This window comes from Kitasatospora sp. NPDC096077, assembly GCF_040303245.1.
Taxonomy (GTDB): Bacteria; Actinomycetota; Actinomycetes; order Streptomycetales; family Streptomycetaceae; genus Kitasatospora.
Genome location: NZ_JBEOSV010000011.1, coordinates 1 through 112,432 on the forward strand (window position 1 = coordinate 1; position 112,432 = coordinate 112,432).

At 74.7% G+C, this 112,432-nt stretch carries 96 protein-coding genes and 1 pseudogene (1 of these 97 cut by a window edge); 50 read left to right on the forward strand and 47 right to left on the reverse strand.

Features of this window, described 5'->3' with window-relative positions:
* Positions 1-229 precede the first annotated feature (229 nt).
* Entirely contained in the window at positions 230-1,852 is a 1,623-nt protein-coding gene (locus ABTZ03_RS13230; protein ID WP_350513019.1) for a CocE/NonD family hydrolase, read from the forward strand.
* Between the two features lie 132 nt (positions 1,853-1,984).
* Here the strand turns inward: ABTZ03_RS13230 and ABTZ03_RS13235 are convergent, their stop codons facing one another.
* Entirely contained in the window at positions 1,985-3,361 is a 1,377-nt protein-coding gene (locus ABTZ03_RS13235; RefSeq protein ID WP_350513020.1) for a TolB family protein, read from the reverse strand.
* Between the two features lie 283 nt (positions 3,362-3,644).
* Here ABTZ03_RS13235 and ABTZ03_RS13240 point away from each other — a divergent pair, with 283 nt between their 5' ends.
* From ABTZ03_RS13240 to ABTZ03_RS13250, 3 genes are read left to right on the forward strand one after another with little or no spacing between them, the layout of a single operon-like run.
* Positions 3,645-4,556: a LysR family transcriptional regulator gene (locus ABTZ03_RS13240; protein WP_350513021.1), complete on the forward strand. Its 912-nt coding sequence runs from the start codon at positions 3,645-3,647 to the stop codon at positions 4,554-4,556.
* Positions 4,557-4,611: 55 nt separating this feature from the next.
* On the forward strand, positions 4,612-5,889 hold the full coding sequence (locus tag ABTZ03_RS13245) for a sensor histidine kinase (RefSeq protein WP_350513022.1): 1,278 nt from the start codon (positions 4,612-4,614) through the stop codon (positions 5,887-5,889).
* A complete protein-coding gene (locus ABTZ03_RS13250; protein WP_350513023.1) occupies positions 5,877-6,566 on the forward strand; it encodes a LuxR C-terminal-related transcriptional regulator in 690 nt (229 codons plus the stop codon). The genes ABTZ03_RS13245 and ABTZ03_RS13250 overlap by 13 nt, the downstream gene beginning before the upstream one ends.
* On the opposite strand, the gene ABTZ03_RS13255 is transcribed toward ABTZ03_RS13250, so the two are convergent.
* Both ABTZ03_RS13255 and ABTZ03_RS13260 read right to left on the reverse strand, forming a co-directional pair.
* Complete coding sequence (locus ABTZ03_RS13255; protein ID WP_350513189.1) at positions 6,544-7,704, reverse strand: glycosyltransferase family 4 protein; 1,161 nt, start codon at positions 7,702-7,704, stop codon at positions 6,544-6,546. The two genes, ABTZ03_RS13250 and ABTZ03_RS13255, sit on opposite strands and share 23 nt — an antisense overlap.
* A 195-nt stretch (positions 7,705-7,899) precedes the next feature.
* Positions 7,900-8,619, reverse strand: a pseudogene (locus ABTZ03_RS13260) (glycosyltransferase 87 family protein); the annotation flags it as partial.
* Between the two features lie 604 nt (positions 8,620-9,223).
* On the opposite strand from ABTZ03_RS13260, the gene ABTZ03_RS13265 reads away from it, so the two are divergent.
* From ABTZ03_RS13265 to ABTZ03_RS13275, 3 genes are all read left to right on the forward strand, one after another.
* Entirely contained in the window at positions 9,224-10,120 is an 897-nt protein-coding gene (locus ABTZ03_RS13265; protein ID WP_350513190.1) for a Gfo/Idh/MocA family protein, read from the forward strand.
* Between the two features lie 293 nt (positions 10,121-10,413).
* The gene (locus tag ABTZ03_RS13270) at positions 10,414-12,291 is read left to right on the forward strand and encodes a DUF8508 domain-containing protein (RefSeq protein ID WP_350513024.1); all 1,878 of its coding nucleotides are present in this window, start codon (positions 10,414-10,416) and stop codon (positions 12,289-12,291) included.
* 76 nt (positions 12,292-12,367) lie between these two features.
* Positions 12,368-12,877: a GNAT family N-acetyltransferase gene (locus tag ABTZ03_RS13275; protein WP_350513025.1), complete on the forward strand. Its 510-nt coding sequence runs from the start codon at positions 12,368-12,370 to the stop codon at positions 12,875-12,877.
* A gap of 6 nt (positions 12,878-12,883) precedes the next feature.
* Here ABTZ03_RS13275 and ABTZ03_RS13280 read toward each other — a convergent pair whose 3' ends face one another.
* The 5 genes from ABTZ03_RS13280 to ABTZ03_RS13300 all read right to left on the reverse strand — a co-directional run bounded on the left by ABTZ03_RS13280 (position 12,884) and on the right by ABTZ03_RS13300 (position 18,085).
* Positions 12,884-15,247, reverse strand: coding sequence for an ATP-binding cassette domain-containing protein (locus tag ABTZ03_RS13280; protein ID WP_350513026.1), 2,364 nt, complete (start codon positions 15,245-15,247; stop codon positions 12,884-12,886).
* A gap of 118 nt (positions 15,248-15,365) precedes the next feature.
* Entirely contained in the window at positions 15,366-15,779 is a 414-nt protein-coding gene (locus ABTZ03_RS13285; protein ID WP_350513027.1) for a VOC family protein, read from the reverse strand.
* A gap of 192 nt (positions 15,780-15,971) precedes the next feature.
* Positions 15,972-16,715 carry a class I SAM-dependent methyltransferase gene (locus ABTZ03_RS13290; RefSeq protein WP_350513028.1) on the reverse strand — a complete coding sequence of 248 codons (744 nt, stop codon included), beginning with the start codon at positions 16,713-16,715 and terminating at the stop codon, positions 15,972-15,974.
* A 79-nt stretch (positions 16,716-16,794) separates the two neighbouring features.
* On the reverse strand, positions 16,795-17,589 hold the full coding sequence (locus ABTZ03_RS13295; protein ID WP_350513029.1) for a class I SAM-dependent methyltransferase: 795 nt from the start codon (positions 17,587-17,589) through the stop codon (positions 16,795-16,797).
* A complete protein-coding gene (locus ABTZ03_RS13300) occupies positions 17,582-18,085 on the reverse strand; it encodes an N-acetyltransferase (RefSeq protein ID WP_350513030.1) in 504 nt (167 codons plus the stop codon). The genes ABTZ03_RS13295 and ABTZ03_RS13300 overlap by 8 nt, the downstream gene beginning before the upstream one ends.
* 195 nt (positions 18,086-18,280) lie before the next feature.
* On the opposite strand from ABTZ03_RS13300, the gene ABTZ03_RS13305 reads away from it, so the two are divergent.
* From ABTZ03_RS13305 to ABTZ03_RS13320, 4 genes are all read left to right on the forward strand, one after another.
* The gene (locus ABTZ03_RS13305; protein WP_350513031.1) at positions 18,281-19,987 is read left to right on the forward strand and encodes an acyclic terpene utilization AtuA family protein; all 1,707 of its coding nucleotides are present in this window, start codon (positions 18,281-18,283) and stop codon (positions 19,985-19,987) included.
* Positions 19,984-21,582, forward strand: a complete 1,599-nt coding sequence (locus ABTZ03_RS13310) for an acyl-CoA carboxylase subunit beta (RefSeq protein WP_350513032.1) — start codon at positions 19,984-19,986, stop codon at positions 21,580-21,582. The genes ABTZ03_RS13305 and ABTZ03_RS13310 overlap by 4 nt, the downstream gene beginning before the upstream one ends.
* A 15-nt stretch (positions 21,583-21,597) precedes the next feature.
* Positions 21,598-23,544, forward strand: coding sequence for an acetyl/propionyl/methylcrotonyl-CoA carboxylase subunit alpha (locus ABTZ03_RS13315; RefSeq protein WP_350513191.1), 1,947 nt, complete (start codon positions 21,598-21,600; stop codon positions 23,542-23,544).
* A 97-nt stretch (positions 23,545-23,641) separates the two neighbouring features.
* A complete protein-coding gene (locus ABTZ03_RS13320; RefSeq protein ID WP_350513033.1) occupies positions 23,642-24,814 on the forward strand; it encodes an acyl-CoA dehydrogenase family protein in 1,173 nt (390 codons plus the stop codon).
* Between the two features lie 33 nt (positions 24,815-24,847).
* Here the strand turns inward: ABTZ03_RS13320 and ABTZ03_RS13325 are convergent, their stop codons facing one another.
* Together ABTZ03_RS13325 and ABTZ03_RS13330 are read right to left on the reverse strand one after the other, a co-directional pair.
* Positions 24,848-25,528 (reverse strand): class F sortase, encoded by a 681-nt coding sequence (locus tag ABTZ03_RS13325; protein WP_350513034.1) that lies wholly within the window; start codon positions 25,526-25,528, stop codon positions 24,848-24,850.
* Positions 25,515-26,249 (reverse strand): hypothetical protein, encoded by a 735-nt coding sequence (locus tag ABTZ03_RS13330; protein WP_350513035.1) that lies wholly within the window; start codon positions 26,247-26,249, stop codon positions 25,515-25,517. Before ABTZ03_RS13330 ends, ABTZ03_RS13325 begins: the two co-directional genes overlap by 14 nt.
* Positions 26,250-26,472: 223 nt before the next feature.
* On the opposite strand from ABTZ03_RS13330, the gene ABTZ03_RS13335 reads away from it, so the two are divergent.
* From ABTZ03_RS13335 to ABTZ03_RS13345, 3 genes are all read left to right on the forward strand, one after another.
* Entirely contained in the window at positions 26,473-28,074 is a 1,602-nt protein-coding gene (locus ABTZ03_RS13335) for an AMP-binding protein (RefSeq protein ID WP_350513036.1), read from the forward strand.
* A gap of 107 nt (positions 28,075-28,181) precedes the next feature.
* On the forward strand, positions 28,182-28,802 hold the full coding sequence (locus ABTZ03_RS13340; RefSeq protein WP_350513037.1) for a TetR/AcrR family transcriptional regulator: 621 nt from the start codon (positions 28,182-28,184) through the stop codon (positions 28,800-28,802).
* Positions 28,803-28,947: 145 nt separating this feature from the next.
* Complete coding sequence (locus ABTZ03_RS13345) at positions 28,948-31,410, forward strand: SpoIIE family protein phosphatase (RefSeq protein ID WP_350513038.1); 2,463 nt, start codon at positions 28,948-28,950, stop codon at positions 31,408-31,410.
* A 72-nt stretch (positions 31,411-31,482) separates the two neighbouring features.
* Here ABTZ03_RS13345 and ABTZ03_RS13350 read toward each other — a convergent pair whose 3' ends face one another.
* The 5 genes from ABTZ03_RS13350 to ABTZ03_RS13370 form a co-directional block, all read right to left on the reverse strand.
* Positions 31,483-33,042, reverse strand: a complete 1,560-nt coding sequence (locus ABTZ03_RS13350) for an MFS transporter (RefSeq protein ID WP_350513039.1) — start codon at positions 33,040-33,042, stop codon at positions 31,483-31,485.
* Positions 33,039-33,668 (reverse strand): TetR/AcrR family transcriptional regulator, encoded by a 630-nt coding sequence (locus tag ABTZ03_RS13355; RefSeq protein ID WP_350513040.1) that lies wholly within the window; start codon positions 33,666-33,668, stop codon positions 33,039-33,041. The genes ABTZ03_RS13350 and ABTZ03_RS13355 overlap by 4 nt, the downstream gene beginning before the upstream one ends.
* 136 nt (positions 33,669-33,804) lie before the next feature.
* A complete protein-coding gene (locus ABTZ03_RS13360) occupies positions 33,805-34,197 on the reverse strand; it encodes a cell division protein SepF (RefSeq protein WP_350513041.1) in 393 nt (130 codons plus the stop codon).
* 272 nt (positions 34,198-34,469) lie between these two features.
* Positions 34,470-34,985 carry a DinB family protein gene (locus ABTZ03_RS13365; RefSeq protein WP_350513042.1) on the reverse strand — a complete coding sequence of 172 codons (516 nt, stop codon included), beginning with the start codon at positions 34,983-34,985 and terminating at the stop codon, positions 34,470-34,472.
* A 104-nt stretch (positions 34,986-35,089) separates the two neighbouring features.
* On the reverse strand, positions 35,090-35,875 hold the full coding sequence (locus ABTZ03_RS13370; RefSeq protein ID WP_350513043.1) for a TVP38/TMEM64 family protein: 786 nt from the start codon (positions 35,873-35,875) through the stop codon (positions 35,090-35,092).
* Positions 35,876-36,127: 252 nt separating this feature from the next.
* On the opposite strand from ABTZ03_RS13370, the gene ABTZ03_RS13375 reads away from it, so the two are divergent.
* From ABTZ03_RS13375 to ABTZ03_RS13385, 3 genes are all read left to right on the forward strand, one after another.
* Positions 36,128-37,387 carry a sensor histidine kinase gene (locus ABTZ03_RS13375; RefSeq protein ID WP_350513044.1) on the forward strand — a complete coding sequence of 420 codons (1,260 nt, stop codon included), beginning with the start codon at positions 36,128-36,130 and terminating at the stop codon, positions 37,385-37,387.
* Positions 37,372-38,019, forward strand: a complete 648-nt coding sequence (locus tag ABTZ03_RS13380) for a response regulator transcription factor (protein WP_350513045.1) — start codon at positions 37,372-37,374, stop codon at positions 38,017-38,019. Before ABTZ03_RS13375 ends, ABTZ03_RS13380 begins: the two co-directional genes overlap by 16 nt.
* Positions 38,020-38,097: 78 nt before the next feature.
* Positions 38,098-38,928: a TIGR04222 domain-containing membrane protein gene (locus ABTZ03_RS13385; RefSeq protein ID WP_350513046.1), complete on the forward strand. Its 831-nt coding sequence runs from the start codon at positions 38,098-38,100 to the stop codon at positions 38,926-38,928.
* Between the two features lie 4 nt (positions 38,929-38,932).
* Here the strand turns inward: ABTZ03_RS13385 and ABTZ03_RS13390 are convergent, their stop codons facing one another.
* Together ABTZ03_RS13390 and ABTZ03_RS13395 are read right to left on the reverse strand one after the other, a co-directional pair.
* A complete protein-coding gene (locus ABTZ03_RS13390) occupies positions 38,933-39,472 on the reverse strand; it encodes a HEAT repeat domain-containing protein (protein ID WP_350513047.1) in 540 nt (179 codons plus the stop codon).
* Between the two features lie 62 nt (positions 39,473-39,534).
* Entirely contained in the window at positions 39,535-40,773 is a 1,239-nt protein-coding gene (locus ABTZ03_RS13395) for an MFS transporter (RefSeq protein WP_350513048.1), read from the reverse strand.
* Positions 40,774-40,861: 88 nt separating this feature from the next.
* Between ABTZ03_RS13395 and ABTZ03_RS13400 the strand changes: the two genes are divergently transcribed.
* The 8 genes from ABTZ03_RS13400 (at position 40,862) to ABTZ03_RS13435 (ending at position 47,370) form a co-directional block, all read left to right on the forward strand.
* A complete protein-coding gene (locus tag ABTZ03_RS13400; protein WP_350513049.1) occupies positions 40,862-42,046 on the forward strand; it encodes an ROK family transcriptional regulator in 1,185 nt (394 codons plus the stop codon).
* A gap of 83 nt (positions 42,047-42,129) precedes the next feature.
* On the forward strand, positions 42,130-42,546 hold the full coding sequence (locus tag ABTZ03_RS13405) for a TOBE domain-containing protein (RefSeq protein ID WP_350513050.1): 417 nt from the start codon (positions 42,130-42,132) through the stop codon (positions 42,544-42,546).
* A 42-nt stretch (positions 42,547-42,588) separates the two neighbouring features.
* Entirely contained in the window at positions 42,589-43,029 is a 441-nt protein-coding gene (locus ABTZ03_RS13410) for a hypothetical protein (protein ID WP_350513051.1), read from the forward strand.
* Positions 43,026-43,796 (forward strand): glycerophosphodiester phosphodiesterase, encoded by a 771-nt coding sequence (locus ABTZ03_RS13415; protein ID WP_350513052.1) that lies wholly within the window; start codon positions 43,026-43,028, stop codon positions 43,794-43,796. Before ABTZ03_RS13410 ends, ABTZ03_RS13415 begins: the two co-directional genes overlap by 4 nt.
* Complete coding sequence (locus ABTZ03_RS13420; protein ID WP_350513053.1) at positions 43,793-44,911, forward strand: winged helix DNA-binding domain-containing protein; 1,119 nt, start codon at positions 43,793-43,795, stop codon at positions 44,909-44,911. The genes ABTZ03_RS13415 and ABTZ03_RS13420 overlap by 4 nt, the downstream gene beginning before the upstream one ends.
* Positions 44,912-45,005: 94 nt before the next feature.
* The gene (locus ABTZ03_RS13425) at positions 45,006-46,088 is read left to right on the forward strand and encodes an AI-2E family transporter (protein WP_350513054.1); all 1,083 of its coding nucleotides are present in this window, start codon (positions 45,006-45,008) and stop codon (positions 46,086-46,088) included.
* A 76-nt stretch (positions 46,089-46,164) separates the two neighbouring features.
* Positions 46,165-47,037, forward strand: a complete 873-nt coding sequence (locus tag ABTZ03_RS13430) for a Vgb family protein (protein WP_350513055.1) — start codon at positions 46,165-46,167, stop codon at positions 47,035-47,037.
* Between the two features lie 6 nt (positions 47,038-47,043).
* Complete coding sequence (locus ABTZ03_RS13435) at positions 47,044-47,370, forward strand: hypothetical protein (RefSeq protein WP_350513056.1); 327 nt, start codon at positions 47,044-47,046, stop codon at positions 47,368-47,370.
* On the opposite strand, the gene ABTZ03_RS13440 is transcribed toward ABTZ03_RS13435, so the two are convergent.
* Genes ABTZ03_RS13440 through ABTZ03_RS13450 form a run of 3 tightly spaced genes read right to left on the reverse strand, consistent with a single transcriptional unit; the run spans position 47,361 to position 52,031 of the window.
* Positions 47,361-47,918: a GAF domain-containing protein gene (locus ABTZ03_RS13440; protein WP_350513057.1), complete on the reverse strand. Its 558-nt coding sequence runs from the start codon at positions 47,916-47,918 to the stop codon at positions 47,361-47,363. The two genes, ABTZ03_RS13435 and ABTZ03_RS13440, sit on opposite strands and share 10 nt — an antisense overlap.
* The gene (locus ABTZ03_RS13445) at positions 47,902-48,798 is read right to left on the reverse strand and encodes a S8 family peptidase (RefSeq protein ID WP_350513058.1); all 897 of its coding nucleotides are present in this window, start codon (positions 48,796-48,798) and stop codon (positions 47,902-47,904) included. The genes ABTZ03_RS13440 and ABTZ03_RS13445 overlap by 17 nt, the downstream gene beginning before the upstream one ends.
* Positions 48,795-52,031, reverse strand: coding sequence for an adenylate/guanylate cyclase domain-containing protein (locus ABTZ03_RS13450; RefSeq protein WP_350513059.1), 3,237 nt, complete (start codon positions 52,029-52,031; stop codon positions 48,795-48,797). Before ABTZ03_RS13450 ends, ABTZ03_RS13445 begins: the two co-directional genes overlap by 4 nt.
* A 403-nt stretch (positions 52,032-52,434) precedes the next feature.
* Between ABTZ03_RS13450 and ABTZ03_RS13455 the strand changes: the two genes are divergently transcribed.
* The 3 genes from ABTZ03_RS13455 to lanKC all read left to right on the forward strand — a co-directional run bounded on the left by ABTZ03_RS13455 (position 52,435) and on the right by lanKC (position 56,776).
* Positions 52,435-52,623 (forward strand): hypothetical protein, encoded by a 189-nt coding sequence (locus ABTZ03_RS13455; protein ID WP_350513060.1) that lies wholly within the window; start codon positions 52,435-52,437, stop codon positions 52,621-52,623.
* Positions 52,624-52,771: 148 nt separating this feature from the next.
* Positions 52,772-54,010, forward strand: coding sequence for an MFS transporter (locus tag ABTZ03_RS13460; RefSeq protein ID WP_350513061.1), 1,239 nt, complete (start codon positions 52,772-52,774; stop codon positions 54,008-54,010).
* 93 nt (positions 54,011-54,103) lie between these two features.
* On the forward strand, positions 54,104-56,776 hold the full coding sequence (gene lanKC, locus ABTZ03_RS13465; protein ID WP_350513062.1) for a class III lanthionine synthetase LanKC: 2,673 nt from the start codon (positions 54,104-54,106) through the stop codon (positions 56,774-56,776).
* A gap of 282 nt (positions 56,777-57,058) precedes the next feature.
* Here lanKC and ABTZ03_RS13470 read toward each other — a convergent pair whose 3' ends face one another.
* Positions 57,059-58,903 carry an AfsR/SARP family transcriptional regulator gene (locus tag ABTZ03_RS13470; protein WP_350513063.1) on the reverse strand — a complete coding sequence of 615 codons (1,845 nt, stop codon included), beginning with the start codon at positions 58,901-58,903 and terminating at the stop codon, positions 57,059-57,061.
* A gap of 546 nt (positions 58,904-59,449) precedes the next feature.
* Between ABTZ03_RS13470 and ctaD the strand changes: the two genes are divergently transcribed.
* The 4 genes from ctaD to ABTZ03_RS13490 all read left to right on the forward strand — a co-directional run bounded on the left by ctaD (position 59,450) and on the right by ABTZ03_RS13490 (position 63,584).
* Positions 59,450-61,279 carry an aa3-type cytochrome oxidase subunit I gene (gene ctaD / locus ABTZ03_RS13475; protein WP_502894456.1) on the forward strand — a complete coding sequence of 610 codons (1,830 nt, stop codon included), beginning with the start codon at positions 59,450-59,452 and terminating at the stop codon, positions 61,277-61,279.
* Positions 61,280-61,407: 128 nt separating this feature from the next.
* A complete protein-coding gene (locus ABTZ03_RS13480) occupies positions 61,408-61,941 on the forward strand; it encodes a hypothetical protein (RefSeq protein WP_350513064.1) in 534 nt (177 codons plus the stop codon).
* 398 nt (positions 61,942-62,339) lie between these two features.
* Positions 62,340-63,062, forward strand: a complete 723-nt coding sequence (locus tag ABTZ03_RS13485; RefSeq protein WP_350513065.1) for a response regulator — start codon at positions 62,340-62,342, stop codon at positions 63,060-63,062.
* Between the two features lie 117 nt (positions 63,063-63,179).
* Positions 63,180-63,584: a pyridoxamine 5'-phosphate oxidase family protein gene (locus ABTZ03_RS13490; RefSeq protein WP_350513066.1), complete on the forward strand. Its 405-nt coding sequence runs from the start codon at positions 63,180-63,182 to the stop codon at positions 63,582-63,584.
* A 69-nt stretch (positions 63,585-63,653) separates the two neighbouring features.
* On the opposite strand, the gene ABTZ03_RS13495 is transcribed toward ABTZ03_RS13490, so the two are convergent.
* Entirely contained in the window at positions 63,654-65,006 is a 1,353-nt protein-coding gene (locus ABTZ03_RS13495) for an FAD-dependent monooxygenase (protein WP_350513067.1), read from the reverse strand.
* A gap of 202 nt (positions 65,007-65,208) precedes the next feature.
* On the opposite strand from ABTZ03_RS13495, the gene paaI reads away from it, so the two are divergent.
* Positions 65,209-65,625: a hydroxyphenylacetyl-CoA thioesterase PaaI gene (gene paaI / locus ABTZ03_RS13500; protein ID WP_350513068.1), complete on the forward strand. Its 417-nt coding sequence runs from the start codon at positions 65,209-65,211 to the stop codon at positions 65,623-65,625.
* Positions 65,626-65,699: 74 nt separating this feature from the next.
* Here paaI and ABTZ03_RS13505 read toward each other — a convergent pair whose 3' ends face one another.
* From ABTZ03_RS13505 to ABTZ03_RS13550, 10 genes are all read right to left on the reverse strand, one after another.
* Positions 65,700-66,956, reverse strand: a complete 1,257-nt coding sequence (locus ABTZ03_RS13505; protein WP_350513069.1) for a phenylacetate--CoA ligase family protein — start codon at positions 66,954-66,956, stop codon at positions 65,700-65,702.
* 14 nt (positions 66,957-66,970) lie between these two features.
* Positions 66,971-67,843: an SDR family NAD(P)-dependent oxidoreductase gene (locus ABTZ03_RS13510; protein WP_350513070.1), complete on the reverse strand. Its 873-nt coding sequence runs from the start codon at positions 67,841-67,843 to the stop codon at positions 66,971-66,973.
* Entirely contained in the window at positions 67,840-69,201 is a 1,362-nt protein-coding gene (locus tag ABTZ03_RS13515) for an MFS transporter (protein WP_350513071.1), read from the reverse strand. The genes ABTZ03_RS13510 and ABTZ03_RS13515 overlap by 4 nt, the downstream gene beginning before the upstream one ends.
* A gap of 20 nt (positions 69,202-69,221) precedes the next feature.
* Complete coding sequence (locus ABTZ03_RS13520; protein WP_350513072.1) at positions 69,222-70,445, reverse strand: AMP-binding protein; 1,224 nt, start codon at positions 70,443-70,445, stop codon at positions 69,222-69,224.
* Positions 70,442-71,512 carry an ATP-grasp domain-containing protein gene (locus ABTZ03_RS13525; protein ID WP_350513073.1) on the reverse strand — a complete coding sequence of 357 codons (1,071 nt, stop codon included), beginning with the start codon at positions 71,510-71,512 and terminating at the stop codon, positions 70,442-70,444. Before ABTZ03_RS13525 ends, ABTZ03_RS13520 begins: the two co-directional genes overlap by 4 nt.
* On the reverse strand, positions 71,509-72,990 hold the full coding sequence (locus ABTZ03_RS13530; RefSeq protein ID WP_350513074.1) for a KamA family radical SAM protein: 1,482 nt from the start codon (positions 72,988-72,990) through the stop codon (positions 71,509-71,511). The genes ABTZ03_RS13525 and ABTZ03_RS13530 overlap by 4 nt, the downstream gene beginning before the upstream one ends.
* A gap of 6 nt (positions 72,991-72,996) precedes the next feature.
* A complete protein-coding gene (locus ABTZ03_RS13535; protein WP_350513075.1) occupies positions 72,997-74,733 on the reverse strand; it encodes a class I adenylate-forming enzyme family protein in 1,737 nt (578 codons plus the stop codon).
* A 112-nt stretch (positions 74,734-74,845) separates the two neighbouring features.
* Positions 74,846-76,279 carry a flavin monoamine oxidase family protein gene (locus tag ABTZ03_RS13540; protein ID WP_350513076.1) on the reverse strand — a complete coding sequence of 478 codons (1,434 nt, stop codon included), beginning with the start codon at positions 76,277-76,279 and terminating at the stop codon, positions 74,846-74,848.
* Complete coding sequence (locus tag ABTZ03_RS13545) at positions 76,276-76,536, reverse strand: acyl carrier protein (RefSeq protein ID WP_350513077.1); 261 nt, start codon at positions 76,534-76,536, stop codon at positions 76,276-76,278. The genes ABTZ03_RS13540 and ABTZ03_RS13545 overlap by 4 nt, the downstream gene beginning before the upstream one ends.
* The gene (locus ABTZ03_RS13550; protein WP_350513078.1) at positions 76,526-78,100 is read right to left on the reverse strand and encodes an amino acid adenylation domain-containing protein; all 1,575 of its coding nucleotides are present in this window, start codon (positions 78,098-78,100) and stop codon (positions 76,526-76,528) included. The genes ABTZ03_RS13545 and ABTZ03_RS13550 overlap by 11 nt, the downstream gene beginning before the upstream one ends.
* A gap of 294 nt (positions 78,101-78,394) precedes the next feature.
* Between ABTZ03_RS13550 and ABTZ03_RS13555 the strand changes: the two genes are divergently transcribed.
* Positions 78,395-79,126 carry a class I SAM-dependent methyltransferase gene (locus tag ABTZ03_RS13555; protein ID WP_350513079.1) on the forward strand — a complete coding sequence of 244 codons (732 nt, stop codon included), beginning with the start codon at positions 78,395-78,397 and terminating at the stop codon, positions 79,124-79,126.
* 133 nt (positions 79,127-79,259) lie between these two features.
* On the opposite strand, the gene ABTZ03_RS13560 is transcribed toward ABTZ03_RS13555, so the two are convergent.
* On the reverse strand, positions 79,260-80,534 hold the full coding sequence (locus ABTZ03_RS13560) for a calcium:cation antiporter family protein (protein ID WP_350513080.1): 1,275 nt from the start codon (positions 80,532-80,534) through the stop codon (positions 79,260-79,262).
* Between the two features lie 245 nt (positions 80,535-80,779).
* Entirely contained in the window at positions 80,780-82,528 is a 1,749-nt protein-coding gene (locus tag ABTZ03_RS13565; protein WP_350513193.1) for a sensor histidine kinase, read from the reverse strand.
* A 329-nt stretch (positions 82,529-82,857) separates the two neighbouring features.
* Between ABTZ03_RS13565 and ABTZ03_RS13570 the strand changes: the two genes are divergently transcribed.
* Positions 82,858-83,727 carry a universal stress protein gene (locus tag ABTZ03_RS13570; protein ID WP_350513081.1) on the forward strand — a complete coding sequence of 290 codons (870 nt, stop codon included), beginning with the start codon at positions 82,858-82,860 and terminating at the stop codon, positions 83,725-83,727.
* A gap of 89 nt (positions 83,728-83,816) precedes the next feature.
* On the opposite strand, the gene ABTZ03_RS13575 is transcribed toward ABTZ03_RS13570, so the two are convergent.
* The 3 genes from ABTZ03_RS13575 to ABTZ03_RS13585 are packed head-to-tail and all read right to left on the reverse strand — an operon-like array spanning position 83,817 to position 86,763.
* Entirely contained in the window at positions 83,817-84,359 is a 543-nt protein-coding gene (locus ABTZ03_RS13575; RefSeq protein ID WP_350513082.1) for a copper chaperone PCu(A)C, read from the reverse strand.
* Positions 84,356-86,542 (reverse strand): heavy metal translocating P-type ATPase, encoded by a 2,187-nt coding sequence (locus ABTZ03_RS13580; RefSeq protein WP_502894461.1) that lies wholly within the window; start codon positions 86,540-86,542, stop codon positions 84,356-84,358. The genes ABTZ03_RS13575 and ABTZ03_RS13580 overlap by 4 nt, the downstream gene beginning before the upstream one ends.
* Before the next feature lie 59 nt (positions 86,543-86,601).
* On the reverse strand, positions 86,602-86,763 hold the full coding sequence (locus ABTZ03_RS13585; protein WP_350513084.1) for a hypothetical protein: 162 nt from the start codon (positions 86,761-86,763) through the stop codon (positions 86,602-86,604).
* A 188-nt stretch (positions 86,764-86,951) separates the two neighbouring features.
* Between ABTZ03_RS13585 and ABTZ03_RS13590 the strand changes: the two genes are divergently transcribed.
* Complete coding sequence (locus ABTZ03_RS13590) at positions 86,952-87,419, forward strand: hypothetical protein (protein WP_350513085.1); 468 nt, start codon at positions 86,952-86,954, stop codon at positions 87,417-87,419.
* A gap of 6 nt (positions 87,420-87,425) precedes the next feature.
* Here the strand turns inward: ABTZ03_RS13590 and ABTZ03_RS13595 are convergent, their stop codons facing one another.
* Together ABTZ03_RS13595 and ABTZ03_RS13600 are read right to left on the reverse strand one after the other, a co-directional pair.
* On the reverse strand, positions 87,426-87,827 hold the full coding sequence (locus tag ABTZ03_RS13595; RefSeq protein WP_350513086.1) for an NTP pyrophosphohydrolase: 402 nt from the start codon (positions 87,825-87,827) through the stop codon (positions 87,426-87,428).
* A 33-nt stretch (positions 87,828-87,860) separates the two neighbouring features.
* Positions 87,861-88,511 carry an HD domain-containing protein gene (locus ABTZ03_RS13600; RefSeq protein WP_350513087.1) on the reverse strand — a complete coding sequence of 217 codons (651 nt, stop codon included), beginning with the start codon at positions 88,509-88,511 and terminating at the stop codon, positions 87,861-87,863.
* 103 nt (positions 88,512-88,614) lie between these two features.
* On the opposite strand from ABTZ03_RS13600, the gene ABTZ03_RS13605 reads away from it, so the two are divergent.
* Together ABTZ03_RS13605 and ABTZ03_RS13610 are read left to right on the forward strand one after the other, a co-directional pair.
* The gene (locus ABTZ03_RS13605; protein ID WP_350513088.1) at positions 88,615-89,601 is read left to right on the forward strand and encodes a GlxA family transcriptional regulator; all 987 of its coding nucleotides are present in this window, start codon (positions 88,615-88,617) and stop codon (positions 89,599-89,601) included.
* A 118-nt stretch (positions 89,602-89,719) separates the two neighbouring features.
* On the forward strand, positions 89,720-90,499 hold the full coding sequence (locus ABTZ03_RS13610; protein WP_350513089.1) for an oxygen-binding di-iron domain-containing protein: 780 nt from the start codon (positions 89,720-89,722) through the stop codon (positions 90,497-90,499).
* 16 nt (positions 90,500-90,515) lie between these two features.
* Here the strand turns inward: ABTZ03_RS13610 and ABTZ03_RS13615 are convergent, their stop codons facing one another.
* Both ABTZ03_RS13615 and ABTZ03_RS13620 read right to left on the reverse strand, forming a co-directional pair.
* Positions 90,516-90,926, reverse strand: a complete 411-nt coding sequence (locus ABTZ03_RS13615) for a PPOX class F420-dependent oxidoreductase (protein ID WP_350513090.1) — start codon at positions 90,924-90,926, stop codon at positions 90,516-90,518.
* Positions 90,927-90,966: 40 nt separating this feature from the next.
* Positions 90,967-92,391, reverse strand: a complete 1,425-nt coding sequence (locus ABTZ03_RS13620; RefSeq protein ID WP_502894457.1) for a D-alanyl-D-alanine carboxypeptidase family protein — start codon at positions 92,389-92,391, stop codon at positions 90,967-90,969.
* A 204-nt stretch (positions 92,392-92,595) separates the two neighbouring features.
* On the opposite strand from ABTZ03_RS13620, the gene ABTZ03_RS13625 reads away from it, so the two are divergent.
* Complete coding sequence (locus tag ABTZ03_RS13625; protein ID WP_350513091.1) at positions 92,596-92,793, forward strand: hypothetical protein; 198 nt, start codon at positions 92,596-92,598, stop codon at positions 92,791-92,793.
* A 70-nt stretch (positions 92,794-92,863) separates the two neighbouring features.
* On the opposite strand, the gene ABTZ03_RS13630 is transcribed toward ABTZ03_RS13625, so the two are convergent.
* On the reverse strand, positions 92,864-93,649 hold the full coding sequence (locus ABTZ03_RS13630; RefSeq protein ID WP_350513092.1) for a TetR/AcrR family transcriptional regulator C-terminal domain-containing protein: 786 nt from the start codon (positions 93,647-93,649) through the stop codon (positions 92,864-92,866).
* A gap of 90 nt (positions 93,650-93,739) precedes the next feature.
* Between ABTZ03_RS13630 and ABTZ03_RS13635 the strand changes: the two genes are divergently transcribed.
* The 3 genes from ABTZ03_RS13635 to ABTZ03_RS13645 all read left to right on the forward strand — a co-directional run bounded on the left by ABTZ03_RS13635 (position 93,740) and on the right by ABTZ03_RS13645 (position 99,725).
* Complete coding sequence (locus ABTZ03_RS13635; RefSeq protein WP_350513093.1) at positions 93,740-94,594, forward strand: siderophore-interacting protein; 855 nt, start codon at positions 93,740-93,742, stop codon at positions 94,592-94,594.
* 479 nt (positions 94,595-95,073) lie between these two features.
* On the forward strand, positions 95,074-98,559 hold the full coding sequence (locus ABTZ03_RS13640) for a S8 family serine peptidase (protein WP_350513094.1): 3,486 nt from the start codon (positions 95,074-95,076) through the stop codon (positions 98,557-98,559).
* A gap of 197 nt (positions 98,560-98,756) precedes the next feature.
* Positions 98,757-99,725 carry an alpha/beta fold hydrolase gene (locus ABTZ03_RS13645; protein WP_350513095.1) on the forward strand — a complete coding sequence of 323 codons (969 nt, stop codon included), beginning with the start codon at positions 98,757-98,759 and terminating at the stop codon, positions 99,723-99,725.
* A gap of 65 nt (positions 99,726-99,790) precedes the next feature.
* Here ABTZ03_RS13645 and ABTZ03_RS13650 read toward each other — a convergent pair whose 3' ends face one another.
* Together ABTZ03_RS13650 and ABTZ03_RS13655 are read right to left on the reverse strand one after the other, a co-directional pair.
* Complete coding sequence (locus ABTZ03_RS13650) at positions 99,791-101,245, reverse strand: VWA domain-containing protein (RefSeq protein WP_502894458.1); 1,455 nt, start codon at positions 101,243-101,245, stop codon at positions 99,791-99,793.
* Positions 101,242-102,153, reverse strand: a complete 912-nt coding sequence (locus ABTZ03_RS13655; protein ID WP_350513096.1) for an AAA family ATPase — start codon at positions 102,151-102,153, stop codon at positions 101,242-101,244. Before ABTZ03_RS13655 ends, ABTZ03_RS13650 begins: the two co-directional genes overlap by 4 nt.
* A gap of 175 nt (positions 102,154-102,328) precedes the next feature.
* Here ABTZ03_RS13655 and ABTZ03_RS13660 point away from each other — a divergent pair, with 175 nt between their 5' ends.
* Positions 102,329-102,715 (forward strand): hypothetical protein, encoded by a 387-nt coding sequence (locus tag ABTZ03_RS13660; protein ID WP_350513198.1) that lies wholly within the window; start codon positions 102,329-102,331, stop codon positions 102,713-102,715.
* Between the two features lie 182 nt (positions 102,716-102,897).
* Here ABTZ03_RS13660 and ABTZ03_RS13665 read toward each other — a convergent pair whose 3' ends face one another.
* Entirely contained in the window at positions 102,898-103,566 is a 669-nt protein-coding gene (locus ABTZ03_RS13665) for a Tat pathway signal sequence domain protein (protein WP_350513097.1), read from the reverse strand.
* Positions 103,567-103,862: 296 nt separating this feature from the next.
* On the opposite strand from ABTZ03_RS13665, the gene ABTZ03_RS13670 reads away from it, so the two are divergent.
* The 3 genes from ABTZ03_RS13670 (at position 103,863) to ABTZ03_RS44235 (ending at position 106,030) form a co-directional block, all read left to right on the forward strand.
* The gene (locus tag ABTZ03_RS13670) at positions 103,863-104,615 is read left to right on the forward strand and encodes a TetR/AcrR family transcriptional regulator (RefSeq protein ID WP_350513098.1); all 753 of its coding nucleotides are present in this window, start codon (positions 103,863-103,865) and stop codon (positions 104,613-104,615) included.
* A gap of 138 nt (positions 104,616-104,753) precedes the next feature.
* Positions 104,754-105,413, forward strand: a complete 660-nt coding sequence (locus tag ABTZ03_RS13675; protein WP_350513099.1) for a DUF6230 family protein — start codon at positions 104,754-104,756, stop codon at positions 105,411-105,413.
* A 2-nt stretch (positions 105,414-105,415) separates the two neighbouring features.
* Positions 105,416-106,030, forward strand: coding sequence for a DUF6114 domain-containing protein (locus ABTZ03_RS44235; protein WP_400918272.1), 615 nt, complete (start codon positions 105,416-105,418; stop codon positions 106,028-106,030).
* A 177-nt stretch (positions 106,031-106,207) separates the two neighbouring features.
* On the opposite strand, the gene ABTZ03_RS13685 is transcribed toward ABTZ03_RS44235, so the two are convergent.
* Positions 106,208-107,290, reverse strand: coding sequence for an NAD(P)-dependent alcohol dehydrogenase (locus ABTZ03_RS13685; protein WP_350513100.1), 1,083 nt, complete (start codon positions 107,288-107,290; stop codon positions 106,208-106,210).
* Between the two features lie 189 nt (positions 107,291-107,479).
* Between ABTZ03_RS13685 and ABTZ03_RS13690 the strand changes: the two genes are divergently transcribed.
* Entirely contained in the window at positions 107,480-108,385 is a 906-nt protein-coding gene (locus ABTZ03_RS13690; RefSeq protein ID WP_350513101.1) for a helix-turn-helix domain-containing protein, read from the forward strand.
* A gap of 82 nt (positions 108,386-108,467) precedes the next feature.
* Positions 108,468-109,724, forward strand: a complete 1,257-nt coding sequence (locus ABTZ03_RS13695; RefSeq protein WP_350513102.1) for a globin domain-containing protein — start codon at positions 108,468-108,470, stop codon at positions 109,722-109,724.
* Between the two features lie 4 nt (positions 109,725-109,728).
* On the opposite strand, the gene ABTZ03_RS13700 is transcribed toward ABTZ03_RS13695, so the two are convergent.
* Entirely contained in the window at positions 109,729-111,117 is a 1,389-nt protein-coding gene (locus ABTZ03_RS13700; RefSeq protein WP_350513103.1) for a selenium-binding protein SBP56-related protein, read from the reverse strand.
* A gap of 266 nt (positions 111,118-111,383) precedes the next feature.
* Here ABTZ03_RS13700 and ABTZ03_RS13705 point away from each other — a divergent pair, with 266 nt between their 5' ends.
* Both ABTZ03_RS13705 and ABTZ03_RS13710 read left to right on the forward strand, forming a co-directional pair.
* Positions 111,384-112,355: an alpha/beta hydrolase gene (locus ABTZ03_RS13705; protein WP_350513104.1), complete on the forward strand. Its 972-nt coding sequence runs from the start codon at positions 111,384-111,386 to the stop codon at positions 112,353-112,355.
* Positions 112,356-112,408: 53 nt separating this feature from the next.
* On the forward strand, positions 112,409-112,432 hold the start of the coding sequence (locus tag ABTZ03_RS13710; RefSeq protein ID WP_350513196.1) for a spermidine synthase. Its footprint extends 771 nt past the window's final position; the window shows 24 of its 795 coding nt (coding positions 1-24); it begins with the start codon at positions 112,409-112,411; its stop codon lies off the right edge, out of view.

Below are 112,432 nucleotides of genomic sequence, written 5' to 3' on the forward strand. Positions count from 1 at the left end.
CCCACCCCAATAAAAGCTAACCCCCCCAACACCCACTCACCCCCGAGTCCAGGCCTGCGACCGCCGGCTCGCACCGGCGTCCCACCCCCGTTCGCGGTTTCCGGCCCACGAGCTGCGGCGACCTCACGTTACCGGCCAGTAATTTGGCTGATCATCGTCTCCTCTGATGGGTTGTCAGCTCATAGGCTCGCTCATGATCACATCGGGTGAACTGAGGGAGCAGAGCGTGATGGCACGACCCCGTCGGACTGGCGGCCACCGGACGGCGAGCGCGGTGCTCGCCCTGGCGCTCGGGCTCGGCGTCGGGCTCGGGACCGGCGCGATGGCCCAGCCCGCCTTCGCGGCACCTGAGTTCGCCGCTTCGTCCGCCTCCTCCGCCGAGTCGCCCGCCGCCGCTTCGGTGCTCGGCGGCTTCCGGCTGGCCGACATCACCGCCGCGGACGGCGTGGTCCTCAAGGCCGACGTGTTCACCCCGCCCGCCGGGACCCCGGGCGCGGACGCCCGGGGCCGCTACCCGGTGGTGGTGCAGCCCGCCAGCTGGGGGCAGAACGACCTGGAGTACGTCGCCCAGGGCCACAAGTTCGCCGCCGCCGGGTACGTCGTGGTGACGTACACCGTCCGCGGGTTCTGGGGCTCGGGCGGGGAGGTGGACGTCGCCGGGCCCAAGGACGTCGCCGACATCTCGACGGTGATCGACTGGGCGCTCGCCCACACCGCGGCGGACCCGGACCGGGTCGGCATGATCGGGCTGTCGCTCGGCGGCGGCCTCACCCTGCTCGGCGCCGCCTTCGACCCGCGGATCAAGGCCGTCGCCTCGCTCAGCGGCTGGGCCGACCTGACCGACGCGCTGTACAGCGGGCAGACCCGGCACACCTCCGCCGCCACCCGGCTGGCCACCATCGAGGGCCTGACCGGCCGCAAGAGCCCGGAGTTCGCGACCGCCCTGGACGACCTGTTCGGCGACCATGACCTGCCCGAGGTGGTGAAGTGGGCGGACGTCCGCTCGCCGGCCACCTACCTGGACCGGATCAACGCCAACGGCGCCGCGGTCTACCTCGCCAACGGCTGGAGCGACAGCTTCTTCAACCCCGGCCAGATGACCGACTTCTACCAGCGGCTGACCGTCCCCAAGCGCCTCGAACTGCGCCCGGGCGACCACGCCAGCCAGGAGTTCACCGGCCTGCTCGGCTTCTCCAACGCGACCTGGGACAACGCCCGCGGCTGGCTCGACCGCTACCTCAAGGGTGCGCCCGGCGCGAACGACCTGCCGCAGGGCGTCGACCTGGAGGTCCGCCCGGGCAGCGGCCACGAGGCGTACCCGGACTGGCGCTCGGTCGGCTCCCGCACCGAGCGGGTGACGTTCGGCGACACCGCGACCGTCCGCGGCGACGAGCCCTCCGGCGCCAGCGGCGGCACCGTGCTGCTCTCCGGCCTGGTCGACCAGTGGCTGCACCAGCCGCCGACCGTCCTGGTGCCGCTGCTCGACCGCTCCGCCGCCGCCGTCCGGCAGTCGGAGCCGTACCGGCAGGGCCTCGCGGTGCGCGGGGCCGCCCGGGTGCACACCACCGTCACCGCCTCCGCGTCGCAGGGCACGGCGATCGCCTACCTCTACGACGTGGACGCCCTCGGCGTGGGCCGGCTGATCGCGCACGCCCCGCAGAGCTGGAGCGGCCGGTCGGCCGGGCAGCCCTTCCCGCTGGACGTCACGCTGTTCCCGACCGCCTACGACCTCCCGGCCGGGCACCGGCTGGCGCTGGTGCTCGGCACCCACGACGGGCTGTACGGCGGCGAGACCCCGAAGGGCGCCACGGTGACCTTCGGCCCGGCGGAACTGTCCCTGCCGGTCCGCTGACGGACCCGGCCCCACCCGGTGGCAGGAGAGCCGGGTGGGGCCAAGCCGCCCGGGTGGGACCAAGTCGGCCGGGTCAACAGCTGAGGTGGAGCCGGTCGGAATATACGTCAGCTGTCGTAAGCGGCGGTCGGATCAGAGCCGGCGCAGGAACACGTCCAGCTGGGTGTTGGTGTCGCCCGGCACCAGGTTGGCGTCCTCGGCGGTGAAGACGACGGTGTCGCCGGTGGCGTCGACGTACGGGCTGTCGGAGCCGCCGGTGCTCTGCGAGCCGTCCAGGGCGGCGGTGACCCGCTCGATCCGGCCGGTCCGCAGCTCGCGGCGGAAGACGTCGCTCTGCCCGTTGGTGTCGCCGGGCACCAGGTCGGCGGCGCCGGAGTCGAAGTAGACCCAGCGGCCGTCGTCGGTCATGGCCGGGTCGTAGGCGCCCTCGGTGGTCGTGGTGCCGGGCAGCGGGGTGTTGACCAGGGTGGTCCGGCCGGTCGCCAGCTCGCGGACGTAGAGGTCCATCCGGATGCCGTGGGTGCCGGGCCGCCCGACGCCGTAGACCGGCAGGGCGTAGAGGGCGAAGCGGCCGTCGGGGCTGATCCGGGCGTCGTTGCCGCTGCCGGTCAGTGCGCCGGTGGCGTCCAGGCTGGCGCCGGTGGTCTTCCCGGTGGCGGCCTTCCAGACGTAGTACGGGTAGAACCGCGGGCCGGCCAGCGCGGCGGCGGCCTCCGGAGCCGCAGCGGGGGCGGGCGCGGCCGGGAGGAGGTTGCCCGCCCGGGAGATGAAGCCGACCGTGCCGCCGTCCGCGCTGATGGTCGGGCGGAAGGAGTTGTTGTCGGCGCCCTGGCCGTCCGCGCCGACGGTGACCAGCCGGGTGGTGCCGGTCCAGCGGTCGGTGACGAACACGTTCTGCTTGCCGCGGTGCACCCCGGCGGCCAGGTCGGTGCGGTCGGAGGCGAAGGCGACGTAGCGGCCGTCCCGGCTGAGGGTGGGGGAGTCGGCGCCGCGGATGGTCTCGTCGTCGGTGGTGGCGAGGCGGCCGGCGGAGATCAGCTCGGTGCGGCCGGTCCAGCGGTCCCGGACGTAGACGTCACTCCGGTGCCGGGCCTGGCCGGGCAGCACATCGGTGGCGGCGGTGCTGAACGCGACGTAGCGGCCGTCGCCGCTGATCGAGGCGTCCGAGGTGGCGGCGTTCAGCCGGGAGCCGTCGTCGGCCACACTGGCCCGCTCGACGTGCCCGTTGCGCAGGTCCCGGACGTAGACGTCACCGCCGTTCGCGGCGCCGTCGGGCAGCAGGTTCGTCGCGGTCGAGGAGAACAGCGCGGAGCGGCCGTCGGCGCTCAGCCCGAGCGCGTACGAGGGGCCGTCGAGCTGCTCGCCCTTCGGCCCCTCGCTGACCCGGGCGGTGTCGCCCTTGGGCGGCCGGGCCTCGGCCGAGGCCGGCAGCACGGCACCGACCGCGAGGGCGGCCACCAGGACGCAGCCGGTACGGGCCAGTCGGCGGCGGGAACGAGCGGTGATCATGGACAGCCTCCCCTGATGACGGTGCCGGGCCCGGGGATCCCCGCCGGCCCGGCTCGGCCACGAGCCAAGCGCCGACCGAGCGGGACGGTCAACGGGCCGAAGCGATCTCGTCCCGAAATACGCCACGGGTGGTACTGCGCCCCTCCGGCCCCGGAACCGCCCCCGGAACCGCCCCCGGAGCCGGGCCCGGAGCCGACCCGGGAACCGGCCCGGAACCGCCCCCGGAACCAGCCCCGGAACCGGCCCCGGACGGCCCGCTCCGCCACGCTGGCAGAATTGGGCTGTGATCGACGCACGACGGCTGCGGACCCTCCGGGCCGTGGCGGACCACCGCACCGTGACCGCCGCGGCGGCCGCGCTCTACCTGACCCCCTCCGCGGTCTCCCAGCAGCTCGCCGCCCTGGAGCAGGAGACCGGCCACCACCTGCTGGCCCGGGAGGGGCGGGGAGTGCGGCTGACCGCCGCCGGGGAGATCCTGCTCGGCCACGCCGACGCGGTGCTCGCCCAGCTGGAGCGCGCCGAGGCCGACCTCGCCGCCTACAGCGCGGGCGTCGCGGGCGAGGTCACCGTCGCCTCCTTCGCCACCGGCATCTCGCACGTGCTCGCCCCGGCGATCGGGCTGCTCGCCGAGCGGGCGACCGGGGTACGGCTCAAGGTGCTGGACGCCGAGGGCGACGCCAGCCTGCCGATGCTGCTGGACGGCCGGGCCGACCTCGCGGTGGCCGTCGAGTACCGGGGCGCCCCGCGCGGCGACGACGCCCGGCTCACCCGGGTCCCGCTGTACGCCGAGCCGTTCGAGGCGGTGCTGCCGCTGACCCACCCGCTGGCCGCCGAGGCCGGACCGCTCGCGGTGGCCGCGCTGGCGGACCAGCCGTGGATCGGCCCGTACCCGGGCAACCCGTGCCACGACGTGGTCCTGCTGGCCTGCGAGCACGCCGGCTTCCAGCCGCGGCTGCTGCACTCCTCGGACGACTTCCGCGCCGTCGTCGCGCTGGCCTCGGCCGGCGCCGGGGTCGCCTTGGTCCCGCGCTCCGCGCTGCGCGGGGTGGACCTGGCCCGGGTCGCGGTCCGCCCGGTGGACAGCGACCTCGCCACCCGCCGGGTCTTCGCCGCCGTCCGGGCCGGCGCCGACGGCCACCCGCTGATCCGCCCCGTCCTGGACGCCCTCGCCGAGGCCGCCGCCGCCGGGGCCTGAGCGGGGGATAGGGTCGGCCGGGAGTTCGTACGCGTGCGGGGGAGGGGGCGACGCCATGGCGGTTGCCGTGTGGGCGGCCGTGCGACGGCGGCCGGTGGCCTTCCTGTGGTCGCGGTGGCCGCTGCGGGCCTGGGCGTTCCTGCTGACCGGCACCCTCCAGGGCGCCGTCTCGCTGCTGGTGCTGGCCGTGCTGGTGGTCCTCGGGGTCGTGCTGTCCGTGGTCGGCGTCGGGCTGCTGGTGCTGGCCGGGGTGGCCGTGCTCGGGGTGCCGCTGGGCGCGCTGGAGCGGCGCCGGCTGCTGCTGGTCGAGCCCGTCCCGCTGCCCGACCCGCACGGCTCGCTGCCCGGCGCGGGCGCCGCGGCCTGGCTGCGGACCCGGCTGAGGGAGCGGGCGACCTGGCGCGAGCTGGCCCATCTGCTGCTGCACAGCGTGCTGTTCACGGCGAGCGGTCTCGGCTTCGTCGCGCTGCTCGGGCTGTCGCTGATGCTGCTGGTGACGCCGCTGATCGTGTGGGCGATCAGCCCGGACACCGTGATGCTGATCCCCGGCCACCCGATCTCGGAGCCGCTGGCGGCCCTGCCGGGCAGCGCGGCGGGGGCGGTCGGGCTGGTGCTCTCCGCCTACGCCGGGTGCCTGCTGGCCGGAGCCGAGGTGTGGACGGCGCGGTGGCTGCTGGCGATCCGGGACGAGGACCTCGGCGGCCGGGTGGTCGAACTCACCCGCTCCCGGGCCCGGTTGGTGGACGCCTTCGAGGCCGAACGGCGCCGGATCGAACGCGATCTGCACGACGGCGCCCAGCAGCAGCTGGTCGCCCTGAGCATGACCCTGGGGCTCGCCGAACTGGAGCTGCGCGGGCAGCACCCGGCGGCGGCCGAGCTGGTCACCCGGGCCCGCGGCGAGGCCAAGCAGGCCCTGGCGCAGCTGCGCACCCTGGTGCGCGGGATCCATCCCCAGGTGCTGACCGACCACGGGCTGCCCGCAGCGGTCGCCGAGGTGGCGCTGCGCCATCCCGTCCCGGTGACCGTCGACATCGACCTGCCGCACCGGCTGCCCGGCCCGGTGGAGACGGCCGCCTACTTCACCGTCACCGAGGCGCTCACCAACGCCGCCAAGCACAGCGGCGCGGACCGGATCGAGGTGGTGGCCCACCTCGACCGCGGCACACTCGTGCTGCTCGTCACCGACAACGGCCGCGGCGGGGCCGATCCCGCCGCCGGCGCCGGCCTCCAGGGGCTGGCCGACCGGGTGGCCATCCTGAAAGGACGACTGATCGTGACCAGCCCGGTCGGAGGACCGACCCGACTGCGCGTGGAGGTCCCGTGCTCCGGATAGTGCTCGCCGAGGACGCCGTCCTGCTCCGGGCCGGCCTGGTGGAGCTGCTCGGGCGGGTCGGCCACCAGGTGGTCGCCGCGGTCGGCGAGGCCGGGGAACTGGCCCGCGCCGTCGACGCCGAGCGGCCCGACATCGTCATCACCGACGTCCGGATGCCGCCGGACTTCCGCGACGAGGGGCTCCGGGCCGCCGTCGAACTGCGGTCCAGGCACCGGGGGTTGCCGGTCCTGGTGCTCTCCCAGTACGTGGCGACGGCGTACGCGACCCAGCTGTTCAGCGACGAGGCGTCCACCGACGGCGGCCTCGGGTACCTGCTCAAGGACCGGGTCGGCGAGGTCGCCGACTTCCTGGACGCGCTGGAGCGGGTGGCGTCCGGGCAGACCGTGCTGGACCCGGAGGTGGTGCGGGTGCTGCTCCGGCAGCGCACCGCCGACGAGCCGTTGAAGCGCCTGACGCCGCGCGAACGGGAGGTGCTGGGGCTGATGGCCGAGGGGCTCAACAACCAGTCGATCGCCCAGCGGCTGACCGTCACCGAGGCCTCGGTGGTCAAGCACTCCAGCAACATCTTCATGAAGCTGGACCTCGACCCGGTCGAGGGCAACCGGCGGGTGCTGGCGGTGCTGGCCCACCTGCGCGGCCGGGGGAGCGGCGAGGTCAGTCCACCGACGGGACGGTGACGGCCCGCAGGTCCGCCCCGGGGCAGAGCAGCCGGTTGAGCCGCTGCGCCGAGGCGTCCCAGGACCACTGCTCGGACACCCACTCCCGGCCGCGCCGCCCGAACTCCCGGGCCCGGTCGGCGTCCAGCAGGGCCGCCGACACGGCCGCGGCGACGGCCGGTACGGACCGGCCGTCCACCACGCTGCCGGTCCGGCCGTCCAGCACGGTGTCCGGGGCGCCGCCGGAGTCGCCCGCCACCACGGGCAGTTCGCCGGCCGCGGCCTCCAGGAAGACGATGCCCAGGCCCTCCGCCTCCAGGCCGGCCCTCCTGGTCCGGCACGGCATGGCGAAGACGTCCGCCGCCGCGTAGAACCAGGGCGTCGAGGCGTGGTCCTGGCCGCCCGCGAACACCACGCCGCCCGGGGCGAGTTGGCCGGCCAGTCGGCGCAGCCGGGGCTCGTCGGGGCCGTGCCCGACGATCAGCAGGACGGCGTCCGGGACCTCTCGGCGGATCAGCGGCAGTGCCCGGATCAGGGTGTCCTGGCCCTTGCGCGGGACCAGCCGGGACACGCAGAGCACCACCTTGGCGTCGCCCAGCCTGTACCGCTCGCGGATCACCCGGCGGTGCGCCGACGAGGGCCGGAACGCCTCGGCGTCCACGCCCGGGACGAGCCGTGCCAGCCGGGCCCGGGGGCCCAGCGCCGGGGCGATCCGGCGCCGGGTGTACTCGCCGAGGTAGGTGACCACGTCGACGTGGTCGCCGATCCGGCGCAGCAGTCGTCGGGCGATCGGGGCGCGGGCCCACCAGATCTCGTGGCCGTGGGTGGTGGCGACCATCCGCTCGATGCCGCCCCGGCGCAGCGCGGGCGCCATCGCGGCCAGCGGGGCGGCGGCGCCGAACCAGACCCGGTCGCAGCCGTGGGCGCGGGCGATCTCCAGCGTCCGACGGGTGACCCGGGGGGTGGGCAGCAGGGTGCGGCTGCGGTCCCGGACCACCGGGAAGGGCAGGGTGGCGGCCCAACCGGTGTCCGCGGGCTCGGCGGAGGTGTAGACCACCACGTCGTCGTCCGGGACGCGCACCGCCATGGCGTGCACGAAGGTCTCGATGCCGCCCTGCCGGGGCGGGAAGTCGTTGGTGACGATCAGGGTGGTGCCCATGGGAGTCGATGCCTCGGTTCCGGGGTGGAGTGGGGTCGGGTGGAGTGGGGCGGGTCGGACGGTGACACGCGTGGCGGGTGCGGCCGCCTGCGCGGGCAGCGGCAGCCCGCGGACGGGCTCCGGCACGAGGCGGGCCCAGACCGCCAGCACCGCGGGCAGGGCGAGGTAGCCGAACCGCCCGGCCGGGGCCAGCAGGAAGGCGGTGGCCAGCCCGAGGGCCAGCCGGTCGGCGGCGGCGACCAGGTCGCGGGGCGGCCGGCGCAGCAGCGAGCCGGCGACGGCCAGGCCGCCGAGCAGCAGCAGCGCGACCGCCGCGGACCAGCCGGCCGGCCCGAGGTCGGCGAGCAGCCGGCCCGGCAGCGGGCTGGCGGCCTCGGTGCGCAGCTCGCCGTGGCCGAGCGGGAAGGCCAGCACCTGGTCGACCATCGGCCCGGGGGCGAGCAGCGCGGCGGGCAGCACCAGTGCGGCGGTGCCGAGGAACGCCACAGTGAGGCAGCGGGCCGCGGCCCGTCGCCCGGCGGTGGCGGCGAGCAGCGCGGCGGCGACGGCGACCGCGGGCCAGCAGGTCCACTTCATGGCGCAGGCGGCGGCCAGCACCAGCCCGGCCGCCGCCGGGCGCCGTACCGCGGCGAGCGCGAGGGCCAGGCAGAGCAGGCCGGTCAGCGGGAGGTCGACGCCGCTGACCGCGAGCGGCAGCGCCACCACCGGCGAGGCGAGCAGGGCGGCCAGTACCGTCCCCGGCGTCACCGTGCGCCACCGCGGTGCGGCGCCGGGTGCGGCGGCGCGCAGCAGCCGGTGGGCGGTCCACAGGGCGGCGAGGAACACGGCCGCGCACCAGAGCCGGGCGTCGCCCGCCGGTTGCGCCAGCGGCCCCTGGGTGCCGAGCAGCGCCCGGGGCAGCCCGAGCAGGGCCATCCCCGGCAGATAGGGCGTCACCTCGTCCACCGTGCGGGGGTCGTCGAGGTACGGGGAGACCTGGTGCAGCAGCAGCGAGCCGGAGCGCTCGATCACCCCGACCTCGCTCTGCGCCGCCCCGCTGTGCACCAGCAGGAGCAGCGGCAGCACCACCGCGCCGGCGAGCGCGACGGCGACCGAGCGGGCCCGGGCGTCCCGCCGCGACGGGAGCAGGACGGTGAGCGCCGCGCCGAGGTAGCCGAGTGCGGCGACGGTGCCCCAGGTCCGGTGCGGTCCGAGGGAGGAGTCGAGGGGGAAGACGGCGGCCCAGGCGGCGCAGGCGAGCCATCCGGCGCACCAGTACCACCTGCGCCCGACCGCTCCGGGAGCCGGGTGGGCCCGGTCGTTCGGAGGAGTGAGCACCCGTTCATTCCAGCCGCGCGCGGAGGTGACGTCATGACGGCCAGGTCGAGACCCGATGGTCGGGTTTCCCCTACCATCCGCGCACGTGGGGGCCCGTGATCGGGCCCGAGGCGGTGCGGGGGGACCGCGTAGGGTGGCGGGAAACGACGGCCGCACCCCTCAGGAGACCTCCATGCCCTCGACCGCTGTTCCCGCCGGTCCGCTGCCGGTCGGTGTGATCGGCCTCGGCGACATCGCACAGAAGGCGTACCTGCCGGTGGTGTCCGCCCTGCCGGGCCTTGACCTGCGGCTGATGACCCGGGACCGGGCCAAGCTGGACCGGCTGGGGGAGACCTACCGGGTCGACGCCGGGAGCCGGTTCACCGACCTGGACGAGCTGATCGACAGCGGCATCCGGGCCGCCTTCGTGCACGCCGCCACCGACCAGCACGTGCCGATCACCGAGCGGCTGCTCCGCGCCGGGGTCGACGTGTACGTGGACAAGCCGCTGGACTACACCGTGGACGGCGCCCGGAAGCTGGTCGACCTCGCCGACCGGACCGGCCGCTCGCTGATGGTCGGCTTCAACCGCCGCCACGCGCCCGGCTACGCCCAGGCGTTGGAGCGTCCGCGCGACCTGATCGTGCTGCAGAAGAACCGCGAGGGCCTCCCCGAGGCGGCCCGCACCCTGGTCTTCGACGACTTCGTGCACGTGGTGGACACCCTGCGGTTCCTGGTGCCCGGCGAGATCGACCACGTGGACGTCCGGGCCCGCAAGGACCGGGAGGGCCTGGTCGAGCACGTGGTGCTGACGCTCGGCGGGGAGGGGTTCACCGCGCTGGGCATCATGAACCGGCTCTCCGGCTCGACCGAGGAGGTGCTGGAGGTCTCCGGCGGCGACTCCAAGCGCGAGGTGCGCAACCTGGCCGAGGTGATCGACCACCGCGGCCAGCCCACCGTGCGCCGGCGCGGTGACTGGGTGTCGGTGGCCCGCCAGCGCGGCATCGAGCAGTGCGTGCTGGGCTTCCTGGACGCCGTGCGGGCCGGGAAGACCCTGGACGCCCACGACGCGCTGCGCACCCACGAGTTGTGCGAGCTGATCGTGGAGCGGATCGGCTGAGGCCGTCCGCGTACGCGGACGCGCATGCCTACGCGTACGGAACGGAACGGGTAAAGCCGGGCAAAGGCGGGGTCAAGCTGGGTGGGAGCTGCAAGGAGCCTGGGAGAAAACTGAATTGACGCCTTTGCGCGTCATCCGGCCGGAACCGACAGTTCATTGACGAGGTCTTGTCGGGGCATTTTCTACGCGCGTATCTTGAGGGCGCCGCGGGGGACGGAGGCCGTCCCCCGCCTTCTCCGCACCCTTCTTCTACGCGAGTAGCGTCCGCTGCCCGAGCCAGGAGCCATGCCCCGGTGACCACCGCCCCCGCACCCCGCCCCCGCAGAACCGCCCTGCTGCGCGCCGCGATCGCCCCGGCCGCCCTGGCCGTCTCGCTGGTGCTCGTCCCGCTGCCGGCCGCCGACGCCGCCGGCCCGGCCGCCGCCCCGCCCGCGCCGACCGAGGCCGGCCCGCTGCGGATCCACGACATCCAGGGCACCACCCGGATATCCCCGCAGGCCGGAAAGCCCGTCACCGGCGTGCCCGGCATCGTCACCGGCGTGCGCGCCTACGGCAGCGTCAAGGGCTTCTGGCTGCAGGACCCGAACCCGGACGCGAACCCCGCCACCAGCGAGGGCATCTTCGTCTACACCGGCGGAAACCCGACCGTGCAGGTCGGCGACTCGGTGCTGGTGAGCGGCAAGGTCAGCGAGTACTACCCGAACTACTCCGGCGGCTCGCAGTCCATCACCGAACTCACCGGCCCCGCCGTCACGGTGCTCTCGGCCGGCAACCCGCTGCCCGCCCCCGTGGTCGTCGACACCCGCAACATCCCCGGAACCTACGCCCCGCCGGCCGGGCCCGACGGCAGCATCGACGCCGGGCAGCTGAACCCGGAGAAGTACGCCCTGGACTTCTACGAGTCGCTGGAGGGCATGCTCGTCCAGGTCAAGGACGTCCGGGTGATCCAGGCGACCGACAAGTACAACGAGCTGTGGGTCGCCGCCGACCGGCAGGACCAGCGCAGCAAGCGCGGCGGCGTGCTGTACGAGTCCTACCGCGAGCCCAACGTCGGCCGCCTGATGGTGCAGCAGCAGGCGCCGGTCTCCCAGCAGCCGTTCCCGGTGGCCAACGTCGGCGACGAGCTGACCGGTACCACCACCGGCCCGCTGGACTACAACCAGTTCGGCGGCTACACCCTGGTCGCCGGCACCCTGGGCACCCTCAAGGACAACCACCTCCAGCGCGAGGTCACCGCGCAGGCCGGCGAGCGCGAACTCACCATCGCCACCTACAACGTGGAGAACCTGGCCGCCACCAACCCGGACGCCAAGTTCGCCGAGCTGGCCCAGGGCGTCGTCACCAATCTGCGCTCGCCCGACATCGTCGCCCTGGAGGAGATCCAGGACAACAACGGCGCCAAGAACGACGGCACGGTCGACGCGAGCCAGACCGTGGCCAAGTTCCTCGCCGCGATCAAGGCGGCCGGCGGCCCCGCCTACGACTGGCGCTCGGTCGACCCCCAGGACGGCAAGGACGGCGGCGAGCCCGGCGGCAACATCCGCCAGGTCTTCCTGTTCAACCCCCAGCGGGTCTCCTTCACCGACATCCCCGGCGGCGCCGCCACCAGCGCCGTCGGCGTCACCGGCACCGGCGCATCCACCGCGCTCACCGCCTCGCCCGGCCGGATCGAGCCGACCGACGAGGCGTGGACCAACAGCCGCAAGCCGCTGGTCGGCCAGTTCTCCTTCCGCGGCCGGAAGGTCTTCGTGATCGCCAACCACTTCAACAGCAAGGGCGGCGACCAGGGCATCGACAGCCGCTTCCAGGCCCCGACCCGTAGCTCCGAGGTGCAGCGGCTCAAGCAGGCCACCGTCGAGCAGGCCTTCGTCGCCAAGCTGCTGGCCGCCGACAAGGAGGCCAAGGTGGTCTCGCTCGGCGACTTCAACGACTACCAGTTCTCGCCCGCGCTGGCCGCCCTCACCAAGGACGGCGTGCTGCGCGACCTGGTCAACGAGCTGCCGGAGACCGAGCAGTACTCCTACGTCTACCAGGGCAACTCCCAGGTGCTGGACCACATCCTGGTCAGCCCCGAGGTCGGCTACGCCAAGTACGACGTGGTGCACATCAACGCCGAGTTCGCGAAGCAGGCCAGCGACCACGACCCGCAGGTGGTCCGGATCAAGCCGTAGCATCCGTTCCGGTTATCCTGCCTCCGCCGTCGGTGGTCACCGGCGGCGGAGGCATTCGCACCCGACGGGGGACGGCGTGGAGTACCGGATCGAGCGGATCGGGCGGGACGACTGGCAGCGGTTGCGCACCATCCGGCTGGCCCAACTCCTCGACACCCCCATGGCGTTCGGCGAGACCCTCGACTACGCCCGGCTGCAGGGCGAGGGCAACTGGCGGGCCCGCACCGAGTGGCTGAACGAGCCCGGCCGGATCGGCCTGGTCGCGGTGGACCCGGTGACCGACGAGTGGGTCGCCACCATGCTCGCCGTCCCCAGCCGCAAGGAGGCCACCGTCGACCTGATCGGCGTCTGGGTCGACCCGGCGCACCGCGGCCGCGGGCACGGCGTCGCCGACGCCCTGCTGGACGCGGTGATCGCCTGGGCCCGGGACGGCGGCGCCGGGTGGATGCTGCTCGGCGTGCACGAGGCCAACCACCGCGCCGCCGCCTTCTACCGGCGGCGCGGCTTCACCTACAACGGCGCCGAGACGCCGTACGTGCTGGACGAGCGGGCCCGGATCCTGGAGATGGTCCTGCCGCTGGGGTGATCGGGGTCAGCCGGCCGTGTACTCCGCCAGGTGCTCCCCGGTCAGCGTCGAGCGGGCCGCGACCAGCTCGGCCGGGGTGCCCTCGAAGACCACCCGCCCGCCGTCGTGCCCGGCGCCCGGGCCGAGGTCGATGATCCAGTCCGCGTGCGCCATGACCGCCAGGTGGTGCTCGATCACGATCACCGACTTCCCGGAGTCCACCAGCCGGTCCAGCAGGCCGAGCAGCTGCTCGACGTCCGCCAGGTGCAGCCCGGTGGTCGGCTCGTCCAGGACGTAGACCCCGCCCTTGTCCGCCATGTGGGTGGCCAGCTTCAGCCGCTGCCGCTCACCGCCGGACAGCGTGGTCAGCGGCTGGCCGAGGCTCAGGTAGCCGAGGCCGACGTCGGCCAGCCGCGCCAGGATCCGGTGCGCGGTCGGCAGCTTCGCCTCTCCGGCGCCGAAGAACGCCTCCGCCTCGGTCACCGACATCGCCAGCACCTCGCTGATGTCCCGGCCGCCCAGCCGGTACTCCAGCACCGAGGCGTCGTAGCGGCGGCCCTCGCAGTCCTCGCAGGTGGTGGCCACCCCGGCCATCATCGCCAGGTCGGTGTAGACCACGCCCGCGCCGTTGCAGGTCGGGCAGGCGCCCTCCGAGTTGGCGCTGAACAGGGCCGGCTTGACGTCGTTCGCCTTGGCGAAGGCCTTGCGGATCGGCTCCAGCAGCCCGGTGTAGGTGGCCGGGTTGCTGCGCCGGGAGCCCTTGATCGCGCCCTGGTCGACCGAGACCACGCCCTCCTCGGAAGGGATCGAGCCGTGGATCAGCGAGCTCTTCCCGGAGCCCGCCACCCCGGTGACCACGGTGAGCACCCCGAGCGGCACGTCCACGTCCACGTCCCGCAGGTTGTGGGTGTTGGCGCCGCGGATCGCCAGCGTGCCGGTGGGCTTGCGGACGGCTGTCCTCAGCGCCGCCCGGTCGGCCAGGTGCCGGCCGGTCACGGTGCCGCTCTTCCGCAGCCCGGCCACCCCGCCCTCGAAGCACACCGAGCCGCCCGCCGCCCCGGCCCCGGGGCCGAGGTCCACCACGTGGTCGGCGATCGCGATGGTCTGCGGCTTGTGCTCCACCACCAGCACCGTGTTGCCCTTGTCCCGCAGCCGCAGCAGCAGGTCGTTCATCCGGCTGATGTCGTGCGGGTGCAGCCCGGTGGTGGGCTCGTCGAAGACGTACGTGGTGTCGGTGAGCGAGGAGCCCAGGTGGCGGATCATCTTGACCCGCTGGGCCTCGCCGCCGGAGAGGGTGCCGGAGGGGCGGTCCAGGGAGAGGTAGCCGAGGCCGATCTCCACGAAGGAGTCCAGCGCCTGCTGCAGCGCGGAGAGCAGCGGTGCCACCGAGGGCTCCGCCAGCGCGCGGACCCAGTCGGCGAGGTCGCTGATCTGCATCGCGCAGGCGTCGGCGATGCTGATCCCGGCGATCCTGGAGGAGCGGGCGGCCTCGCTCAGCCGGGTGCCCTCGCAGTCCGGGCAGGCGGTGAAGGTGACGGCGCGCTCCACGAAGGCCCGGATGTGCGGCTGCAGCGCGTCCTTGTCCTTGGACAGCATGGACTTCTGGATCTTGGGGATCAGGCCCTCGTAGGTGAGGTTGACCCCGTTGACCTTGACCTTGGTCGGTTCCCGGTACAGGAAGTCCTGCAGTTCCTTCTTGGTGAACCTGCGGATCGGCTTGTCCGGGTCGAGGAAGCCCGAGTTGGCGTAGACGCCGACCGTCCACCAGCTGTCGACCTTCCAGCCGGGGATGGTGATCGCGCCCTCGGAGATCGACTTGCCGTCGTCGTACAGCTGGGTCAGGTCGATGTCGGAGACCCGGCCCCGGCCCTCGCAGCGCGGGCACATGCCGCCGGTGATGCTGAAGCTGCGCCGCTCCTTGACCGTGCGGCCGCCGCGCTCCACGGTCACCGCGCCGGCGCCGCTGATCGACGGAACGTTGAAGGAGAACGCCTTGGGGGAGCCGATGTGCGGGGTGCCGAGCCGGCTGAACAGGATCCGCAGCATCGCGTTGGCGTCGGTCGCGGTGCCGACGGTGGAGCGCGGGTCGGAGCCCATCCGCTGCTGGTCGACGATGATCGCGGTGGTCAGCCCCTCCAGCACGTCCACCTCGGGGCGGGCCAGCGAGGGCATGAAGCCCTGGACGAAGGCGCTGTAGGTCTCGTTGATCAGCCGCTGCGACTCGGCGGCGATGGTGTCGAAGACCAGTGAGCTCTTGCCGGAGCCGGACACCCCGGTGAACACCGTCAGCCGGCGCTTGGGGATGTCGACACTGACGTCCTTGAGGTTGTTCTCGCGGGCACCGTGCACGCGGATCAGGTCGTGGCTGTCGGCGACGTGCGGCTCGGCCATCGTTCTCTTCGCTCCTGGCGGTCGTGCTGCTGCTACGGACGGGTGGGCGGGCCCGCCCCGGCCGGTCGGGGTCGGGGCGGGCCCGGGAGGGCTCGGCCGGGGCCGGGCCCGGGCGGGGTCAGCGCACCTCGTTGAAGCGGACCATGGTGCCCGCCGGGTCGCGGAAGGCGCAGTCGCGGACGCCGTACGGCTGCTGGGTCGGCTCCTGGACGAGCTCGGCGCCGCCGGACTTCAGCCGGTCGAAGACCCCGTCCAGGTCGGCGGTGGCGAGCACCACGCGGGCGTACGTCCCCTTGGCCATCATCTCGGTGATGGTACGCCGCTCGTCCTCGGTGATGCCCGGGTCCGCGAACGGCGGCTCCAGTACCAGGGAGACGCTCGGCTGGCCGACCGGACCGACGGTGATCCAGCGCATCGGGCCGCCGCCGACGTCCTGGCGGACCTCGAAGCCCAGCAGGTCGCGGTAGAAGGCGAGGCTGGCCTCGGGGTCGGTGTGCGGGAGGAAGGTCCAGTGAATGCTGATGTCGTTCATGACTGCCACGCTAGGCGCGGGGCCCGGGCGGGCGCTTCTCGAAAACTGATCGCCTTCCCGGGCCGGGGAAACCGGCCGGAGAACCCGCTGGGAAACCCGCCGGACGGCCGGACGGCCCGACCCCGTGCGGACCGGTGTCCGGGGGCCGGGCCGTCGGGCTCCGGGGTGCTGCCGCTCGGACGCGGCGGCCGCTCAGGCGCGGCAGCGCAGCATCTCCAGCGGCGGGTGGGCGAGCAGGTCCGCCCAGAAGTCCTCGCCGTACTCGCGCAGGCCCTCCTCGGAGATCCCGAGCGGCACCCACTCCAGCCCGGAGAACCCGGCCGCGCCCAGCGCCTCCTCGTAGACCTCGCGGCGCGGGACGGTGCCGAGGATGCTGATCGGCTGCGGGTCGAGCAGCGCGGTGACCCGCACCCGCGGGCCGGTCTCGACGTGGTCACCGGTGGGCTCGCAGCGGAACCCGTACCGCTCCAGGGACGCGCAGTCGAAGGCGTAGTCCGGCTTCTGGGCGAAGACGAAGAACTCCCCGCCCGGCACCAGACCGCGGTGGACGTTGCGACACATCCGGTCCAGCGAGGCGCGGTCCTCCGCGTAGTTGAGGCACTGCACCGCCAGCGCCACGTCGAACCTCCGCTCCAGCTCCCGTAGGTCGGCCACGTCGCCGACCTCGTAGCGGACCCCCAGCGGCTCCCGCCGCTCGAACGACTTCGCGGCGGCGATCATCTCGGTGGAGATGTCGACCCCGAGCACCTCCGTCGCGCCGCGCCGCCGGACCTCGCGGCTGTAGAAGCCCGTCCCGCACGCCAGGTCGAGGACGGCCTTGCCGCGCACGTCCCCGACCATGGCCAGGAAGCTCGGCACCTCCCCGAACCGCGTCAGCGGCAGGGCCTTGAAACCCTCGAACGCCTCGCCGATCCCGTCGTACTGCTGCACGCCCATCGCGCCGTCCTTCCGTTCCGCGGTCGTTCCGGAAGTCTCGCGCAGCCCGACGGGCCGTCGTACTGGCGGAAGTGACGAATCAACGGCGCCGGGCGAGGTGCGCGGTGATGTCGGCGTCCAGTTCCACCCGCGCGGGCAGCACGGCCAGAATCCGCCGGAACACCTCCTCCCGGGTCTCGGCCGACAGCATCAAGTAGGCGGATACGGTGGAGAGATGGCCGACGTACTCGGCCGCGCCGATCGTCAACCGCCGGGCGATCACGGCCTGTCGGACATCGGTGAAGAGCGCGGAGCGCAGCAGTTCGGTGCCCGGCCACCGCATCGCCCGCTCCGGAGGCGTGCCGTCCGGGGAGGGGACGTCGTCGCTCGCCAGGAACGGCGCCCGGGCCGCCCGGACGGCCTCCGCCACCGCCGGATCGGCCAGCTCCACCGGCCCGCCGAAGGAGGCGAACACCCCGCCGGGCGCCAGCAGTTCGGCGATCCGGGGCCACCGCCCGCGCGGGCTGGTCCAGTGCAGCGAGGCCGCCGCGTACACCAGGTCGTACGGTCCGTCCGCCGGTAGCTCCTCGAACGCCGCCCGAACCGCGCGGGCCCCCGCCGGGGCGTGCCGACGCAGCTCGGCGAGCATCGCGCCGTCGGGCTCGGTCGCGGTGACGGCGACGCCCTGCCCGGCGAACATCCGGGTCGCCTTGCCCGTCCCGGCGCCGATCTCCAGCGCGGTCCGCGGCGGGCGGCCCGCGTACTCGGCGACCAGGTCGAAGAGCGCGGTCGGATAGCCGGGCCGGTACCGCTCGTAGGCCTGGGCCACCGTGCCGAAACTCAGCGCGCGCTCCGGCGGCTCGGACGGCTCGGACGGCTCGGGTCGCTCAGGCATCCGGGGCCGCCGGCAGCGCCAGCCAGTCCTGCCAGCTGATCCCGCGCCCGAGGAAGCGCGGTCGCTCGAAGGGCCAGTCGCTCTCGATCCACTTCGGCACCAGGGCGTCGAAGGCCTGCTCCACCTCGCTGCCGACCAGCCCGTCGACCACCCACCAGGAGACCTCGCCGTCCGCCCCCACCCGCTCCGGCGGGTCGATGTACACGCACCCGTGCACCGCCGTCTCCGCCGCGTCCAGCAGCGCGTAGTTGAACGACTGGTGCGCGGCGATCTCCCGCTCGTGCCGGGCCAGGTCGATCCGGTTGGCCTCGGCCGTGATCGTCTCCGCCGGCCACCCCCAGGCCGGCCCGAAGATCCCGAACAGCCGCTCCCGCGAGCCCATCACGGCCGGATAGTCCATCGGCGCGTCGGCCTCCCGGATCGGCCGCAGGTGGTACGCCCCGTCGAGCAGCGGCACGTGGACGGGATGGACGAAGTCAGCAGGAAGCCAGGTCATGCCGCCGAGGCTAGCCGCGACCCGGCCGTGAACGCACCGAATATTGCGCGGAGCCGAACCGGGGACCTCTGACACCGCTGACACCGCTGACCGAAAAACAAGCAGGCATGATTGCTTTTTTCTTCGGCCGGTGCCACGCTGCTGCCCGGCGGCGCTCGTGCGAAGTGCCGTCAACCCAGCGGCAGGGGAGGCGCTTTGACGCGCACGAGCTCGGTACTGCGGATCGGCAATGCCTCGGGGTTCTACGGGGACCGCTTCGCGGCGGTGCGGGAGATGCTCACGGGCGGGCCGCTGGACGTGCTCACCGGGGACTACCTGGCCGAGCTGACCATGCTGATCCTGGCCCGGGACCGGCTGAAGGACCCGTCGCTGGGCTATGCCCGGACCTTCCTGCGGCAGATGGAGGAGTGCCTCGGGCTGGCCCGCGACCGCGGCGTGAAGATCGTGGTGAACGCGGGCGGTCTCCATCCGGCCCGACTCGCCGAGCGGCTGGGGGAGTTGGCCCAGCGGCTGGGCGTGCCGACCGCCGTGGCCCGGGTCGAGGGCGACGACCTGCTGCCGCGCCGGGACGAACTCGGGCTGCCCGAGGGCCTGTTGGCCGCCAACGCCTATCTCGGCGGCTTCGGCATCGCCGCCTGTCTGGCCGGGGGTGCCGACGTGGTGGTCACCGGCCGGGTCACGGACGCCGCACTGGTGGCCGGGCCCGCGATCGCCCACTTCGGCTGGACCGCCGCCGATCTCGACCCGCTCGCCGGGGCGGTGGTGGCCGGGCACGTGCTGGAGTGCGGGGCGCAGGCCACCGGCGGCAACTACGCCTTCTTCGGCGAGCACGACGTGGACCGTCCGGGCTTCCCGCTGGCCGAGCTGCACGCCGACGGCTCCAGCGTGATCACCAAGCACCCGGGCACCGGCGGCGCCGTCACCGTCGGCACCGTCACCGCCCAACTCCTCTACGAGACCGGCGGACCGCACTACCTCGGCCCCGACGTCACGGCCCGGCTGGACACCGTCCGGCTCACCGAGGAGGGCCCGGACCGGGTGCGGATCGACGGGGTGCGCGGCGAGGGCCCGCCGCCGACCCTCAAGGTCGGGCTGAACCGCCTCGGCGGCCACCGCAACGAGGTGGTCTTCGTGCTCACCGGCCTGGACGTCGAGGCCAAGGCCGCCCTGGTGCGGCGCCAGTTCGCCGCCGCCCTGCCGCCCGAGTCCCGGCCCGCCGAGCTGCGCTGGACGCTGGCCCGCACCGACCACCCGGACGCCGCCACCGAGGAGGCCGCCTCGGCCCTGCTCCGGCTGACCGCCCGGGACCGGGATCCGGCCAAGGTCGGCCGTGAACTCGGCAAGGCGGCCGTGGAGTTGGGCCTCGCCGGGTACCCGGGCTTCCACCTCACCGCCCCGCCCGGTCCGGGCGCCCCGTACGGGGTGTTCACCGCCGCCCACGTCGACGCCGGGCTGGTCGAGCACACCGCCGTCCTGCCGGACGGCCGCCGGGTTCCCGTCCCGCCGGCCCCGGTGACCTCCGAACCCGGGGCCGTCGAGCCCGAGTCGCCCGCGCCCCTGCCGCCCGGCCCGACCCGCCGGGCCCCGCTCGGCCTGCTGCTCGGCGCCCGCAGCGGCGACAAGGGCGGTGACGCCAACCTGGGCGTCTGGGCCCGCAGCGAGGACGCCTGGCGCTGGCTCGCGCACACCCTCACCGTCGACCGGCTGCGCGAACTGCTTCCCGAAACCGCCGAGTTGCCCGTCACCCGGCATCTGCTGCCCAACCTCAGGGCGGTCAACTTCACCCTCACCGGCCTGCTCGGCGAGGGCGTCGCCGCCCAGCACCGCTTCGACCCGCAGGCCAAGGCGCTGGGCGAGTGGCTGCGCTCGCGCCACCTCGACATCCCGGAGGTACTGCTATGACCGCCCTGCCCACCCGGGTCGACCCGGCCGGCGCCGAGTACGCGGAGCACCGCGCCGCGATGATCACCAAGCTGGTGGAGCTGGACGCCGAGCACGCCAAGGCGCTGGCCGGCGGCGGCCCCAAGTACGTGGAGCGGCACCGCAAGCGCGGCAAGCTGCTGGCCCGGGAGCGGATCGAGCTGCTGGTCGACCCGGACTCGCCGTTCCTGGAGCTGTCCCCGCTGGCCGCCTGGGGCAGCGACCACCCGGTGGGTGCCGCGCTGGTCACCGGCATCGGGGTGGTCGAGGGCGTGGAGTGCGTGATCACCGCCAACGACCCGACGGTGCGCGGCGGTGCCAGCAACCCGTGGACGCTGCGCAAGGCGCTGCGGGCCAACGAGATCGCGCTGCACAACCGGCTGCCGGTGGTGAACCTGGTGGAGTCCGGCGGGGCCGACCTGCCCAGCCAGAAGGAGATCTTCATCCCCGGCGGCGCCCTGTTCCGGGACCTCACCCGGCTGTCCGCCGCCGGGATCCCGACCGTCGCCGTGGTGTTCGGCAACTCCACGGCGGGCGGCGCCTACGTGCCGGGGATGTCCGACCACACCGTGCTGGTCAAGGAGCGGGCCAAGGTGTTCCTCGGCGGCCCGCCGCTGGTGAAGATGGCCACCGGCGAGGAGGCCGACGACGAGTCGCTGGGCGGCGCCGAGATGCACGCCCGCAGCTCCGGTCTGGCCGACCACTTCGCGGTGGACGAGCCGGACGCGCTGCGGATCGCCCGCCGGATCGTCGCCCGGCTGGACCACCGCAAGCCCGGCCCGGACCCGGACCGCTTCGCCGAGCCGCCGAAGTACGACGAGGAGGAGCTGCTCGGCATCGTCCCCGGCGACCTCAAGGTGCCCTTCGACCCGCGCGAGGTGATCGCCCGGATCGTCGACGGCTCCGACTTCGACGAGTTCAAGCCGCTCTACGGCGCCAGCCTGGCCACCGGCTGGGCCCGGCTGCACGGCTACCCGGTCGGCATCCTGGCCAACGCCCAGGGCGTGCTGTTCAGCCAGGAGTCCCAGAAGGCGGCGCAGTTCATCCAGCTGGCCAACCAGCGGAACATCCCGCTGCTGTTCCTGCACAACACCACCGGCTACATGGTCGGCCGGGACTACGAGCAGGGCGGCATCATCAAGCACGGCGCGATGATGATCAACGCCGTCTCCAACTCCACCGTCCCGCACCTGTCCGTCCTGCTGGGCGCCTCCTACGGGGCCGGCCACTACGGGATGTGCGGCCGGGCCTACGAGCCGCGCTTCCTGTTCTCCTGGCCGAGCGCCAAGTCCGCGGTGATGGGCCCCCAGCAGCTCGCCGGGGTGCTCTCCATCGTCGCCCGCCAGTCGGCCGCGGCGAAGGGGCAGCCGTACGACGAGGACGCGGACGCGGCGATCCGGGCGATGGTCGAGCAGCAGATCGAGGCGGAGTCGCTGCCGGTCTTCCTGTCCGGGCGGCTCTACGACGACGGCGTGATCGACCCGCGCGACACCCGTACGGTGCTCGGCCTCTGCCTGTCCGCGATCCACAACGCGCCGGTCGAGGGCGCGCGTGGCTACGGCGTCTTCCGGATGTAGGGGGAACCCCAGATGATGATCACCAATGTCCTGGTCGCCAACCGGGGCGAGATCGCCCGCCGGGTGTTCCGCACCTGCCGGGAGCTCGGCATCGCGACCACCGCCGTGCACTCCGACCCGGACGCCGCCGCCCCGCACGTCCGGGAGGCCGACGCCGCCGTCCGGCTGCCCGGGGCCGCGCCCGCCGACACCTATCTGCGCGGCGGGCTGATCGTCCGGGCCGCCCTCCAGGCCGGGGCGGACGCCGTCCACCCGGGCTACGGATTCCTCTCCGAGAGCGCCGAGTTCGCCCGTGCGGTGCTGGACGCCGGCCTGGTGTGGATCGGCCCGCCGCCGGAGGCGATCGCGGCGATGGGCTCCAAGACCGCCGCCAAGCGGTTGATGGTCGGTGCCGGGGTGCCCGTGCTGGGCGCGCTCGCCGAGCCCGCCGAGGCCGACCTGCCGGTGCTGGTCAAGGCCGCGGCGGGCGGCGGCGGCCGCGGCATGCGGGTGGTCGAGCGGCTCGCGGACCTCCCGGCCGCGCTCGCCTCCGCCCGGGCCGAGGCGGCCAAGGCCTTCGGCTCCGACGAGGTGTTCTGCGAGCGCTACCTGCCCACCGGCCGGCACGTCGAGGTCCAGCTGCTGGCCGACGCCCACGGCACCGTGTGGGCGGTCGGCGACCGCGACTGCTCGCTGCAGCGCCGGCACCAGAAGGTGATCGAGGAGGCCCCGGCCCCCGGCCTGCCCGCGGCCGTCCGGGCCGCCCTGCACGAGGCGGCGGTCAGCGCCGCCCGGGCGATCGGCTACGTCGGCGCCGGCACCGCCGAGTTCCTGCTCGCCGAGGACGGCCGGTTCTTCTTCCTGGAGATGAACACCCGCCTCCAGGTCGAGCACCCGGTCACCGAGGCGGTCACCGGCCTGGACCTGGTCGCCCTCCAACTCGCCGTCGCCGAGGGGGAGGAGCTGCCCGCGGCGACCCCGCCGCCGAGCACCGGCCATGCGATCGAGGCCCGGCTGTACGCCGAGGACCCGGCGAAGGACTGGCAGCCCGCCACCGGCACCCTGCACCGGATCGAACTCACCGTGGAACACGGCGAGTTCGGTGGTTCCGGCGGCCGCCAGGACTCCGGGGTGCGGCTGGATTCCGGGGTGGAGGCCGGCGGCGAGATCACCCCGCACTACGACGCGATGCTCGCCAAGGTGATCGTCCGGGCCCCCACCCGTGCCGCCGCCGCCCGCCGACTGGCCGATGCGCTCGCCCGGGCCCGGATCCACGGGCCCGCCACCAACCGGGAGTTGCTGGTCCGGGCGCTGCGCCACCCGGCCTTCCTGGCCGCACGCCTGCACACCGGCTTCCTCGCCGAGCACGCCGCCGACCTCACCGCGCCCGACCCCGGGGGAGCCGGGCGGGCCGCGCTGGCCGCCGCCCTCGCCGACGCCGCCGCCCGCGGCACCGCGCTGCCCTCCGGCTGGCGCAACCTGCCCTCCCAGCCCCAGGCCAAGCGCTACCGGACCGCCGACGGAGGGGAGTTGGCGGTCCGCTACCGCCGGACCCGGGCCGGCCTGGAGTCCGCCGACCACCCGGACGTCGAACTCCTCGACGTCGCACCGGACTTCGTGGTCCTCCGGGAGGGCGAGGTCCGGCGCCGCTACGACGTCGCCCGCTACGGCGACCGGGTGTACGTCGACAGCCCGACCGGCAGTACCGCGCTGACCGTCCTGCCCCGCTTCCCCGACCCCGCCGACCGGACCGATCCGGGCGCCCTGCTCGCCCCGATGCCGGGCACCGTGCTGCGCACCGGCGCCGCCGTCGGCGACACCGTCACCGCCGGTCAGCCGCTGCTGGTGCTGGAGGCGATGAAGATGGAGCACCGCGTCACCGCCCCCGCCGACGGCGTCCTGGTCGAACTGCGGGTCGCCCCGGGCGAGCAGGTCCGGCTCGGCGCCCTGCTCGCCGTCGTCAAGTCCCCCGAAGAGTCCTGAACCCCGCCCGCCCGAGCACCGCCCGCCCGAGCCCCACCCGCCCGAGCATCGCCCGCCCGAGCACCGCCCGCCCACCCGCACAGCGGAAGGACCACGCATGGCGTCCATCGGCAGTCAGCTCCTCGAAACCCCCGAACGCACCGCCCTGCGCCAGGCCGTCGGCGACCTCGGCCGCCGCTACGGCTCCGCCTACTACCTCGCCAAGGCCCGGGCCGGCGAGCCCGCCGAGGAGCTCTGGGCGGAGGCCGGCAAGGCCGGCTACCTGGGCGTCAACCTGCCCGCCGGGTACGGCGGCGGGGGCGGCGGCATCAGCGACCTCGCCATCGTCCTGGAGGAACTGGGCGCCGCCGGCTGCCCGTTGCTGCTGCTGATCGTCTCCCCGGCGATCTGCGGCACGGTGATCGCCCGCTACGGCACCGAGGAGCAGAAGCGGCGCTGGCTGCCCGGACTCGCCGACGGCAGCCGCAAGATGGCCTTCGGCATCACCGAGCCGGACGCGGGCAGCAACTCGCACCGGATCTCCACGGTCGCCCGCCGGGACGGCGAGGACTGGCTGCTGACCGGCCGCAAGGTGTTCGTCTCCGGCATCGACCACTCGGACGCCGTGCTCTTCGTCGCCCGCACCGAGGACGCTCGGACCGGCAAGCTCAAGCCCTGTCTGTTCGTCGTCCCCTGCGACACCCCCGGCTTCGAGTACCGGGCGATCCCGATGGAACTGGTCGCCCCCGAGAAGCAGTTCCAGGTCTTCCTGGACGACGTCCGGCTGCCCGCCGACGCCCTGGTGGGGGACGAGAACGCCGGCCTGCTCCAGCTGTTCGCGGGCCTCAACCCGGAGCGCATCCTGACCGCCGCGTTCTCGCTCGGCCTGGCCCGCCAGGCGCTCGGCAAGGCGGTGGAGTACGCGAAGACCCGTACCGTCTGGTCCACCCCGATCGGCGCCCACCAGGGCCTGGCGCACCCGCTGGCCCAGTGCGCGGTGGAGATCGAGCTGGCCCGGCTGATGACCCAGAAGGCCGGGCTGCTCTACGACGCGGGCGAGGACCAGGCCGCCGGGGAGGCCGCCAACATGGCCAAGTACGCCGCCGGGGAGGCCGCCGCCCGCACCGTCGACCAGGCGGTGCAGACCCTCGGCGGCAACGGCCTGACCCAGGAGTACGGGCTGGGCGCCCTGCTGGCCGCCACCCGGGTCGGCCGGGTCGCCCCGGTCAGCCGGGAGATGGTGCTCAACTACGTCGCCCAGCACACCCTGGGCCTGCCCAAGTCCTACTGACGGATCCGCCGGTGGCGGACCCTCCGGCAGGCCTCAGCGCACGGCCGACAGGTGGGCGAACACCACGGTGTTGGACTCGTACCCGGTGCGCCGGTCGAACTTCCCGCCGCAGGTGATCAGCCGCAGCTCGGCCCGCTCGGTGGCGCCGTAGACCAGGGCGTCCGGGAAGTCCCGCTTGGGGAAGACCCGGACCTGGTCGACGGTGAACACCGCGGTGCGCCGGTCGCGGCGGGTCACCTCGACGGTGTCGCCCGGGCGCAGCAGCCCGAGCCGGTAGAACACCGCCGGTCCGCTGTGGTTGTCGGCGTGCCCGACCAGCAGGGCGTTCCCGGCGGCCCCGGGCGTGCTGCCGTCCCGGTACCAGCCGACCAGGTTGCGCTGGTCCATCGGCGGGGTGTTCAGCTGCCGGGCGGCGGTCAGCCCGAGTCCGGTCAGCGGGGCGTCGACCTTGATCGCGGGGATCCGGATCCGGGTCGGCACCGAGGCCGGCAGCGGGGGACGGGCGGGTGCCGCGCCGGTGGCGGGCGCCGCCGGGGTCGGCCCGGTGGCGGCCGCGGCGCTGGGTGCGGGCGGCAGCGGCGGTCCGGTCCCTCCGGTGCTGCCGTCGTGGACCAGCCAGGCGCCGCAGGCGGCCAGCGCCAGCGCGGCGACCCCGGCCCGCCAGGGGCCGGAGCCGCCGCTCGGCGCTCGGGTGGGCCGGTCAGGACTCGGCATTGCGCCCGGGGCGGCGGCGCATCGCGCGGATGCCCAGTCCGCCGGCGCCGACGACCAGCGCGAGGCCGCCGATCACCTCGACGGCGGCCGTCCCGGAGCCGCCGGAGGTGCCTCCGCCACCGGTGCCCACCCCGCCGTGCGGCCCGCCGCTGGGCGAGACGCTCGGGGAGTGGCCCGGGGACGGCGAGCCGGAGGGCGAGACCGAGGGGCTGGTGGAGCCGGACGGCGAGGACGAGGGAGAGGAGGAGGGCGAGGGTGAACCGGACGGCGAGGACGAGGGCGAGCCCGAGGGCGACGGCGAGGAGGTGGCGCAGGAGACGTCGAAGACCTTCTGCTTCGCGTTGCCGTTCTCCCCGACGAACGTCCATTCGAGCTTGTAGTGCCCGTCCGGGAGGCTGAACAGCCCGGTGGCGCCGGTTCCGCCGACCAGGGTGATGGAGCCGGACAGCACCTGGGCGGTGCCGGTCGGCGGCTGCTGCTCGACGGTCCAGTTGACCTGCTGGACGGTGTCGAAGTTGAAGGCGTCGAAGTAGAACCTGCAGACCTTCGGGTCGTCGTTCTGGCTGCTCACCGGAGTGGTGCTGTCGTGCACCTTGACGTCGCCGTTGTCACCCGGCGCGGCCTGCGCGACCGGCGCCGTGCCGAGGGCGATCGCGGCGGCCGCCGCGGCGGCGGCGACCAGGCGGCGGGCGGACGGCAGGGCGGGGGAGGTGGCTCTCACGGGGGTTGCTCCAGGGTCCTGGGCCGCGCCAGGGGGCGGGCGGCCGTGGTGCAACACCGTCCGGTCGGGCGCCCCGCGGAGCAACTGTGCCACGCGTGCTCCGCCCCCGGTTCCCCACAATGGCCCAGCCCCCTCCCCTACTGTCCGTATGCTCCTGAACGCACCCCGTACCACCCCCCGCCCGGTTTAGTTGCGACGTCAACTTCCTTACTGGAGGCATACCTTGGTGTTCCGAAGCGAGTTCCCGGACGTCCCCGTCATCGACCTGCCGATCCATGACGCGGTACTCGCCGCCGCCGCCGGGTACGGCGACCGGCCGGCCCTGATCGACGGCCTCACCGGGGAGCAGGTCAGCTACGCGAGGCTCGCCGCCGCCGTCGAGCGGGTCGCCGCCGCGCTGGCCGAGGCAGGGGTGCGCAAGGGCGACGTGGTGGCCCTGTTCAGCCCCAACACGGTCGTCTACCCGATGGCCTACTACGGCGCCACCCGGGCCGGCGCCACCGTCACCACGGTGTCCTCGCTGTGCACCCCCGGCGAACTGGCCGGCCAACTCGCGGACAGCGCCGCCCGCTGGCTGATCACCGTCTCCCCGTTCCTGCCGACCGCCCGCACCGCCGCCGAGCAACTGGCCGGGGCCGGCCGCCCGCTGACCGAGATCATCGTCCTGGACGGCGCCGAGGGCCACCGTTCGCTCGCCGACCTGCTCGCCACCACCGGCCCCGCCCCCGAGCCCGCCATCACCCCCGGCGAGGACGTCGCCGTCCTGCCCTACTCCAGCGGCACCACCGGACTGCCCAAGGGCGTGATGCTCACCCACCGCTCGATCGCCACCAACCTCGCCCAGACCGACGCCCTCTACCGCCCGTCGGTCGGCGAGCGGGTGCTCGCCGTCCTCCCCTTCTTCCACATCTACGGCCTGACGGCCCTGCTCAACCAGCCGCTGCGGTGCGGCGCCACCGTGGTCGTGCTGCCCCGCTTCGACCTGGAGCAGTTCTGCCGCACCATCGAGCAGCACCGGGTACAGGGCCTGGTGGTCGCCCCGCCCATCGTCCTCGCCCTGGCCAAGCACCCCGTGGTGGAGAGCTTCGACCTCTCCTCCGTCGAGTACCTGCTCTGCGCGGCCGCCCCGCTGGACCAGGCCCTCGCCGACGCCTGCGCCCGCCGGCTGGGCCTGCCGCACCTGCTCCAGGGCTACGGGATGACCGAGCTGTCCCCGGTCACCCACGTGGTCTCGCCGACCGAGGCCGACCCCGCGCCCGGCTCGGTCGGCCGGATGATCGCCTCCACCGAACTGCGGGTGGCCGCCCTGGACGGCTCAGCCGACGACCTCGGCCCCGGCGAGCAGGGCGAACTGCTGATCCGCGGCCCGCAGGTGATGAAGGGCTACTTCGGACGCCCCTCCGAGACCGCCGCCATGGTCGACGCCGAGGGCTGGCTGCACACCGGCGACATCGGCTACGTGGACGAGCGCGGCTACCTGTACGTCGTCGACCGGGTGAAGGAGCTGATCAAGTACAAGGGCTACCAGGTCGCCCCCGCCGAGCTGGAGGCCGTGCTGCTCGGCCACCCGCAGATCGCCGACGCCGCCGTGATCGGCGTCCGGGACGCCGACGGGACGGAGTGCCCCAAGGCCTTCGTGGTCCGCACCCCGGGCAGCGGCCTGACCGCGGAGGAGGTCACCGGCTACGTGGCCGGGCAGGTCGCCCCGTACAAGAAGGTGCGCGCGGTGGAGTTCGTGGACGCCGTCCCCAAGTCCGCGGCCGGCAAGATCCTCCGCCGCGAACTGCGCGCCCGCGAGGCCTCCCGCACCGGGGCCGCCTCCTGAGCGCACAGGACCCACCCGGCGGCCGAAGACCGCGGCCGGTCTGTGAGGATCGACCCGCCGCGCCCCGACCGGAACAGACCTCGTCGATACAGGAACCGCCACCCGCCATGACCAGCCACCCCGCCGTCCGCACCCCCCAGCAGGACCGCAGCCGCGCGACCCGGGCCCGGCTGCTCGCGGCCGCCGTGGACTGCCTGGCCGAGCTCGGCTGGCAGGGCTCCACCGTCACCGTGGTCGCCGAACGGGCCGGCGTCTCCCGGGGCGCCGCCCAGCACCACTTCCCGACCCGCGAGGACCTCTTCACCGCGGCCGTCGAACAGGTCACCGCCGAGCGGCTGGCAGCCGTCCGCGCCCACGCGGACGACCTGCCGGCCGCCGGCCCCGACCGCACCCTGGCCGTGGTCGACATGATCGTCCGCCTCTACACCGGCCCGCTGTTCCGCGCGGCCCTGCACCTGTGGACCGCCGCCGCCACCGAGGAGGCCCTGCGCGAGCGGATCGTCGCCCTGGAGGGACACGTCGGCCGGGAGGCCCACCGGGCCGCCGTGGAGTTCCTGGACGCCGACGAGACCCGCCCGGGTGTGCGCGAATCGGTGCAGGCCACCCTCGACCTCGCCCGCGGCCTCGGCCTGGCCAATCTGCTCACGGACGACAGCCTTCGACGTTCCGGGGTGATCCGGCAGTGGGCGGGCGTTCTGGAGAGTACGCTGCGGCCGGTACGCCCATGACGCCCGTACACCCGAGCGACCGGACGCCCCCTGACCAAGGGGTCGCCGGGCGGCCGATGTCCGGGCAGTCTGGAGAAGAACCCCGGCCGGCACCGACCGCGAGGCCCACCCGGCCGGGCCCGAGCCGAACCGGGGTGCTGCCTGAATGCACAGAGAAGAGTGGGACGCGACCGACACCGGCCCCGCGCCGGACGGTGACCCCGCACGCCCGGAGGGCCACCGACTCGTCCCGCTCGCCACGGTCCTGGTCCAGGGCGACGGTCTGATCCTGCACTGGAGCGAGGACGCCGAGGTCCTGCTCGGCTACACCGCCGAAGAGGCGATCGGCAGCTACGCCGCCCGACTGCTCACCGACGAGAGCGACCGCGCCGACGTGCTCGCGATCTTCCAGCGGATCCTCACCGGCACCGACACCTCCTTCGTCTTCCCGGTCCGCCACCGCGACGGCCACAAGGTCGAGCTGGAGTTCCGCACCTACCCGATCGCCGGACCGACCGGCACCCTGCTGCTGCTCGCCACCGCCTCCGACACCCGGGCCATCCACGCCATCGAGGCCGACCTCGCCGTCCTGGACGGCATCTTCGGCCGCTCCCCGATCGGCATGGCCGTCTACGACAGCGACCTGCGCTACGTCCGGATCAACGAGGCGCTGGCCCGGATGAACGGCGTCCCGGTCGCCGCCCACCTCGGCCGCCGGATATCCGCCGTCCTGCCCGGCATCAACAGCGCCGAGATCGAACAGACCATGCGGCAGGTCCTCAAGACCGGCAAGCCCGTGGTGGACGCCCGCTCGCACGGCCGCGTCCCGGGCGACCCCAGGCGGGACCGGGCCTGGTCCGCCTCCTACTTCCGGCTGGAGGACTCCACCGGCCGGGTCTTCGGCGTCTGCTCCTCGATCATCGACGTCACCGAGCGCTTCCAGGCCGAGGCCCGGGCCTCCCGGGCCCAGGAACGACTGGCCACCATCGCCGAGGCCACCGCCCGGATCGGCACCACCCTCGACCTCCAGCGCACCGCCGAGGAGCTGATCGAGGCGGTCGTCCCCCGGTTCGCCGACTTCGCCACCGTCGACCTGCTGGAACCGGTGCTGCGCGGCGCCGAGCCCACCCCGATCCCCGCCGACCGGTCCGTCACGCTGCGCGCCGTCGCCGTCGGGGAGGAGTACGAGACCGGCCTCGCGCATGCCGTCGACGCCGTCGGCGAGACCTCCGAGTACACCCCCGACCGCAGCTACACCCAGTGCCTGCGCAGCGGCCGCCCGTTGCTGCGCGCCCACGTGGACGAGGAGGTGCTGCGCGGGCTGGTCTCCAGCGAGGACCGGGTCGCCCCGGGGATCGCGGCCGGCATCCACTCGTACCTGATGGTGCCGATCACCGCCCGGGGCATGGTGCTCGGCGGCTCCGAGTTCATCCGGATGCGCAACCCCGAGCCCTTCAACGAGGCCGACGTGGCGCTCGCCGAGGAACTCGTCGCCCGCACCGCCCTGGCCCTGGACAACGCCCGGCTCTACCGCCGGGAGCGGGAGACCGCCCTCACCCTGCAGCGCAGCCTGCTGCCGCAGGAGATCCACCGCACCCTCGGCCTGGAGATCGCCTACCGCTACCTGCCCAGCAGCGTGGTCAGCGAGGTCGGCGGCGACTGGTTCGACGTGGTGCCGCTGTCCTGCGGGCGGGTCGCCCTGGTGGTCGGCGACGTGATGGGCCACGGCATCCGGGCCGCCGCCACGATGGGTCAGTTGCGCACCGTCGCCCGCACCCTGGCCACCCTGGACATGCCGCCCGAGCAGGTGCTCACCCGACTGGACGAGACCGCCTCGGGGATCGGCGAGGGCCAGTTCGCCACCTGCATCTGCGCCGTCTACGACCCGCTGGAGCGCACCGTCCAGGTCGCCTCGGCCGGACACCTGCCGCCGGTCCGGGTCGGCACCGACGGCGTCGCCCGCCGGATCGAGGTGCCGCCCGGCGTCCCGCTCGGCGTCGGCGGGGTCGCCTTCGAGTCGATCGGCTTCACCCTCCCCGAGGGCAGCCTGCTCGCCCTCTACACCGACGGCCTGGTCGAGCGGCGCGGCCAGGACCTCGACCACGGCATCGACCGGCTGGCCCGCACCCTGGGCGGGCCCGGCCGGACGCTGGAGGAGAGCTGCGACGCCGTGATCGGCGCGCTGGTCACCGACGGCACCGAGGACGACATCGCGATGATCATGGCCCGGGCGCTGCCGGTGCCCGCCGACCGGATCGCCACCCTCCCGCTCACCGGTGGAGGCAAGCTGCCCGGCAAGGCCCGCCGCTTCACCCGCGCCACCCTGGACTCCTGGGGCCTGAACGCCCTCGCCGACTACGCCGAGCTGCTGGTCAGCGAGCTGGTCACGAACGCCCTGCTGCACGCCGAGGCCCCGCGCCGGCTGCGGCTGTTCCGCGACCGGGTGCTCACCGTCGAGGTCTCCGACGCCGGTGGCTCGACCCCGCAGCTGCGCCCCTTCGCCGAGCAGGACGAGGGCGGGCGGGGGATGTTCCTGGTCAGCGAGCTGGCCCAGCGCTGGGGGAGCCGGCTGACCCGGGACGGCAAGGTGGTCTGGGCGGAGCTGGAACTGCCCTTCGGGGCCTCCTAGGGCGGGAACGGGCGTTCCGCAGACGAGAACGACCGCTCCCCTCAGGGGAACGGTCGTTCTCGCGGGTGATCGTCAGGCGTGCACCTTCGGCGACTCGACGGGTGCGGCGGTCTCGCCCGCCGTCGGGGCGGACAGTCCGCGCAGCAGGCGCCAGGCCAGCAGCGCCGCCGCCACCAGCAGGGCCCCGGCGAGCAGCCCGGCGGTGTTCATGCCGTCCACGAAGGCGGCCCGGGCGCTCGCCAGCAGCGGCTGGGCCAGCTCCGGGGCCAGCCCGTGGGCGGTCTCCACGGCCGCGCCGAGCGACTCCCCGGCCCGGGCGGCGGCCGCCGGGTCCGTCCCGGCCGGGACGGCCAGCCCGCCGGCGTAGATCGAGCCGACCACCGAGCCGACCAGCGCGATGCCGAGCGCGGTGCCCAGCTCGTACGCCGTCTCGGAGACGGCCGAGGCGGCACCGGCCTTGTCGGCGGGCGCGGCGGTCAGCACCAGGTCGGCGCCGAGCGTGTAGACCACGCCCTCGGCCGTGCCGACCAGCAGGAAGGCGACCGCCAGCAGCAGGTAGGTGGTGTCCTGCCCCAGCCAGCCCAGGGTGCCGGTGGCGAGGCCCATCGCCAGCAGACAGGCGGTGAGCGCCTTGCGGGCGCCGAAGCGGCGGGCGATCCGGGCGGTCAGCAGACCGCCGGCGACCGAGCCGGCGAAGGCCGGCAGCTCCGCCAGGCCGGCCTGGAGCGGCTGGTAGCCGCGCACCAGCTGGAGGTACTGGGAGACCACGAAGATCACGCCGGACAGTCCGACCAGGGAGATCAGCGAGGCCGTGACGGCGGCGGTGAACCGCGGGTCGCGGAACAGCCGGACGTCCAGCAGTGGGGTCTCCAGCCGCAGCTGGCGACGGACGAACAGGGTGAGCGCGGCGGCGCCGAGCAGGAAGGTGACCGGGACGTCCCAGCGGGCGACGCCGTGCGCGGCGCCCTCCTTGATCGCGTACACCATCCCGATCACACCGGCCAGCGAGAGCACCACGCTCAGCACGTCCCAGCGGCCCGGCTTCGGGTCCTTGGACTCGGGCAGCAGCCAGGCACCGAACACCAGCAGCAGGAGCAGCACCGGGATGTTCAGCAGGAACACCGAACCCCACCAGAAGTGCCCCAGCAGCACGCCGCCGACCACCGGGCCGAGCGCGGCGCCGGCGGTGGCGGCCGCACCCCAGATGCCGATCGCGGTGGCCCGCTCCCGGTCGTCCGGGAACAGGCTGCGGATCAGCGAGAGGGTGGAGGGCATGATCGTCGCTCCGGCGACGCCGAGCAGCGCGCGGGCCAGGATCAGCCAGCCGGCGCTCGGCGCGTACGCGGCCAGCAGCGAGGCCGCGCCGAACGCGGTGGCGCCGATCAGCAGCAGCTTCTTGCGGCCGATCCGGTCGCTCAGCGCGCCCATGCTGACCAGCAGGCCGGCCAGCACGAAGGAGTAGGAGTCGCCGATCCAGAGCAGCTGGGTGCCGCTGGGGTGCAGCGTCTCGCTGATGGAGGGGATGGCGAGGGACAGGACGGTCGCGTCCAGGGCGACCACGGTGACGGCCAGGACCAGGACGGCGAGGCCGGTCCAGCGCTGGCGGGCGGTCAGGGCGGGGGTGCTGCTCATGGTGTATCGGTTTCCGGTTTCCGGTCCGAGGTGCTGTGGGTGAGGGGGGCGGTGCGGGTGGTGGGGACGGGGACGGGGGCGTCCGGTCGGCGCAGCGCGCCGCCGAGGAACAGCTCGGCGAGCGAGAAGGCGGCGTCGCGCGGGGCGAGCCGGCCGTCCTGGATGGCCCAGCCGATGCCGGCCACCAGGTCGAAGAAGGCCTCGCTGAGCCAGGCGGCGCTGAGTTCGACCCGGAAGGCGCCCTCCCGCTGCCCGCGCAGGAAGAGCGCGTGCAGCCGTTCGATCTGGACCTCCCAGAGGTCGTTGATCTCGTCGTTCTCGTAGAGCTGGTTCTCGCCGGCCAGGAAGGCGCAGAGCATGGCGTCCGGGACGGCGGCGTCCACCAGTCGGCGCAGGGCCGTCTGGGCGTCGTCCTGTTCGATGGCGGCGGTGTCCAGGGCGGTGGCGAAGCGCCGCAGGCCGAGCAGGCCGACCTCGCGGATCAGGGCGTCGCGCCCCGGGAACAGCCGGTGGAGGGTGGCCCGGCTGATGTGCGCGGCGCGGGCGATCTCGTCCAGGTGGGCGCCGGGGCGGCGGGAGAGCACGCCGACGGCGGCTTCGAGTACGGTGTCGCGGTCGGTGGCCATGAGTCCAGTGTAGATCAGATGAGACATCTGTGTCTCATAATACTTCTCCGGCTCTCACATGCGGCCTCGCCGTCCGGCCTCCGGGCAGCAAAAAACCGGGGACGGCGGGTGCCGTCCCCGGTCGGGGTGGAGCCGGTCAGCTCTGGTTGTAGAACCCGGTCTCGTCGAGCGGGCGGTCGATCACCATCACCTCGACGTCCGCCGGGGTGAGCAGGAAGACCCGGCGGGCGATCCGCTCGATGCCGCCCCGGGTGCCGAAGATCAGGCCGGAGGCGAAGTCGACCATCCGCTTGGCCTCGGCCTCGTTCATCTCGGTGAGGTCCATGACCACCGGGGTGCTCGCCCGGATGTGCTCACCGACCGTGCGGGCCGCCTCGAAGCCCGTCGGCCGCAGGGAGACGATCTTCGCGGGCGAGGGGACGGGAACCGTGTCCCGATCTCCCCACTCGTCGTCGTCGTACACCGCGGCCGGGTAGTTCCCGGAGGGCATCAGCCACCCGTTGTGGTGCTCGTCGCGAAGTGCTCCCATGCCGCGCCTCCCTGCCTCGTCCCGTCCTCGTCCCCCGGGGGTGGCGTGTCCTTTTTGACACGTCATCCACTCGTCGGAACTGTCCGAGTATCGCACTGTTCACCGGTCCCGTGCCCGCTCGCGGCCCCCGTGCGAGTTGTGCCGCGTCGGAAACCCGGGTCAACCCGGGCACAAGAGAGCGACGCGGTGCGGCTCGGTACGGTTGCGCGCGTAGACCATATCGGTAGCGGTCACCGGGTAATTGACCTTCTGTCAACAATGCGGAAACGATTTCACTCGCCGGTCGAACCGTCCACCAGTTCGCGCAGCAAATCCGCGTGCCCGTTGTGCCGGGCGTACTCCTCGATCATGTGCACGAGGATCCAGCGGAGCGTCACTTCCTCGCCGCGGCGCAGCCGCTTGCCCACCGTGTCCAGCGGCAGACCGGCCGAGGCCCGGCGGGCGCCCTCGATCTCGGCGCGCCAGGTGGCGAAGTCGGCGTCGGCGTCGGCGGTGTCCACGTGGTCGAAGTCGCCGTCCGGGTCCTGCTCGGTCCAGTAGTGGCCGGTGGCGACCTCCCCGCCGAGCAGGATGCCCTGGAACCAGTGCCGTTCGACCTCGGCCATGTGCCGGACCAGGCCGAGCAGCGAGAGCGTGGACGGCGGGACGGACCGCAGCCGCAGCTGGTCGTCGGTGAGGCCCGCGCACTTGAGTGCGAGGGTGCTGCGGTGGAAGTCGAGCCAGGAGGTGAGCATGGCGGCCTCGTCGGCGGCCAGTGGCGGGTCGACCCGCGGAGTGAGTTCGGTCATGCCGGTCATCGTCGCGCCGGGGGATTCCCGCGTGCGACCGATTTCTCGGGTGGGCCGGTGGGCTGGTGTGCCGGGTGGGCCGGTGCTCGGCGGCCGGTCGGTGCTCAGGCGGTCCGGGCCCGGCGGCGGGCCGCCGCCGCCCGCCAGAGCCCGACCAGGCTGCCCAGCACCAGCAGGGCGATCACCCCGGCGGAGACCAGGAACGCCGCCGAGCCCGGTCGGTCGGCGCTGGCCGCCGCGACGACGTACACGGCGGTGGTCGGCACCACGCCGATCGCGGTGGCGAACAGGAAGGGGAGGAAGCGCACCCCGGAGAAGGCCGCGCCGTAGTTGCCCGCCTGGAACGGCAGGCCGGGCAGCAGCCGCAGCACCAGCACGCTGCGGAAGCCCTGGTCGGTGAAGCGCTGGTCGAGGGCGCCGAGCACCTTGCCGCGCAGGTACGGCTTCAGCGCCTGGCGGCCGAGCCCCCGGCCGAGGCCGAAGGCCAGCGCGGCGCCGAGGGTGGTGCCCAGCACGGCGAGCAGCACGCCCTGCTGGATGCCCAGCAGCAGCCCGGCGAGGGCGTTCAGCGCGGGCCGGGGTACGAAGGCGAGCGTGCCGACGGCGTAGACGACGGCGAACAGCGGCGCGAACCAGTACCCGGGCATCCGGTCCGCGAGTCCGCCGGAGAGCAGCTCGGTCGGGCTCCACAGCAGCAGCGACCCGGCGCACGCCCCCAGCAGGACGACCAGCAGGCCGAAGCGCCACCAGGGCGAACGCTGCTTCGCGGGCTCGCCGACGGCCGTCCCGGCGGCGGCCGTCCCACCGGTGGCCGTCCCACCGGCGGCCGGGTCGGTGACGGCCGGGTCGGTGGCGCTCGGCGCGGGGGGCGTGGTCAGGGCTGCGGACACGCGCCGAGCCTAACCGCTCCCCGGCGCGGGCCGATCGGCGGTCCGGTCCGGGCCGGGGAGCGGTCGGGCTCCGACCGGGCCGGGAGTCGACGCCGGTGATCATGATCGGCATGATGTCCGTCGACGACCCCGGGTCCGGCTGGACCCACACCCGGGTGGGGCCAACCACACTTCCCGCTCGAACGGGTCGGCCGGGGGAGCGGCGTGGTGCACAGTGGCGGCATCGACGCGGGACGGGGGCTGGGAAGGGTCATGGGGCGTTCGGGCAGGTGGGCGGCGCGGGCCGCGGTGGGATTCGTGCGGGCGTGCGCCGTCGGGGCGGTGCTCCTGGCGGTCCCGCTCTGCTGGGCGGGCGCGGCGGCGCTCGGGTGGTACTGGGGGCCGGCCAACCCGTGGTCGTGGCTGCTGCCGCTGGTCCTGGTGGTCGCCGGCACCCTCGCGCTGTGCCGCCCGGTGTGCCGGGCCGTGCGCGCCCTGGTCGCCCGCTGGGACGGCACCGTGCTGCCCGACGGGTACCGGCAGGCGCCGCCGGTGGTCCGGATGTCCACCGGGTACTGGTGGAACGGCTTCGGCTACGAGCGGACCCGGCGGGACGCGCTGATGGACCAGCGCTGGCGGGTCCGCTGGCGCGACCCCGCCAACCTGCGCGATCTGCGGTTCGTCGCGATCGCGTCGTTCGGCGCGGGCCCGGTCGCCGCGCTGCCGCCGGCCGCGCTGGCCGCCGCCGGCTACGCGCTGACCCGGCCGGAGGGGCCCGCCCGGCTGCTCGGGGCGCTCGGCCTGCCGCTGGCCGTGGGCTGCGCCCCGTACGCCTGGCGGGTGGTGGTGCCGGTGGCCGTCCGCCTCCTGCGGCCCTCCCGGGCGATGGCGCTGGCCGAGCGGGTGGCCGAGCTGACCGCCCAGCGGGCGGACGCCACGGTCGCCCAGGCCGCCGAGATCCGCCGGATCGAGCGGGACCTGCACGACGGCGCCCAGGCCCGGCTGGTGGCGCTCGGGCTGTCGCTGGCCACCGCGCAGCGGCTGGTGGAGCGCGACCCGGAGCGGGCCAAGGCGCTGATGCGGCAGGCCCAGGACGGCGCCCGGGCCTCGCTGGCCGAACTGCGCGAGCTGGTCCACGGGATCAGCCCGCCGGTGCTGACCGAACGCGGGCTGGTGGACGCCGTCCGCGCGCTGGCCCTGGACCTGCGGCTGACGGTGACCGTCGAGGCCGCCGCCCCGGTGCGGGTGGACGCGCCGATCGAGTCCGCGGTCTACTTCGGCGTCGCCGAGCTGCTCACCAACGCCGTCCGGCACGGCGGCGCGACCCGGGCGGGAGTGACCTTCCGCCAGGACGAACTCGGGCTGGTCGTCGAGGTCGAGGACGACGGCTCGGGCGGGGTCCGGGAACGGCCCGGCGGCGGGCTCGCGGGCCTGCGCCGCCGCCTGGACGCCTTCGACGGCTCCCTGGAGATCACCAGTCCGCCCGGCGGACCGACCAATGTCAGGATGACGGTGCCATGCGAATCCTCGTAGCCGAAGACCTCTACCTGCTGCGCGACGGGATGGTCCATCTGATCGAGGCCTGCGGGCACGAGGTGGTGGCCACCGCCGCCACCGGGCCCGAGACGCTCGACGCGCTGCGGACCCACCGTCCGGACGTCTCGGTGGTCGACGTCCGGATGCCGCCGACCCAGTCCGACGAGGGCCTGCGGGCCGCGCTGGAGGCGCGCCGCGAGGTGCCCGGGCTGCCGGTGCTGATCCTGTCCCAGCACGTCGAGCAGCTGTACGCGCGGGAGTTGCTGGCCGACGGCTCCGGCGGGGTCGGGTACCTGCTGAAGGAGAGCGTGTTCGACGCCGACCAGTTCATCGGCTCACTGGAGCGGGTCGCGGCGGGCGGCACGGCGATGGACCCGGCGGTGATCGCCAAGCTGCTGTCCGCGAGCCCGCCGGAGCGCGGGCTCGGCCAGCTCACCGCGCGGGAGTACGAGGTGCTGGGGCTGATGGCCGAGGGGCTGTCCAACCAGGCGGTCGCCCGGCGGCTGTTCCTCAGCGACAGCGCGATCGGCAAGTACACCACCTCGATGTTCGGCAAGCTCGGGATCGACGACGACGAGGACACCAACCGGCGGGTGCGGGCGGTGCTGGCGTACCTGAACCAGTCGTGAACCACCGCTGAAACCAGGGGAGTTGCCGGGCGGGCCGGGCGTCCCCAGACTGGGTGGCCGGGTGGAGGGGGTGGCGGCGTGACGGCGTTCCTGGTGCTCTTCGTCGGCATGACGGCGTACCTGGGCTGGACGGTGCTGTGGTACCGGACGGCGCGGGCGGAGCTGTACCGGTCCGAGCGGGCCGGTGCCGGGCCGGAGTCGGAGTCGAAGCCGGAGCCGAAGCCGGAGCTGACGCTGGAGGAACTGGCGGCGACGGCGGGCCACTCGGCGCAGCTGCTGCTGTACGAGGCGGTGGAGCGCGGAGCCGTGGCGGCCGGTGCGGACGGTCGCCTGACGGTCCTGGAACGGCCCGGTGGCGACGGCCTCCGCACGGCCGTACCGACCGTGGTGGAGAGCTGCCCGGGCGGCGATCTGCTCGCGGTGGAGGCCGAGTTGGGTCGGCGGCCGGCGCTGCGGGAGGTCCGCCGGGGGCTCGCGGAGCGCGGGCTGCTCCGCGACGAGGAGCTGCGCCGACAGCTCAACCGGGCGGTGGAGTGGGGTGGTTGCGCCGTTCCGCTGGTCGTGGTGCTCGGAACGGTCAGCGTGATCTGGGTGGCGCGGGAGCACCACAACGTGCTGCTTCCGATCGTGGCGTTCGTGCTGCTGTCCGGGCTCGTGCTGCTGGTCGGCGAGCGGACGCTCAAGGGGGAGGACCGGCGGACCACGCCGCAGGGCGAGCGGGTGCTCGTCCTGGCCCGGCGGGACCCCCGGTGGCAGGACGTGCCGGGCCGGGTCGCACTGCGCGGGTACCACGGGCTGCCGGCGGGGCACCCGCTGAGGACCGCCTGGCGGGCCTCGCAGGCCCGGGGGCTGGCGGAGCGCCGGCGCCGGGAGGAGGACAAGGGGAACGGCGGCCTCGGCGGGGTCTGATCCGCTACCCCGATCGCGGCGCGGTCCGTTGGTGGATCGTCCCGCCGGGGGCGTACCAGCCCGCCTTCTTGCGGACCGCCGGGCTCGGGTCGCCGCCGTGGGCGGCCTCCAGGGCGGCCACGGCGCGCGGGTCGGTGTGGGCGAACCTGCCGACCAGCTCGGCCGCCCGGGCTCGGACCGCCGGGTCGGGGTCCCCGGCCAGGTGCCTCAGCGCCGGGTCCAGTACCCGGTCGGCGCCCGGCGCGCAGGTGTCGCCCTTGCACCGGTCGCAGGCCAGGGCGTGGAACGCGGCGATCCGCACCCCGGCGTCCGGGTCGTCGACCATCGCGATCAGCCGGTCCATGGAGTCGCTGTCGACCAGGTGGTCCAGCAGCCGGCAGCAGCCCTCCCGGACGGCCGCGCGAGGGTCGTCCAGCCCGGCCCGGATGGAGTCGAGCGCGCCCGCCCCGCGCCGGAGCAGCTCCCGGTAGGCGGCAACGGTGCGCTGGGGGTCGCCCAGGTAGGAGACCAGGGCCTGGTCGTCGGTCCGTACGAATCCGAGCATGCCGTCAGTGTGGGATCGCAACGCCCTTACGGGCAAAGGAATTTTCGGGCCGGCCCCTGGGGTCACGGCCGACTCGTGGCGCAGTCCTCGGTCGGGGTGTGGGAGCGGTCCGTCGGGGCGGCGGCCTCGGTCGGGGCGTTCGGTTCGGCCCGGCGCAGTGCCCCGGCGCCCAGCAGCAGGGCGAGGGCGAGCAGGGTGACCAGGCCGAAGGAGACGGTCAGCGAGGTGGCCTGGGCGAGGGCGCCGATCACGGCGGGGGCGATCAGGCCGGAGGTGTAGGTGACGGTGGCGACGCCCGCGATGGCCTGGCTGGGGTTGCCGCCGGTCCGTCCGGCGGCGGCGAAGGCGAGCGGGACGATCACCGCGATGCCGATGCCGATCAGGGCGAAGCCCGGGACGGCCAGTGCCGGGGTGTCGGCGGCCACCACCAGCAGGCCGCCGAGGGTGGCGACGGCGCCGCCCAGCCGGGTGGTGCGGACGGCGCCGAGGCGGCGGATCACCGCGTCCCCGGCCAGCCGGCTGACCGCCATGGTGAGCGCGAAGGCGGTGTAGGAGGCGGCGGCGACGGTGGCGGAGGAGTGGGTGATGTCCTTGAGGTAGACGCCGCTCCAGTCCATCGAGGCGCCCTCGGCGAACACCGCGCAGAAGCCGACCAGTCCGATCACCAGCGAGCTGCGCGGCGGCAGGGCGAAGCGCGGCGGCTCCTCCGCCTCCTCGGGGGCCCGCAGGTCCGGCAGGCTCCGGCAGACCGGCTGGGCCAGGACGACCAACACGATTGCGGTGACGGCGAGTTGGAACCGGGCGTCGAGGGCGAGGTGGGCGGCCAGGATGCCGAAGCCGGAGGCCAGCAGGCCGCCCGCGCTCCACATCCCGTGCAGCCCGGACATGATCGAGCGGCCGAGCCGCTGCTCGATCTCCACCCCCTGGGCGTTCATCGCGACGTCCGCCATGCCCGCGGTGGCGCCGTACACCAGCAGCACCGCGCACAGCGCCGGCAGCGAGGGGGCGAGCGCGGGCAGGGCGAGGGCCAGGCACCAGAGCGAGATCAGCCCGCGCACCGCCGCCCGGCCGCCGTAGCGGTGGACGAAGCGCCCGGCCAGCGGCATCGCCAGCGAGGAGCCGACGGCCGGCATCACCAGGGCGAGGCCGAGCTGCCCGGGGGAGAGGTCCAGCCGCTCCTGGAGCCACGGGATGCGGGTGGCGAAGGTGCCGCTGACGGCGCCGTGCACGCCGAAGACCAGCGCGATGCCCAGTCGGGAGCGGCGGGGGTCGGCGAGTGGTTCGAGGGCATTGGCTGGCATGGGCGTTCCCTCCCGCGGATGGTCCGAACGGTTGGATAAACTATCAGGAAGGGACCCTGATAGAAACACTCTGGAAGGATGATCGGCCATGACCACCGCGCGTACGGCCACGCCGAGCACCGCCCGGGCGATCAACGACCGGCTGGCGCTCAACCTCCTGCTCGAACAGGGCCCGCTGACCGCGACCGAGCTGCGCGACCTCACCGGCCTGTCCCGGCCGACCGTCGCCGACCTGCTCGACCGCCTCCAGCGCACCGGCCTGGTCGCCCTCGTCGGCGAACGCGGCGAACAGCGGCGCGGCCCCAACGCCCGGCTCTACGCGCTGGTCGCCTCCCGGGCCCACCTCGCCGCCTTCGACGTCCGCGAGGCCGGCGTCAGCCTGGTCGTCGCCGACCTCGCCGGGCGCACCCTCGGCACCGCCGAGATCCCGGTCGACGGCGCCGGCACCCCCGACACCGCCCCGGCGATCGTCCGCACCCTGCTGGACACCGCCCGCGCGGCCGGCGTCGAACGGCTGCACACCGTCGCGGTCGGCGCCCCCGGCCTGGTCGACCCCGCCACCGGCCGACTGCACAGCACCGGCCAGCTCCCCGGCTGGCACGCCGAACTGCTCACCGCGCTGAGAGCACTGCCCGGCACCGACGTGATCCTGGAGAACGAGGTCAACCTGGCCGGCCGCGCCGAGTACCGGGTCGGCGCCGCCCGGGACCGCGACACCTTCGTCCTGCTGTGGCTGGGCCACAGCGTCGGTGCCGCCGTCGTCCTGGACGGGCGACTGCGCCGCGGCTTCTCCGGCGGCACCGGCGAGATCTGCTTCCTGCCCGTCCCCGGCGCCACCGGGCTGCCCAGCGCCGACAGCTGCGAGGGCGGCTTCCACGGCCTGGTCGGCAGCGCCGCGCTCTGCGCGCTCGCCCGCGCCCACGGGCTGCCCGCCGACCCGGCCGGGGACGCGCCCGCCGCCGAGGCCGCCGTCCGCGCCGCCCTCGCCGCCGGGCCGGACGGCGCGGCCTTCCTGGACGAACTGGCCGAGCGGATCGCGCTCGGCGCGGCCGCCGTCTGCGTGGTGCTCGACCCGGGCTGTGTGGTGCTCGGGGGCGAGGTCGGCCGGGCCGGCGGCGCCGAGCTGGCCGGCCGGGTGGAACGCCGGCTGGCCCGGCTCTCCCCGCTGCGCACCGAGGTCCGGGCCGGAACGGCGGGCGGCGGCGCGGTGCTCGCCGGGGCGGTGCTCACCGCGGGCGACGCCGCGCGGCGGGACCTCTTCGGGGAACCCTAGGTCTCTGTCGCCCTCCCCGGTACGGCAGGATGGCGGTCGGGGGGCACGTACCCCGTACCTCGAACCACCGTCAGGAGTCGCACATGGGCCAGCCCGACGTGCCGGTCAACCCGTACCGCATCGGTGAGGCGGCGGCGCTGCTCGGCGTCAGCGCGGACACCATGCGTCGCTGGGTGGACGCCGGGAAGCTCGCCGCGGTGCGGGACGAGCACGGGCACCGGATCATCCCCGGCGCCGAACTCGCCGCCTTCGCCCGGGAGTTGGCCCGGCCGGAGATCGCCGAGGCGGAGGGCCGGCCGTCCTCCGCGCGCAACCGCTTCCCCGGGATCGTCACCGAGGTGCGGCTCGGGGACGTGGCCGCGCAGGTGGAGGTCCAGGCCGGGCCGTTCCGGGTGGTGTCGCTGATCAGCCGGGAGTCGGCGGAGGAGCTGGACCTGGTGCCGGGCGCCCCCGCCACGGCGGTCATCAAGTCGACCAATGTGATGATCGAGCGGCGCTAGTCGTCCCGTACCGGCCGCACCCGTTCCTGATCGAGAGGCCCGATGACCCCTCCGAAGCTGCCGACCACCCAGGCCGCCGTCCTGGCGATCGAGGCGCTGGCCGCCCGCCACGGCCGGGCCGTCCGCGCCCAGCACGACATCGGGCGCGACCAGACCTTCGCCGGGCTGGTCGGCCAGGACGCCGGGGAGCCGGACGCCATCCCGCACGAGGCGCTGCTGGAGTTCGGCGGGACCCCGGCGACCGGCGTCCGGCTGTTCACCCACGACGAGGCCGTGGTGACCGTCGAGGGCATCGACTTCGACGTCCCGCGCGACAGCGTCCCGGCCTTCCTGAACTCCGTCTGGTCCGACCTGGTGCACGTCAAGGCCCGGGCCTTCCCGCCCTCCACCACCCTGATCGTCACCGTCCCGGGCGAGCCCGGCTACCGCGAGGCCGCCGGCCCGCGCGACCTCACCCCCTGGCTCTCCGGAAGGATCCGATGACCACCGCCGCGACCGCCACCGCCGCGACCGCTACCGCCGCGACCGCTACCGCCGCGACCGCTACCGCCGACCGTCGCCCGGTGCTCGCCGTCGCCCACCGCGGCGACCCCTACCGGTACCGCGAGAACACCCTGCCCTCCGTCCGGTCGGCGCTCGCCGCCGGGGCCGACGCCGTCGAGGTGGACGTCCAGCTCACCCGCGACCGGGTGCCGGTGCTGCTGCACGACACCACCCTGGAACGGCTCTGGGGCGACCCGCGGGCGATCGGCCGGGTCACCACCGAGCAGCTCGCCGAGCTGCGCCAGGGCGAACTGGCCGTCCCCACCCTGGCCGAGGCCGTCGAGGCGGTGGCCGCCGCGAACGGCCCCCGGCTGCTGATCGACCTGGACGAACCCGGCCCGGCCGCCGCCACCTGGTCCGTCGTCACCGAACTCGGCGCCGAACGGGTGGTGGCCTTCTGCGGCCCCGTCACCGCCATGCTCGCCGTGCGCGCACTCAGCCCGGACGCCGAGATCTCGCTCACCTGGAAGCAGCCCCGGATGCCCGCCCCCGCCCTGCTGCGCGACCTGCGCCCGCGCTTCCTCAACCCGCCGTTCGGGCTGGTCACCCCCGCGTTCGTGGCCGCCGCCGCGGACCAGGGCCTCGCCGTCTCCACCTGGACCGCCGACCTGCGCCGCACCATGCGCCGGCTGCGCGACACCGGGGCCGCCTCCATCACCAGCAACCGGATCTCCGTGCTGCGCACGGTGCTGGACGGCCGCCGGTGACCGAACCGTCGCCGGTGCTGGGACGGCGGGCGCTCGGCCGGGCACTGCTGGCCCGTCAGCACCTGCTCGCCCGCACCGACCTGGCGCCCGCCGCACTCCTCCACCACCTCGGCGGCCTCCAGGCCCAGGCCGCGCCCCAGCCGCCCTACCTCGGGCTGCTCTCCCGCCTGGACGGCTTCACCCCGGACGGGCTGAGCACCCTGCTGGAGCAGCGGGCGGCGGTCCGGATCGCGCTCCAGCGCGGCACCATCCACCTGGTCACCGCCGAGGACTGCCGGACGCTGCGCCCGCTGCTCCAGCCCGTCCTGGACCAGGTGCTGACCACCACCTACGGCAAGCGGCTGGCCGGGCTCGACCTCGCCGCGCTGGCCGCCGAGGCGCGGACCCTGGTCGAGGCCGAGCCGCGCACCTTCCAGCAGCTCGGCGCGCTGCTGGCGGCGGGTCGCCCGGACCGTGATCCGGCGGCGCTGGCCCAGGCCGCACGCTGCCTGCTGCCGCTGGTCCAGGTTCCGCCGCGCGGACTGTGGGGGCGCACCGGACCGGCCGCCCACACCACCGCGGAGGCCTGGCTCGGCCGACCGTTCGACCCCGCGCCCGCCGCCGCGCCGGACGCCCTGGTGCTGCGCTACCTCGCCGCCTTCGGCCCGGCGAGCGCGGCCGACCTGCGCAAGTGGTCCGGCCTCGGCGGGCTCGCCCCGGTGCTGAAGCGGCTGACGCCGCGGCTGCTGACCTTCCGGGACGAGCGGGGCCGGCTGCTGTACGACCTGCCGGAGGCGCCCCGGCCCGATCCGGACACCCCGGCGCCGGTGCGGCTGGTCGCGCCGTTCGACAACCTGCTGCTCTCGCACGCCGACCGCGGCCGGGTGCTGCCGGAGGAGTACAAGGAGCGGGTGATGACGGTGAACGGGCTGGTGGCCGGCACCCTGCTGGTGGACGGGCTGGTCGCGGGGACGTGGCGGCTGACCGGCGCGGCGGAGGTCGTGGTGCAGCCGTTCGGGCGGCTGGCGCGGGCCGAGCGGGAGGCGGCGGAGGCCGAGGCGCGGCGGGTGCTGGCTTTCGCGGGCGGGGGCGGCGAGGGCGCGGACGGCGCGGTGCGGATCGAGGAGGCCGGATAGTCCCGTCCGGGTGATCGTCCGACGGGCGGATCGTCAGGTTCTCTGCTGAGCTGGGTCGGTTGGGACCCAACGACGATCCCCGGCGGAGGTTGCCGTGTCCGTGGAGCGCCCGCCCGGTGGGCGGCCCGACCACCGCAGGCCGTACCTGATGCTGCCGCCCGCCGTGCGGCAGGCGGCGGCCTGGTCGGTGGCGGTGATCCTGCTGATCACCGTCGGCTCGCTGGTGGTCTTCGCGCTGGTCGAGCTGCGGGCGGCGACGGTGCCGTTCATCCTCGCCCTGCTCGGTGCCTCGCTGCTCTACCCGGTGGTGCCCTGGATGGTCCGGCGCGGGGTCGGCCGGAGCCTGGCGGCCGCGCTGACCTGCGTGCTGCTGGTGGCGGCGGTGGCCGGGGTGATCGTGCTGCTGGTCAACTCCCTGGTGCACAGCGCCCCGCAGATCGCCGCCTCGCTGCCGACCGCGGGGCGGCGGCTGGCCGACTGGCTGGGGCCGTTCGGCGCGAAGATCGAGCACGCGCTGACCAACGCCAAGGGCGAGACCAACTCGCTGCTCTCCACCCTGACCAACGGCGTGCTGTCCGGACTCGGCCTGCTCACCCAGGTGATCACCGGCGGGGTGCTGGCGCTGGCCCTGGTCTTCTTCTTCCTGCGCGACGGCCACCGCACCGGCGACGCCATCCGCTCCTACCTGCCCGGCCGCGGTGCCGACACCGTCGTGGCCTGCGCCGAACGGGCCTTCGACGCGATGGCCGGCTTCATGCGCGGCACCACCCTGATCGCGCTGATCGACGCGGCCTTCATCACCGTCGGCCTGCTCGCCCTGGGCGTCCCGGGCGCGCCGGGCCTGGGCGCGCTGGTGTTCATGGGGGCGTACATCCCGTTCGTCGGCGCCTTCCTGTCCGGGACGGTGGCGGTGCTGGTGGCCCTGGCCGACGGCGGGCTGGGGACGGCGCTGTGGGCGCTCGGGGTGGTGCTGACGGTGCAGATGATCGAGGGCAACATCCTGCAGCCGATGATCCAGAGCCGGACGGTGGAGCTGCACCCGGCGACCATCATGGTCGCGGTGGTGGCCGGTTCGGGCATCGCGGGCATCATCGGGGCGCTGCTGGCGGTGCCGGTGTGCGCGGCGGGGATGGGCGTGATCTCGGTGCTCCGGGGCGTGGCGAACGGGGGGACGTGAAACCGGTTGCCCTCGGCGGGTGGGCGTGACAGCATCACTAATGCGACAAGGTTCGCGATAGTAGCGAGGGGTGGGCATGGAACTGTTCGACGTGGCCGAGCGGGGGGCCAGGCCGTACGGGATCACGGTGGGGCCGGACGGCGGGATGTGGTTCACGCTCATCAACACCGGCGAGATCGGACGGCTGGCCGCGGACGGGACGGTGCGGCGCTTCGACCTGGGACGGCCGCGGTGCGCACCGTCGGTGATCACCGTCGGGCCGGACCGGGCGCTCTGGTTCACCGAACTGAACGCCGGCGCGATCGGCCGGATCACCCTGGACGGGCAGGCCACCTCGTTCCCGCTGTCCGGCCCGGGCGTCGGGCCGGGCGGGATCACCACGGGGCCGGACGGGGCGCTCTGGTTCACCGAGCTCAACGTCGACCTGGTCGGACGGATCACGGTGGACGGCGAGGTGACGGAGTACCCGCTGCCGGTGACCGGGGCGTTCCCCGCCCTGATCACCGCCGGGGCGGACGGCGCGCTGTGGTGCACGCTCAACCAGGCGGACGCGGTGGCACGGGTGAGCCTCCAGGGCGAGGTGACCGTCCACCGGCTCCCCACCGAGGGGACGGCGCCGGTCGGCATCACCGCCGGGCCGGACGGGGCGCTCTGGTACGTCGGGATCGGCGGCGGGCTGGTCGGGCGGATCACGGTGGACGGGCGGGTGACCGAATACCCGCTGGCCGACCGGTCCGCCAGACCGCACGCGATCACCGCGGGCCCGGACGGGCGACTCTGGTTCACCGAGTGGGGCTCGGGCCGGATCGGCGTGCTGGACCCGGACGGACGGCTGGACGGCCACCCGATCCCCGGCGCGGACGCCGAGCCGCACGGGATCGCGGTCGGCCCCGACGGGGCGGTGTACGCGGCGCTGGAGCGCGGCCAGATCGCCCGGCTGGCGGGCTGAGCCGCCGTGCCGGGGCAGCGGGCCCGCAGGCGCAAGCGCGACGAGGAGCGGCGGCGGTGGCAGGAGCGGCGGGCCGCCGTCGAGGCCACCGCCGGGCCGTGGGAGGTGCTGTTCAGCACCCAGGACCCGGCGGAGCACCGGGCCTTCGTACGGCAGCTGCACGAAGGCGGGCTCCCCGAGGACGTCGAGCTGGCCTGCGACATGCTCTGCGGGCGGCTGGTGCGGCCGACCTGGTACCAGGTGCGGATGCGCCGCCTGAACGACGGGGCTCAGGACGCCCGGGGGGCTCAGGACGTCCAGGGGCCTCAGGACGCCCGGGGGGCTCAGGGCTGACGCCGCAGCAGCTCCTCCAGGTCGGCCAGCAGGCCGAGGGCGGCCGCCCGGTCCGGCACCGGCCGTGGGGCCGGGGAGCGCTCGGCGACCACCCGCAGGGCGGCCGCCGCCTGCCGGGCGAACATCGCCAGCAGGTCCAGCTCGGTCAGACCCGCGCGGGCCTGCGGGGCCGGGTCCAGCACCTCCAGCACGCCGAGCACCCGGTCGCCGTGGGTGAGCGGTGCGGCCATCAGGGAGTTCGGGACGTAGGCGGTCGACTCGGCGAAGGCCCGGTCGAAGGTGCGGTCGGCGGCCAGGTCGTCCACCACCATCGGCTCGCCGGAGGCGGCCACCCAGCCCGCGATGCCCCGGCCGGCCGGGAAACGGCGGCCGACCAGGGACTCCTCGCCGCGCCCGGAGACGGCCCGGAAGACCAACTCGCCGGCCGCCTCGTCGAGCAGGCAGACCGAGCCCGCCTGGGCGCCGAAGATCGCCCGGGCGACGTCCACCACGGACTGCAGCAGCTCGCGGGCGAGCGGGTCGACGGCGGGGTCAGTGCTGAGGGTCATCGGACGCCTCCGGGGTGGGGGTGGACGGGACCTGGACGTTGGCCGCGGTGAGGTAGAGCGCGCTCTTCAACTGGAAGGTGGTCAGCCGCGGCCGCCGGGACAGGATGCGGGCGCAGAGCCCGGCCACGTACGGGGTCGCGAAGCTGTTGCCGGTGGTGCGGATGGTGGCGCCGCCGAGCCAGGGCACCCGGACGTTCTGGCCGGGGGCGAAGAACTCGACCGGCGGCGCCGGGTTGTAGAGGTGCAGCTCCGGGTCCGCCTCCTGGTGGCTGCCCACCGAGATGACCGAGGAGAACCGCCAGGGGAAGCTCTCCACCGGGGTGTTGTGGGCGGAGGCGACGATCGCGGTGCGGGCGAAGTAGGCGTCGTCGGCGATCGCGTGCAGCTCCTCCAGGAAGCGGGTCCGGGTGGTGGAGAGACTGAGGTTGATCACGTCGAAGCCCTGCCGGACGGCCCAGCGCAGCCCGGCGATCAGCATGTCGCCGGTGCCGGTGAACCGCTCGCCGAGCACCCGGACGCTGTACAGCTCGCAGTCCGGGGCGGTGCGGCGGATGATGCCCGCGCAGGCGGTGCCGTGGCCGCAGGCGTCGCCGACCGTGTCGGGGCGGACGGCCAGCTCCCGGGTGACCGGGTCCCGGACCACCGCCCAGGAGCCGTTCAGCGGGCCGATCAGCGGATGGTCGGGCTCGATGCCGGAGTCCACCACGCACACCCGCACGCCCCGGCCGGTGCCGCCGGCGTGGTCGCCCTCCGGGGCGTGCTCGTCCGCCGGGTCGCGCCGGTCCTTCAGGTCGTACCGGTCCACCAGGTCGGCCAGCACCGGCAGTTCGTCGCTGCGGCGCTCCCGCAGGCTCCAGGTCAGGCCCGCCGGGGCGGTCACCGCCCGCCGTCCAGCCGCTCGGCCCGGCGCACGCCCGGCAGGTGGCCCTTGGCCGCGAAGCGGTCCCGGGCGGTGGCGGCGGCCACCGCGGCCTCGGCGGGCCGGTCGAGCAGCAGCAGGGCGTGCGCCCGGTCCAGCGCGGTCAGCGCCTGGAGCAGCACCGACTCGGTGGCCCCGGCGGCCCGCAGGGCGCGCTCGGTCAGCTCCAGCGCGGCTTCGGACTCGCCCCGGGCCGCCGCCAACCGGCCGCGCAGCGCGTCCAGTTCGACGGCCAGCACGGGCGGCAGCGCGGCGGCCGCGTCCACGCCGTCCAGGTGACGGGCGGCCTGCGCCGGGCGGTCGGTGTCCAGCAGGACGCGGGCGGTGGTCAGGGCCAGCCGCGGCAGCGGGGCGGCGCTGCCCTGGCGGCGGGCGATCTCGGCGGCGTCGGCCAGCAGGTCCAGGGCGTGGGCGGTCAGCCCGGTGGCGGCCGCGGCCTGGGCGGTCAGCGCGGGCAGCGAGACCATCGCCTCGGCCAGCGACAGTTCGCCCGCCAGCCCGTTGGCCTCGGCGAGCAGCAGCTCGGCCTCGTCCGGACGGTCGCGCAGGGCGAGCAGGACCGCCAGCGGGCCGTTCAGCGCCACCCGGACGGTGCGCCGGCCGGTGCCGTGCTCGGCGAGCAGGGCACGCAGCCGGAACGTCGCGCCGGCGGCGGGCTCGGGGCCGGCCAGCAGCGAGGCGGCCAGCGCCGCCAGTACCGCGGCGCGGTCCAACTCGGCGTCGGTGCGGGAGACTTCGTCGAGCGCCTGGTCGAGCAGCCGCTCGGCCTCGGTGTGCCGGCCGGCCAACAGGTGCTCCTCGGCCAGCCGCAGCCGGGCGCGGGCCAGGCCGAGGGCGTCACCGCTGTCGGTGAACAGCGGCAGCACGGCGCGGGCGGTGGCGGCCGGCTGCTCCGGCCCGGGCGGCAGACCCCGGGCGGCCAGCGCGAGGCGGGCGTGCGCGGCGTCCAGCGGGTCGGCGGCGGCCTCCCGTACCTGGGCCAGCACCGGGAGCGCCTCGTCGGCGCGGCCGAGCGCCAGCCGGGTCTCACCGAGGCGGCGCAGCACCGGGCCGGCGGTGCGCTCATTGGGGTAGTGCAGCCGGACCGAGCGCTCCAACAGGTCGGCGGCCTTGAGCAGTTCGGCGCCCGCGAGGGCGCGGGCCCCGGCGGCGCCGAGGGCGGCGGCGGCCCGGGTGCGCAGGGTGTCCGTGCGGGAGTCCAGCAGGCCCAGTTCGAGCCGGTAGCGGTGGGCGCGCTCCAGGTGGCCGCCGACGGCGGCGTCCCCGGCGGCCCGGACGGCGGGGAGGTCGGCGGCGCGCTCGTGGCGCTCGGCGCGGGCCCGCTTGGACATCGACTGGTAGACGGACTCCTGGACCAGGCCGCTGCTGAACCGGTAGCCGGTGGTGGGCGGTTCGGGGCTGCGGGGTGGGGTGGGGCTTTGGGCTGGCGTGGTGCTGTCGGTGGTGGTGCTGCGGGGCCGGGTGATGCCGTCGGTCGGCTCGATCAGGCGGCGGTCGGCCAGTCGGGCCAGTGCGGCGTGCAGCCGGGGCGGGGTGGTGTCGCCGGTGCCGGGCGGGGTGCTGGGCAGGCCGTCGATCGGGCCGGTGAACACGTCGTCCTCGGGGTCGGCGAAGGCGTCCTGATCGGTGCCGCCGTGGGCGAGTTCGGCGAGCTCGGCGGCGGTGAAGACGCGACCGAGGACGGCGGCGAGGTCCAGGGTGGTGCGCTCGTCCCGCTCCAGGCCGTCGATCTGGGCACTGAGCAACGCCCGTCCGGTGGGCGGTAGTTCGTCGGGGAGGGCGGGGCCGTTCAGCCCTTCGGCCTCGGTGAGGGCGGCGAGCAGCTCCTCCAGGTGCAGTGGATTGCCCTCGGCGCGCTCCAGCAGCCGGGTCGGCACCGCGTCCTGGTGGGCGCTCAGCTCGGTCAACTGGGCGGCCAGCAGGGCGGATTCGTCCCAGGACAGGCCGCCGACCGGAAGGATCGGCAACTCCGGGCGGGCGGAGAGGAGTTCCGGCCGGGACAGGCAGAGCAGCAGCACCGGCGCCGGGCCGAGTGCGGCGATCAGCCGCTCGGCGGCGTCCAGCAGGACGGGGCCGGCCCACTGGCAGTCGTCCAGCACCAGCACGGCCGGACGCTCGACGGTGCGGCCGCGCAGGATGGCGGCCAGCTGGGCCAGGGGGCGGTCGAGGGGACCGGTGCCGGTTGTGGTTGTGGCTGTGGGCTCGGACACGGCGTCGGCGAGGCGGGTCAGGGCCTCGGCCGGGGCGGCGGCCCCGGGCTCGTCCAGCAGGGTCCGGACCGCCTCGGACAGCGGTGCCAGCACGCCCTGCTCGCCGAAGCTGCGGCAGCGGCCGGTGCCGCTGCGCGCGGTGTGCCGGGCCGAGCGCTCGCGCCACTCGCGCACCAGCCGGGTCTTGCCGATCCCGGCCTCGCCGACCACCAGCAGCAGTTCGGCCCCACCGCCGCCGGCCACCCGCGCCAACGCGGCGTCCAGGGCGTCGAGTTCGCTCTCCCGACCGACCAGCGGAACATCGAATCGGCGCAGCAGCTCCGGGTCGTCCTCGTCCAGGCCGACCAGCCGGTAGGCGGTGACCGGTTCGACCTTGCCCTTCAGCTGCAGCGGCCCCACCTCGTCCACCTGGGCGGCCGGCCCCGCCGCGCGCAGCGTCTGCGGGCCGATCAGCACCTGGCCGGGGGCGGCCCGGGTCTGCAGCCGGGCCGCGATGTTCACCGTCTCGCCGGAGATCAGCGCCTGACGCGCCGAGGCGTCCGAACCCGCCACCACCTGGCCGGTGTTGACCCCGATCCGGACGTCCAGCCGGACCCCGAGAGTGGCGTCCAGCTCGGTGTTGAGGTCCTCCAGGTCCTCCAGCATGGCCAGGGCCGCGGCCAGCGCCCGGTGGGCGTCGTCCTCGCGGATCACCGGCACGCCGAAGACGGCCATCACCGCGTCCCCGATGAACTTCTCCAGGGTGCCGCCGTGCGCCTCGATCTGGCGGTGCATCCGCTCGAAGTAGCGCAGGATCACCTCGCGCAGGGTCTCCGGGTCGAGCGCGCCGGAGAGGGCGGTGGAGTCGACCAGATCGCAGAAGACCACGGTGACCAGCTTGCGTTCCTCGGCCGCCAGGTCGAGGGCGGTCGCCCGGGGGGCGCCGCAGGCGGGGCAGAACTGGTCATTGGTGCTGGCGAGTTGGGCGCATTGTGGGCACGGCATGGTGGGAGTCCTTCGATAGTCCTTCGCGGTGCGGAGCGATCGGCCGGACGGCAGTGGTGGTCGGGCGGCCGGGCGGCGGTGGTGGTCGGGCGGCCGGGCGGCGTGGTCGGTGCCGTCGGGGTGGGTGTGCGGGCGTGCCCGGCCAGGGTCGCCGGGCCGGCTTCGAGTCCGGTTCGGAGACGGTGTGCGGGCGGTATGGCCGCAGGTCGGAGCGGGGAAAGGGCGGGCGACGGCGGGTGCGGGGGGCGGCGCGATGCCGCCGGCACCGGCGCCGACCTGCGGCCATACCGGTGGCCAACCGTTTCCCGGGCGATCCGCAGCCCGGCCTGCCTAGGGTGGGCCGCCGCGACGGACGGCCGGCCCTCGCGGCTTCGACAGCCCACGTACCGAAGGGAGTTCCACCATGGCCGAGAACATCGAGAACATGGAGCAGAACATCGAGGAGCCGAGCGGCGAGGAGAGTGCGGAGGTCGAGGCGCACGCCGCCAACATGCTGGACCTCCAGGCGCTCAAGGTCCTCCAGGCCGCCTCGGACGGCAACTGCTTCAGCATCGTCAGCTACGTCAACTCCGCCGAGACCTCGGCCTCCTGAGCCGCGGCAGGTGAGTGACCCCGGCACGGGGGCGGTCGCACCGCCGCCCCCGGCCGTCGGTCCGGTCCGGTTCGTCTGCTTCGGTACCGGCGCCGTGGACTCCGTATGAGCACCCCCCGGAACATCCCCCCGAGCATGGAGGACGGCCATGGCTGCCACCCCCGCGGCGGGGCCCGCTCCGCTCGCCCGCAACCGGGACTTCCGGCTGCTCTGGGTCGGCGGCCTGCTGGCGTCGCTCGGCTCCCAACTTGCTTCGATCGCCCTGCCGTTGCTCGTCCTCCGGGAGACCGGCTCACCCGCCCGGGCGGGCGCCATCGGCACCGTCTCGGTCGGCGCGCTGCTGCTCAGCATGCTGCCCGGGGGTGTGCTCGCCGACCGGATCGAACGCCGCCGGCTGATGCGGCTGTGCGACGTCGGCAGCCTGCTCGCCGTCACCGCCCTCGTCCTCGCCGTGCTCCACGGGCACGCCCCGCTGGTCCTCGTCCTGCTGGTCGCCGCCGCCGGGGCCCTCATCGCCAGCACCTACGGGCCCGCCGCCGGCGGCCTGCTGCGCGCGGTGGTGCCACGCGAACAGGTCCGCGAGGCCTCCTCCCGGATGCAGGCGCGCGGCGCCGCCGCCAGGCTGGTCGGACCGCTCGGCGGCGGTGCGCTGTTCGCCTGGCACCCGGTGCTGCCGTTCCTCGCCGAAGGCGTCGGACTGTTCCTCTCCACCGTCTGCGTGGCGCTGATGCGCACCCGCTCGGTGCCCGAGACCAAGGCCGGAGCGGTGTTCAGCCGCAGCGAGCTGACCGCCGGGATCGCCTTCATCTGGCGGCAGCCGTACCTGCGGACGCTGCTGCTGATCTTCGGCCTCGGGATGAACTTCGCGTTCAGCGCGCTGATGTTCACCACCCTCGCCGTCGCCTCCGACGGCGGGCACTCCGGCGTGGGCGGCGGCACGGTGGTCTCCTGCACCGCCGCCGGCGCGCTGGCCGGGGCGCTGCTCGCCCCGCGCCTGGACGCCCGGGCGCGCGACGGCAGCCTGGTGGCACTGGCCTGCTGGGCGTCCGCGCTGACCGCCGGGGTCCTGGTGCTCACCCGGGCGCCGGTGCTGATCGGGCTGCTGTGCGCGGTCTGCATGTGCCTGTCCACCGTCGCCAGCATCGGTTTCGTCTCCGGCATGCTGCTCGCCGCCCCGCCGGACCGGATCGGCCGGGTGCAGAGCGCGGCCGGGTTCCTGTCGACCCTGGTGCAGCCCTTCGGCCCGCTGGTCGGCGGTGCACTGCTCGGCGCCCTCGGCGGCACCCGGAGCTTCGCTCTGCTGGCGCTCGCCATCGCGCTCTGCGCGGCCGTGGTGACCTGGGCGCCACCGGTGCGGCGGGGGCCGGTGGCGGTCCCGGCGGGCTGAGCCCGGCAGGGCGGGTTCGGCAGGGTGAGGAAGGGCGCGGCCGGGCGCCGGTGGGACTCCGCGTGACGACTCAGGGAAAGGGGGTGGTGCGCTGTGGCCGGCGCCCACGAGACCCAGCTGTACTGCCTCGCCGACCCGACCTACTACGACACCCCCGGGCGGCTGCCCGACCGGGCGAGCCGCTACCGGCCCGGGACCGGAGAGGTCCCGGCCGGGTGGCGGCGCGAGCGGCAGGGCCTGTGGACGGTGCTGCTGCCGGACGGCGTACGGCTGCCGGAGCAGGGGTGGAAGCTGCACGTCTCCGCCGTGCCGGAGCAGGCGCCGGACACCCTGGAGACCGTCGCCCGGATCTGCACCGCCCGTCGGACGGCCTTCAAGTTCCTGCGCAGCGCCCAGGCGCTGCGGGTGGCGGACAGCAAGTACGCGGGGCGCGGCAGCAGCGGCAAGTTCATCACCGTCTACCCGGTGGACGAAGGCGAATTCCTGGCCTTGGCCGAGGAGTTGGGCGCCGCCCTGGAAGGGCGGCCCGGCCCGTACGTGCTCACCGACCTGCGGATCGGCGGCGCCCCGCTGTACGCGCGCTACGGCGCCTTCGTCGAACTCTGGTGCCAGGACGCGAACGGGCGGACCGTCCCCGCGCTGCGCGACCCGGCAGGCCGACTGGTGCCGGACCCGCGCGAACCCGTGTTCCGGCTGCCGTCCTGGGTCGAGCCCCCGGCGGCGTTGCGCCCGCACCTGGCCGCCCGGCAGGCCGCCGCCGGGGACCTGCCGTACCGGATCCTGGACGTGCTCCAGTTCACCAACGCCGGTGGGATCTACCTGGCTTCGGACCTCGCGACCGGCGAGCGGGTGGTGCTGCGGGAGGCCCGACCGCACGCCGGGCTGGACGCGGCGGGCGCCGACGCGGTCACCCGGCTGCGGCGCGAACAGTGGGCGCTGGAGCGGCTCGCCGGACTGGACTGCGTGCCCCGGCTGCGCGAGGTGCGCACGGTGTGGGAGCACACCTTCCTGGTGCAGGAGCACATCGAGGGCGTCCAGCTGTTCGCCGAGGCCATCCGGCGCTACCCGCTGGTCCACCAGAACTGCACCGCCGCCCAGCGGACGGAGTACGCGGACTGGGTGACCGGGGTGGTCGCCCGGCTGGAGCGCGCGCTCGAAGCGCTGCACCGGCGCGGAGTGCGGTTCGGGGACCTGCACCCGGCCAACGTGGTGCTCCGGCCGGACGGGTCGGTGGTGCTGGTCGACTTCGAGTACGCGGCCGAGCTGACCGACCGGCGGGTGCCGGTCGCCGGAGCGGGCGGTGTACCGGTGCCGGCCGGGCTCGACGGGGCGGCGGCGGACCGGTACCTGCTGTGGGCGAGCTGGCTGATGCTGCTGATGCCGGTGACGGAGCTGGCCGAGCGGGACCCGGGGAAGCTGGCGGCGCTGGAGCGGCGGGCGCGGGAGTGGTTCGGGCTGGGGGAGGGGGACGGGCCGGTGCGACCGGGGGTGCCGGGGGTGCCGGGGGTGCCGGCGGTGTCCGGTGCGGCTGGCGTGGCGGTGGCGTGCGAGCGGCGCGGGCGGGAACTGCTGGACGGGCCCTCGCTGGGCGCCGTCCAGGACGAACTGGTGGCGGGCATCCACGCCGGGGCCACCCCCGACCGGCCGGACCGGCTGTTCCCCGGCGACGTGGCCGGCTTCGCCGACGGCGGCACGGGCGTCGCCCACGGCGCGGCCGGAGTGCTGTACGCGCTGCACCGGGCCGGGGCCAGTTGGCCGGAGGAGTACGCGGACTGGCTGGTCGCGGCGATGCGACGGCGCGGCGTCCGGTCCGGGCTCGGGTCCGGGCTCGGGTCCGGGCTCGGCGGGTTGTACGACGGGCCGCTCGGGGTGGCGGTGGTGCTGGCGCGGATCGGGCGGACGGAGGATGCGGCGGAACTGCTCGCGCGGGTACGTGAGGGGCGCGGCGCGCGTGGCGCGGGTGCGGTGCGGCCGGCCCGGGAGCCCGGGTTGTACGGCGGGCGGGCCGGGGCGGCGCTGGCCCGGGTCCGGCTGGCGTCGACGCTGCCGGGGCCGGCGGCGATGGCGGACCGGCTGTTGACGGAAGCGCTCGGGGACGCACGGGAGTTGGCGGCGGCGGTGTGCGGGGAACCGGTGGCCGGGCTGACCGAGCCGACGGCGGCCGGGCTGCTGTACGGGCTGGCGGGGATCGCGCTGCTGCAGCTCCGGCTCTACCGGTGCACGGGGGAGCGGTGGCTGCTCGACGCGGCGCGGGTGGCGCTGGAACGGGCGATGGGGCAGTGCATCCGGGTGCCGGACGGCTCGGTGCAGGTACTGGACCGGGGGCGGCGGCTGGCGTACCTGGACCGGGGGAGCAGCGGGATCGCCCTGGTGCTACGGGAGTTGACGGAGCTGGGCGGGGAGCTGCGGGGTGCGGACGCCTTCGTGGCGGACGTGCGGAAGGTGTGCGCGCCGGGGTTCATCCGGGAACCGGGACTGTTCCGGGGGCGGGCCGGGCTGATGCTGGCGCTCGCCCGGCTGGGCGGGGACGGGGCAGTTCGGGAGGGGGCGGCGGCTCGGGAAGGAGCGGTTCGGGAGGCGGTGCTCGGGCAGGTGCGGAAGTTGCAGTGGCACCTGGTGGCGCGGCCGGAAGGGCTGCTGGTGCCGGGGATGCGGCTGCGGCGCTTCTCGGCGGACCTGCACACGGGGGCGGCAGGAGTGCTGCTGGCCCTGCGGGGGGTGGAGGAGGTGGGGGCGGCCGGGGTGGAGTTGGTGACGCTGGGGTGAGCTGTGCCGCCGCTCCGCGGCGGGTCCTGGGCCCCTCCGGGGCTGCGCTGTTGCGCCCCTCCGGGGCGCCGGGTGAGACGGGGATGGAGAGGCGGGGGTGTTGGGGCGGGGATGGAGAGGTGGGGGGTGTTGGGGCGGGGATGGAGAGGTGGGGGGTGTTGGGGCGGAGGTGGATGGGCGGGCGGGGGTGGATGGGTGGGCGGTGTTGGGGCGGGGACGGAGAGGAGGGACGTGTTGGGGTGAGTGGGGATAGGGGGAATTGAGCTCGGGACGGGGCCGGGGTCAGGTGAGGGAGGGGGTGGTCAGGGTGGTGGCGTGTTCGCGGGCGTGGAGGTGGGTGAGGCGGGGGAGGGCGTAGAGGGCGGCGTGGGCGGTGACCTCGCCGGTGGGGGAGGTGACGGCGCCGGTGTCGGTGAGGGCTTCCAGGGTGCGCAGGGCGAGGTGTTCGGGGCGGCCGAGGGCGGTGGCGGCCTCGGGGAGGGTGAAGAGCAGGGCGAGGGGCAGGGCGGCCAGTCGGGCGAGGGCGAGCCGGCCCTGCTGGGGGAGGTCGTGCCAGCCGGAGTCGAGGCGGGCGCGGACGGTGACGTCCCCGGCGACGAGTTCGTCCAGGGCGCCGGTCGGGTCCTCCAAGCGGGCCGCGTATTCGGCGAGCGGGAGGTGGCGCAGGACGGCGAGGCGGGCGCCGGCGACCCGGACGGCGAGCGGCAGCAGTCCGCAGGCGTCGACGATCCGGGCGGCCGCGGCGCGGTCGGCGCCGGTCCGGCCGGGGCCGGTGATGCGGCCGAGCAGGTCGAGGGCCTCGGCCGGGGTGAGCGGTGGGACGGTGATGCGGTGCACCGCGGTCAGGCCGGCGAGTTGGCTGCGTGAGGTGACCAGGACGGAGCTGCGGCCGGAGCCGGGCAGCAGTGCGCGGACCACGGACTCGTTCGCCGCGTCGTCCAGGACCAGCAGCATCCGGCGTCCGGCGAGGGAGGCGCGCCAGAGGGCGGCGGCCCGGTCGGGATCGCCGGAGTCCGGGGCGGGGACGTCGTTGAGGTCCAACCGGCCGGTGAGGACGGCGAGTTCGTCGAGCAGCTCGGGGAGCGGGCGCGGGGTGCCGTCGTCGGCGCGGAGGCGGAGGAGCAGGCGTCCGTCCGGGAAGCGGTCGGCGAGCAGGTGGGCCGCGTGGACGGCGAGCGCGGTCTTGCCGCTGCCGGCCGGCCCGGAGAGCAGCGTGACGCGGCCACCGGACTCGCCCAACTCCGCGACCAGTTCGTGCAGTTCGTCGGTCCTTCCGGTGAAGTCGGCGGTGTCGGCGGGCAGCAGGGTGGCGGCGGAGGCGGCCCGGGCGGTGCGGCCGGCGGCGGGCCGGGTGCGGCCGCGGGCGAGCAGCAGGCGGTAGCGGTCGGTCAGGGCGGGGCTGGGTTCGAGACCCAACTCGCGGGCGAGCAGCTGGCGGTGGGTGTCGTAGACGGCGAGCGCCTCGGCCTGGCGGCCGGACTGGTGGAGGGCGTTCATCCGGGCGGCCTGGAGGCGTTCGCGCAGCGGATGGCGTTCGGCGAGGTCGGCGAGCTCCTCGGCCACGGCGGTGGCGTTGCCGAGCTCCAACTCGGCTTCCGCCCAGTCCTCGTGGACGCCCAGGCAGCGGGCCTCCAAGCGGTCGGCCTCGGCCTGGACGGCGGGGGAGTGGCGCAGGTCGGCGAGCGGCGGGCCCTGCCACAGGTCGAGGGCCTGGCGCAGCAGGCGGGCGGCGGGGGCGAGGGCGCCGCGGTCGGCGGCGGACCGGCCGGCCCGGGCGAGGGCGCGGAACTGCAGGACGTCCAGCTCGGGTTCGGCGATCCGCAGCAGGTAGCCGCCGGCCGAGTGGACCAGCCGGTCCGGGTCGTCGCGGCGGCCGAGCAGGGTGCGCAGGGCGCACACGTAGACCTGGAGGTTCTTGCGGGCGGTGCGCGGTGGCTCCTCGGGCCACACCGCGTCGGTGAGCAGCTCGACCGGGACGGCCGTGTTGGCCCGGCTCAGCAGGACGGCCAGCACCAGGCGCTGCTTCGGCGGCCCGAGCGGGAGCGGGCGGTCGCCCGCCTCGGCGGTGAGCGGGCCGAGGACGCAGAAGCGCTGCGAGGTGGGGGCGGCGGGCCGGGCCTGGGTCATCGGCGTACCTCCGGGACGTGACTGGGGGCGTGCGGGGGCGTGACCGGGGGGTGGTGCGGTTCCTGGGCGCAGGCTAGTGGACGGCCGGGGGCGTCGAAGGGCACGGAACCGGGCGGGTTCGGGCACGGGATCGACACAACTCCCTCCTGTCGGAGGATGGTTGAAGGATCTTGGGAAGCTCCCGGCCGGGCGGGGTCGTGGCTGGTGGGGAGGGGTACGGGGCGGCGTCGGGGGGCGGCGTTCGGGGGTCGTACGGGGGTTCGTCGTCCGATGGTTCGGGAGCGGTCGGGGGACGGTTCGGGAACGGTTCGGGAACGGTGCGGCGGGGGTGCTCCGTTGGTCCTCCAGCGGGGCTGGGCGGCGGGGTGAGCGGGGCGCGAGCGAGAGGGCGGGCCCCGGGGGTCCCGGTCGGGAGGTCCCGGTCGGGGGCCGGAACTCGGGCCCAGCGGCCCGGGCCGGGCGGGCCCAAGGACCCTGGGGTGCGCGGGGTGCGCGTTCGGATCATGGATCGCCATCATTCGCACGACGTTCCGAAGGAGTGCGTCCTTGAGCGCCACCCAGGCACAGGGCGACCCCACCTCACCGCCAACGCCCCTTCCGGCCGGGCCGGTTCGAGCCCGCCGACCCGGATCGGCCGTGGTCAGGCTGCTGACCACCACCGACCACAAGACGATCGGCACCATGTACCTGGTGTCCTCGTTCGCGTTCTTCCTGATCGGCGGCGTCCTCGCGCTGGTCATGCGCGCCGAACTCGCCCGGCCCGGGACGCAGATCCTCTCCAACGAGCAGTTCAACCAGGCCTTCACCATGCACGGCTCGGTGATGCTGCTGCTGTTCGCGATGCCGCTGTTCACCGGCTTCGCCAACTGGATCATGCCGCTGCAACTCGGCGCGCCGGACGTGGCGTTCCCACGCCTGAACATGCTGTCCTACTGGCTGTTCATGTTCGGCTCGCTGATCGCCGCCGCCGGCTTCGCCACCCCGCAGGGGGCCGCCGACTTCGGCTGGTTCCTCTACGCGCCGCTCTCCGACGCCGTCCACTCGCCGAGCATCGGCTCCGACATGTGGATCATGGGCGTCACGCTGTCCGGCTTCGGCAGCATCTTCGGCGCGGTCAACTTCATCACCACCATCATCTGCATGCGCGCCCCCGGCCTGACCATGTTCCGGATGTCCATCTTCTGCTGGAACGTGCTGCTCACCTCGGTGCTGGTGCTGCTGGTCTTCCCGGTGCTGGCCGCCGCGCTGCTCGCCCTGGAGTGCGACCGCAAGTTCGGCTCGCACGTCTTCGACCCGACCAACGGCGGGGCGATGCTGTGGCAACACCTGTTCTGGTTCTTCGGGCATCCCGAGGTGTACATCCTGGCCCTGCCGTTCTTCGGCATCGTGTCGGAGATCATCCCGGTGTTCAGCCGAAAGCCGATGTTCGGCTACGCGGGCCTGATCGCCGCCACGGTGGCCATCGCGGGGCTGTCGGTGACGGTGTGGGCACACCACATGTACGTCACCGGGCAGGTACTGCTGCCCTTCTTCTCCTTCATGACCTTCCTGATCGCCGTGCCGACCGGCGTGAAGTTCTTCAACTGGGTCGGCACCATGTGGAAGGGCTCGCTCAGCTTCGAGACGCCGATGCTGTGGACGGTCGGCTTCCTGGTCACCTTCCTCTTCGGCGGCCTGACGGGCGTGCTGCTCGCGGCGCCGCCGATCGACTTCCACGTCTCCGACTCGTACTTCGTCGTCGCGCACTTCCACTACACGCTGTTCGGCACGGTGGTGTACGCGATGTTCGCCGGATTCCACTTCTGGTGGCCCAAGATGACCGGCAAGAAACTCGACGAGCGGCTCGGCCGGATCACCTTCTGGACGCTCACCGTCGGCTTCCACGCGACCTTCCTGGTGCAGCACTGGCTGGGCGCCGAGGGCATGCCGCGCCGGTACGCCGACTACCTCGCCTCGGACGGCTTCACCACCCTGAACACCGTCTCCACCATCGGATCGTTCCTGCTCGGGCTGTCGATCCTGCCGTTCCTGTACAACGTCTGGAAGACCGCCAAGTACGGCGAGAAGGTCACCTCCGACGACCCGTGGGGCTGGGGCCGCTCGCTCGAATGGGCCACCTCCTGCCCGCCGCCCCGGCACAACTTCGTCAAGCTGCCGCGGATCCGCTCCGAATCCCCGGCCTTCGACCTCCACCACCCGGACATCGCCGCCCGCGACGTGCTGCAGCACAGCGGGAAGCCGGCCCAGCATCTCGGGGACGTGGAGCCGGCGAAGTACGACCGGCCGCTGACCCGGGCGGAACGGGCGCGGGTGGCCGAGGCGGTGGCGAGCTCGGGCTCGGGCTCGGACGCGGGCTCGTCGGCCGCCGACGGCTGAGGCCGGTCCCCTGACCGCCGTCCCCGCCCGCAGCGCTGCCCCGGGCGGGCGGGGACGGCTCCCCGAATCCCGTGATCCCCGTGATCCCCGTGACACCGTGAACCCCGCGACCCAAGGAAGGCCGGCCCGTGACCCACACCGTCCTCGCCATCGGCACCGCCGCGCTCACCGCGAGCGGCTGCGTCTGGTACCTGCCCGCCATCGCCGACCTACAGGCCGGCGCCGACCGGCCGCGCTCCACCCGTACCGCCGCGGCGGCCTGCGTGCTCTGGTGGGCGGCGCTCGCGCTGGCGGGCGGGCTGCTGCTCGCCCTGACCGACTGGCGGCCCGCCGCCCAGGTGGCCCTCAGCGGGCTGGTCGGCGGCACGGCCCTGCGGATGCGGGCCCGGTGGGAACGGCGTGGGGAGCAGCGGGAGAGCGCGGCCCGGTGGGCCGCCCTCGACGCCGGGCCGGTACCGCGGGGCGGCCGACCGGCGGCCGTCGCCCTGGCCGGATGGCTGGTGGTGGGGGCCGCCGTGGCCTCGCTGGGGGCGGTGGCGATCCTGCTGTCGGACGGCGGCGGGCTCGGCGCGAAGGTCCTGCTCGCGGCGGTCAGCGGGGCGGGCGTGGCCCTGGCGTTCCTGCTGATGGGGCTGGGAAGCGCGCGGCGGCAGGGGCGTTGAGTGGGGGGCCATGGCGCCCCTCCGGGGCCGCGCTGTTGCTCCCCTCCGGGGCGCGCTATGGGCGGGGCGGGAAAGGGGGCGGAGGGAAGTCGTGGGGGCGTGAAAGGGGCGGGGGAGTTGGTGGGGCGGGAGGGTGTGCGGAGAGGGGGAGTTGGCGGAAAGGGTGAGCGGGGGGAGCAGAGAGAGGAGTTGGCGGAAAGGGCGAGCGGGAGGGGAGGGACGGGGAGTAGGGCGGGGAGTTGGCGGAAACCGTGAGCGGGGGAGCGGGCGGGAGCGGGCGGGGGCGGGCAGGGTGGAATGGGGTCGTTGGGCCCTGGGAGGGGGTGTCGGGGTGGGGGATGATGCGGTGGGCCCCGCTGGGAGTGTGCGGGGGTGACGAAGGTGGAGCGAGCCGCGTGATGGCGACCAAGGCGGAGGGCGCCGGGGCTCCGGCGCCGGTCCGGGTGTTCCTGCTGGACGACCACGAGGTGGTGCGCCGTGGGGTGCACGACCTGTTGGACGGTGAGCCGGACCTGGAGGTGGTCGGGGAGGCCGCGACGGCGGAGCAGGCCCTGGTGCGGGTGCCGGCGCTGCGGCCCGATGTGGCGGTGCTGGACGTGCGGTTGGGCGACGGGGACGGGGTGTCGGTGTGCCGGGAGCTGCGCTCGCGGATGCCCGACCTGGCCTGTCTGATGCTGACCTCCTTCGACGACGAGGAGGCGCTGCTGGACGCAGTGATGGCGGGTGCCGCGGGGTACGTGCTGAAGCAGATCAGCGGTACCGACCTGGTCGCCGCCGTCCGTACCGTCGCCTCGGGGCGGTCGATGCTCGACCCCGGCGCGGCGACCAGGTTGTTGAACCGGTTGCGCAGCGACGCCGAGCCGGCCCGGCCGGTGACCGCCGGGCCGGGGTTGACGGCGCGCGAGCAGGAGGTGCTGGCGCTGATCGGTGAGGGCCTGACCAATCGGCAGATCGGTGAGCGGCTCTACCTGGCGGAGAAGACGGTGAAGAACCACGTGTCCCGGTTGCTCGCCAAGCTGGGCGTGGAGCGGCGGGTGCAGGCGGCGCTGATCGCCACCGAGCTGCGGCAGTCGGCGGCGCAGGCCGCCCAGCCGCGCGGTGGCCGGGGCTGGGCGAGCTGAGACGGCTGGGTGAGCTGAGGCGGCTGGGCGGGCCGGGACCCGACCGGGCCCCTCGGCGGGACCGGCGGGACCATCGGCCCTCGTGAGGGGGCCCGGCCCGGGGCGAGCATCGCTCGCATGAAGCGCGATCACGTTCCGTCCCCCCGCCCCTCCTCCGGCGACCTCCCCGACCGGTCCGGCCTCCGTGAACTCGACCGGAGCCGGGCGTTGGAGCTGTTGCGCCGGGCCCCGGTCGGGCGGGTGGTCTACACGGTCGATGCCCTGCCGGCGGTGCTCCCGGTGTCGTTCCGGCTGGCGCCCGGCGGGGTGCTGGTCGCGGCGTCCGCCGACTCCGAGCTGGCCCGGGCGGTGGACGGCGCGGTGATCGCCTTCGAGGCCGACGAGGTGGACGGCCGGGACGGTTCCGGCTGGTTCGTCACCGTCCTCGGCCGTGCCCAGGTCCGTCCGGTGGCGGCCGGTGCCCCCGACGCGGTCCGGATCCGGATCCGCCCGGAGCTGGTCATCGGCCGCTGCCTGCCGTAGCCCGGGGCCGACAGCACGGGGGCCGACGGCACGGGGGGCGGCGGTTCGGCCCCGGCGGTGGCGGGGCGTTCAGGAGTAGTCGGGCAGGTCGAAGACGGTGGCGGCGCGGAAGGCCGTCTCCATCTCGATCCCCGGCCGGTCGAAGCCCCGCACGCCCTCGCCCGCACTTCCGCCGTCGTGCTCGCCGCCGGACGCCGGGCCGTCCGGGGCCTCGAACAGGTTGGTGCCGTGCCCGTCGGGGCCGGTGGTCAGGTCGAGGATGGCCTGGTTGGCCGCGACGTGGTCGCGCAGGCGGTGCTCGTAGGCGGGGAAGGCGGTGCGGTGGTCGCCGTCCGCCGCGTGCAGTTCCCCGGCCAGGACGTAGGCGCCGGTCAGGGCCACGCTGGTGCCCTGGCCGGTGAGCGGGGAGCAGCAGTACCCGGCGTCGCCGACCAAGGTGACCCGGTCCTTCGACCAGCGGTCCATCCGGATCTGGGCGACGACGTCGTAGTGGAAGGCCTCGGTCTCCCACATCCCGGTGAGGAAGCGCGGCACCTCCCAGCGCAGGTGGGCGCAGCGTTCGGCGACCAGTTTGCGCTGCTCGGCGCGGTCGCGCGGGAGCATCAGGTCGAGCGGCTCGTCGGTGTTGAAGCGGACGAAGACCCGCAGTTCGGTGTTGTCCCGGACGGTCATCACCAGGGAGCCCCAGCCGTCGTCGGACTGCTGGATGATCTCCCAGCGGTCGAGGCCGAGGTGGTTGGGGACGCTCCAGCCGGCGATGTAGATGCCGGTGGAGCGGAGGTGGTCGGTCTCGGGGCCGAAGACCAGTCGGCGGGTGGTGGAGTGGAGTCCGTCGGCGCCCACGACCAGGTCGTAGGAGCGTTCGGTGCCGTCGCGGAAGCGGACCCGGACGTCGTCCGGGCCCTGGACGAGGGTGGCGATGGAGTCGTCGAAGCGGTACTCGACGCCGGGCCCGGCCGCCGCGGCGATCAGTTCCGCCAGTTCGTCGCGCAGGATCTCCACGTCGGGGCCGCCGACCGGGCCGCCGCTGGCGGTCCATTCGGTGGTGCGGTTCAGTTCGCGGCCGTCCGCGTCGAGCAGGGACATCCCGCGCAGGCCGGTGCGGCGGGCCCGGACCTCTTCGAGCAGGCCCATCCGGTCGATGACGTCCAGGGCGTTGCCGCGGATGTCGACGGCCTGGCCGCCGCCGCGCAGGGCCGGGGCGCGCTCCACGACGGTGACCCGGAAGCCGTAGCGGTGGAGCCAGTAGGCGAGGGCGGTGCCGGCGATCCCGGCGCCGGAGACCAGGACGGAGGCCCGGGGCCGGCGGGCTCCGGGCTTCGAAGGTGCGTGGTCCGCAGAGGAGTTGGTGCGGGAGTCGATCGACACGGTGGCCTCCGGTGAGTCGGTGCTGCTGTTGTGGACCAGCCTGCGCCCGCCCACTCACAGGACGCGAACAGTCCGCTCACAGCACCGGCAACCCACTGGCAGCCCACCGGCAACCCGTCGGCAACCCGCTGACAGCCCGCCGGTACCGGTGGACCGCTGACCGGGGACCAGCCACTGACCGGGGATCAGCCGCTGACCGGAGGCGGCCGGTCCCCTACGCTGGGCCGGACACCGTCGACGGAGGGACCGCGCCGCCATGTTCGACCCCGTGATCGCCGCCCTGTACGAGCGGGACGAGACCAGCCGCTCGCTGGGCATCGTCTTGGCGGAGGCGTCCGTCGGGCGCGCGGTGATGCGGATGACGGTGGCCCCGACGATGGTGAACGGGCACGGCACGGCGCACGGCGGGTTCCTCTTCCTGCTGGCCGACGCCGCCTTCGCGTACGCCTGCAACAGCCACGGTCCGGTGACCGTCGCCCAGGCGGCCCAGGTGGTCTTCCTGGCTCCGGCGGCGGTGGGGGACGAGCTGGTGGCCGAGGCGGTGGAGCGTGCGCGGGCCGGGCGTGCCGGGATCTACGACGTGACGGTGCGCCGGCCGGCGGACGACCGGGTGATCGCCGAGTTCCGCGGGCAGAGCGTGGTGGTCGGGGGCCGGCCGCAGAACGACGGTTGAGCGGCCGACTCCCCCGGCACGCAGAGCTCGCACGCACGGCTCGCGCGCACGGCTCGCACGCACAGCTCGCCCGCTCAGTCGTGCGGGCGCTCGTCCAGAACCTGCTGGAGCTTGCCCGTGCGCGGGTTGGTGACGAGTTCGGCGCGCGGGACCCACTCCACGGTGAGGTGGTGGACGGTGCCGAGCGCGACCTCCGCGGGGTAGAGCGGGCGGGCGGCGTAGACGGCCTCGACCAGGCGCTCGGAGAGGCCGGGCGGGGGCTGTTCGGTGCAGCCGAGCCGAAGGAGGAGGCCGTCGCGGCCGTCCCAGCGGCGCTGGACCAGCTGCATCCCGGCGATGGCCCCGGCCGGGTCGGCGGCGAGCAGGGCGGCCCGGACCTCCTCGGTGGGCATCGCGACCGGTCCGACCCGGGCGCCCTCGGCGGAGCGGCCGAGCAGGCGGAAGCGGCGGCACCCGTCGTCGGTCCATTCGGCGCGGTCGCCGGTGGGGTAGCGCAGGATCGGCAGCAGGGTGCGGAACAGGTTGGTGACCACGACCCGGCCGGGCACGCCGGGGGTGGTGATCGGCTCGCCGGTGGCGTCGTCGACCAGCTCGACGACCGTCCGGTCCGGGAAGGCCTCGTGCACCCGGGGGTCGTCGCCGGGCACCGGGGAGCCGACCAGCCCGGCGTCGTTGGAGGCGTAGCCCACGGAGGCGACGACGGCCTTCGGGAAGGCGCGGGCGAGCAGCGGGCGCAGGTCGGCGAAGAGCAGGTCGCCGCCGAACAGCAGGAGTTCGACGGAGTCGGCGCGCTCGCCGCGCCGCACCAGGCACTCGGCGACGGAGCTGAGCTTCATCGGCTCGCCGGCCAGGACGTGCACGCCGAAGCCGCTGATCAGGTCGGCGACGGCGTCGTCCGGGGCGGCGCCGCCGACGGCCAGGCGGACGTTCTCCACCGGCGCGTGGTGCAGGGCGTTCTCGATGTAGAGGAAGCCGCCGTAGAGTTCGCCGGCCATGAAGAGGTTGGCGACCCGGTGGCCGGGCCGGAGGCCGGCGCGGACCAGGCCGGCGCCGAAGGCGGTGACGGAGTCGGCGTGTTCGGTGCGGGTCCACGGCGAGAGCTTGGGGGCGCCGGTGGTGCCGCCGGTCCGGTAGACGCCGGCGTCGGTGAGCGGGCCGGTCAGCACCCGGTTGTCGGGCCAGGAGTTGGCGGTCCAGAAGGCGGCCTGGTCGATCACCGGGAGCCGGTCGAGCCGGTCGGTGCCGGGAGGCAGGTCGCGGTAGAGCTCGGCGTAGAACGGCGAGTGGGCGCGGGCGAACGCGACCAGTTCGGAGACGGATTTGGCGGGCACGTCGACTCCACGGTTCAGGAGGGGAATTCGGGCTGTCCGAGCCAGGTGCGGGCGAGCCGCTGGACGGTCGAGCCGTCCCGGTCGGCGAGTTTGGCGGCGAGGTAGGCGGAGGCCCAGGGGCCGGTCGGCACCCGGAACGGCGGGTCCTCGTCGTCGAGGGTGCGGAGCACGACGGCCGCCACCTCCCGGGCGCTCTGGGCGGCGCTCTCCCAGCCCTGGGCGCCGAGTCGGTCCAGGTAGCCGGCGAAGGTGGGCGCGTACGGGCCGGAGGCGGCGTGCAGGGTCCGGCGGTCGACGTCGGGGAAGATCCCGAAACGGGAGTCCGGCACGAAGCCGGGGACGACGACGGAGACCCGCACGCCGTGGGCGGCGGCCACCGGGGCGAGCGCCTCCATGAAGCCCTCGACGGCGAACTTGGCCGCGCAGTAGGCCTCGTTGAAGGGCTGGCCGATGACGCCGTGCACGCTGCCGACGGTGATCAGCCGGCCGCCGGAGGCCCGCAGCAGGGGCATCGCGGCGCGGCTGACGGCGGCCACGCCGAAGAAGTTGACCTCCAGGTTGGCGCGCAGCGCGGCGTCGGTGGACATCTCCAGGGTCGGGTCGGAGTTGGCGACGCCGGCGTTGTTGACGACGGCGTCCAGCCGCCCGTACGTCCGGGCGAGGTCGTCCACGCAGTCGGCGACGGAGGCGGGTTCGGTGACGTCGAGGCGCCGGATGTCCAGGGTGACCCCGGCTTCTCGGGCGGCCTTCCGCAGCGGGCCCGAGCGGGCGGGGTCGCGCAGCGAGGCGACGGTGGTGAACCCGGCGCGGGCCGCGGCGACGGCGGTGGCCAGGCCGATGCCGGAGGACGTCCCGGTGACCAGCAGCACCTGGCCCCGGGCGCTCACGGGGTGTGCTCCACGGGCTCGGCGGCGGGCTCTGCGGCGGGTTCGGTGGCGGGTTCGACCGTGGATTCGATGGCGGCCTCTGCGGCGGGTTCGACCGTGGATTCGGCGGCGGCCTCGGCGGCGGACGCGTCGAGCAGCGGTTGGATGCCGAGGGCCGGGACGAAGGAGCAGGCGGCCAGCAGGGTGCCGCCCGCCATCGCGGCCCGGGCGGCGTCGAGGACGCCGAGCGGCCCGGTCAGCAGGGTCACGGCCAGGCCGCCGACCAGGGCGGCGAGCGGGATCACACCCCAGGTGACGGTCCGGAAGGCGGCGTGCATCACGCCCTGGTTGCGCGCGGACATCCGGGACTGCCGGGTGGGGGCGCTGCACACGTTGAGGCAGGACATGAAGAAGCCGTAGCAGCCCATGGTCACGGCGATCACCGGGCCGGGCGGCAGAGCGGGCGCGGCGAGCACGCCGAGGCCGACCAGGCAGTGCAGCAGCAGCGACCAGGCCAGGGTCCGGCCCAGGCCGAACCGCCGGGAGAGCCGGGGCGCGACCACGGCGCCGAGCAGTGCGCCGAGGGCCGCGACCGACATGGCCGCGCCGAAGACGCCGACCTGGACGCCCAGGCCCCGGTAGGCGAGGACGGGCAGCACGGTGACGAACACCGGCCCGCCGCAGTTGAGCACGACGGCCGCCAGCACCACCCGGCGCAGCACCGGGTCGGCCCAGTTCAGCCGGAAGCCGCGGGTCAGCCGCTCCCGGATGCCGCCCTCCTCGACGGTCCGCTCGCCCCAGGGGCGCATGGCGCGGAAGCAGGCCGCCGAGACCAGGTAGCTGGCCGCGTCGGCCAGCAGGGCGGCCACGCCGAGCGCGCTGTAGAGGGCGGCCGCGATGGACGGCCCGGCGACCTCGGCGACCGAACCGCTGCCCTCCAGCCGGGAGTAGGCGCGGACCATGCCGTCCTCGGGCACCACGGCGGGGACGGCGACCAGGTAGCCGACGTTGAAGAAGATGGTCGCGCCGCTGATGACGGCGACGCAGCCGAACAGCAGCGGGGTGGAGAGCACGTCCAGCGCGTAGGCGAGCGGGATCGCGGCGACGGCGGCCAGCCGGACCAGGTCGCAGACCAGCATGGTGCGGCGCTTGTCCCAGCGGTCGACCAGCACCCCGGCGATCGGGCCGAGCAGCGGGATGCCGAGGTACTGGGCCATCGCCACCACGCCGACCTGGAGGGCGGAGGCGTGCAGGGCGAAGATCATCAGGGTCGGGACGACGAAGACGGTGACCTTGTCGCCCACCAGGCTGACGGTCTGGCCGGCCCAGAACAGCGAGAAGCCTCGCCCCAGTCGGGTGCTCGCGGGTCCGCCTTTCACGTCTGCTCCGGGTCCGCCTCTCACGTCTCCTCCCGGACGACCAGGGCGGCGGTCTTGCCGGTGCGCTCGTTGCCGATCAGCTCGCTGACCGTGCGGACCCGGACGTTGCCGGGGTCGTGCTGGAAGGCGGTGCTCAGGGTGAAGGTGGCGGCGAGCAGTTCCCCGCGCAGCCGGCCGGTGTCCGGGGCGGCGCCGGGGGCGGTGAGCAGCAGGACGTCCAACTCGGTGACCCGGCCGCCCTGTCGGGTGAGTACGAGCTGGGCGCGGGCGACGCCGGGTGCGCGTTCCGCGTGGGCGATCACCTGGTCCACGTCCAGTCCGAGGCCGCGCACCTGGACGACGCTGTCGCGGCGGCCGTGCACCCGCATCGCCGGGCCCGGGCGGCCGCACCGGCAGCCGGTCAACTCGCCCGCGTCGCCGGTGCGGTAGCGCAGCACGGGGTTGAGCATCTCGGGGTCGAGGGTGGTGAAGTCCAGCAGGCCGTCGGCGTCGGCGTGCACCAGCTGGTGCGGCAGCGGGTGGAAGGTGTCGGCCGGGCAGTCCGGGGTGTTGGTGGCGACGACCCAGGTCTCGGTGCTGCCGAACATGCCCCAGCGGCGGGCCTGCGGGGCCACCACCGCGAGGTCCTCGGCGAGTTGGTCCTGCCAGGCCTCGCCGAGCCACAGCACCTTGCGCAGGTCGGGCAGGCGGATCCCGGCGGCGCGGGCGTGGGTGAACCAGAGCCGCAGCACGCTGGGGGTGCCGCCGATGGCCGTCACCCGCCGGGCGGCCAGGAACTCCAGCCACGGGCCGTACTCCGCCGCGGTGACCGAGCCGAGGGCGATGATCCGGCAGCCGGCGAGGTCGGCGAGCGCGGCGGCGAGGAAGTGGGCACCCCACATCCGGCCCGCGCCCCAGGCGTTGACGAAGACGTCCGAGCGGTCCAGCGGCTGCCAGTGGGCGTGCACGCCGGCCATGTAGAAGCCGGTGGGGGCGTAGCCGAGCTTGGGCGCGCCGGTGGAGCCGCCACTCTGGAACAGCCAGGTGGCGGTGTGCTCGGCGGTCGGTTCCAGGTGGGCGAGGGCGGTGTTGAGGTCGTCCTTGGCCAGCGGCGGGAGCGCGGCGAGGCCGTCGAGGGTGCGGATGTCCGGGTGGCCTTCGTAGCGTTCGGCGAGGCCGGGCACGGTCCGCAGGCGGGCGAGGGTGCGCCGGGCGACGGACAGCCGCGGGGCGGCTTCCTCCGGGGGGAGGGAGAAGGCGGTCATCGGGGGTCCGTCCGGTGGTCGGGGCCGAGGGGGAGGGTGAGCGGGCGGGCGCCGTCGGCGAGCCACTTGGCGTGGCCGTCCCGGTAGGCGGCGAACCGGGCCCGGGTGACGTCGCGTTGCAGGGTGCGGTCCGGGTCGGTGAGGTCGGGGGCGATCACGCCGTCCGGCTCCAGCTCGGAGAACCAGTAGCGCTCGCCGTCGTGGAGGAAGTCGACGCAGAAGAACGGGATCGGCAGCCGTTCGGCGAACCAGGCGGTGGCGGCGGCGAGTTCGGGTGGTACCGGGGGGAACTCCATCGTCCCGCCGCGGCTGGCGTTGGCCACCGGGGAGCCCGGCAGCGGGGTGCGCTTCATCACCGCGTACGGGCGGCCGTCGACCACGTACACCCGGTAGTCGACGGTGCCGTCGCCCAGGTACGGCTGGATCACCAGGGTGGTGTCGCCGCCCTGGGCGAGGGTGGCCAGGCCGCGGACGTCCTCGGGGCCGCGGGCCAGGTTGATCCCGCCGCCGCCGCACCAGCCGGCCGGCTTGACGATGGCCGGGTAGGTCATGCCGCCGAGCGCCACCTCGTAGCCGTACTTGGCGGTCTCCCGCCCGGTGCCGATCCGCACGGTCGGGATGGTGGGGACCGGGGAGTCGGCCAGGAACAGCAGGGTGGCCAGCTTGTCGTTGCCGATCAGCGACACCTGCGGCGGGAACGGCAGGTAGAAGCCGGCCTGTTCGAGTACCGCGTACAGGGCGTACTGGTTGAAGACGTCCATCGCCTGGTACGGCAGCGAGTAGAGCGCGGTGATGAACAGGGTGGACTCGGGGGTGACCGACTCGTCGTCCACGTACACCCGGGGGCGGCCGGGGCCGGTGGCGTCCACGCTGACGGCGTCCGGCGCGTGCCGGCTCCACTGCAGGCCGAGCTCGGCGGCGCACTCGGCGTAGCGGTCCCAGAAGAAGCCGTGCCACATCTCGGCCATCCGGGAGGACTCCCGGTCGGGGAAGATCCAGCACATCCGGCGCAGCGGGCCTGCCGGGTCGACGGGGCCGACGGGGTCGGCCTGGTCGGCGGTGTTCATGCGGCTCCTCGGGGTGCGGGTGCGGGTACCGGCGCGGAGGCGGGTCCGGGGGTGGCGGCCTGCCCGGCCCACCAGCGGCGGCCGGCCTCGGGCAGGGTGTCCACCGGGTCGTAGTAGGCGTGGCGGCGGTCGAGGACGTCCGGGTCGGCGGCGTCGCCCTCCAGGCTGGTGCGGTAGTTCTTGGTCCAGTACGAGATGCCGCGCTCGCGGTCGTACGCCACCGCCTGGTGCACCCAGCGCTTGCCGACCCGCGGGACGTCGCAGACCAGGCGCGGGGTGGCGTAGCCGGGCAGGTAGCCCATGATCGCCTCCTGGAGGTGCTGCGCCCGGTGCAGCGGGGTGCGCCAGTGCTCGGCGCCCGGCACGAGGTCGCAGAGGTAGAAGTAGTACGGCAGCACGTTGGCCTCGCCCTGGAGGGCGAAGCAGAGGTCCAGCAGGTCCTGCGGGGTGTCGTTGACGCCGCGCATCAGCACGCCCTGGTTGCGGACGTCCCGGACGCCCGCGTCCAGCAGCGCCCGGGCCGCCTCGGCGACCAGCGGGGTGATCGAGCGGACGTGGTTGGCGTGGGTGTGCACGGCGAGGTTGACGGACCGGCGGGCGGCGATCCCGGCTACCCGCGCCACGCCGGCCAGCACCCGGGGCTGCAGCCAGTGCTGGGGCAGGCCCACCACGGCCTTGCTGGCGAGCCGGATGTCGCGGACCGAGCCGAGTTCGAGCAGCCGCAGCAGGAAGGACTCCAGGCGCGGCCAGGGCACGTTGGCGAGGTCGCCGCCGGAGAGCACCACGTCGCGCACCGAGGGGGTGCGCTTGAGGTAGTCGAGGATCTGCTCCTGGCGGTCGGCGGGGCGCAGCAGCAGCCGGGTCTTGGCCACCTGCGGGGTGGAGGTGCCGACCAGGTCCATCCGGGTGCACTGGCCGCAGTACTGGGGGCAGGTGGCGGTCAGCTCGGCCAGCACCTTGGTGGGGTAGCGGTGGGTCAGGCCCTCGACGGCCCACATCTCGGCCTCGTGCAGGGAGTCCCGTTCGGCCCGGGGGTGGCTGGGCCAGCGCGGGTGGCGGTCGGTGCGTACGGGCAGCATGTAGCGGCGCACCGGGTCGGCCAGGAAGGCGTCGGTGAAGGCGCCCGGCTCGGTCGGCGCGTCGGCGGCCATGGTGTTCAGCACCTGGGGTGGCAGCAGCACCGGCATGGTGGCGAACTGGACCTGGTCGGCGGCGAGTTCGGTGTAGACGTGGTCGGTGAGCAGGCCGCCGACGACGGCCCGCAGCTGGCGGGCGGTCCGGACGGAGTGGGCGCGCTGCCACTGGGCGTCGCGCCACTGGGCCTCGGTGACCTGGCGCCAGCCGGGCAGCCGGCGCCAGTCCGGTTCGACCAGGGGCGTCCGGGTGTACTGGTACGGCTGGCGGATCACCGGGCGGTCGGTGGGGTCGGCACGGTCGGTGTGAGAGGTGCGGTCGGTGGGGTCGGCGGGGTGGTCCACGGTGCCCTACTGGCCGGTGAGGAGGCCGGCGTGGCGGGTGCGCAGTTCGCGTTTGAGCACCTTGCCGGTCGGGCCGAGCGGGAAGTCCTCGGGCCGCAGGGCGAGTCGGACGGCGGCGAGGGCGGACAGCCCGGCGGCGGCCAGTGCCCGGTTGGCGGCGGCGCGCACCTCCTCGGCCCCGGCCCCGGCCTCGACCTCGGCCCGGCCCTCCTGCAACTGGACCACGGCGATGGGGAGTTGACCGCCTCCGGGGCCGGCCGGGACGCCCACCACCGCGCAGTCCCGGATCAGCTCGGCGCAGTCGGCCAGCAGCACCTCCTCGACCGGCAGGCTGTAGACCGGGCCGTGGACGGTGTCGATGACGTCCACCGTGCGGTCGAGGTGGTGGAAGCGGCCGTCGGCGCCGCGGCGGGCGACGTCACCGGTGAGCCAGTAGCCGGCCAGCTCGAAGCTCGCGGTCAGCCGCTCGTCGTTCCAGTAGCCGGGGGTCAGCGAGGGGGCGTCGACGGCGAGCAACCCGACCGTGCCGTCCGGGACTTCGGTGCCGTCGTGGTCCAGGACGGCGGCCCGGCGGACCACCTCCAGCGGTCGGCCCACGCAGCGGTCGTCCCGTTCGCTCTCCGGGGTGGTGACCTGGCCGAACAGGGCCATGCCCATCTCCGAGGAGCCCAGCCCGTCGATGAACTGCGAACCGGGCAGGGCGGGTTGTTCCGCCTTCTCGCGCGGCAGCAGCCAGGGGCGGACCAGTCCGGCGGGCCGCTCGCCGAGGGTGACCAGTCGGCGGATGTGCCCGTGGTGGGCGCTGTCGCCGGTGTTGAACCAGGAGTGCACCCGGGCCGCGCCGCGCACCGGCAGCTCGCCGGTGGCCAGTTCGACGAAGGTGCGCGGGAAGGAGGCGACCATGGTCGGCTGGAAGGCCTCCATCACCGGCTCGACGACGACGCGGCGCCAGTCCGACATCACCACGGTCGGCAGCCCGAGTAGCACGGCGGTGAGGAAGTAGCTGAGGCCGCCCGCGTGGGTGTGCGGCATCAGTGACATCAGCCGGTCGTACGGCTCGGCGGGGAAGCGGGTCATCCGGGGCTGCTTGCCGTCCCAGAAGCCGCGGTGCGCCAGCATGGTGGACTTGGGGGTGCCGGTGGTGCCGGAGGAGTGGATCAGCGCCACCACGTCCTCGGCGGCGTGCCGGTACGGGTGCCCGGCGGGCAGGGCGACGGCGCCGGCGTCGAAGGCCCGGACCTCGGCGGCCGGGGCGAGGAAGCGGGGCCGCCGCTGTGGGTCCTGCCGGTAGGCGGCGGCCAGCCGGGTGGTGTCGTCGGCGACCACGCCGACCACGCCGACGTGGTCCAGGTAGCGCACCAGCACGTCGTGCCGCAGCGCGTCGTTGACCAGTGCGGGGACGGCGCCGAGCGAGGTGAGCGCGAGGAAGTGCAGCAGCGGTTCCAGGCCCTCGCCGACCACCACGGCGACCGGCTCGCCGGGACGCACCCCGTTGGCGTGGTACCAGGCGGCGTAGCGGTCGCGCAGGGCGACCAGGTCGAGCAGGCTGTGGCCGCGCAGCACGACCTCACCGCGGTGGTCGGTGCGGTGGGTGAAGACGGAGGGGACGGACCGGTGCGGGTTCGCCGCGACCGCGTGGTCGAGGAAGTTGCCGGCCCCGAGGGCGGGTTCGGCCATCAGCCGCTCGCGGGCGGCGAGCGGCGCGATGGTGGTCTGCCCGCTCGGGGCGGTCTGGTCGCTCATGGGGTCTCCGGGCGTGGGGTGCCGGGCGCGCGGCCCGGTGGGGCGGGCGCCTGGGGGCGTGGTGGAGGTGAAGGTGAAGGGGGAGAGAGGGGCCGTGGGCTCAGGATCGGGCTCAGGCGCGGGCGAGGATCTCGGCGACCACCCGGTGGCCGGAGCGGACCGCGCCCTCCATCAGGCCGAAGAACGCGGTGCTGGTCTCGGTGCCGGCCCAGTGCACCCGTCGGTGCGGCCGGGTGAGCGTCGGGCCGGTGCGGATCCAGTCGCCGGGGCCGAGCAGGGCGGCGTAGCAGCCCCGGCTGTAGGGGTCGTCGAGCCAGTCGGTGATGTGGACGCCGAGCGGCTCGGGCAGCATCGGGAACAGCCGGGCGGCCTGGCCGGCGGCCTCGGCGCGCTGCCGTTCGGGGGTGAGGGCGCCGAAGCGGTGGGCCTCGGCGCCGGTGACGAAGCCGGTCAGCACGCCGATCCCCGCTGCGGGCGTTGCGCCGCCGGGGAAGTCGTCCACGGTGGAGAGCAGCGGCCCCCGGGCGTTCACCGACCAGCCGGAGAGGCCGTGTTCGCGCCAGAGCGGGGACGGGTAGACCAGGTGGACCTTGATCGCGCAGCCGCGCGCGGTGCGGTCCCCGGCGCGCGGTGCGGGCAGGGCGGGTTCGTACGCGAGGGCGTCGGCGAGCAGCGGCGGCAGCGCCAGCACCGCGACGTCGGCCCGGTGGGCGCCCCGTTCGGTGTGCACAGTCACCGACCGGTCGTCCTGGTGGACGGCCCGGACCGGCTCGCCGAGGCGCAGCCGGGCGCCCAGCGGTTCGGCCAGCCGCTCGCAGAGTTGGTGGGCGCCGCCGTCGATCCGGTCCTGCTGGGCGCCGCCGGCGAAGGCGTTGAGGTAGCGCAGGCCGCCGCCGGAGCGCAGGTAGAAGGCGAGGTGGAGGACGGAGAGGTCGGCCGGGTCGGCGGCGCACATCTCGCCGAGGAAGAGCGGGAAGAACAGCCGGGCGTCGGGGTGGGTGAGGTGCTGCTCGGCCCAGTCGGCGGCGGTGAGGGCGTCCAACCGCTCGGCGTCCGGGGTGAGCCAGGGGGCCTCGGGCCGTACCGCGTCGGTGAGTTCGGTCAGCCGCTCGAAGAGGTCGCCGAGGGCGACGGCGTCCAGCGGGGGGAACCGGCCGTCCCGGGTGGCGGGTTCGTCCCCGGCGCCGGGAGTGTCGGGACGGGCAGGGCGGTCGGGACGGGCAGGGCGGGCAGGGCTGTCGGGGCTGTCGGGGCGGTCGGGGGTGAGGGCGAAGCGGCTGGCGCCGAGCATCGTGGTGGGGGTGGTCTTGAGGCCCAAGTCCGCCGTCAGTGCGAGCAGTTCGGTGTGCCGGTCGCCGAGGTAGGCGGCGCCGGCGTCGACCCGGACGCCGGGTGCGGCCTCGATGCCGTGGGTGCGGCCGCCGACCCGGTCCCGGGCCTCCAGGACGGTGACAGCGTAGCCGTGGGCGGCCAGTCCGGTCGCGGCGGTGAGTCCGGCGAGGCCGGCGCCGACCACGACCGCGCTGCGTCTGTGGCCCTCGTTCATGCGGCGGCCGCGATCCGCCGGGCCAGGCGGGCCGGGGTGGGCGCGAACAGGAAGTCGTCGAAGGTCAGTTCCACGCCGTGGAGGCGGGCGACGGCGCTCAGCACCCGGGTGGCGACCAGCGAGTCCCCGCCCAGGTCGAAGAAGTCGGAGTCGGCGGTGACGTCCTCGCGTTCCAGGACCCGCCGGAAGACGGCGGCCAGCGCCTCCGGGGTGGCGGGGGCGGTGGGTTCGGCAGTGCGCACGGGGTCAGTGTTCACGAGGGGTCTCCTTCGATCTCGACCTGTCGGGGTGGGTCGCGTACTGCCGGTGGCAGCCGGCCCGGTCGACCTTGCCGCTCGGGGTGTGCGGCAGGGCGGGCACGAGGGTGATCCGGGCCGGTACGAGGTGGCCGGGGACCCGCTCCCGCAGGTGCTGCAGCAGTGCGCGGCCGAATTCGGGGCCGGGTGCGCGGGCGGCGGCGTGCGGGCGCGCCACCACGTACGCGACCAGGGTGGTGCGGCCCGCCTCGGTGGCGCCGGTGACGGCGGCGGCGGTGACGTCCGGGTGGGCGGTGAGGTGGGCCTCCACCTCGGCCGGGTCCACCCGGATGCCGCGGACCTTCAACTCGCCGTCCAGTCGGCCCTGGTGGGTGAGCAGCCCGTCCGGGTCGCGGGCCGTCCGGTCGCCGGTGCGGAAGTAGCGTTCGCCGTCCAGGGTGGTGAAGCGCGCCGCGGTGGCCTCGGGCAGGCCGAGGTAGCCGAGCGCGACGGACGGGCCGCCGATCAGCAACTCGCCCCGCTCGTCGAGGCGTTCGACGACGTGCGGCAGGGCGCGGCCGATCGGGGCGCGGGCGGTGCCGTCCCAGTGCCGCCCGGGGGCGAGCGGGCCGGCGAGGTCCACGGCGTGGGTGATCTGGGTGGTCTCGGTGCAGCCGTAGGTGTTCAGCAGCCTGATCCCGCCGGTCGGCAGCCGGGTCCAGTCGGCCAGCCGGGCGGGTGCGGCCGCCTCCCCGCCGATCACCAGCAGGCGGACGCAGGAGGGCAGTCGGTCGCCCGAGTCGACCAGGTGGTGGACCAGTTCGTGCCAGAAGGCGGTCGGCAGGTCCAGGACGGTGATCCGCTCGCGGTCGAGCAGCCGCAGGAACCGGGGGAAGGAGCCGCTGTGCGCGTCCCGGTCGATGACCAGGGTCGCGCCGGTGGTGAGGGTGGGGAGGATCTCCTCGAAGCTGGTGTCCCAGTTCAGCGAGGCGAACTGGAGCACCCGGTCCTCGGGGGTGAGTCCGAACAGCCGGCCCAGGGCGCGGGCGGTGGCGGTGAGGGCCCGGCGGGGGGTGAGGACGGGTTTCGGCTGCCCGGTCGAACCCGACGTGAAGAGAATGCAGGCCGGTTGTTCCGGGTCCGTCCCGGGTGGATCCCCCGGGGGGCTTCCCGGGGGGTTCCCGGCGATTTCCGGTGGTTCCGGTGACGCCACTAATCGGAGGCCGAGTCGGAGCCGGTCGCCGGAGCTTCCGGACACCGCGGTACGGCACTGCGCGGCCGCCGCCATGGCGTGTCGGCGAGCCGTCGGGAATGCCGGATCGACGGGGCAATAGGCGCCCCCGGCGGTCAGCACGCCGAGCAGTGCGACCACCGTTCCGGTCGCGTGGACGGCCGGTACGGCGACCGTGCCGGGCGCCGGTCCCAGGCCGTCGGCCAGGGTGTTCACCGACTCCAGGAGCCGGCGGTAGGTCAGGGCGCGTCCGTTGTGGACGATCGCCGGACGATGGGGATTTCGACGTGCGATATCTCTGAACACGTCGAGCAGGTCGGGGGCGACCTGGAGGGAACCGCGATTAATTGACATGCCCGCCCCAAATGCGCTGAGAACTGCTCATCCGTGCTCGGCGAACGGCGACTCTACCTCCGAACATGCGTGGCGACAATGGATGTTGAGGGTGTTCTTCCAAGGCCTCGTGGCGGAACTGTGAACCGCCCCGGGCCGGTCCGACTGTTCGGGCAAGGACGGTGTGGTTGACATGTTCTGACGTTGCATCAGTGGAGGGCGGGCGGAACGGGGAGGGCCGCCGACCGATCCGTGCGCGGTACTTGCCCGACCGCCCTCCGGTTCGCTTGACTACGCCCGGAACGGAGGCGGCCGATGCTCGACTACGACGCCGAGGCGCGCGACTACGACGCCTCGCGCGGCGGCGAACCACGGGCCCGGGTCGCCGCGGCGGCCGTCGAACGGCTGCTGCCGGTCGGTGCGCGGGTGGTGCTGGACGTCGCCTGCGGCACGGGCATCGTCACCGCCCGGCTGCTCCGGCCCGGCCGGACCGTCCTGGGCGCCGACCGCTCACCCGGGATGCTGCGGCTCGCGGCGCGCCGGCTGCCCGGCGCCGTGCTGTGCGCGGACGCCGCGCAACTGCCGCTGCGCGCGGGCTCGGTGGACGCCGTGCTGCTGGTCTGGCTGCTCCACCTGCTGCCCGACGCCGCGCCCGTGCTGGCGGAGGCCCGCCGGGTGCTGCGCCCGGGCGGGGTGCTGGTCACCACGGCGGACAAGAACGACGCGTACTTCACCGCGCCGAGCGACCTCGCCGAGGCCACCGCCGCACTGCGCCGCCGCCACGCCCCGCGGGCGACGGACGCCGCCGACCTGCTGACCGCCCGGGCCACCGCGCTCGGCCTGCGTCCCGTGGGCGAGACGTCGTTCCCCGGCCTCGGCCAGGGACGCAGCCCCCGGGCCTGGCGGGAGGCCGCCGAGCGCGGCCGGCTCCCGTGGTGCCGGGAGCCCGCGGAACTCGCCGCCACGGTACGGGCGTTGGCGGCCCTGCCGGACCAGGACGCCCCGCGCCCCGACCCGCGCTACCGCCTGCTCGCCTTCCGCGGCTGAGGGTCCTGCCACCACCCGAGCACGGAACGCCCCGAGGAGTTCACCGAACACCTGCCGGGCTTCCTGGCCGCGCCGCCCGCCCGCTGGGCGCAGCGCGTAGGGGCGGTGCGGGGCAGCGCGGGGGAGTGCGGCTTCAGTGCGGATCGCCCGCGATCCGGCCCGCCAGGGCCCGTACCGTGGGCGGCAGTTCACGCAGCCGGACGGCGAGCAGCGGCACCGCCAGGCCGAGGTAGACCCCGCTCAGGACCAGCCGGGCGGACTCGCCGGGCAGGGCGAACTGCGCGACGAAGAGGACGAACAGCAGCCCGGCCTTCCACGGCTGGAAGCGCAGGTCCAGCAGGAGGACGACGGCGAGGACGGTCTGCGCGGCGGTCAGCAGCACCTCGTCCACCTGGCGTTCGACCAGCGGGAGCGAGGCCGGGCCGCCGCCCAGCAGGTGGGCGAGCGGGAGGCAGCCGATCAGCAGGCTCCACTGGTTGACCTTGCTGGAGAGCAGCGCGCCCAGCCCGTCGTCGCCGCGCAGCCGCCAGGCGAAGACCACCGCGACGATCAGTTCGGGGGCCTCGGAGGCCAGCGGGGCCAGCCACTGCACCAGCAGGAAGCGGTCGATGCCGAGCGAGGACCCGGCGTCGACCAGTGAGGTGGCGAAGGGCTCGGCGCAGGCGAAGACCACGGCCGCGGCCGCGACGAACACCAGCACCGTGACGGCCTGCCGGCGGCGGGCCGGCAGCAGCGCCAACCGGGCCGGGACGCCGAGGAGTTCCTCCTCGTCGGTCTCGCTGCAGCGGCTGATCCGGAACAGGTAGTAGGCGTACCAGGCGATCAGCACCACCGACAGCGCCCAGGAGATCTGCCGGGTCGCCGGCATCACGAAGGCCACCAGGGCGGCGGCGCCCAGGAAGGCGGTGTCGATCCGGCGGTGCTCGCGCAGGGTGATCCCCGGCGCGGCGCCCCGGCGACGGGCGGCGAAGTACCCGGCCAGGGCCACCAGCGGCCAGCCGATGCCGACCAGCAGCCGGTTGGCGCCGGTCATGTTGGCGGCCGCGTAGGCGGCGTACTCGGGGCGGGTGCCGGCCGTGTAGGCGAACCAGAGGTCGACGGCGTACTCGGGCAGGACGGCGATGAAGGCGAGCAGGGCCAGCGCGAGCGGACCGGAGATGTCCGCCCGGGCCGTCTCCGCCGCCCACATCAGCAGCAGCGCCGCCGACAGCACGCCCAGGCCGAACAGCAGCATGGCCGGCACCGGTGCGGGGTGGATCCCGGCCAGCCGCAGCACCACGGCGGGCAGCGCGCCGGCCGCGGCCACGGCCAGCCGCAGGGCCGTCACCGGCCCGCTGGGCGGCGGCGCGGACGGGACCTCGGCGGTGCCCGGGGGCGGGGCGGCGGTCGCGGGTGACTCGTGGGCCATCGGCCGTCCTCGTACTCGTGCTCGGCTGGCTCCACCGCCGGCCGCCGGGCGTGGCGGCAGGCGGGAAGGGGAACGCGAGCAGGCTAGGGGCGGCCCGGCCCGGGGCCGGGAGCGCGGCGCGGCGGCGGTGGCGGAGTTCCCCCGTACGGCGGCGGGCGGCTCCGGGAGCCGCGCGGGCGGGTCAGGGGCTCGTGCGGGCGGGTCGGGGGCTCGCGCGGGTGGGTTCAGTGGCTCACCCGGGCGGTTCAGCGGCCCAGTGGGGCCTCCCACACCAGCCGGGTCCCGCCGGCCTCACCGCCGCCCGCGCTCCCTGCGGAGCCGTCCGCGCCGCCCGCAGAGCCGTCCGCCGGGCCGTGGGTGAAGACCCCGCCGACCCGTTCGGCGCGCTCGGCGAGGTTGCGCAACCCGCTGCGCCGCCCGCCCTCGGGGATGCCCACCCCGTCGTCCGTGACGGTGAGCACCACCCGCCCGGCCAGCGCCCGCAGGGTGACCTCGACCCGGGTCGCCCGGGCGTGCCGGGCGGCGTTGCTGAGGGCCTCCGCCAGTACCGCGACCACGTGCTCGGCGAGTTCCTGCGGCACGTCGGTGTCCAGCAGGCCCTCCATGCTCAGCCGCGGTGCGAGGCCGAGCGGGCCCTGCGCCTCGGTGACGACCCGGGTGGCGCGGGCGCGCAGTCCGCGGTCGGGTTCGCTGTGGGCGCGCAGGCCGAAGATGGTCGAGCGGATGATCTTGATGGTCTCGTCCAGGTCCGCCACCGCGCGGGCGACCCGGTCGGCGGCGGCCGGGCTCTCGATCAGCCGGCCCGCGCTCTGCAGCGTCATCCCGGTGGCGAACAGCCGCTGGATGGCCAGGTCGTGCAGGTCCCGGGCGATCCGGTCGCGGTCCTCCAGCAGGTTCAACTGCTCGGCGTCGCGCCGTCGTTCGGCCAGTTCCAGGGCCAGCGCGGCCTGGTCGGCGAAGCCCAGCAGCGGGCCGGTCTCCTCCGGCCCGAAGGCCGGCCGCCCCTGCGCCCGGGCCAGCAGCAGCACGCCGCGCCCGTACCCGGGACCGGTGCCCAGCGGCACCGCGACGGCCGGGCCCAGCCCGTCGAAGCGGCCCGCCGGACCGGCCGGGAAGCGCGGGTCGCAGGCCAGGTCGTCACTGGTGGCGGGCGAGCCGGAGGAGTACGCGGCGCCGGAGAGGGTGCCGTCCACCGGCACCGTCACGCCCAGCCGCGCGGACGTCTCGGCGCCGAGCGCGACCTCCACCGCCAGCTCCTCGGCCCGCTCCTCCGGGCCGGCCAGCGCCACCGAGACGTCCGCCAGCTCGGCGCCGGCGATCTCCCGGGCCCGACGGGCGATCAGCTCCACCACCTCCAGGCGCGGGGCGCCGGACAGCAGGCTGCGGGTGATCTCGGTGCTGGCCCGCAGCCAGCGCTGGCGCAGCTGCGCCTCCTCGTACAGCCGGGCGTTGTCGATGGCGACCCCGGCGGCGACCGCCAGGGTGGAGATCACCGCCTCGTCGTCCTCGTCGAAGTCCAGCCCGCCGCGCTTGTCGGTCAGGTAGAGGTTGCCGAACACCTCGCCGTGCACCCGCACCGGCACCCCCAGGAAGGTGTGCATCGGCGGGTGGTCGGGCGGGAAGCCGGCCGAGGCCGGGTGCTCGGAGAGCACCGGGCAGCGCAGCGGCTGCGGGTGGCGGATCAGTTCGCCGAGGATGCCCCGGCCGGAGGGCGGCGGGCCGATCTCCGCGATCTCGCCCTCGGACAGACCGACCGTCAGGAACTGCGACAGGGTGTGCCCGTCCGGCCCGATCACGCCCAGCGCGCCGTAGCGGGCGTCCACCAGGTCGACGGCGGCCTCGACGATCCGGTGCAGCGCCTGGGCGAGGTCCAGTTCGCGGCCGACCGCGAGCACCGCCTCCAGCAGGCTGTGCACCCGGTTCTGCGTCCCGCGCGCCGCGTCGATCCGCCACTGGAGCTCCTCCAGCAGCTCGTCCAGGCGCAGTCGGGGCATCCGCGCGCCGCCGCCCGCCGCGCTGCCGTCCGCTCCGCCCACCGCTGTCCTCCTCGTCCGCCCGCTTGCCCGGCCGGGCGGCGCGGGGCCGTCCGACCAGCGGGAATGCTGTGTCCTCACGGTAGTGCCCGGGTGTCGGCGGGGTGCAGGGCGGGGTCGCCCGTAGGGTGCCCGGGGGCGGGTCTTTCGTCCCGTGCGCGCAGGGCTTGCGGCCTCTGGCGCCGGGTCGCCGGCGGGGGGCAGGGTGAGGGGCGGAGCAGTACGGACGGGGCGTCAGGGCGCACCGTCGCCGGAGCCGGACCAGTGGCCGAACCAGTGGAGGAACTCTCATGACGTCAACCGTTGTGGCCGGGGTCGACGGCTCTGCGGCGAGCACCGTCGCCGCCCGTTGGGCCGCCGGTGAGGCGCTGCGGCGCGGGGCCCCGCTGCGGCTGGTGCACGCCTGGCCGTGGCTGACCGACGGGGTGTCCTCCTTCGCCGAGCCCGACGACCTGCCGGCCGCCGCCCAGCGCACCCTGGCCGAGGCCGCCGACGCGGTCCGCGCGGACCACCCGGACCTGGCCGTGCACACCGACGCCGTCCTGGACGCCCCGGTGGACGGGCTGGTCGCGGCCGCGGCGGACGCCGGTCTGCTGGTGCTCGGCTCGCGCGGGCACGGCGGCTTCGCCGGGCTGCTGCTGGGCTCGGTCAGCATGGCGGTGGCCGGGCGCAGCGAGGTGCCGGTGGTCGTGGTGCGGGAGGCGGGCGCCGCCGGTTCCCCGGGTTCCCCGGGCGCCGGTGAGGTGGTGGTCGGGGTCGACGCCCACGCCCCCGAGGAGGAGGTGCTGGACTTCGCCTTCCGCGCGGCCGCCCTGCGCGGCGCCCGGCTCCGGGCCGTCCACGGCTGGGACCTGCCCCCGCTGTTCGGCTACGCGGGCGGCGCCGTCCCGGCCGGTGAGGTCGCCCAACTGGAGGACCTGGAGGCGAAGCTGCTGTCGCTCGCCCTGGCCGGGCCGCGCGAGCGGCACCCGGAGGTCGCGGTGGTCGAGGACGTCCGCCTGGGCGCGGCCCGCGGCCTGGTCGAGTCCTCGGCCGGGGCCGCCCTGGTGGTCGTCGGCCGGCGCCGCCGCCCGGTCGAGTTCGGACCCCGGCTCGGCCGGGTCGCCCACGCGGCGCTGCACCACGCCGAGGCGCCGGTGGCGGTCGTCCCGCACGGGTGACGGGCCCCGCAGCGTTTCGGCCCGGCCTCGGGGACCCCCCGCGGCCGGGCCGAAACGGTTCAGCTCAGCTCAGCGCGACTCGGCGCGGCTCAGCGCGGCCGGTCGGCCGGCGTGCGGACCACGGCGGTGAGCTGCAGGGGCGGGCTGTGGCGGAAAGTGAGGGTGAAGGCCACCTGCTGGCCGGGCCGCAACGGGGGCGGGGCGGCGATCATCAGGTCGGCGTCCTCCGGTGACATCGCCAGTTCGCCCCGGCCGGGCACGGGCAGCGCGGCGACCGGTTCCCAGCGGCCGGCCGAGCCCTGGTGCAGGTGCCGCTTGAGGGTGATCGGCCCGCCGAACTCCCAGCTGGCGCCGGTGAGTTCGTCCGGCACGTCGCCCGGGTTGCGGACCGTGAAGAAGGCCGCGGTGGCCGGGGCCGCGCCCGCCGTGGGCAGCAGCATCCAGCCGTTGTCGGCCACCACCGGGCGGGGGCGTCCGGCGCCGCCGACCGCCGTCCAGCCGGTGAGCAGGGCCAGCGCGAGCACCGCCGCGCCGACCGGCGGGCCGACCACCCTGAGCCGCTCGGCCGTCCCGAGCCGCTCGGCCCACGCCGTCGCCGGGCCGGCCGCCTTGAGTCGCTTGCCCGCCCTCATCGCCGGGCCCCCTTCCGCTGGCCGCGCCCCGGTTCCCAGGTGCGCAGTCGCAGGCTGTTGCCCACCACCAGCAGGGAGCTGAGCGACATCGCGACCGCCGCCAGCATCGGGTTCAGCAGTCCGACGGCCGCCAGCGGGATCAGCACCAGGTTGTAGCCGAAGGCCCAGAGCAGGTTGGCCCGGATGGTGGCGAGGGTCTGCCGAGCCAGCCGTACGGCGTCCACCACCGCCTCGATCTCGCCGCGGACCAGGGTCAGTCCGGCGGCGCCGATCGCGGCGTCGCTGCCGGAGGCCAGCGCCACCCCGAGGTCGGCCGAGGCCAGGGCGACCGCGTCGTTGACGCCGTCGCCGACCACCGCCACCGTCCGTCCGGCGGCGCGCAGTTCGGCCACCACCTCGGCCTTGCGCTCGGGCGAGGCTGACGAGTGGACCTGCTCGATGCCCAGTTCGGCGGCCACCGCCCGGGCCGCGCCGGGGCCGTCGCCGGTCAGCAGGACGGTCTCCAGGCCCATCCCGCGCAGCCGGTGGAGGGCCCGCCAACTGCCGGAGCGCAGGGTGTCGCCGACCGCCAGCACGGCTGCGGCCCGCCCGTCCAGCTCCACCAGGACGGCGCTGCGGCCGGCCGCTCCGGCCGCCGCCACCGCCGCGTCGAGTGCGGGGGGCAGTTCGGCGCCGTCCGGCCGGACGGCCCGGACCGCCCGGCCCTCGACCGTGCCGGACACCCCGAGGCCGGTCGTGGCGGCGAAGCCGTCCACCGGGGGCAGGGCCCCGCAGCGCTCCCGGGCGGCGGCCGCGACGGCCCGTCCGATCGGGTGCTCCGAGCGGTGCTCGACCGCGCCCGCCAGCCGCAGCACCTCCTGCTCCGCACCGTCCTCGGCGACGGTCACCGCCGTCAGCTCCATCCGGCCGGTGGTCAGCGTGCCGGTCTTGTCGACCACCACGGTGTCCACCCGGCGCAGGCTCTCCAACACCTCCGGTCCGCGTACCAGCACGCCCAGTTCGGCGCCCCGGCCGGTGGCCGCCAGCAGCGCCGTCGGGGTGGCCAGGCCGAGCGCGCACGGGCAGGCCACCACCAGTACGGCGACCGCCGCCGTCACCGCCGCCTGCGGGGCCGCGCCCGCGCCCAGCCAGAAGCCCAGCACGCTCACCGCGACCGTCAGCACGCACGGGACGAACACCCCGGCCACCGCGTCCGCCAGCCGCTGCGCCCGGGCCTTGCCGGCCTGGGCGTCGGCCACCAGGGCGGTGATCCGGGCCAGTTGGGTGTCCGCGCCGACCGCCGTGGCCCGGACCACCAGCGCGCCGCCGACGTTCACCGTCGCCCCGGCGACCCGGTCCCCGGGGCCGACCTCGACCGGCACGCTCTCCCCGGTCAGCAGACTCAGGTCGAGTGCCGAACCCCCTTCGAGCACCACCCCGTCGGTGGCCACCCGTTCCCCCGGTCGCACCACGAACTCCTGCCCGGGCAGCAGGAGTTCGATCGGTATCAGCCGTTCCTCGCCGTCCTCCGCCCGGACGCACACCTGCTTGGCACCCAGCTCGGCGAGCGCCCGCAGCGCGGAGCCGCTGCGGCGGCGCACCCGGCCCTCCAGCAGTCGCCCGGCCAGCACGAACAGCGGTACGCCGACCGCCGCCTCCAGGTACACGTGCGCGGCGCCGCCGCCGTCGGCGGTCAGCGAGAACGGCATCCGCATGCCCAACTGCCCGGCGCCACCGAGGAACAGGGCGTACGCGGACCAGCCGAAGGAGGCCAGGACGCCCAGGCTGACCAGGGTGTCCATGGTCGCCGCGGCGTGCCGCAGCCCCTGCCCGGCCCGCCGGTGGAAGCCCGCCGAACCCCAGGTCACCACCGGGACGGCCAGTCCGAAGCAGACCCACTGCCAGCCGGTGAACTGCAGCCCGGGCACCATCGACAGCACCAGCACCGGGACGGCCAGCAGCGCCGTCACCAGCAGCCGCCACCGCTCGTCCGGCTCCTCGGCGGCGATCCCGGCGGGCACCCCGGCCGGTGCCAACTCGGCGGTGTAACCGGCCCGTTCGACCGCCGCGACCAGCTCGGCGGCGGACACCCCGGCGGGGTGCAGCACCCGGGCCCGGCCGGTCGCCAGGTTCACCCCGGCCGTCACCCCGTCGATCCGGCCCAGCCGCTTCTCGACCCGGCCCACGCAGGCGGCGCAGGTCATCCCGCCGACCGCCAGGTCGGTGGACACCAGCGCGTCGGCGTCCGCTCCCGCGACCGGGCTCACCGCATGCCGCCCATGTCGTGCCCACCCATGCCGGGCGAGGACCCGCCGCCCCGGCTCGGCGTCAGCCCCGGCGCCACCGGCCCGGCCTGCCGCCCCACCGCGTACGCCACCACGAACACCACCACCAGCAGCAGGACGAACCCCGCCAGCACACTCAACGGCCGGACACCCGGCGACTTCGCATTCACCCCCCACCAGTCGGACGGCCGGAACGGTTGGTTCCCGTGCGGCCGGAGTCGTCCGGAGTGGTGCTCGTCACTCCCCACCGGCCCCGGCCGTTCGACGTCGTACGATCGCTGCGCGTGCCGATCACCGGCACGGACGACGGACATCCGGGGGGATGATCATGAAGCGGACGAAGACGCGCGCCCTGACCATGGCGGCCGGGGTGCTGGGGGTGTCGGTGACGCTGCTCGGGACGGCGTCGGCGCAGCCGACCGACGGGTCCGGCCCGGACGAGCCGTTCGGCCACCTGGGGACGGGCCAGATCCTGCCGCCGACCCCGGACGAGGACACCATGTTCTCGATCGCGGACTGGGTCGGGAACGGCGGCGCGGTGACCGCCTCGGCGATCGAGACGCTGCCGATCTCCGTCACCGTCGGCTGCCGGGGCGGCGGTTCGGTGCGGGTGCACGTCGGCGGCCAGGCCCCGGCCGACTTCACGGTGCAGTGCCCGGTTGGCTCCGTGGGCGTCGGCTCGGTGGAGATCCCCGCCCGTCCGGGCCGGGATTTCCAGTTCACCGTGCACGCCTCGGACCCGTCGATCCACTGGGGCATCAACGCCCTCCAGATCCGGCCCGTCCACCAGGACTGAGCCGGCTCAGGACCGGACGCTCCGCGGCCCCGTCACGGACGCGCCCAACGTGCCCACCCGGCCGCGGAGTTCACGGTCGGCGGTGACCACCACGCAGGCCCGCGCCGGGTGTTCGGCGCGGGCCTCGCGGACCAGCTCCACGATCCGGTCGTCGCCGCTGCCGGCCGCCGACACCACCTTGACCCCGGGCACGCCACTCACGCCCCGGGCCGCGCCCTCGACCACCAGCACCACCTCCAGCGGGCCGGGGTGCTCCGGCACGCCCCGGGCGGCGACCGCCACCAGCGCGTCCCGCAGCCGTTCGGCGGCGCCCCGCCGGTCCCGCCACCAGCCGTCCGGCACCGAGCCCACCACGTTCGCGCCGTCCACCACCAGCAGGGCCGGCGGCGCCGCCTCGTCCTGTTCCATGACCGCCAAGCCTGCCACGGCGAAGGGGCGGGCTCACTCCGCCCAGTCGGAGCCCCGGATGACCTCGACGAAGTCGCCGCGCTCGAAGCCGGGGACGAAGTGCGCCAGCACATCGGCCTTGACGTTGCCGAAGGTGCTGTCCGGGCGGTTCCGGATGCCCTCGGTGAACGCGGCCAGGATCCGGTTCTTGAAGTCGGGCCGGGGGTGGGCGGCGACCACGGCGGCCCGCTGCTCGGCGCTGACGGCGTGGTAGCCGAGGCCCAGCACGTCGAGTTCCACGCCACGGGTGACCAGGGCGATCTCCGGCGCCATGTGCAGCGGGATCTCCGGGGTGGTGTGCAGGGCGATCGCGGTCCACACCCGCTGGGCCGGCTCGTCGGCGATCCCGTGGGCGGTCAGGAAGCGGCGGGCCTCGTCCGCGCCGTCGATCTCGAACCGCTGATCGGTGCGGCCGTAGCGCCCGGTGAGCCCGAGGTCGTGGAACATCGCCCCGACGTAGAGCAGCTCCGGGTCGTACGCCAGGCCCTGTTCGGCGCCGCGCAGCGCCCCGAACAGGTACACCCGGCGCGAGTGGTCGAAGATCAGCGGCGAGGCCGCGTCCCGGACCAGCTCGGTGGCCTCCCGGGCCAGGGCGCTGTCCGGGATCCGTACGCCGGCGACGGTCTCGGTGGTTCCGGTGGTCATGTCGTGTTCTCCTTCGGGAGCCGATCGGTGGACTCCTCCACCGTCGCCCGGCCGGGTAGGCTGGCGCCATGTCCGTACAGACCTCCACCCCTCGGATCCGGACATGACGCGCCGGGTCGCTTTCCTCGTGTTCGACGGCGTGACCCTGCTGGACGTCAGCGGCCCGCTGGAGGTGCTCCACGAGTCCGGGCGGCTCGGCCACCCGTACGCGACGGTGCTGGTGTCCCCGTCCGGCGGCACCGTCACCGCCTCCAACGGCGTGGCGCTGGCCGCCACCGCCGCACCGGAGGACGTGGGGCCGCTGGACACCCTGGTGGTCGCCGGCGCCGACCACCTCGCCGCCGAGGGCCCGGACGGCGGACCGGACGAAGCCCTGCTCGCCGCCGCGCGGAGCCTGGCCGAACGGGCGCAGCGGGTCGCCTCGGTGTGCAGCGGCGCCTTCGTGCTGGCCGCGCTGGGCCTGCTGGACGGCCGCCGCGCCACCACCCACTGGCGGCACGCCCGGGCCCTCGAACTGCGCCACCCCCGGGTCCGGGTCGAACCCGACGCCCTGCACGTGCGGGACGGGCGCTACCACACCAGCGCGGGCATCAGTGCGGGCATCGACCTCGCCCTCGCGCTGGTCGAACACGACCACGGGCCCGACACCGCCCGGGAGATCGCCCGCGAACTGGTCGTCTTCATGCAGCGCCCGGGCGGCCAGTCCCAGTTCTCCACCGCGCTGGCCACCCCGCCGGCCCGCGGCGAGCTGCTGCGCACCCTCACCGACGCCGTGCTCGCCGACCCGGCCGCCGACCACAGCCTGCCCGCGATGGCCGCCACCGCCGCCGTCAGCACCCGCCACCTGACCCGGCTCTTCCAGGCCGAACTGCACACCACCCCGGCCCGCTGGGTCGAGCGGGTCCGCCTGGACCGCGCCCAGCAGCTGCTGCTGGACGGGCACAGCATCACCGCCACCGCCCGGCACAGCGGCCTGGGCAGCGACGAGACCCTGCGCCGCGCCTTCGCCCGCCACCTGGGCACCACCCCCACCGAGTACCGCCGCCGGTTCGGCAGTACCGGCACCCCGGGCGCCCCCGGCACCGACTGACCGCCCCCGGCCGTCCGGGCTTCCGGCCGCCCGGGGCTCAGCCGAACCGGCGACCCCGGCGGCATGTCCGGCGCCGCCTGCCGGGGGCCCGTCCGGGGGACGGGTAGGCAACGGGCCCATGGAGACACGCATCGACGAGATCGCCGAGCGGATCTACCGGGTGTCGACCCACGTCCCGGAGATCGCCCCGCCCGCCGGATTCACGTTCAACCAGTTCCTGGTCGACGCCGAGGAGCCGCTGCTCTTCCACACCGGGATGCGGCAGCTGTTCCCGGTGGTGTCGGAGGCGATCAGCCGGGTGCTGCCGCTGGAGCGGTTGCGCTGGGTCACCTTCGGGCACGTCGAGGCGGACGAGTGCGGGGCGATGAACGAGTTCCTGGCGGCCGCCCCGCACGCCCGGGTGGCACACAACACGCTGGGCTGCCTGGTCTCGTTGAACGACCTCGCGGACCGCCCGCCGGTGCCGATGGACGACGGCGAGGTGCTGGACCTCGGCGGGCGGCAGGTGCGCCGGCGGCTGCGCAACATCAACACCCCGCACGTGCCGCACGGTTGGGAGGCGCGGGTGCTGTTCGAGGAGCAGACCGGCACCCTGTTCTGCGGGGACCTGTTCACCCACCTCGGCAACGGTCCGGCCGTGACCGAGGCCGACCTGGTCGAGGCCGCCCTGGAGTCCGAGCGGCTGTTCCGCCAGACCTCCTGCCTGACCGCGGCCGCCACCACGCTGCGCGCCCTGGCCGATCTGCGGCCGCGCACCCTGGCGGTGATGCACGGCTCCTCGTACCGGGGCGACGGCGCGGCCGCGCTGACCGCCCTGGCGGACGCGCTGGAGGAACGGTTCGGCCCGGAGTCGGAGTTCGTCGGCGTGCCGAGCGTGCTGGCGGACCCGCACCCCTGAGGTCCGTCAGGGCGGGTCAGGCGAGGGTGATCCGGATGCCGACCGTGCCGCGCTCGCCGCGGCGCAGCCGGCTGCCGAGCAGGGTGAGCACGCCGAGCAGCCCGTACTTCTGGCGCAGCAGGGTGCGGTAGGCGGCGGTGCGCTCGGGGGAGAGGAGCTCGGCGGTGGCCGGGTACTGCTCGCCGGTCGGGCGGCCCTTGACGTCGCAGGGGCCGACCAGGACGTCGGCGCGGTTGCGGATCCGCTTGACCTTCCAGGAGTCCGCGACGGTCCAGACGCCGAGGGCCTCGCCGTCGCGGACCACCCACACCGGGGTGGGCACCGGGGTGCCGTCCTTCTTGTAGGTGGTGACGAGCAGGTAGCTGCCGGCGGAGAGGCTGACGATCCGGGCGAGCCGGTCCGGGGCGGCGGGGTCGGGCGTGGTCATGATCGGAATTCTAGGGCCTCGGGTCCGCCGCCCCGGCGGGTCACGGGCGGCGGCGGGGGCGGACGGTGCGCAGCAGGGCGCGGGCGCGGCGGGTGAGCCGCCGGTGGCTGCGACCGCCGACGCCGGTGGATCCGATCGCGGAGGTGCCGCCGACGCCGGTGGATCCGCTGCCGGTCGGGCCGCCGGTGGCCGTGGCCGTGGTGGGGGCCGGACGGGCGGCGAGGGCCGCGGTGCGGCGGCGGGCGGCGGTGCGGGCGGTGCCCCAGACGGCGAGGCCGGTGGCGACCGCGGCGCCGGTCCACAGCGCGGGCGTCAGAGCGGAGTCGTCGCCGCTGATGGTCGGCGGACGGGACCAGGGCGGCAGCCCGGCGTCGAGGTCGGCGGCGGCCCGGGGGTCGCCGCCGAGCGGGGCGCCCGCGGCACCGGCGGCGCCGGGGTCACCGGGGCCGCCGGTGGCCTTCGGGGCGCCGAGGTCCTCGACCAGCTGCCCGACCGGCTGGACCTTGCCCGCGGCCGCGAAGCCCCAGTCGAGCAGGCTGGCGGCCTCGTCGTAGACCTTGACCTGCGCCTCGGGGTGCATCACGGTGACCAGCAGGGTGCGGCCGTTCCGTTCGGCGGCGCCGGTGAAGGTGGCGCCCGCGTTGGTGGTGTAGCCGTTCTTGACGCCGATCAGGCCGGGGTACTTGCCGAGCAGCCGGTCGGTGTTGGCGATGTCGAAGGCGGTGCGCTGCCCGGTGGTCTTGTCCAGGCCGCCGGGGAACCGGGCGGTGCGGGTGGCGCAGTAGGAGCGGAAGTCGGCGTTGCGCAGGCCGGCCCGGGCGAACAGGGTGAGGTCGTACGCGGAGGAGACCTGGCCGTCCATGTCGTAGCCGTCGGGGGAGACGACCTTGGTGTCCTGGGCCTGGAGCGAGCGGGCGCGGGCCTGCATCTCGCCGACGGTCTGCTGGACGCCGCCGTTCATGTGCGCCAGGACGTGCACGGCGTCGTTGCCGGAGCTGAGGAAGACGCCCCGCCAGAGGTCCTCGACCCGGTACGGCAGGTTCTCCTTGACGCCGACCAGGCTGCTGCCGACGCCCAGGTTGGCGAGTTCGGCCGGGGCGACCTGGTGCTCGGTGGACCGGTCGAACTTGGGCAGCACGGTGTCCGCGAACAGCATCTTGAGGGTGCTGGCCGGGGGCAGCGGCTGGTGGGCGTTGCGGGCGGCGAGCACCTCGCCGGTGCCGGCGTCGGCGATCAGCCAGGAGCGGCCGGTGAGTTCGGTGGGGAGGGCGGGGGCCCCGGCGAGCGGCGCGACCTGGACGGCCGGGCGGCCGAGCCGCTCCCCGCCGACGGTGGAGGCGGCGTCCTGGGCGAGGGCCGCCGGGGCTCCGGCGGCGAGCACCAGGGCGGAGGCGGCGGTGGCGGCCGCGATCCTGGCGACGGACGGGGACTGCTGCGACTTCTGCGGCACGCGGTCCCGCGGCACGCGTTTCTGCTGCACACGCTTTGACTGCACACGGCGAACGTACCGGCGGGGCCGCGGGGCCGCCGTGCGCTGCTGCTCCGTCCGGAGTTCGGGACCCGGCGAGGCCGGGGCCCACCCGCGGCCGCCCGGGTCGCGACTTTGGTGGGCCCGGGTCGCGCCGAAAGTCGGTTGGGCGGGCGGCGCCGGTTTCCTAGGCTCGGGGGCATGAAGACCCTGCTCGGCTACCTCGGTTTCGTGCTGATCCTGGGCGGCGGTTCCGGCCTGCTGGCCGACCGGCTCGGGGGCTTCCGGCTGTTCGGGTTCGTCCGGTTCCTGGTGCCGGACGGCCATGAGACCGTCGGGTACGTCGTCCTGCTGGTGCTCGGCGTGCTGTTGTCGATCCCGGCCGCCCGCCGGGGCTGACCCCTCCGGACGGAGGGCCCGGCCGGGCGGTCCGATCGACCGGTCCGACCGGTCCGACCGGTCCGACCGGTCAGGCCGTCGCGCTGCTCGCCGCGATCCCGTCCAGCAGCACCGCGAGCCCGCTCCGGAAGGCCTCCCGACCGCTCTCCTCCGGCGCGCCGCCGCCGCCGGCGCTCTGCAGGGCGGTCAGCAGCGGGAAGCGCTGCGCGAAGTCCGGTGCCAGTTCGGCGAGTCGGGCGGACCGCGTGTGCCACCACTCCTCGTCCGCGACGCCGGTGGCGGCCGCCGCGCCGCGCGCGTCGGCGGTGGTGGCGGCCATGCCGCGGACGTACTGCCAGAGCGCGGCGACCGCCCCGCGGAGCCGTTCCGGTGCCAGCCCGGCCGGCCGCAGGGCGCTCAACAGGTGCTCCATCGCGGCGAGTTCGGCCGGGCCGAGGACGGGCCGGGCCTGCGAGACCTGGAGCACCCAGGGGTGGCGCAGGTAGCAGGCGGACAACTCCTCGGCCCAGGCGGTGACGGCGTCCCGCCAGTGGTCCGACGGTGCCGGTCGGGCCGGGAGTTCGGCGAGCACCCGGTCGTGCATCAGGTCGAGCAGTTCGGCCTTGCCGGGGACGTAGGTGTAGAGCGCCATCGCGGTGCGGCCGAGCCGTTCGCCGACGGCGCGCATCGACAGCGCCGCCATTCCCTCGGCGTCGGCGACCGCGATCCCGGCGGAGACGATCGTGTCCGTACTCAGCCCGGGCTTGGGGCCGCTGCGTCCGGTGCGTCCGCCGCGCCCGGTGGGCGGTTCGTCGGGTCGGCCCCAGAGCAGGGCGAGGGAACGGTGGGCGTCCCCCTGTCCGGCGTAGACGGTCATCCCGGCATCTCCTTATGGCGTAAAGTATCCTCGCGGCAGCAACTCTTTATGCCGTAAGGTATCAGCATTCCGCAGTGAAGGGGTTTCGCGATGACACTGCCCGTCACCCGTCTCCAGGTGGTAGCGGTCGACCGGATCACGCCGCGCACCGCCCGGGTCGCCTTCGAGGCCGAGGAACTGGCCGACACCGTGGGCACCGCGCCCGACCAGCAGCTCAAGCTCTGCTTCCCGCGCCCCGGTCAGCGCGAGCCGCTGCTGCCCGCCGGACAGGACGACCCGATGGGCTGGTACCAGGCCTACCTGGCGATCCCCGAGGCCGAGCGCCCGGTGCTGCGCAGCTTCACCCTGCGCCGCCGGCACCCCGGCACCCGGCGGATCGAGATCGACTTCGTGCTGCACGGCGACGCCGGCCCGGCCGCCGCCTGGGCGCTGCGGGCCGCGCCGGGGGACCGGCTCGGGATGGTCGGCCCCTCCGCGCTGTACGCCCCGGCGGTCCCGTTCGCCGAGGCCGGGAAGGACGCCGACTGGCTGCTGCTGGCCGGTGACGAGACCGCGCTGCCGGCCGTCGCGACGCTGCTGGAGGCGCTGCCGGAGGGGGAGCGGGCGTACGTCTGGATCGAGGTCGCGGACCGGGCGGAGCGTCAGGAGCTGACCAGCCGCGCCGAGCTGGAGGTGCGCTGGCTGTACCGGGACGGCGCCGCGCCGGGCAGCCTGCTGGTCGAGGAGTTCCGGGACACCGTGCTGCCGGGCGGCGAGCCCCTGGTCTGGCTGGCCGGGGAGGCCGGGGCGGTGCGGGCGGTGCGCCGGTTCCTGATCGAGGGGGAGGGGGTGCCGAAGGAGAACATCGACTTCACCGGGTACTGGCGCCACCGGCTCGGCCAGGACGACGCGCCGACCGAGGAGGACCTGGCGGACGCCCGGGAGCGGTTGGCGTCCTCCTCCTGAACGTGCGCGTCGCTGAAGCCCGGAAACCGTCCCGGGCGCCCGTGAACTCTCCGGGCGTCCGGGACGTTCTGCATGCCGTGCGCCTCGGCGCGAGCCCCGCCGTGCGCTGTTTCGACCGCGATCGACGGGGAAGAAGGGTCGCGATGTCGACAAGTTGTCAGCAGTTGGCGATGTTCCGCCGGTGGCCAGTGTTCGCCACGTCGGTCTTTGCAGGGGGATCGATCAGTTCTCACCGTTCTCTGACCGGCTCTGATCGGTGAAAATTGGGGCGGACCCGGCTCGATTTATACTGTGTATTTTACTTTCCGATGGTCATTTTTACTTTCTGATGGGGTTTTAACCCCTTGTCGTGGTCGTGGCGGATGCGCTGGAATGCGTCCGCTGTCGGGACGCGCGGTCCGGAGCAACCACGCGTCCTACCAGGATTCGGGTGCGCTCAGCCGTGCATCCTGACGTCTCATCAGACGAAAGGATGTCCATTGATCGGCTGGCGCAAGACCCAGCTAGCAGCCGCCGTCACCGTCACCGCCGCCTCCATGGTCCTGAGCCTCGGGACCATTGCCAGCGCAGCTCCGGCCCAGGATCCGCAGCACGCCCAGGCGTCCGCGGACGGGGCGCCGGCGCCGGTGATCGTGATCCTCAAGGACCAGATTGCGGACGCCCCGGCCGACCACGGCCACCTCGGCGACCGTCAGCAGAAGACCGCCAGTTCGCAGGCGCCGCTGCTGAAGAAGGTCAAGGCCAACGGCGGTACCGACGTCAAGACCTTCGTGGTCGGCAACGCCTTCTCGGCCACCGTCAGCCCCGCCCTGCGCGCCTCGCTGCAGTCCGACCCGGCGGTCGCCGCCGTCGTCGCCGACACCCAGGTGCAGGTCGCCCCGGTCCCCGGGACCGCGGCCAAGAAGGCGGACACCGCGGCCGCGACGACCGGCAAGTCCGGCGACGACGCGCAGGCCGTTTCGGGCAGCAACGGCCAGGGTGCCCAGGAGAACGCGACCAACACGGTCTGCCCCTCCGACCCGAGCAAGCCGCTGCTGGAGCCGGAGGGCCTCTACTCGGTCCACGCCTACTCCGGCAACGGCAAGCCCGGCGTGGAGAACCTGGCCACCGGCAAGGGCGTCAAGGTCGCCTACATCGCCGACGCGCTCGACCCGAACAACCCGGACTTCATCCGGGCCGACGGTTCGCACGCCGTGGTCGACTACCAGGACTTCTCGGGTGAGGGCTGGAACGCGCCGAGCGGTGGCGCCGAGGCCTTCGGCGACGCCTCGGCGGTCATCGCCCAGGGCCGTCAGACCTACGACGTCTCGCAGTTCGTCAACGCCTCGCACCCGCTGCCGGCCGGCTGCAACATCAAGATCCGCGGCCTCGCCCCGGACGCCGACCTGGTCGCCCTGAAGGCCGGCGGCGAGATGATGTCCAACTCGTCGATCCTGCAGTCCATCGACTACGCGGTGCGGGTCGCCCACGTGGACGTGCTGAACGAGTCCTTCGGCGGCAACGTCACCCCGGACAGCGGCGCCCACGACACCATCGCGCTCTTCAACGAGCAGGCCGTCAAGGCCGGTGTCACGATCGCCGTCTCCACCGGTGACGCGGGCCTCAGCGGCACCATCGGCACCCCGGCCACCGACCCGTACGTGATCTCGGTCGGCGCGTCGACGGACAACCAGAACTACCAGCAGACCGGTTACGCGGCCGCCAAGTTCTCCAACGGGACCTGGAGCAACAGCCGGATCTCCGCGCTCTCCTCGGGCGGCTTCACCATGGCCGGCCGGACCCTCGACCTGGTCGCCCCGGGCGAGTCGGACTGGGCGCTGTGCACCGCGGACACCACCAAGTACGCGGACTGCACCAACTACAACGGCAAGGGCGCGAACATCCAGCCCTTCGGCGGCACCAGCCAGGCCGCCCCGTTCGTCACCGGTGCCGCGGCCCTGGTCATCCAGGCCTACCGTGACACCCACGGCGGCGACTCCCCGTCCCCGGCGCTGGTGAAGAAGTTCATCACCGGCACCGCCACCGACCTCGGCGTTCCGGCCGAGGAGCAGGGCGCGGGCCTCCTGAACGTCCGGGCCGCCGTCGAGGCCGCCCGCGGCTACGACGACGGCGACGGCACCGACGGTGCCAACACCGTCGTGGTGAACACCGGCCAGGTGAGCATCGCCGGCGCCCCGGGCTCGACCCACACCACCGACGTCTCCGTCACCAACACCAGTGACGAGCCGCAGACGGTGAGCGCCACCACCCGCAGCTTCGCGCCGCTGGCCAACAACCAGCAGACCGTCAAGCTGGACACGGCCTCCGCCGACACCTTCAAGTACGCCACCAACGGTGCGGACTGGGTGCAGAAGCAGGTCAAGTTCACGGTTCCGGCCGGTGCCGACCGCCTCGCGGCGTCGATCGCCTGGCACGGTGGCCCGAACCCGGTCACCAACGGCCCCGTGGTCCGCATGACGCTGCTCAACCCGTCGGGCGGCTTCGAGACCAACACCCGTCCGCAGGGTGGCGCCACGCCGTCCAACTTCGGTCTGGTGGACGTCCCGCACCCGGCCGCCGGCGAGTGGACCGCGGTCCTGTACACCCCGGCGGGCAAGGCCGGTTACACCGGTGACGTCCAGCTCGGCACCTCCACCCAGCGCGCGGTCCCGGCCGGCGCGGTGAGCCCGACCAGCACCGACGTGCAGCCCGGTGAGACCAAGACCCTCAAGGTCCAGCTCACCACCCCGGCCACCAGCGGTGACAGCAGCGAGGCGGTCGTCGTCTCCAGCTCGAACGGCAACAGCACCAGCGTCCCGGTCGTGCTGCGCAGCCTCGTCCCGGTCACCAACGGCCAGGGCGCCTTCACCGGCACCATCACCGGTGGCAACGGCCGCGGCTCCTCGCCGACCCAGATGTTCGCCTACGGCTTCGACGTCCCGAAGGGCCAGAAGGACCTGCGGGTCGGCGTGACCGTCGCCAAGGACGCGAACCTGTTCATGCAGGGCGCCCTGATCAGCCCGAACGGCACCCCGGTCGACATCGAGGGCAACGCCCTCTTCGACGCCCAGGGCAACGTCACCGGCTCCGCCAACGGCGTCTCGGCCACCACGATCAACCCGGCCGAGGGCCACTGGCGCTTCGTCCTGAACGTGCTCGGCCCGGTCAGCGGCCAGGAGCTCGCCCAGGACTTCGCCGGCACCATCGCGTTCAACCAGAACCAGGCCACCGCGGCCGGTCTGCCGAACGACACCAAGACGAAGCTGGCGGCCGGCAAGCCGGTCACCGTCAACGTGAACTACACCAACAACACGGTCGCCACCCAGTCGATCGCGGCCGACGGCCGCCTCGACAAGCGCGTCGACCTGCCGCTGGTGCCGCAGGGTGCCTCGGCCAGCGTCAACCTGCCGCTGAGCCTGACCTCCTCGGTGCCGAGCTTCCTGGTGCCCCCGGGCACCGACCAGCTCAAGGCCGTGGCGGCGTCCTCGACGCCGGCGCAGATCGAGCTGAGCGCCACCACCGCCTCGCCGGACCTCTTCGGTGACCTGAAGAAGGCCCAGAACGGCTCGGCCATCTCGACCGTGACCTCCAAGGGCAGCGCCGAGCAGCCGGTCGTCCCCGGTTCCTGGGGCACCTTCGTCCAGCAGATCGGCCCGTTCGGGCCGGCCGGCGCGCCGAAGGGCACCTCCAGCATCAGCGCCACCGCGCACACCCTGGCCTTCGACCCGGCGCTGACCTCCAGCACCGGTGACCCGTACGCCTCCGGTGTCAACGCCTCGGCCCCGGCCGCCGCCCCGGTGACCGTCGCCCCCGGTGCCAGCGGTTCGCTGCAGGTGACCGTGACCCCGACCGGCCCGAAGGGCAGCACGGTCAAGGGTGTGCTCTACCTGGTGTCCGGCCCGACCTTCGTGCCGACCGCCAACAACAGCCTCAGCACCACCGGTTCGGTGCTCGCGGCGATCCCGTACAGCTACACGGTGAACTGACGCTCAATCAGTTCAGCGAGCGGTTCTGAGGCCGAGGCCGTCCCGGAGTTCCGGGGCGGCCTCGGCTGCTTGCCGTGGTCGTAACGGGTGTTCCGGGTGTTCCGGTCGTTCCGGCGGGCGGAAACCGCCGGTGTCACCCGCCCGCCGAGCGGGCAGGAGGGTCGCGAGGATCGGACCGAGCAGATCGGGAGCGGCAGTTGAACGAGGCGATCAAGCACAGCCAGGTCGAGGTGAACGGCGTCCGGCTGCACCTCGCGGAACAGGGCGAGGGACCGCTGGTCCTGCTGCTGCACGGCTTCCCGGAGAGCTGGTACTCCTGGCGGCACCAGTTCGGGCCGCTCGCCGAGGCCGGGTACCGGGTGGTCGCCCCCGACCAGCGCGGGTACGCCCGCAGCTCCCAGCCGGAGGACGTGGACAAGTACTCCCTGCTGCACCTGGTCGGCGACGTCACCGCGCTGATCGGCGCGCTGGGCGAGGAGCGGGCCGTGCTGGTCGGGCACGACTGGGGCGCGCCGGTCGCCTGGGCCACCGCCGCGCTGCGGCCGGACCTGGTGCGCGGGGTCGCCGGGCTGAGCGTGCCGCCGCTGCCGGTGGGCGGGCCGCCGCCGCTGACCGCGGCCCGGGAGAACTTCGGCGAGGGCTTCTACCAGATCTACTTCCAGGAGCCCGGCCGGGCCGACGCCGAGCTGGCCGCCGACATCAGGTCCAGCCTGCGGCGCATCCTGTGCGGCATCCAGCCGGACGGCGTGCCGCGCCCGTGGATCGTCCCCGAGGGCCAGGGCCTGCTGGACACCGTCCCGGAGCCCGAGCGGCTGCCGGACTGGCTCACCGAGGCCGACCTCGACGCCTTCACCGCCGACTACGCGCCGCACGGCGGGCGGGCCTTCACCGGCGGGCTCAACTGGTACCGCAACCTGGACCGCAACGCCGAACTGCTGGCCGCCTTCACCGGGGTGACGGTCGAGGTGCCGGCGCTGTACATCGCGGGCGACCAGGACCTGGTGAACGCGATGCTGCCGCCGGGCGCCCTGGCCTACCTGCTGGGCCGGCTGCCCAGGCTGCACGGGCACGTGCGGCTGCCGGACACCGGGCACTGGACCCAGCAGGAGCGCCCGGCCGAGGTGACCGCGGCGCTGCTGGACTTCCTGGCGAGCCTGGACAAGTAGAACCGCTAGGACCGCCGGCCCGACTCGCTCAGGCGGCCGCGCCCCGCCTGCTGCCGGAGCGAGACCTAGACCGGCAGCAGGCGGGCGATCAGTTCGCCGAGCCGGCGGGCGTTGCGGCAGTCGTGCATCTCCACCACGTCCGCGTACGCCGGGGCGGCGGAGTCGCCGGTGCCCCAGAGCCCGGGGTGCTCGGGGTTGAGCCAGAACACCCGGCGGGCCCGGGCCGCGATCCGGCGCAGCGCCTCGGGGTTGGGGTCGCGGTGGTTGTTGCGGGCGTCGCCGAGGACCAGGACGCAGGTGCGCGGGCCGACCGCGTCCAGGTGGTGATCGGCGAAGTCGCCCAGCGCCGAACCGTAGTCGCTGTTGCCGTGGTAGCCCATCACCTCGGCCTCGGCGAGGATCCGCGCGGCGAGCCGGGCCGGGTCGTCCTGGCCGCGTCGCAGCAGGTCGGTGACCTCGGCGGTGCGGTTGACGAAGGCGAACGCCCGGACCTTGCTGAACTGTTCGCTCATCGCCCGGACCAGCAGCATGGTGAAGTCGGCGAAGCCCGCCACCGAGCCGGAGACGTCGCAGAGCAGCACCAGTTCGGGCCGGGCCGGGCGGCGCAGCCGGTACGCCGGGCGCAGCGGCACCCCGCCGGTGCCGAGCGAGCGGCGCAGGGTGCGGCGCAGGTCGATCCGTCCGCGGGCGGCGCGGCGGCGCCGGGCGGCCAGCCGGGTGGCCAGCTTGCGGGCCAACGGGTGGACGGTGCGGCGCAGTTCGGCGAGCTGATCGCGGCCGGCGGCCAGGAAGTCGATCCGGTCCGCGGTGGGGGCGACGGCGCGCTCCGCGATCCGTTCGGCGCCGCGCAGTTCGGCGACCCGGCGGCGGGCCTCGCCGGAGACCAGGGAGCGGAAGTCCCGGATCCGGCGGCGGATCTCGTCGGCGAGGACGCGGTCGGAGAGGTCGTCCGCGCCCTGCTGCCGCAGCGCGGCGAGGATCCGGGCGAGCAGGGTCTCGGGGGCGAGCCGGCCGAGCGCCTGGTGCGCGGACCAGCCGTCCGAGCCGGGCGTGCCGCCGGTGCCGTAGCGGCCGAAGGCCTCGACCACCTCGCCGGCCAGCCGGGCCTGGGCGGCCCGGTCGTCGGCGGCCAGGGCGGCGGCCAGCCGCTCGCGCAACTGGTCGCGCAGCGGGTCGGGGCGGCCGAAGCGGGGCGGTTCGGGGTCGTCGGGCACCGGCGGCGGGGAGTTGCGCACGGCCTCGGGGGTGCCGATGCCGAGCGGGAAGAACAGGTCGAAGGAGGCGTCGAAGACCGGCCGTTGGCCTTCCGAGCGGAGCAGCGCGGCGGCCAGTCCGGCCCGCATCTGCTCGCGGTCGGTGAGGCCGAGCACGTCGAGGACGGCGGCGGCGTCCACGGTCTCGGCCGGGCCGATCCGCAGGCCGTGCCCGCGCAGGGCGCGGACCAGGCCGGTGAGCCGGGCGGCGGTGTCGGCGGGCGCGGGGGCTGCGGGGATGCCGGGGGTCGCGGGGGTGCCGCTCACGCGAGGGTGAGCTTCTGGGCGGCCTTCCGGATGTCGTCCTGGTGCTTGAGGATCACCCCGAGGGTGTCCCGGACGACCGCGTCGTCCAGGGTGTCGGCGCCGAGCGCCAGCAGGGTGCGGGCCCAGTCGATGGTCTCGGCGACGGACGGCGCCTTGCGCAGCTCCAGGGCGCGCAGCGCGCCGACCACCCGGACCAGCGAGGCGGCCAGGGTGTCGTCCAGGCCGGGCACCTTGAGCCGGACGATCCGGCGCTCCAACTCCGCGTCCGGGTAGTCGAGGTGGAGGAAGAGGCAGCGGCGGCGCAGCGCCTCGGAGAGCTCCCGGGTGGCGTTGGAGGTGAGCAGGACGAAGGGGCGGCGGCTCGCGGTGATGGTGCCGAGCTCGGGGACGGTCACCTGGAAGTCGCTGAGCACCTCCAGCAGCAGCGCCTCGACCTCGACGTCGGCCTTGTCCATCTCGTCGATCAGCAGCACGGTGGGCTCCTCGCCGCGGATGGCGGTGAGCAGCGGGCGGGTGAGCAGGAACTCCTCGCCGAAGATGTCGCCGCGGGCCTGGTCCCAGCCCTCGTCGCGGCCGGCGGTGATCCGCAGCAGCTGCTTGGCGTGGTTCCACTCGTACAGCGCGCGGGCCTCGTCGATGCCCTCGTAGCACTGCAGCCGCACCAGCCGGGCGGCGCCCAGTTCGGCGACGGCCTTGGCGAGTTCGGTCTTGCCGACGCCGGCGGGGCCCTCGACCAGCAGCGGCTTGCCGAGCCGGTCGGCGAGGAAGACGGTGGTGGCCACGGCGGTGGAGGCCAGGTAGCCGGTCGCGGCCAGCCGTTCGGCGGTGTCGGCCACCGAGGTGAAGAAGCCCGTGCCGCCGCCGTTCGCGCCGCCGCCGCTGTTCGCGCCGCTGCTGCCGCTGGTCATCCGACTGCCCCGTTCCGGTTCGCCGGGCCCGTTCCGTCGGGCCCGTGCGGCGCCACCCTACCGGCCGGTCACTTGCTTGTCCCGGGGGCGGCGGGGCTCCGGGGCGGGGGCGTGGTTAGGGTGCCGGGAATGGATGTGCGTGGGCGGACGTCCCACGGACAGGGGGGAGCGGGGCATGACCCCATTGGGGCTGAGCGTGGCCACCTGGTGGTGGATCGTGGTGCTGGTGACGGTGCTGTTCTGGGCGGTGCTGGTGCCGCCGATGCCCACCCGGGAGTACCGGATCATGACGGCGCTGGCGCCGTTCGCCGGGGCGTTGATGCTGCTGGCGCACTATCGGATCAAGGAGATGGATCCGGCCGACTCGCTGGCGATGTTCGCCGCGGCGATGCTGGCGTTCCCGCTGGGTGCCGTCGGCCACCGCCGGGAGCTGGCGCGGCGGTTGCTGGCGGCGAAGCGGGAGGGCAGGTCGGACCGGGACGTGATGCCGGTGGCGATGCTGGGGCAGCTGCTGCTGAGCCTGACCGCGTGCCTGGTGGCGTACTTCTGCATCAAGCCGTAGCCCGGGTCGGCGACCCGGACCGAGACGGGCGTGCGCAGTCCGGCTCCGCGGGCGAAGAAGGCGCCGGTGGGGCGGACGGCCCGGGGGGGGGGCGGGGCCGGGCGGGGGAGGGGGGGGGGGCGCGGCGTCGGGCGGGCTGTTGCCCGCCGGACGCCGCTCACGTGGAACCGTTGCCCGGGGCGTCAGTTGACGTACAGGACCGGGCTGCCGGCGGCGGTGCTGTCGGTGACCGGGCCGTAGCTGGCGCTGAAGTAGCCGGTGGAGAAGCACAGGCCGGGGCCGGAGACCAGGTTGGCCGGCTGGTTGGCGAAGGTGATGCTGCTGTTGCTGTTCGAGGTGCTGCCGGTGATGCCGTTCGGGCTCTGGTAGACGCAGCTGACCTGGCCCAGCAGGGTGTTCAGGACGACCGTGATGCCGACCGGGCCGGCGCTGGTGCCGTTGAGCGAGGCGGCGCCGGAGCCGGAGGTGATCGTGTTGGTGTACGGCAGGCTGGTGGCGGTGACGCTCTGCACGCTCATGACGCCCATGACGCTGGAGGTGCACTGGTCGAAGGACTGGTTGTTGAGCTGCTCGGTGGCGTTGCCGGGGGCGGCCGGGTTGGAGGTCACGGTCGCGGAGAAGGAGGAGCTGGCACAGCTGACGCCGTTGGTGCTGCCGGCGCCGTCGGTGAAGGTGGCGGCGGTGCCGGAGACCAGGTTGGCGACCAGGTTGTCGCCGACGGCGATGGCGGGGCCGGAGGCGCTGCCCTGGGTCATGACGGCGGCGGCGTTGGCCTGGGCGGGTGCGACGGCGGCGCCGGTGAGGGCGATGGCGGCGAGGGAAGCGGCTGCGAGCGTGCGGCGGATGCGCATGAGGGTGCCTCTCTCCGTCCCGGGGACGGGTGGGGGGAATCCCCGCCGGCGGGTGTGGTGGTGTGCACGGCGGGGGAGGTGCATGGCGTGCCGGAGCGCCGCCGGACCGCGGGTGCCTGCGGGCCCGGCGCCACGGGCCCGCTCGTGCGGTACGGCGGTCTTGCGATCGTGCAGCGTGCAGCGGTGCTGGGTAGGGTTCCGGCCGGTGGTGGCCTGCGCACCGACCGGGTTGGAAACCTGGCAGAGTTGTAAACCCAGTGTTACGTCAATGTCAATACAGGACACAGGAGTTGGTGATGGATCCCAAACGTCGCAGGAGTTCCGACCTGATCCTGCTGCCGGGTGCCCGGACCGGCCGGGATCCGGCCCGGTCGATCAAGCCCGGCCCGCGCCGGCTGCCCGCCGGCGTGGTCGCCGCGACCCAGCGCGAACGGCTGCTGGACGGGCTGGTCCGCACGGTGGCCGAACACGGCTACCAGCACGCGACGGTGAGCGACATCTGCAGCGCGGCGGGGGTGACCAGGCCGGTCTTCTACGAGCTGTTCAGCGGCAAGGAGGACGCCTTCCTGGCCGCGCACCGGCACGGGACCGGGGTGGTGATCCGCCGGATGGCGGCGGCCTTCGCGGCCGAATCCGACTGGTGCACCGGGATCCGCCAGGCGCTCGGGGCGATGCTCCAACTCCTCGCAGGTACCCCGTCGTTCGCGACCATGGCGGTGATCGAGATCGAGGCGGTCGGCCCGGCCGGCCGACGCGAGCGGGACCAACTTCTGACCCGGTTCCGGGCGTTCTTCGCCGAAGTGCCCCAACTTCCGGGCGGGGTCGAGGTGCAGGAGATGGTGGACGCGGTGGTCGGCGGCGTCTACAGCGCGGTGTACCGGCGGATCTCCTCCGGTCGTACCGATCAACTGCCGGACCTGCTACCGGTGTTGGCGATGTTCTGCCTGGCGCCCTTCCTCGGGCCGGCCGAGGCGGCCGCCCGGCTCGGGTCGAGGATTGGTGAAGATCCTTCGTGCACCTGTATTGACCCGGCGAATACCGAGCAGTAGCTTCCCAGTTACTCATCGCGCTCCGACCCGATCCGCCCTGCAGTCGAGGGCCGGACGGCCCGGTCGGAGCGCGGAACGCTGTCCGCGCCAGGACAACGTGCCAGTGCCTGCACACCCATCCATCCACAGGGAGCACACATGGCCATGTCCGAGGAGACCGCCGCCGCGGCGGAGTCCCCGCAGCCGCCGACCGGGCGCACAAGAGGACGGGTGCGGATGAAGCGCTCCGCCCTGATGGCCGTCCCGGCCGTCGCGGTCGGGGGCATCCTGATGACCCTCACCGCCCAGGGCGTGCTCGCCGCGCAGTTCTCCATCTCCGGCATGCCGTTCACCATCACCGCCGACAAGATCGACGGCGAGGGCTTCGCCCAGTTCGGCTCGCTGGACCACATGATTCCCGGCAGCCCCAACCAGGGCAAGACCGGCGGGCAGGTGCTGGTCGCGGTGTCGGCGATCAAGACCGCCGAGATCACCAACCTCTGCCAGAGCGTGGACCTCGGCGGCGTCAACCTGTTGATCCGCGCGGGCGACCAGGGCACCCCGGTGGCGGCCTCCGACCTCACCACCGACTCCGACCTGCTGACCGCCGGCAACGCGCAGTTCAAGAACATCGAGATCGGCGGCGACGCCAGCACCTACACCAAGGCCGGCCCGGTCGGCGTGGGCGGCCGGGGCGTCTTCGGCCAGCAGGCCGACCACGTCACGCTGACCAACGTCAACCAGCACAACTACGCGAGCACCGCCGTCGGGTTCAAGCTGCCCAATCTGCGGCTGAGCTTCAGCTCCAAGGGCTGCTGACCATGACGGAGTCCGTACCGGAGCGGGCCGGAACCGGCGAGGGCGCCGGGCCGCAGAGCGGGGAGGTGGCGGCCGAGGGGACGACCGCCCCGCCCGCCGCGGCCCCCGACCCCGCCCCCGGCGCCGCCGCCGCTCCCACCGGAGCCGCTGCGACCGCTGCGCCCGCGAGTGCCGCCACGACCGCTGCGACCCCTGCGCCCGCGAGCCCCGCGGGCCGGGTCAAACGCGACTGGCGGGGCGGGCGACCGTTCTGGGGCGGGCTGCTGGTGACGCTCGGCGGCGCCGAGATCCTCTTCACGCTGTGGGCCCCGCTGCCCCTCCTATTGCACATCTCGCTGGTGGGCCTGGCGGGGTACCTGGTGCCGTCGGTGATGGTGCTGTGCGGCCTGCTGATCCTGTTCAACCCGACACAGCGGCTGTTCTACTCCATCCTCGCCGTGCTCGCCTCGCTGGGCAGCTGGGTGACGTCCAACCTGGGCGGCTTCGTGATCGGGATGCTGCTCGGCATCGTGGGTGCCTGCCTGACCTTCGGCTGGCTGCCCGACCAGCCGCTGCGCCGTGGGCGGCAGCGGCGGGAGGACCGGCGCACGCAGCGCCGGGCTCCGGCGGGGGTCTAGGGACCGGGCTCCGGCGGGGGTCCAGGGACCGGGCCCGGCCGGGAGTCGTCGGCGACGCCCCGCGCCCCGGTGGTGGGAGAGCACCGGGGGCGCGGGGCGTTCCGCCCTGCCGTCCTCCGTTGTCGGAGGAGCGGTCGAGGCCCTCAGCGGGTCGCGGCCCTCAGATGGTCGCGGCCCTCAGATGGTCGAGGCGTCGATCACGAAGCGGAACCGGACGTCCCCGTCCAGCACCCGCCGGTACGCCTCGTTGATCTGCTCGGCCCGGATCAGCTCGATCTCCGCGGTGATGCCGTGCTCCGCGCAGAAGTCCAGCATCTCCTGGGTCTCCGGCAGCCCGCCGATCGCCGAACCGGCCAGCGAGCGGCGCCCGATGGCCAGCGGGAACGGGTACAGGGTGAGCGGCTTCTCCGGCACGCCGACCTGCACCATGGTGCCGTCGACGCGCAGCAGACCGATGTAGGCGGTCAGGTCGAGGTCGGCGGAGACGGTGTTGACGATCAGGTCGAAGCTGCCCGCGAGCTCCTCGAAGACCGCCGGGTCGGAGGTGGCCCGGTAGTGGTCCGCGCCCAGCCGCAGCCCGTCCGCGCGCTTGCGCAGCGACTGGCTGAGCACGGTGACCTCCGCGCCCATCGCGTGGGCGAGCTGCACGCCCATGTGGCCGAGGCCGCCCAGGCCCACGATCGCCACCTTCTTGCCCGGGCCGGCGCCCCAGTGGGACAGCGGCGAGTACACCGTGATGCCCGCGCACAGCAGCGGCGCGGCGGCGTCCAGCGGCAGGCCGTCCGGGATGCGCAGCGCGTACGCCTCGTCCACCACCAGCTCGGCGGCGTAACCGCCGTAGGTCGGGCGGCCGTCCTTGCCGACGCCGTTGTAGGTGAAGACCATGCCGCCCTCGCCGGTGCAGTACTGCTGCAGCCCGGCCCGGCAGTGGTCGCACTCCCGGCAGGAGTCGACGAAGCAGCCGACCCCGACCCGGTCGCCGACCTTCCAGCGGGTGACGCCCGGGCCGACCTCGCTGACCAGCCCGGCGATCTCGTGGCCCGGGACCATCGGGAAGATGCCGTCGCCCCAGTCCTCGCCCACCTGGTGGATGTCCGAGTGGCAGATGCCGGAGTAGCGGATGTCGATCACGATGTCGTGCTCGCCGACGGCCCGGGTGGTGACGGTGGTCTTGGCCAGCGGGGCGTTCGGGCGCTGGGCCGCGTAGGCGGCGACGGTGCGGGTGGCGGTGTGCTGCGTGGCTGTCGTCTCGTCGGTCATGCCCATCAGACTGCGCCGGGGCGGCGGGGCCAACCAGGTCGGCGTTGTTCGTACGACAGCCGCACGTACGACGGTCGTGCGTACCACGGCCGCACGTACGGGAGCACAGCGTAGGACCGCGCAACCTACGCACGGCAGTGTCACCCTCGCCCGCCCCCGGGCCCGCCGCCGCGCCCGCATACTGCAGTCATGGACCAGCGCACCGAACTCAGCGAGTTCCTCCGATCCCGCCGCGCCCGGCTGCGGCCCGAGGACGTGGGCCTGCCCGGCGGCACCACCCGCCGACGGGTGCCCGGGCTGCGCCGCGAGGAGCTGGCCCAGCTGGCCGGGGTCAGCACGGCCTACTACACCCGGCTCGAACAGGGCCACGGCGAGAACGTCTCCGCGGCGGTCCTGGACGCCGTCGCCCGGGTGCTGCGGCTCGGGCCGGCCGAGCGTGACCACCTCGGCCGGCTCACCGCGCCCGCCCGGCGTCGCCCAGGGCGCACCGCCTTCGCCCGCCCGCAGCGGGTGCGGCCCGCGCTGCAGCAGCTGCTGGACGCGATGGAGGGCGTGCCCGCGTACGTGCTCGGGCGGCGCCTGGACATCATCGCCTGGAACCGGATCGGCACCGCGTTGCTCGGCGACTTCGCGGCGATGCCGCCCGAGCAGCGCAACATGGCCTGGCACGTCTTCCTCGACCCGGCCGCCCGCCGGCTCTTCGAGGACTGGGAGGGCAAGGCCAGCGACGTGGTCGGGCTGCTGCGGCTGGAGGCCGGCCGCTACCCGGACGACCCGAGGCTCGCCTCGCTGGTCGGCGAACTCTCGCTCAAGTGCGAGGACTTCCGCAGTCTCTGGGCCAGCTACCGGATCAAGGAGAAGGGGCAGGGCACCAAGCGGCTGCACCACCCGGTGGTCGGCCCGCTCAGTCTCCAGTACGAGACCCTGTACCCGGCGGGGGAGAGTGACCAGGTGCTGGTCACCTACCACGCCGAACCGGGCAGCCCCTCCGCCGAGTCGCTGCGGCTGCTGGCGAGTTGGGACGCCACCGAGCGCCGGTCCGGGCTGGACGAGGAGCCCCGGCGGGCCGGCGGCCCGAGCCGGGAGGTGCACTGACGGAGGGGTCGATGGTCCCGGGCCCACCCGGGGCCATCGGCCCTTCCCGGGGCCGCCCGCCCGGCAGTTCACTGGGCAGGTCATGGACAACAGCAGCCAGGCCGACGCGGCCGCCACCGCCACCGCCGAGTACGACCGTCTGATCGCCCGCCACCACGCGATGCGACTGCGGCGCCAACTCCTCGCCCCCGCCTCGCCGTCGGGGAGCGGTCCCGGCGTCGGCGACCACGGTCACGGCGGCTGCGCGGGGTACGACGGCGCCGGGGACCAGTACCTGATCCGGCGCGACCTCGAACTGATCGCCCCGCTCTCCGAGTTGATCGACCACCTGTACGCGGTGATGTTCCGCCGCCGCCCCTACCTGCGTCCGCTCTTCCCCGCCTCGATGGAGTTCCAGCAGGCCCACCTGGAACGCATCTTCCACCACCTGGTCGACCACCTGCACCAGCCCGCCGAACTGGACCGCACCCTGCGCCAACTCGGCCGCGACCACCGGAAACTGGGGGTCCGGCCGGTCCACTACGAGGCCTTCGAGGAGGCCCTGTGCGCGGCCCTGCGAGACCGGGCCGGCGAACGCTGGACCGAGGAGCTGGAAGCCGCCTGGGTGCGGATGCTGCGCTTCGCCGTCGGCGCGATGGTGGCCGGCGCCGACTCCGCGCTCACCGAACCCCCGTACTGGCACGCCGTGGTGACCGGCCACGAGCGCCGCCGCCCGGACCTCGCCGTGCTGCGGGTGCGCACCGGCGAACCGTACCCGTACCGGGCCGGCCAGTACGGCACGGTCGAGCACCCGGCCCTGCCGCACACCTGGCGGCAGTACTCGATGGGCTGCGCCCCGCGCGGCGACAACGAGTTGGAGTTCCACGTGCGCCGCACCGGCCCCGGCGGGGTCAGCGCGGCGCTGGTCGGGCACACCGCCGTCGGCGACCGGTTGCGGTTGGGCCCGCCGCGCGGCGGCCTGCTGCCCGACGGCGACACCCGCGACCTGCTGCTGGTCGCGGGCGGCACCGGGCTCGCCCCGATGAAGGCGATCGTCGAGCAGCAGGCCCTGCACCGCCCGCCGGGCCGCAAGGTCCACCTGTTCGTCGGCGCGCGCGACCGCTCCGACCTCTACGACTGGCGGGCGCTCTCCGAACTCGTGCTGCACAAACCGTGGTTGTCGCTCACCCCGGTGACGGCCGGGCGGCTCGCCGACACCGTCGCGGCCGCCGGCGACTGGCGCGAGCACCTGGCCTGCGTCAGCGGCCCGGCCGGGATGATCGCCTCGGTGCGCGCCGAACTGCTCGCGGTGGGACTGCCGTTGACCCGGGTGCGGTTCGACCAGCCACTCCGTTCCTAGAGCGTCACCGGTAGCAGTAGGAGTCCGAGGAGGCGTCCCCGCCCGCCAGGTGGGTCTGGTGGACCCGCAGACCCCGGAAGTCGGCGCCGTGCGGGAAGAACCGCTCGTCGACGCTCAGGCCGCCGGCGACCGGGTCGGCGTCCAGCTTGACCAGCCAGGGGTCGATGCCGTCCGGGTAGAACTGGTCGTCCCAGGCGCCGTAGAGGGAGTTGGTCAGGTAGAGCCGCCGGCCGTCCCGGCTGATCTCCACCATCTGCGGCGCCCCGTTCAGCGGCCGTCCCGGCTCGGCCGGGTGCGGCGTCCGGGCGACGACCCCGCCCAGCCGTACGGAGGAGGCCAGCCGGGGGTGGAACGGGTCCGAGACGTCGTACTGGAACAGCTCGCCGGTGCCCCAGGCCGAGACGTACAGCCAGCGGTCGTCCACCGACAGGTTGATGTCGGTGACCAGCGGCGGCACCGCGCCGAACGGCTGCAGCGCGGGCGGCAGTTCGGCGACCGGGGCGGGCTGGGCGGGGATCTCGATCACCTTGCGCGCGGTGAACGCCGGGCCCTCCCGGTACCAGAGCCAGACCGAGGAGGAGAGGTCCTCGACGTTCACCACCACCCCGGCGAACCCCCACTCCGCCTCGGGGTCGTGCGCCGGGCGCAGCTCCAGCACCATCTGGTACTGGTCGCCGAGGTCGACCCGCTGGAGGTGCCGCCCGGTGCCCAGCTCCCAGAAGTGCAGCGCGTGCCCGTACTTGCGGCCGAGCAGCTGCTCGGGCAGCACGCCGTCCTCGACCATCCACGGGGTGCCCCACTCGCTGGTCACCCCGACGCCCGTGCCGAGGTGCCACCAGACGTCGTACGCGAAGTGCTGCGGCCCGCGCTCGGTCTCCCAGGGGCGCAGCACCTCGAAGGTGGAGTGGTCCAGCAGCGCCACCCCGCCGGGGCCGTCCCCGCCCTCGCCGGAGCCCAGGCAGGACAGGAACACCCCGTCCGGGCCGCAGTGCAGGGTGTGCGGCCGGGAGTACCCGGCCTTCGCCGCCAGCTCCTCGGCCTCCACCGTCCTGACCAGCCGGGGGCGCACCGGATCCGGCTGGGTGTCCATCACGTGCAGCCGCGAGGACCGCAGCCCCGGCAGCAGCAGGAACCGCCGCTCCGGGTTGTCGTGGCAGGCGTGCGCCAGCGCGCTGGAGCAGGCGTTCCACCCGAAGTGGTGCAACTCGTCGCCGAGGGTCGGCAGTTCGGCGAAGTTGAGCACCTTTCCGTAGCTCGCCGACGCGGGATCGGTGTCCACGGTGAGCAAGGCGTCCGGCCGCCGCGCCGAGCGGTCGAACCCGGCCACGTACGCCAGCTTCTCCGGCGGGGCCGCGATCGCCTCGGCGGCCGAACGGTAGAGCGACGAATCCATCTATTCTCCCCAACTCGCCTGATCCGTCCGGGAAGCGTTCCACATGACCACCGGCGCACAGCAGGCGCACGGGAAGCGGCCGGGAGGCGCGGAACGACCCCCTGCCGGGCCCCGAGCCGCCCCTGCCGGCCCCCCGGTCGCCCCCGACCCCCACCTGCGGCACTCCGCCGCGCGCCCGGTGGCTACCGGCCGGTATCGTCGAGCCTGGAAACGGGCGGTGACCTGCCGCGACGGCGGGCGGAACAGAGGGACGGGTGCGGCGGCAGATGGAGTTTCGGGAAGACATCCTGGGTGCCCCCTACGAGGCGGCGGAGCTGGCGCTGCGGCCGGACGACGAGGGGGCGGTCTGCGCGACCCTGGTGCGCCGGCTGGTGCCGGGGGCCGAGCGGGCGGTGCTGTACATCCACGGGTACAACGACTACTTCTTCCAGACCAATCTGGCGGACCACTACGCCGCGCTGGGCTTCTCCTTCTACGCCCTCGACCTGCGCAAGTACGGCCGGTCGCTGCGCCCGCACCAGTCGCCGAACTTCGTCCGGGACCTCGTCGAGTACGACGAGGAGCTCGACGAGGCGGTGCGGATCATCCGGGAGGTGGACGGGCACCGGCAGCTGCTGCTGAACGGGCACTCCACCGGCGGGCTGGTGGGCGCCCTGTGGGCCGGTCGCCGGGCCGGTCGCGGGTTGGTGGACGGCCTGTTCCTGAACAGCCCGTTCCTGTCGATGCCGGCCGGGGCGGCCGTGCGGACGGCCGGCGGCCCGGTGGTCACCGCGCTCGGGCGGATGAAGCCGACCCGCATCCTGCCCTCCTCGCTCAACCCGCACTACACCCACAGCCTGCACCGGGACCACAAGGGCGAGTGGGACTTCGACCTGCGGCTCAAGCCCGCCGAGGGCTTCCCGCTGTACGCGGGCTGGCTGTCCGCGATCCACCAGGGGCACCGGCAGCTGCGGCACGGGCTCGGCATCGACGTGCCGGTGCTGCTGATGGCCTCCACCCGGTCGATCTCCACCACCACCTGGCAGCACGCCCTGCACCACGCGGACGCCGTGCTGCGCGCCGACGACATCGCCGCGCAGGGCCCGCGGCTGGGCCGGCACGTGACGATCGTGCGGATCGAGGGCGGCATGCACGACCTGGTGCTGTCCCAGGAGGCGGCCCGCACCGAGGTGTTCGCCGAGCTGGACCGCTGGCTGGCCGGCTACCTGGACGTGCGGCCGGTCGGGGAGACGGCGTGACGGACGAGCCGGTGCCGGTCGGCCGGGCCACCGACCTCGGCTTCGCCAAGCTGATGCCGGACCTCGACCGCGAGGGC

Excerpts from the sequence above, each read along its gene's own strand:
- ABTZ03_RS13310 (WP_350513032.1), top strand. The coding sequence starts at position 19,984 with ATGACCGCCCTGCCCACCCGGGTCGACCCGGCCGGCGCCGAGTACGCG.
- ABTZ03_RS13600 (WP_350513087.1), bottom strand. The coding sequence starts at position 88,511 with ATGACCACCGGAACCACCGAGACCGTCGCCGGCGTACGGATCCCGGAC.
- ABTZ03_RS13685 (WP_350513100.1), bottom strand. The coding sequence starts at position 107,290 with ATGACCGACGAGACGACAGCCACGCAGCACACCGCCACCCGCACCGTC.
- ABTZ03_RS13470 (WP_350513063.1), bottom strand. The coding sequence starts at position 58,903 with ATGACCCAGGCCCGGCCCGCCGCCCCCACCTCGCAGCGCTTCTGCGTC.
- ABTZ03_RS13285 (WP_350513027.1), bottom strand. The coding sequence starts at position 15,779 with ATGAACGACATCAGCATTCACTGGACCTTCCTCCCGCACACCGACCCC.
- ABTZ03_RS13560 (WP_350513080.1), bottom strand. The coding sequence starts at position 80,534 with ATGGCCCACGAGTCACCCGCGACCGCCGCCCCGCCCCCGGGCACCGCC.
- ABTZ03_RS13670 (WP_350513098.1), top strand. The coding sequence starts at position 103,863 with ATGGATCCCAAACGTCGCAGGAGTTCCGACCTGATCCTGCTGCCGGGT.
- ABTZ03_RS13595 (WP_350513086.1), bottom strand. The coding sequence starts at position 87,827 with ATGGAACAGGACGAGGCGGCGCCGCCGGCCCTGCTGGTGGTGGACGGC.
- ABTZ03_RS13340 (WP_350513037.1), top strand. The coding sequence starts at position 28,182 with ATGACCAGCCACCCCGCCGTCCGCACCCCCCAGCAGGACCGCAGCCGC.
- ABTZ03_RS13350 (WP_350513039.1), bottom strand. The coding sequence starts at position 33,042 with ATGAGCAGCACCCCCGCCCTGACCGCCCGCCAGCGCTGGACCGGCCTC.
- ABTZ03_RS13570 (WP_350513081.1), top strand. The coding sequence starts at position 82,858 with ATGACGTCAACCGTTGTGGCCGGGGTCGACGGCTCTGCGGCGAGCACC.
- ABTZ03_RS13405 (WP_350513050.1), top strand. The coding sequence starts at position 42,130 with ATGGGCCAGCCCGACGTGCCGGTCAACCCGTACCGCATCGGTGAGGCG.
- ABTZ03_RS13390 (WP_350513047.1), bottom strand. The coding sequence starts at position 39,472 with ATGCTCGGATTCGTACGGACCGACGACCAGGCCCTGGTCTCCTACCTG.
- ABTZ03_RS13625 (WP_350513091.1), top strand. The coding sequence starts at position 92,596 with ATGAAGACCCTGCTCGGCTACCTCGGTTTCGTGCTGATCCTGGGCGGC.
- ABTZ03_RS13410 (WP_350513051.1), top strand. The coding sequence starts at position 42,589 with ATGACCCCTCCGAAGCTGCCGACCACCCAGGCCGCCGTCCTGGCGATC.
- ABTZ03_RS13280 (WP_350513026.1), bottom strand. The coding sequence starts at position 15,247 with ATGGCCGAGCCGCACGTCGCCGACAGCCACGACCTGATCCGCGTGCAC.
- ABTZ03_RS13660 (WP_350513198.1), top strand. The coding sequence starts at position 102,329 with ATGACCCCATTGGGGCTGAGCGTGGCCACCTGGTGGTGGATCGTGGTG.
- ABTZ03_RS13580 (WP_502894461.1), bottom strand. The coding sequence starts at position 86,542 with ATGACCTGCGCCGCCTGCGTGGGCCGGGTCGAGAAGCGGCTGGGCCGG.
- ABTZ03_RS13605 (WP_350513088.1), top strand. The coding sequence starts at position 88,615 with ATGACGCGCCGGGTCGCTTTCCTCGTGTTCGACGGCGTGACCCTGCTG.
- ABTZ03_RS13590 (WP_350513085.1), top strand. The coding sequence starts at position 86,952 with ATGAAGCGGACGAAGACGCGCGCCCTGACCATGGCGGCCGGGGTGCTG.
- ABTZ03_RS13375 (WP_350513044.1), top strand. The coding sequence starts at position 36,128 with ATGGGGCGTTCGGGCAGGTGGGCGGCGCGGGCCGCGGTGGGATTCGTG.
- paaI (WP_350513068.1), top strand. The coding sequence starts at position 65,209 with ATGTTCGACCCCGTGATCGCCGCCCTGTACGAGCGGGACGAGACCAGC.
- ABTZ03_RS13325 (WP_350513034.1), bottom strand. The coding sequence starts at position 25,528 with ATGCCGAGTCCTGACCGGCCCACCCGAGCGCCGAGCGGCGGCTCCGGC.
- ABTZ03_RS13345 (WP_350513038.1), top strand. The coding sequence starts at position 28,948 with ATGCACAGAGAAGAGTGGGACGCGACCGACACCGGCCCCGCGCCGGAC.
- ABTZ03_RS13460 (WP_350513061.1), top strand. The coding sequence starts at position 52,772 with ATGGCTGCCACCCCCGCGGCGGGGCCCGCTCCGCTCGCCCGCAACCGG.
- ABTZ03_RS13520 (WP_350513072.1), bottom strand. The coding sequence starts at position 70,445 with ATGACCGCCTTCTCCCTCCCCCCGGAGGAAGCCGCCCCGCGGCTGTCC.
- ABTZ03_RS13430 (WP_350513055.1), top strand. The coding sequence starts at position 46,165 with ATGGAACTGTTCGACGTGGCCGAGCGGGGGGCCAGGCCGTACGGGATC.
- ABTZ03_RS13610 (WP_350513089.1), top strand. The coding sequence starts at position 89,720 with ATGGAGACACGCATCGACGAGATCGCCGAGCGGATCTACCGGGTGTCG.
- ABTZ03_RS13400 (WP_350513049.1), top strand. The coding sequence starts at position 40,862 with ATGACCACCGCGCGTACGGCCACGCCGAGCACCGCCCGGGCGATCAAC.
- ABTZ03_RS13540 (WP_350513076.1), bottom strand. The coding sequence starts at position 76,279 with ATGAACGAGGGCCACAGACGCAGCGCGGTCGTGGTCGGCGCCGGCCTC.
- ABTZ03_RS13635 (WP_350513093.1), top strand. The coding sequence starts at position 93,740 with ATGACACTGCCCGTCACCCGTCTCCAGGTGGTAGCGGTCGACCGGATC.
- ABTZ03_RS13565 (WP_350513193.1), bottom strand. The coding sequence starts at position 82,528 with ATGCCCCGACTGCGCCTGGACGAGCTGCTGGAGGAGCTCCAGTGGCGG.
- ABTZ03_RS13440 (WP_350513057.1), bottom strand. The coding sequence starts at position 47,918 with ATGACCCTCAGCACTGACCCCGCCGTCGACCCGCTCGCCCGCGAGCTG.
- ABTZ03_RS13455 (WP_350513060.1), top strand. The coding sequence starts at position 52,435 with ATGGCCGAGAACATCGAGAACATGGAGCAGAACATCGAGGAGCCGAGC.
- ABTZ03_RS13300 (WP_350513030.1), bottom strand. The coding sequence starts at position 18,085 with ATGACCTGGCTTCCTGCTGACTTCGTCCATCCCGTCCACGTGCCGCTG.
- ABTZ03_RS13450 (WP_350513059.1), bottom strand. The coding sequence starts at position 52,031 with ATGCCGTGCCCACAATGCGCCCAACTCGCCAGCACCAATGACCAGTTC.
- ABTZ03_RS13690 (WP_350513101.1), top strand. The coding sequence starts at position 107,480 with ATGGACCAGCGCACCGAACTCAGCGAGTTCCTCCGATCCCGCCGCGCC.
- ABTZ03_RS13535 (WP_350513075.1), bottom strand. The coding sequence starts at position 74,733 with ATGAGCGACCAGACCGCCCCGAGCGGGCAGACCACCATCGCGCCGCTC.
- ABTZ03_RS44235 (WP_400918272.1), top strand. The coding sequence starts at position 105,416 with ATGACGGAGTCCGTACCGGAGCGGGCCGGAACCGGCGAGGGCGCCGGG.
- ABTZ03_RS13555 (WP_350513079.1), top strand. The coding sequence starts at position 78,395 with ATGCTCGACTACGACGCCGAGGCGCGCGACTACGACGCCTCGCGCGGC.
- ABTZ03_RS13395 (WP_350513048.1), bottom strand. The coding sequence starts at position 40,773 with ATGCCAGCCAATGCCCTCGAACCACTCGCCGACCCCCGCCGCTCCCGA.
- ABTZ03_RS13295 (WP_350513029.1), bottom strand. The coding sequence starts at position 17,589 with ATGCCTGAGCGACCCGAGCCGTCCGAGCCGTCCGAGCCGCCGGAGCGC.
- ABTZ03_RS13525 (WP_350513073.1), bottom strand. The coding sequence starts at position 71,512 with ATGAACACCGCCGACCAGGCCGACCCCGTCGGCCCCGTCGACCCGGCA.
- ABTZ03_RS13415 (WP_350513052.1), top strand. The coding sequence starts at position 43,026 with ATGACCACCGCCGCGACCGCCACCGCCGCGACCGCTACCGCCGCGACC.
- ABTZ03_RS13655 (WP_350513096.1), bottom strand. The coding sequence starts at position 102,153 with ATGACCAGCGGCAGCAGCGGCGCGAACAGCGGCGGCGGCGCGAACGGC.
- ABTZ03_RS13355 (WP_350513040.1), bottom strand. The coding sequence starts at position 33,668 with ATGGCCACCGACCGCGACACCGTACTCGAAGCCGCCGTCGGCGTGCTC.
- ABTZ03_RS13235 (WP_350513020.1), bottom strand. The coding sequence starts at position 3,361 with ATGATCACCGCTCGTTCCCGCCGCCGACTGGCCCGTACCGGCTGCGTC.
- ABTZ03_RS13315 (WP_350513191.1), top strand. The coding sequence starts at position 21,598 with ATGATCACCAATGTCCTGGTCGCCAACCGGGGCGAGATCGCCCGCCGG.
- ABTZ03_RS13255 (WP_350513189.1), bottom strand. The coding sequence starts at position 7,704 with ATGGGCACCACCCTGATCGTCACCAACGACTTCCCGCCCCGGCAGGGC.
- ABTZ03_RS13365 (WP_350513042.1), bottom strand. The coding sequence starts at position 34,985 with ATGACCGAACTCACTCCGCGGGTCGACCCGCCACTGGCCGCCGACGAG.
- ABTZ03_RS13665 (WP_350513097.1), bottom strand. The coding sequence starts at position 103,566 with ATGCGCATCCGCCGCACGCTCGCAGCCGCTTCCCTCGCCGCCATCGCC.
- ABTZ03_RS13485 (WP_350513065.1), top strand. The coding sequence starts at position 62,340 with ATGGCGACCAAGGCGGAGGGCGCCGGGGCTCCGGCGCCGGTCCGGGTG.
- ABTZ03_RS13630 (WP_350513092.1), bottom strand. The coding sequence starts at position 93,649 with ATGACCGTCTACGCCGGACAGGGGGACGCCCACCGTTCCCTCGCCCTG.
- ABTZ03_RS13705 (WP_350513104.1), top strand. The coding sequence starts at position 111,384 with ATGGAGTTTCGGGAAGACATCCTGGGTGCCCCCTACGAGGCGGCGGAG.
- ABTZ03_RS13695 (WP_350513102.1), top strand. The coding sequence starts at position 108,468 with ATGGACAACAGCAGCCAGGCCGACGCGGCCGCCACCGCCACCGCCGAG.
- ABTZ03_RS13575 (WP_350513082.1), bottom strand. The coding sequence starts at position 84,359 with ATGAGGGCGGGCAAGCGACTCAAGGCGGCCGGCCCGGCGACGGCGTGG.
- ABTZ03_RS13320 (WP_350513033.1), top strand. The coding sequence starts at position 23,642 with ATGGCGTCCATCGGCAGTCAGCTCCTCGAAACCCCCGAACGCACCGCC.
- ABTZ03_RS13700 (WP_350513103.1), bottom strand. The coding sequence starts at position 111,117 with ATGGATTCGTCGCTCTACCGTTCGGCCGCCGAGGCGATCGCGGCCCCG.
- ABTZ03_RS13615 (WP_350513090.1), bottom strand. The coding sequence starts at position 90,926 with ATGACCACGCCCGACCCCGCCGCCCCGGACCGGCTCGCCCGGATCGTC.
- ABTZ03_RS13290 (WP_350513028.1), bottom strand. The coding sequence starts at position 16,715 with ATGGGCGTGCAGCAGTACGACGGGATCGGCGAGGCGTTCGAGGGTTTC.
- ABTZ03_RS13550 (WP_350513078.1), bottom strand. The coding sequence starts at position 78,100 with ATGTCAATTAATCGCGGTTCCCTCCAGGTCGCCCCCGACCTGCTCGAC.
- ABTZ03_RS13490 (WP_350513066.1), top strand. The coding sequence starts at position 63,180 with ATGAAGCGCGATCACGTTCCGTCCCCCCGCCCCTCCTCCGGCGACCTC.
- ABTZ03_RS13245 (WP_350513022.1), top strand. The coding sequence starts at position 4,612 with ATGGCGGTTGCCGTGTGGGCGGCCGTGCGACGGCGGCCGGTGGCCTTC.
- ABTZ03_RS13230 (WP_350513019.1), top strand. The coding sequence starts at position 230 with ATGGCACGACCCCGTCGGACTGGCGGCCACCGGACGGCGAGCGCGGTG.
- ABTZ03_RS13380 (WP_350513045.1), top strand. The coding sequence starts at position 37,372 with ATGCGAATCCTCGTAGCCGAAGACCTCTACCTGCTGCGCGACGGGATG.
- ABTZ03_RS13675 (WP_350513099.1), top strand. The coding sequence starts at position 104,754 with ATGGCCATGTCCGAGGAGACCGCCGCCGCGGCGGAGTCCCCGCAGCCG.
- ABTZ03_RS13360 (WP_350513041.1), bottom strand. The coding sequence starts at position 34,197 with ATGGGAGCACTTCGCGACGAGCACCACAACGGGTGGCTGATGCCCTCC.